Origin of the sequence: Bacillus sp. FSL M8-0256 (assembly GCF_038005765.1) — a bacterium.
Lineage (GTDB): Bacteria > Bacillota > Bacilli > Bacillales > Bacillaceae > Bacillus > Bacillus safensis.
Map to the genome: position 1 here is coordinate 2,243,394 of NZ_JBBOTU010000001.1, position 113,984 is coordinate 2,357,377.

Annotated in this window: 127 protein-coding genes, 2 riboswitches and 1 other annotated feature (2 of these 130 cut by a window edge); of the genes, 22 read left to right on the forward strand and 105 right to left on the reverse strand. The window is 41.5% G+C overall.

Going from position 1 to position 113,984, the window contains the following annotated elements; translation table 11 throughout:
• From NSQ76_RS11385 to NSQ76_RS11410, 6 genes are all read right to left on the reverse strand, one after another.
• A protein-coding gene (locus tag NSQ76_RS11385) for a metallophosphoesterase (RefSeq protein ID WP_025093049.1) crosses the window boundary here: on the reverse strand, positions 1-39 show its 5' portion. The gene continues 750 nt to the left of window position 1, outside the view; 39 of the gene's 789 nt are visible here — the first part of the coding sequence; the start codon lies at positions 37-39; its stop codon lies beyond the left edge, outside the window.
• 86 nt (positions 40-125) lie between these two features.
• Positions 126-581: a DUF2663 family protein gene (locus NSQ76_RS11390; RefSeq protein ID WP_034623446.1), complete on the reverse strand. Its 456-nt coding sequence runs from the start codon at positions 579-581 to the stop codon at positions 126-128.
• Between the two features lie 64 nt (positions 582-645).
• Positions 646-1,431, reverse strand: coding sequence for a LysM peptidoglycan-binding domain-containing protein (locus NSQ76_RS11395; RefSeq protein ID WP_025093047.1), 786 nt, complete (start codon positions 1,429-1,431; stop codon positions 646-648).
• Positions 1,376-2,017 carry a CPBP family intramembrane glutamic endopeptidase gene (locus NSQ76_RS11400; protein ID WP_024422830.1) on the reverse strand — a complete coding sequence of 214 codons (642 nt, stop codon included), beginning with the start codon at positions 2,015-2,017 and terminating at the stop codon, positions 1,376-1,378. Before NSQ76_RS11400 ends, NSQ76_RS11395 begins: the two co-directional genes overlap by 56 nt.
• Positions 2,014-3,522, reverse strand: a complete 1,509-nt coding sequence (locus NSQ76_RS11405) for a RecQ family ATP-dependent DNA helicase (protein WP_341053892.1) — start codon at positions 3,520-3,522, stop codon at positions 2,014-2,016. Before NSQ76_RS11405 ends, NSQ76_RS11400 begins: the two co-directional genes overlap by 4 nt.
• Complete coding sequence (locus NSQ76_RS11410) at positions 3,515-4,567, reverse strand: helix-turn-helix domain-containing protein (protein WP_341055776.1); 1,053 nt, start codon at positions 4,565-4,567, stop codon at positions 3,515-3,517. The genes NSQ76_RS11405 and NSQ76_RS11410 overlap by 8 nt, the downstream gene beginning before the upstream one ends.
• 267 nt (positions 4,568-4,834) lie before the next feature.
• Between NSQ76_RS11410 and NSQ76_RS11415 the strand changes: the two genes are divergently transcribed.
• Positions 4,835-5,083, forward strand: a complete 249-nt coding sequence (locus NSQ76_RS11415; RefSeq protein ID WP_008361239.1) for a ferredoxin — start codon at positions 4,835-4,837, stop codon at positions 5,081-5,083.
• Between the two features lie 231 nt (positions 5,084-5,314).
• Here NSQ76_RS11415 and NSQ76_RS11420 read toward each other — a convergent pair whose 3' ends face one another.
• Positions 5,315-5,896, reverse strand: coding sequence for an ECF transporter S component (locus NSQ76_RS11420; RefSeq protein WP_024428075.1), 582 nt, complete (start codon positions 5,894-5,896; stop codon positions 5,315-5,317).
• A gap of 144 nt (positions 5,897-6,040) precedes the next feature.
• A riboswitch (FMN riboswitch) is annotated at positions 6,041-6,171 on the reverse strand.
• A 287-nt stretch (positions 6,172-6,458) separates the two neighbouring features.
• Between NSQ76_RS11420 and serA the strand changes: the two genes are divergently transcribed.
• Complete coding sequence (gene serA / locus NSQ76_RS11425) at positions 6,459-8,033, forward strand: phosphoglycerate dehydrogenase (RefSeq protein ID WP_024422834.1); 1,575 nt, start codon at positions 6,459-6,461, stop codon at positions 8,031-8,033.
• Between the two features lie 34 nt (positions 8,034-8,067).
• On the opposite strand, the gene NSQ76_RS11430 is transcribed toward serA, so the two are convergent.
• From NSQ76_RS11430 to NSQ76_RS11500, 15 genes are all read right to left on the reverse strand, one after another.
• The gene (locus NSQ76_RS11430) at positions 8,068-8,715 is read right to left on the reverse strand and encodes a M23 family metallopeptidase (RefSeq protein WP_341053895.1); all 648 of its coding nucleotides are present in this window, start codon (positions 8,713-8,715) and stop codon (positions 8,068-8,070) included.
• A 104-nt stretch (positions 8,716-8,819) separates the two neighbouring features.
• Positions 8,820-9,926, reverse strand: coding sequence for a hypothetical protein (locus NSQ76_RS11435; protein ID WP_029706041.1), 1,107 nt, complete (start codon positions 9,924-9,926; stop codon positions 8,820-8,822).
• Positions 9,838-10,446 (reverse strand): RNA polymerase sigma factor SigX, encoded by a 609-nt coding sequence (sigX, locus tag NSQ76_RS11440; protein WP_024422837.1) that lies wholly within the window; start codon positions 10,444-10,446, stop codon positions 9,838-9,840. Before sigX ends, NSQ76_RS11435 begins: the two co-directional genes overlap by 89 nt.
• A gap of 203 nt (positions 10,447-10,649) precedes the next feature.
• Entirely contained in the window at positions 10,650-12,431 is a 1,782-nt protein-coding gene (locus NSQ76_RS11445; RefSeq protein ID WP_034623436.1) for an ATP-binding protein, read from the reverse strand.
• Complete coding sequence (locus tag NSQ76_RS11450; RefSeq protein WP_003215596.1) at positions 12,428-13,150, reverse strand: response regulator transcription factor; 723 nt, start codon at positions 13,148-13,150, stop codon at positions 12,428-12,430. The genes NSQ76_RS11445 and NSQ76_RS11450 overlap by 4 nt, the downstream gene beginning before the upstream one ends.
• Before the next feature lie 85 nt (positions 13,151-13,235).
• Complete coding sequence (gene ccsB, locus NSQ76_RS11455) at positions 13,236-14,414, reverse strand: c-type cytochrome biogenesis protein CcsB (protein ID WP_024428071.1); 1,179 nt, start codon at positions 14,412-14,414, stop codon at positions 13,236-13,238.
• Positions 14,398-16,077: a cytochrome c biogenesis protein ResB gene (gene resB / locus NSQ76_RS11460; RefSeq protein WP_025093041.1), complete on the reverse strand. Its 1,680-nt coding sequence runs from the start codon at positions 16,075-16,077 to the stop codon at positions 14,398-14,400. Before resB ends, ccsB begins: the two co-directional genes overlap by 17 nt.
• A 1-nt stretch (position 16,078) precedes the next feature.
• The gene (gene resA, locus NSQ76_RS11465; RefSeq protein ID WP_024422841.1) at positions 16,079-16,609 is read right to left on the reverse strand and encodes a thiol-disulfide oxidoreductase ResA; all 531 of its coding nucleotides are present in this window, start codon (positions 16,607-16,609) and stop codon (positions 16,079-16,081) included.
• 90 nt (positions 16,610-16,699) lie between these two features.
• Positions 16,700-17,434 carry a 23S rRNA pseudouridine(2605) synthase RluB gene (rluB, locus tag NSQ76_RS11470; protein ID WP_024422842.1) on the reverse strand — a complete coding sequence of 245 codons (735 nt, stop codon included), beginning with the start codon at positions 17,432-17,434 and terminating at the stop codon, positions 16,700-16,702.
• A gap of 135 nt (positions 17,435-17,569) precedes the next feature.
• Positions 17,570-18,106: a spore maturation protein gene (locus NSQ76_RS11475; protein ID WP_024422843.1), complete on the reverse strand. Its 537-nt coding sequence runs from the start codon at positions 18,104-18,106 to the stop codon at positions 17,570-17,572.
• A gap of 4 nt (positions 18,107-18,110) precedes the next feature.
• Positions 18,111-18,698, reverse strand: a complete 588-nt coding sequence (locus tag NSQ76_RS11480) for a nucleoside recognition domain-containing protein (protein ID WP_024428070.1) — start codon at positions 18,696-18,698, stop codon at positions 18,111-18,113.
• Complete coding sequence (locus NSQ76_RS11485; protein ID WP_024428069.1) at positions 18,686-19,837, reverse strand: D-alanyl-D-alanine carboxypeptidase family protein; 1,152 nt, start codon at positions 19,835-19,837, stop codon at positions 18,686-18,688. The genes NSQ76_RS11480 and NSQ76_RS11485 overlap by 13 nt, the downstream gene beginning before the upstream one ends.
• Positions 19,838-19,950: 113 nt before the next feature.
• A complete protein-coding gene (locus NSQ76_RS11490; RefSeq protein WP_024422846.1) occupies positions 19,951-20,430 on the reverse strand; it encodes a YpuI family protein in 480 nt (159 codons plus the stop codon).
• Between the two features lie 113 nt (positions 20,431-20,543).
• Positions 20,544-21,137, reverse strand: a complete 594-nt coding sequence (gene scpB / locus NSQ76_RS11495; RefSeq protein ID WP_024422847.1) for an SMC-Scp complex subunit ScpB — start codon at positions 21,135-21,137, stop codon at positions 20,544-20,546.
• Positions 21,127-21,885, reverse strand: coding sequence for a segregation/condensation protein A (locus tag NSQ76_RS11500; protein ID WP_024422848.1), 759 nt, complete (start codon positions 21,883-21,885; stop codon positions 21,127-21,129). Before NSQ76_RS11500 ends, scpB begins: the two co-directional genes overlap by 11 nt.
• A gap of 209 nt (positions 21,886-22,094) precedes the next feature.
• On the opposite strand from NSQ76_RS11500, the gene NSQ76_RS11505 reads away from it, so the two are divergent.
• A complete protein-coding gene (locus tag NSQ76_RS11505; RefSeq protein WP_012010430.1) occupies positions 22,095-22,187 on the forward strand; it encodes a YjcZ family sporulation protein in 93 nt (30 codons plus the stop codon).
• Between the two features lie 90 nt (positions 22,188-22,277).
• On the forward strand, positions 22,278-22,802 hold the full coding sequence (locus tag NSQ76_RS11510; RefSeq protein ID WP_024422849.1) for a DUF309 domain-containing protein: 525 nt from the start codon (positions 22,278-22,280) through the stop codon (positions 22,800-22,802).
• A gap of 24 nt (positions 22,803-22,826) precedes the next feature.
• Here NSQ76_RS11510 and NSQ76_RS11515 read toward each other — a convergent pair whose 3' ends face one another.
• The 7 genes from NSQ76_RS11515 to NSQ76_RS11545 form a co-directional block, all read right to left on the reverse strand.
• On the reverse strand, positions 22,827-23,180 hold the full coding sequence (locus NSQ76_RS11515; RefSeq protein WP_024422850.1) for a GNAT family N-acetyltransferase: 354 nt from the start codon (positions 23,178-23,180) through the stop codon (positions 22,827-22,829).
• Positions 23,181-23,293: 113 nt separating this feature from the next.
• The gene (ribH, locus tag NSQ76_RS11520) at positions 23,294-23,758 is read right to left on the reverse strand and encodes a 6,7-dimethyl-8-ribityllumazine synthase (RefSeq protein ID WP_029706184.1); all 465 of its coding nucleotides are present in this window, start codon (positions 23,756-23,758) and stop codon (positions 23,294-23,296) included.
• A 26-nt stretch (positions 23,759-23,784) separates the two neighbouring features.
• Positions 23,785-24,411, reverse strand: coding sequence for a 3,4-dihydroxy-2-butanone-4-phosphate synthase (gene ribB, locus NSQ76_RS11525; RefSeq protein WP_080652974.1), 627 nt, complete (start codon positions 24,409-24,411; stop codon positions 23,785-23,787).
• Positions 24,412-24,422: 11 nt separating this feature from the next.
• Positions 24,423-25,073 (reverse strand): riboflavin synthase, encoded by a 651-nt coding sequence (ribE, locus tag NSQ76_RS11530; protein ID WP_024422851.1) that lies wholly within the window; start codon positions 25,071-25,073, stop codon positions 24,423-24,425.
• A gap of 253 nt (positions 25,074-25,326) precedes the next feature.
• Positions 25,327-25,468, reverse strand: a riboswitch (FMN riboswitch).
• 109 nt (positions 25,469-25,577) lie between these two features.
• Entirely contained in the window at positions 25,578-25,922 is a 345-nt protein-coding gene (locus NSQ76_RS11535) for a hypothetical protein (protein ID WP_008344451.1), read from the reverse strand.
• 229 nt (positions 25,923-26,151) lie between these two features.
• Positions 26,152-26,388 carry a DUF2164 domain-containing protein gene (locus NSQ76_RS11540; protein ID WP_024422853.1) on the reverse strand — a complete coding sequence of 79 codons (237 nt, stop codon included), beginning with the start codon at positions 26,386-26,388 and terminating at the stop codon, positions 26,152-26,154.
• Between the two features lie 211 nt (positions 26,389-26,599).
• Positions 26,600-27,181: a TetR/AcrR family transcriptional regulator gene (locus NSQ76_RS11545; protein WP_341053905.1), complete on the reverse strand. Its 582-nt coding sequence runs from the start codon at positions 27,179-27,181 to the stop codon at positions 26,600-26,602.
• A gap of 311 nt (positions 27,182-27,492) precedes the next feature.
• On the opposite strand from NSQ76_RS11545, the gene NSQ76_RS11550 reads away from it, so the two are divergent.
• Positions 27,493-28,707, forward strand: coding sequence for an MFS transporter (locus tag NSQ76_RS11550; RefSeq protein ID WP_445661674.1), 1,215 nt, complete (start codon positions 27,493-27,495; stop codon positions 28,705-28,707).
• A gap of 228 nt (positions 28,708-28,935) precedes the next feature.
• Here NSQ76_RS11550 and NSQ76_RS11555 read toward each other — a convergent pair whose 3' ends face one another.
• A complete protein-coding gene (locus NSQ76_RS11555) occupies positions 28,936-29,373 on the reverse strand; it encodes a peptidylprolyl isomerase (protein WP_008359679.1) in 438 nt (145 codons plus the stop codon).
• A 322-nt stretch (positions 29,374-29,695) separates the two neighbouring features.
• Between NSQ76_RS11555 and NSQ76_RS11560 the strand changes: the two genes are divergently transcribed.
• On the forward strand, positions 29,696-30,580 hold the full coding sequence (locus NSQ76_RS11560) for a DUF1002 domain-containing protein (RefSeq protein ID WP_024422856.1): 885 nt from the start codon (positions 29,696-29,698) through the stop codon (positions 30,578-30,580).
• 39 nt (positions 30,581-30,619) lie between these two features.
• Here NSQ76_RS11560 and lysA read toward each other — a convergent pair whose 3' ends face one another.
• The 23 genes from lysA to NSQ76_RS11675 form a co-directional block, all read right to left on the reverse strand.
• Entirely contained in the window at positions 30,620-31,945 is a 1,326-nt protein-coding gene (lysA, locus tag NSQ76_RS11565; RefSeq protein WP_024428064.1) for a diaminopimelate decarboxylase, read from the reverse strand.
• 115 nt (positions 31,946-32,060) lie between these two features.
• The gene (locus NSQ76_RS11570) at positions 32,061-33,533 is read right to left on the reverse strand and encodes a spore germination protein (protein ID WP_445661667.1); all 1,473 of its coding nucleotides are present in this window, start codon (positions 33,531-33,533) and stop codon (positions 32,061-32,063) included.
• Positions 33,487-34,095 carry a stage V sporulation protein AE gene (locus NSQ76_RS11575; protein WP_024422859.1) on the reverse strand — a complete coding sequence of 203 codons (609 nt, stop codon included), beginning with the start codon at positions 34,093-34,095 and terminating at the stop codon, positions 33,487-33,489. Before NSQ76_RS11575 ends, NSQ76_RS11570 begins: the two co-directional genes overlap by 47 nt.
• A gap of 6 nt (positions 34,096-34,101) precedes the next feature.
• Positions 34,102-34,452, reverse strand: coding sequence for a stage V sporulation protein AE (gene spoVAE, locus NSQ76_RS11580; RefSeq protein ID WP_007501045.1), 351 nt, complete (start codon positions 34,450-34,452; stop codon positions 34,102-34,104).
• A complete protein-coding gene (gene spoVAD, locus NSQ76_RS11585; protein ID WP_024428061.1) occupies positions 34,452-35,468 on the reverse strand; it encodes a stage V sporulation protein AD in 1,017 nt (338 codons plus the stop codon). Before spoVAD ends, spoVAE begins: the two co-directional genes overlap by 1 nt.
• A gap of 12 nt (positions 35,469-35,480) precedes the next feature.
• Positions 35,481-35,933: a stage V sporulation protein AC gene (gene spoVAC, locus NSQ76_RS11590; RefSeq protein ID WP_341053913.1), complete on the reverse strand. Its 453-nt coding sequence runs from the start codon at positions 35,931-35,933 to the stop codon at positions 35,481-35,483.
• A 20-nt stretch (positions 35,934-35,953) separates the two neighbouring features.
• On the reverse strand, positions 35,954-36,370 hold the full coding sequence (locus NSQ76_RS11595; RefSeq protein WP_024422862.1) for a stage V sporulation protein AB: 417 nt from the start codon (positions 36,368-36,370) through the stop codon (positions 35,954-35,956).
• Positions 36,360-36,980 (reverse strand): stage V sporulation protein AA, encoded by a 621-nt coding sequence (locus NSQ76_RS11600; RefSeq protein WP_024422863.1) that lies wholly within the window; start codon positions 36,978-36,980, stop codon positions 36,360-36,362. Before NSQ76_RS11600 ends, NSQ76_RS11595 begins: the two co-directional genes overlap by 11 nt.
• 114 nt (positions 36,981-37,094) lie before the next feature.
• A complete protein-coding gene (sigF, locus tag NSQ76_RS11605; protein ID WP_024422864.1) occupies positions 37,095-37,862 on the reverse strand; it encodes an RNA polymerase sporulation sigma factor SigF in 768 nt (255 codons plus the stop codon).
• A 13-nt stretch (positions 37,863-37,875) separates the two neighbouring features.
• Entirely contained in the window at positions 37,876-38,316 is a 441-nt protein-coding gene (gene spoIIAB / locus NSQ76_RS11610) for an anti-sigma F factor (RefSeq protein ID WP_024422865.1), read from the reverse strand.
• Positions 38,313-38,666 (reverse strand): anti-sigma F factor antagonist, encoded by a 354-nt coding sequence (gene spoIIAA / locus NSQ76_RS11615; RefSeq protein ID WP_024422866.1) that lies wholly within the window; start codon positions 38,664-38,666, stop codon positions 38,313-38,315. Before spoIIAA ends, spoIIAB begins: the two co-directional genes overlap by 4 nt.
• A gap of 160 nt (positions 38,667-38,826) precedes the next feature.
• Positions 38,827-39,981, reverse strand: coding sequence for a D-alanyl-D-alanine carboxypeptidase family protein (locus NSQ76_RS11620; protein WP_370880883.1), 1,155 nt, complete (start codon positions 39,979-39,981; stop codon positions 38,827-38,829).
• A gap of 158 nt (positions 39,982-40,139) precedes the next feature.
• Positions 40,140-40,952, reverse strand: a complete 813-nt coding sequence (locus NSQ76_RS11625; protein WP_056767204.1) for a purine-nucleoside phosphorylase — start codon at positions 40,950-40,952, stop codon at positions 40,140-40,142.
• 11 nt (positions 40,953-40,963) lie between these two features.
• Positions 40,964-42,148, reverse strand: coding sequence for a phosphopentomutase (deoB, locus tag NSQ76_RS11630; RefSeq protein ID WP_341053919.1), 1,185 nt, complete (start codon positions 42,146-42,148; stop codon positions 40,964-40,966).
• Positions 42,149-42,301: 153 nt separating this feature from the next.
• On the reverse strand, positions 42,302-43,192 hold the full coding sequence (gene xerD, locus NSQ76_RS11635; protein ID WP_024422870.1) for a site-specific tyrosine recombinase XerD: 891 nt from the start codon (positions 43,190-43,192) through the stop codon (positions 42,302-42,304).
• A gap of 6 nt (positions 43,193-43,198) precedes the next feature.
• Positions 43,199-43,426: a YqzK family protein gene (locus NSQ76_RS11640; RefSeq protein ID WP_025093028.1), complete on the reverse strand. Its 228-nt coding sequence runs from the start codon at positions 43,424-43,426 to the stop codon at positions 43,199-43,201.
• A 117-nt stretch (positions 43,427-43,543) separates the two neighbouring features.
• The gene (gene fur, locus NSQ76_RS11645) at positions 43,544-43,996 is read right to left on the reverse strand and encodes a ferric iron uptake transcriptional regulator (RefSeq protein WP_003215577.1); all 453 of its coding nucleotides are present in this window, start codon (positions 43,994-43,996) and stop codon (positions 43,544-43,546) included.
• A 110-nt stretch (positions 43,997-44,106) separates the two neighbouring features.
• Positions 44,107-44,751 carry a stage II sporulation protein M gene (spoIIM, locus tag NSQ76_RS11650; RefSeq protein ID WP_024422873.1) on the reverse strand — a complete coding sequence of 215 codons (645 nt, stop codon included), beginning with the start codon at positions 44,749-44,751 and terminating at the stop codon, positions 44,107-44,109.
• 116 nt (positions 44,752-44,867) lie between these two features.
• Positions 44,868-45,998, reverse strand: coding sequence for a S8 family peptidase (locus tag NSQ76_RS11655; RefSeq protein WP_024428057.1), 1,131 nt, complete (start codon positions 45,996-45,998; stop codon positions 44,868-44,870).
• A gap of 111 nt (positions 45,999-46,109) precedes the next feature.
• Complete coding sequence (locus NSQ76_RS11660; RefSeq protein ID WP_024422875.1) at positions 46,110-46,331, reverse strand: hypothetical protein; 222 nt, start codon at positions 46,329-46,331, stop codon at positions 46,110-46,112.
• Positions 46,332-46,399: 68 nt separating this feature from the next.
• A complete protein-coding gene (locus tag NSQ76_RS11665; protein ID WP_025093027.1) occupies positions 46,400-46,852 on the reverse strand; it encodes a GNAT family N-acetyltransferase in 453 nt (150 codons plus the stop codon).
• Positions 46,839-48,020: a TIGR00375 family protein gene (locus NSQ76_RS11670; protein WP_024428054.1), complete on the reverse strand. Its 1,182-nt coding sequence runs from the start codon at positions 48,018-48,020 to the stop codon at positions 46,839-46,841. Before NSQ76_RS11670 ends, NSQ76_RS11665 begins: the two co-directional genes overlap by 14 nt.
• Positions 48,017-48,574 (reverse strand): NUDIX hydrolase, encoded by a 558-nt coding sequence (locus NSQ76_RS11675; protein WP_024422878.1) that lies wholly within the window; start codon positions 48,572-48,574, stop codon positions 48,017-48,019. The genes NSQ76_RS11670 and NSQ76_RS11675 overlap by 4 nt, the downstream gene beginning before the upstream one ends.
• 168 nt (positions 48,575-48,742) lie before the next feature.
• Between NSQ76_RS11675 and NSQ76_RS11680 the strand changes: the two genes are divergently transcribed.
• Positions 48,743-49,666, forward strand: coding sequence for an aldo/keto reductase (locus tag NSQ76_RS11680; protein ID WP_341055777.1), 924 nt, complete (start codon positions 48,743-48,745; stop codon positions 49,664-49,666).
• A 133-nt stretch (positions 49,667-49,799) separates the two neighbouring features.
• On the opposite strand, the gene NSQ76_RS11685 is transcribed toward NSQ76_RS11680, so the two are convergent.
• Both NSQ76_RS11685 and NSQ76_RS11690 read right to left on the reverse strand, forming a co-directional pair.
• Entirely contained in the window at positions 49,800-50,204 is a 405-nt protein-coding gene (locus NSQ76_RS11685; RefSeq protein WP_231506861.1) for an antimicrobial peptide LCI, read from the reverse strand.
• A 193-nt stretch (positions 50,205-50,397) separates the two neighbouring features.
• Positions 50,398-50,622 (reverse strand): YqkE family protein, encoded by a 225-nt coding sequence (locus tag NSQ76_RS11690; RefSeq protein WP_025093024.1) that lies wholly within the window; start codon positions 50,620-50,622, stop codon positions 50,398-50,400.
• Between the two features lie 123 nt (positions 50,623-50,745).
• On the opposite strand from NSQ76_RS11690, the gene NSQ76_RS11695 reads away from it, so the two are divergent.
• On the forward strand, positions 50,746-51,672 hold the full coding sequence (locus NSQ76_RS11695) for an alpha/beta hydrolase (RefSeq protein ID WP_208946461.1): 927 nt from the start codon (positions 50,746-50,748) through the stop codon (positions 51,670-51,672).
• 26 nt (positions 51,673-51,698) lie between these two features.
• Here the strand turns inward: NSQ76_RS11695 and NSQ76_RS11700 are convergent, their stop codons facing one another.
• From NSQ76_RS11700 to NSQ76_RS11720, 5 genes are all read right to left on the reverse strand, one after another.
• Positions 51,699-52,961: a response regulator aspartate phosphatase gene (locus NSQ76_RS11700; RefSeq protein ID WP_024428051.1), complete on the reverse strand. Its 1,263-nt coding sequence runs from the start codon at positions 52,959-52,961 to the stop codon at positions 51,699-51,701.
• 302 nt (positions 52,962-53,263) lie between these two features.
• Positions 53,264-53,503, reverse strand: coding sequence for a YqkC family protein (locus NSQ76_RS11705; protein ID WP_024422884.1), 240 nt, complete (start codon positions 53,501-53,503; stop codon positions 53,264-53,266).
• A 12-nt stretch (positions 53,504-53,515) separates the two neighbouring features.
• A complete protein-coding gene (locus tag NSQ76_RS11710) occupies positions 53,516-53,842 on the reverse strand; it encodes an iron-sulfur cluster biosynthesis family protein (RefSeq protein WP_025093021.1) in 327 nt (108 codons plus the stop codon).
• Between the two features lie 79 nt (positions 53,843-53,921).
• Positions 53,922-54,896, reverse strand: a complete 975-nt coding sequence (locus NSQ76_RS11715) for a GNAT family N-acetyltransferase (protein ID WP_341053934.1) — start codon at positions 54,894-54,896, stop codon at positions 53,922-53,924.
• The gene (locus tag NSQ76_RS11720) at positions 54,893-55,372 is read right to left on the reverse strand and encodes a GNAT family N-acetyltransferase (protein ID WP_024428048.1); all 480 of its coding nucleotides are present in this window, start codon (positions 55,370-55,372) and stop codon (positions 54,893-54,895) included. Before NSQ76_RS11720 ends, NSQ76_RS11715 begins: the two co-directional genes overlap by 4 nt.
• 278 nt (positions 55,373-55,650) lie before the next feature.
• Here NSQ76_RS11720 and NSQ76_RS11725 point away from each other — a divergent pair, with 278 nt between their 5' ends.
• The 4 genes from NSQ76_RS11725 (at position 55,651) to NSQ76_RS11740 (ending at position 59,280) form a co-directional block, all read left to right on the forward strand.
• The gene (locus NSQ76_RS11725) at positions 55,651-56,100 is read left to right on the forward strand and encodes a YfmQ family protein (RefSeq protein ID WP_024422888.1); all 450 of its coding nucleotides are present in this window, start codon (positions 55,651-55,653) and stop codon (positions 56,098-56,100) included.
• A 152-nt stretch (positions 56,101-56,252) separates the two neighbouring features.
• Complete coding sequence (locus tag NSQ76_RS11730) at positions 56,253-57,485, forward strand: DNA polymerase IV (RefSeq protein WP_341053937.1); 1,233 nt, start codon at positions 56,253-56,255, stop codon at positions 57,483-57,485.
• 15 nt (positions 57,486-57,500) lie between these two features.
• Complete coding sequence (locus NSQ76_RS11735) at positions 57,501-57,845, forward strand: YolD-like family protein (RefSeq protein WP_024428046.1); 345 nt, start codon at positions 57,501-57,503, stop codon at positions 57,843-57,845.
• Between the two features lie 199 nt (positions 57,846-58,044).
• On the forward strand, positions 58,045-59,280 hold the full coding sequence (locus NSQ76_RS11740) for an MDR family MFS transporter (RefSeq protein ID WP_024428045.1): 1,236 nt from the start codon (positions 58,045-58,047) through the stop codon (positions 59,278-59,280).
• A gap of 33 nt (positions 59,281-59,313) precedes the next feature.
• On the opposite strand, the gene coaA is transcribed toward NSQ76_RS11740, so the two are convergent.
• Positions 59,314-60,273 carry a type I pantothenate kinase gene (coaA, locus tag NSQ76_RS11745; protein ID WP_024428044.1) on the reverse strand — a complete coding sequence of 320 codons (960 nt, stop codon included), beginning with the start codon at positions 60,271-60,273 and terminating at the stop codon, positions 59,314-59,316.
• Positions 60,274-60,462: 189 nt separating this feature from the next.
• Here coaA and NSQ76_RS11750 point away from each other — a divergent pair, with 189 nt between their 5' ends.
• Positions 60,463-61,791, forward strand: coding sequence for a CoA-disulfide reductase (locus NSQ76_RS11750; RefSeq protein WP_341053942.1), 1,329 nt, complete (start codon positions 60,463-60,465; stop codon positions 61,789-61,791).
• 63 nt (positions 61,792-61,854) lie between these two features.
• Here the strand turns inward: NSQ76_RS11750 and NSQ76_RS11755 are convergent, their stop codons facing one another.
• Positions 61,855-62,631, reverse strand: a complete 777-nt coding sequence (locus NSQ76_RS11755; RefSeq protein WP_341053945.1) for an SDR family NAD(P)-dependent oxidoreductase — start codon at positions 62,629-62,631, stop codon at positions 61,855-61,857.
• Between the two features lie 12 nt (positions 62,632-62,643).
• Complete coding sequence (locus NSQ76_RS11760) at positions 62,644-63,594, reverse strand: MBL fold metallo-hydrolase (protein WP_149126496.1); 951 nt, start codon at positions 63,592-63,594, stop codon at positions 62,644-62,646.
• A gap of 169 nt (positions 63,595-63,763) precedes the next feature.
• Positions 63,764-63,975 (forward strand) — a binding site (T-box leader).
• Between the two features lie 41 nt (positions 63,976-64,016).
• Between NSQ76_RS11760 and proC the strand changes: the two genes are divergently transcribed.
• On the forward strand, positions 64,017-64,844 hold the full coding sequence (proC, locus tag NSQ76_RS11765; protein ID WP_024428040.1) for a pyrroline-5-carboxylate reductase: 828 nt from the start codon (positions 64,017-64,019) through the stop codon (positions 64,842-64,844).
• A 49-nt stretch (positions 64,845-64,893) separates the two neighbouring features.
• Here the strand turns inward: proC and NSQ76_RS11770 are convergent, their stop codons facing one another.
• The 5 genes from NSQ76_RS11770 to NSQ76_RS11790 all read right to left on the reverse strand — a co-directional run bounded on the left by NSQ76_RS11770 (position 64,894) and on the right by NSQ76_RS11790 (position 70,145).
• Complete coding sequence (locus tag NSQ76_RS11770) at positions 64,894-65,037, reverse strand: hypothetical protein (RefSeq protein ID WP_157834345.1); 144 nt, start codon at positions 65,035-65,037, stop codon at positions 64,894-64,896.
• A 12-nt stretch (positions 65,038-65,049) separates the two neighbouring features.
• A complete protein-coding gene (locus NSQ76_RS11775) occupies positions 65,050-65,538 on the reverse strand; it encodes a DinB family protein (protein WP_024428039.1) in 489 nt (162 codons plus the stop codon).
• A gap of 19 nt (positions 65,539-65,557) precedes the next feature.
• Positions 65,558-66,814 carry an MFS transporter gene (locus tag NSQ76_RS11780; RefSeq protein WP_024428038.1) on the reverse strand — a complete coding sequence of 419 codons (1,257 nt, stop codon included), beginning with the start codon at positions 66,812-66,814 and terminating at the stop codon, positions 65,558-65,560.
• Complete coding sequence (locus NSQ76_RS11785; protein ID WP_024428037.1) at positions 66,814-68,163, reverse strand: coproporphyrinogen-III oxidase family protein; 1,350 nt, start codon at positions 68,161-68,163, stop codon at positions 66,814-66,816. Before NSQ76_RS11785 ends, NSQ76_RS11780 begins: the two co-directional genes overlap by 1 nt.
• 368 nt (positions 68,164-68,531) lie before the next feature.
• Positions 68,532-70,145 (reverse strand): M20/M25/M40 family metallo-hydrolase, encoded by a 1,614-nt coding sequence (locus NSQ76_RS11790; RefSeq protein ID WP_149126495.1) that lies wholly within the window; start codon positions 70,143-70,145, stop codon positions 68,532-68,534.
• Between the two features lie 140 nt (positions 70,146-70,285).
• Here NSQ76_RS11790 and namA point away from each other — a divergent pair, with 140 nt between their 5' ends.
• Complete coding sequence (gene namA, locus NSQ76_RS11795; protein ID WP_080708051.1) at positions 70,286-71,302, forward strand: NADPH dehydrogenase NamA; 1,017 nt, start codon at positions 70,286-70,288, stop codon at positions 71,300-71,302.
• 120 nt (positions 71,303-71,422) lie between these two features.
• Positions 71,423-72,187, forward strand: coding sequence for an alpha/beta fold hydrolase (locus NSQ76_RS11800; RefSeq protein ID WP_149126494.1), 765 nt, complete (start codon positions 71,423-71,425; stop codon positions 72,185-72,187).
• Between the two features lie 46 nt (positions 72,188-72,233).
• On the opposite strand, the gene NSQ76_RS11805 is transcribed toward NSQ76_RS11800, so the two are convergent.
• Positions 72,234-73,541: an aminotransferase class I/II-fold pyridoxal phosphate-dependent enzyme gene (locus NSQ76_RS11805; RefSeq protein WP_176967010.1), complete on the reverse strand. Its 1,308-nt coding sequence runs from the start codon at positions 73,539-73,541 to the stop codon at positions 72,234-72,236.
• 139 nt (positions 73,542-73,680) lie between these two features.
• A complete protein-coding gene (gene rnz / locus NSQ76_RS11810; protein WP_024422900.1) occupies positions 73,681-74,610 on the reverse strand; it encodes a ribonuclease Z in 930 nt (309 codons plus the stop codon).
• Between the two features lie 221 nt (positions 74,611-74,831).
• On the opposite strand from rnz, the gene zwf reads away from it, so the two are divergent.
• Entirely contained in the window at positions 74,832-76,307 is a 1,476-nt protein-coding gene (zwf, locus tag NSQ76_RS11815; RefSeq protein WP_024428033.1) for a glucose-6-phosphate dehydrogenase, read from the forward strand.
• A 47-nt stretch (positions 76,308-76,354) separates the two neighbouring features.
• Here the strand turns inward: zwf and NSQ76_RS11820 are convergent, their stop codons facing one another.
• From NSQ76_RS11820 to NSQ76_RS11865, 10 genes are all read right to left on the reverse strand, one after another.
• Positions 76,355-77,077, reverse strand: coding sequence for a GntR family transcriptional regulator (locus tag NSQ76_RS11820; RefSeq protein ID WP_024422902.1), 723 nt, complete (start codon positions 77,075-77,077; stop codon positions 76,355-76,357).
• A gap of 189 nt (positions 77,078-77,266) precedes the next feature.
• Positions 77,267-78,673: a glycoside hydrolase family 1 protein gene (locus tag NSQ76_RS11825; protein WP_029706057.1), complete on the reverse strand. Its 1,407-nt coding sequence runs from the start codon at positions 78,671-78,673 to the stop codon at positions 77,267-77,269.
• Entirely contained in the window at positions 78,657-80,003 is a 1,347-nt protein-coding gene (gene celB, locus NSQ76_RS11830) for a PTS cellobiose transporter subunit IIC (protein WP_087977120.1), read from the reverse strand. Before celB ends, NSQ76_RS11825 begins: the two co-directional genes overlap by 17 nt.
• Before the next feature lie 25 nt (positions 80,004-80,028).
• Positions 80,029-80,361 (reverse strand): PTS lactose/cellobiose transporter subunit IIA, encoded by a 333-nt coding sequence (locus NSQ76_RS11835; RefSeq protein WP_024422904.1) that lies wholly within the window; start codon positions 80,359-80,361, stop codon positions 80,029-80,031.
• 3 nt (positions 80,362-80,364) lie between these two features.
• Positions 80,365-80,676 carry a PTS sugar transporter subunit IIB gene (locus NSQ76_RS11840; protein ID WP_024422905.1) on the reverse strand — a complete coding sequence of 104 codons (312 nt, stop codon included), beginning with the start codon at positions 80,674-80,676 and terminating at the stop codon, positions 80,365-80,367.
• Between the two features lie 286 nt (positions 80,677-80,962).
• A complete protein-coding gene (locus tag NSQ76_RS11845) occupies positions 80,963-81,748 on the reverse strand; it encodes an SDR family oxidoreductase (RefSeq protein ID WP_034622353.1) in 786 nt (261 codons plus the stop codon).
• Positions 81,749-81,760: 12 nt separating this feature from the next.
• Positions 81,761-82,609, reverse strand: a complete 849-nt coding sequence (locus NSQ76_RS11850) for a GRP family sugar transporter (RefSeq protein WP_025093008.1) — start codon at positions 82,607-82,609, stop codon at positions 81,761-81,763.
• A gap of 116 nt (positions 82,610-82,725) precedes the next feature.
• Positions 82,726-84,135, reverse strand: coding sequence for an NADP-dependent phosphogluconate dehydrogenase (gene gndA / locus NSQ76_RS11855; RefSeq protein WP_034622350.1), 1,410 nt, complete (start codon positions 84,133-84,135; stop codon positions 82,726-82,728).
• A gap of 98 nt (positions 84,136-84,233) precedes the next feature.
• Positions 84,234-85,478 (reverse strand): DNA polymerase IV, encoded by a 1,245-nt coding sequence (locus NSQ76_RS11860; protein ID WP_024428027.1) that lies wholly within the window; start codon positions 85,476-85,478, stop codon positions 84,234-84,236.
• Positions 85,479-85,738: 260 nt separating this feature from the next.
• Positions 85,739-86,731: a carbon-nitrogen hydrolase family protein gene (locus NSQ76_RS11865; RefSeq protein WP_254241452.1), complete on the reverse strand. Its 993-nt coding sequence runs from the start codon at positions 86,729-86,731 to the stop codon at positions 85,739-85,741.
• Between the two features lie 179 nt (positions 86,732-86,910).
• On the opposite strand from NSQ76_RS11865, the gene NSQ76_RS11870 reads away from it, so the two are divergent.
• Both NSQ76_RS11870 and NSQ76_RS11875 read left to right on the forward strand, forming a co-directional pair.
• Positions 86,911-87,192: a hypothetical protein gene (locus NSQ76_RS11870; protein WP_024422910.1), complete on the forward strand. Its 282-nt coding sequence runs from the start codon at positions 86,911-86,913 to the stop codon at positions 87,190-87,192.
• A gap of 28 nt (positions 87,193-87,220) precedes the next feature.
• The gene (locus tag NSQ76_RS11875; RefSeq protein WP_024422911.1) at positions 87,221-88,039 is read left to right on the forward strand and encodes a membrane protein insertase YidC; all 819 of its coding nucleotides are present in this window, start codon (positions 87,221-87,223) and stop codon (positions 88,037-88,039) included.
• Positions 88,040-88,075: 36 nt separating this feature from the next.
• Here the strand turns inward: NSQ76_RS11875 and NSQ76_RS11880 are convergent, their stop codons facing one another.
• Genes NSQ76_RS11880 through mce form a run of 4 tightly spaced genes read right to left on the reverse strand, consistent with a single transcriptional unit; the run spans position 88,076 to position 91,571 of the window.
• Positions 88,076-88,540 carry a chemotaxis protein CheW gene (locus NSQ76_RS11880; protein ID WP_024422912.1) on the reverse strand — a complete coding sequence of 155 codons (465 nt, stop codon included), beginning with the start codon at positions 88,538-88,540 and terminating at the stop codon, positions 88,076-88,078.
• 14 nt (positions 88,541-88,554) lie between these two features.
• Positions 88,555-89,676: a tripeptidase T gene (locus tag NSQ76_RS11885; protein WP_041117918.1), complete on the reverse strand. Its 1,122-nt coding sequence runs from the start codon at positions 89,674-89,676 to the stop codon at positions 88,555-88,557.
• Positions 89,677-89,692: 16 nt separating this feature from the next.
• Positions 89,693-91,156 (reverse strand): acyl-CoA carboxylase subunit beta, encoded by a 1,464-nt coding sequence (locus NSQ76_RS11890; protein ID WP_149126492.1) that lies wholly within the window; start codon positions 91,154-91,156, stop codon positions 89,693-89,695.
• Entirely contained in the window at positions 91,149-91,571 is a 423-nt protein-coding gene (mce, locus tag NSQ76_RS11895) for a methylmalonyl-CoA epimerase (protein ID WP_149126491.1), read from the reverse strand. The genes NSQ76_RS11890 and mce overlap by 8 nt, the downstream gene beginning before the upstream one ends.
• 101 nt (positions 91,572-91,672) lie before the next feature.
• On the opposite strand from mce, the gene prli42 reads away from it, so the two are divergent.
• Positions 91,673-91,765 carry a stressosome-associated protein Prli42 gene (gene prli42 / locus NSQ76_RS11900; RefSeq protein WP_149126490.1) on the forward strand — a complete coding sequence of 31 codons (93 nt, stop codon included), beginning with the start codon at positions 91,673-91,675 and terminating at the stop codon, positions 91,763-91,765.
• A gap of 38 nt (positions 91,766-91,803) precedes the next feature.
• Here the strand turns inward: prli42 and NSQ76_RS11905 are convergent, their stop codons facing one another.
• From NSQ76_RS11905 to NSQ76_RS11930, 6 genes are all read right to left on the reverse strand, one after another.
• Positions 91,804-92,313, reverse strand: coding sequence for a L,D-transpeptidase (locus tag NSQ76_RS11905; protein ID WP_044332743.1), 510 nt, complete (start codon positions 92,311-92,313; stop codon positions 91,804-91,806).
• A 52-nt stretch (positions 92,314-92,365) separates the two neighbouring features.
• A complete protein-coding gene (locus NSQ76_RS11910) occupies positions 92,366-93,319 on the reverse strand; it encodes an aromatic acid exporter family protein (RefSeq protein WP_024422917.1) in 954 nt (317 codons plus the stop codon).
• 120 nt (positions 93,320-93,439) lie between these two features.
• The gene (locus tag NSQ76_RS11915; protein WP_024422918.1) at positions 93,440-94,162 is read right to left on the reverse strand and encodes an amino acid ABC transporter ATP-binding protein; all 723 of its coding nucleotides are present in this window, start codon (positions 94,160-94,162) and stop codon (positions 93,440-93,442) included.
• The gene (locus tag NSQ76_RS11920; protein WP_024422919.1) at positions 94,155-94,811 is read right to left on the reverse strand and encodes an amino acid ABC transporter permease; all 657 of its coding nucleotides are present in this window, start codon (positions 94,809-94,811) and stop codon (positions 94,155-94,157) included. The genes NSQ76_RS11915 and NSQ76_RS11920 overlap by 8 nt, the downstream gene beginning before the upstream one ends.
• A gap of 114 nt (positions 94,812-94,925) precedes the next feature.
• Complete coding sequence (locus tag NSQ76_RS11925) at positions 94,926-95,690, reverse strand: transporter substrate-binding domain-containing protein (RefSeq protein ID WP_024422920.1); 765 nt, start codon at positions 95,688-95,690, stop codon at positions 94,926-94,928.
• Between the two features lie 194 nt (positions 95,691-95,884).
• Positions 95,885-96,322, reverse strand: coding sequence for a BrxA/BrxB family bacilliredoxin (locus NSQ76_RS11930; RefSeq protein WP_024428021.1), 438 nt, complete (start codon positions 96,320-96,322; stop codon positions 95,885-95,887).
• 169 nt (positions 96,323-96,491) lie between these two features.
• Here NSQ76_RS11930 and NSQ76_RS11935 point away from each other — a divergent pair, with 169 nt between their 5' ends.
• Positions 96,492-97,385 (forward strand): YegS/Rv2252/BmrU family lipid kinase, encoded by an 894-nt coding sequence (locus tag NSQ76_RS11935; protein WP_149126489.1) that lies wholly within the window; start codon positions 96,492-96,494, stop codon positions 97,383-97,385.
• Between the two features lie 14 nt (positions 97,386-97,399).
• On the opposite strand, the gene NSQ76_RS11940 is transcribed toward NSQ76_RS11935, so the two are convergent.
• From NSQ76_RS11940 to NSQ76_RS11980, 9 genes are all read right to left on the reverse strand, one after another.
• On the reverse strand, positions 97,400-97,693 hold the full coding sequence (locus NSQ76_RS11940; protein WP_024428019.1) for a YesK family protein: 294 nt from the start codon (positions 97,691-97,693) through the stop codon (positions 97,400-97,402).
• Between the two features lie 66 nt (positions 97,694-97,759).
• Positions 97,760-99,016 (reverse strand): dihydrolipoamide acetyltransferase family protein, encoded by a 1,257-nt coding sequence (locus NSQ76_RS11945; protein ID WP_341053991.1) that lies wholly within the window; start codon positions 99,014-99,016, stop codon positions 97,760-97,762.
• Positions 99,017-99,035: 19 nt separating this feature from the next.
• Complete coding sequence (locus NSQ76_RS11950) at positions 99,036-100,019, reverse strand: alpha-ketoacid dehydrogenase subunit beta (RefSeq protein ID WP_024422925.1); 984 nt, start codon at positions 100,017-100,019, stop codon at positions 99,036-99,038.
• A gap of 12 nt (positions 100,020-100,031) precedes the next feature.
• Entirely contained in the window at positions 100,032-101,024 is a 993-nt protein-coding gene (locus NSQ76_RS11955) for a thiamine pyrophosphate-dependent dehydrogenase E1 component subunit alpha (protein ID WP_024422926.1), read from the reverse strand.
• Between the two features lie 17 nt (positions 101,025-101,041).
• Positions 101,042-102,466, reverse strand: a complete 1,425-nt coding sequence (gene lpdA, locus NSQ76_RS11960; RefSeq protein WP_335343442.1) for a dihydrolipoyl dehydrogenase — start codon at positions 102,464-102,466, stop codon at positions 101,042-101,044.
• Positions 102,456-103,577 carry a butyrate kinase gene (buk, locus tag NSQ76_RS11965; protein WP_409482375.1) on the reverse strand — a complete coding sequence of 374 codons (1,122 nt, stop codon included), beginning with the start codon at positions 103,575-103,577 and terminating at the stop codon, positions 102,456-102,458. Before buk ends, lpdA begins: the two co-directional genes overlap by 11 nt.
• Before the next feature lie 33 nt (positions 103,578-103,610).
• Positions 103,611-104,705 (reverse strand): branched-chain amino acid dehydrogenase, encoded by a 1,095-nt coding sequence (gene bcd, locus NSQ76_RS11970; RefSeq protein WP_003215658.1) that lies wholly within the window; start codon positions 104,703-104,705, stop codon positions 103,611-103,613.
• A 26-nt stretch (positions 104,706-104,731) separates the two neighbouring features.
• A complete protein-coding gene (yqiS, locus tag NSQ76_RS11975) occupies positions 104,732-105,625 on the reverse strand; it encodes a phosphate butyryltransferase (protein ID WP_341053998.1) in 894 nt (297 codons plus the stop codon).
• 124 nt (positions 105,626-105,749) lie between these two features.
• On the reverse strand, positions 105,750-107,822 hold the full coding sequence (locus NSQ76_RS11980; RefSeq protein WP_197172675.1) for a sigma-54 interaction domain-containing protein: 2,073 nt from the start codon (positions 107,820-107,822) through the stop codon (positions 105,750-105,752).
• 149 nt (positions 107,823-107,971) lie between these two features.
• Here NSQ76_RS11980 and NSQ76_RS11985 point away from each other — a divergent pair, with 149 nt between their 5' ends.
• A complete protein-coding gene (locus NSQ76_RS11985; RefSeq protein WP_024422931.1) occupies positions 107,972-108,208 on the forward strand; it encodes a DUF2627 domain-containing protein in 237 nt (78 codons plus the stop codon).
• A 36-nt stretch (positions 108,209-108,244) separates the two neighbouring features.
• On the opposite strand, the gene NSQ76_RS11990 is transcribed toward NSQ76_RS11985, so the two are convergent.
• The 6 genes from NSQ76_RS11990 to recN form a co-directional block, all read right to left on the reverse strand.
• On the reverse strand, positions 108,245-108,982 hold the full coding sequence (locus tag NSQ76_RS11990; RefSeq protein WP_024422932.1) for a glycerophosphodiester phosphodiesterase: 738 nt from the start codon (positions 108,980-108,982) through the stop codon (positions 108,245-108,247).
• A gap of 228 nt (positions 108,983-109,210) precedes the next feature.
• Positions 109,211-110,311, reverse strand: coding sequence for a Rap family tetratricopeptide repeat protein (locus tag NSQ76_RS11995; RefSeq protein WP_024422933.1), 1,101 nt, complete (start codon positions 110,309-110,311; stop codon positions 109,211-109,213).
• On the reverse strand, positions 110,299-110,496 hold the full coding sequence (locus NSQ76_RS12000) for a hypothetical protein (protein WP_024422934.1): 198 nt from the start codon (positions 110,494-110,496) through the stop codon (positions 110,299-110,301). The genes NSQ76_RS11995 and NSQ76_RS12000 overlap by 13 nt, the downstream gene beginning before the upstream one ends.
• A 271-nt stretch (positions 110,497-110,767) precedes the next feature.
• A complete protein-coding gene (gene spo0A, locus NSQ76_RS12005; protein ID WP_024422935.1) occupies positions 110,768-111,571 on the reverse strand; it encodes a sporulation transcription factor Spo0A in 804 nt (267 codons plus the stop codon).
• A 284-nt stretch (positions 111,572-111,855) separates the two neighbouring features.
• Positions 111,856-113,133, reverse strand: coding sequence for a SpoIVB peptidase (gene spoIVB / locus NSQ76_RS12010; protein WP_025092993.1), 1,278 nt, complete (start codon positions 113,131-113,133; stop codon positions 111,856-111,858).
• 200 nt (positions 113,134-113,333) lie between these two features.
• On the reverse strand, positions 113,334-113,984 hold the final stretch of the coding sequence (gene recN / locus NSQ76_RS12015; RefSeq protein ID WP_252049572.1) for a DNA repair protein RecN. Its footprint extends 1,083 nt past the window's final position; only the last 651 of its 1,734 coding nucleotides appear in the window; its start codon lies beyond the right edge, outside the window; it ends in the stop codon at positions 113,334-113,336.

The window sequence follows — 113,984 nt, forward strand, 5'->3', positions numbered from 1 at the left end:
AGCCGCAATGGCGGCAGTAAATCCGATGGCATATTTCATCACAAATGGCTCCCTTACGTATCTTTCTTTCATAAGACGCTTGAAAGAAAAAAGACGTTTCAACTGTTAAACGTCTTTTTTCTCATTTATTTACTTTCATAATAGAGATTAATGTCATACTGCTTCTGCATATAGTGAAAAACCGTCTCGCGCTCTTTCCACTGATTTGACTGCGGCCATAAATCTGTGCTTTTTTGTATAATTTCACATCGAAGCCGATGATATTCATCCTCAGCCTTTTCTTCTTTTTTCTTATAGTAATAAGATGCGTAAACAGCAAAGACCTCGGCCATGATCCAAAACAGAAATACTTCATGACCAAGCAGTGTGGCAATCATGGCTTCCGGCTGAAGCGAGCCGCCTCCCGCATTTGCCGTGATCACAAAATAAAACAAAAGAATGGCCAGCGATAGAAGGGCTGTCCATTGCCATCTTTTGCACTGCTTGGCAAAACCCTCATATTTATGCTTTCTTTTGATCAATGTTTCCATCATCTTCTGTGTCGGCTGATCCATATATCGGCTGATTGCGTGTAATGTCATCACATACACCCTGTCCCTTTTTTCTACATATGTATGTGCGTGCTTCTTCATTCATGTCAGGTGATTAGTTTTCTAGTGGAATATTCAGCACTTGACCACTGTATACGCTGTTACCTTTTAAATGATTATAGGCTCTAATTTTCTCTTCACCCGAACGGTTTTTGTAATACTTCATTGAAATTCGATACAGGTTTTCCTCTGGACCAACAGTGTGCTGCACGACACGGACTGGCTTTTCTTCCTGCTTCTTTTTCTCTTCGGCTTCTTTTCTTTTTTTCTCTTCCTGCTGCTTTTGCAAGGCTAGCTGCTGCTGTTCACGCTTTTTGGCAGCTTCAGCTCTCGCGCGTTCTTTTTCTTTCGCTGCTTGTTCACGCTCTTCTTTCTCTTTAGCAGCTTTTTCTTTTTTCTTCTGTTCAGCTTTTTCTTTCGATCGTTGTTTTTCTTCCTCTTTCTTTTGCTTCTCATCATCAGACGCATCCGCTTTATCAGCACTTGAGTCATTTTTTGTTTCGGCAAGTGCTGACGGGACTGGGTCTGTGTCAGCACTTGATGTAGAATCAATATTATATACATCTTGATTATTATTATGGTTGATTTCCTTTGATGTGTAGTAAATCAAAAGGAAGAACACCGTGACGACAATAATAGGAAAGATAATAGCCAGTGTTGTAAACAATGGATTGCGCACCTTTTTCGTGCGCTGCTTTTTATATTCATGGAAATCTTCTCGTGTAGGAAAGTGAGAGTCATCTGAAGGCTCAACTTCTTCTTCAAAAATCTTCTCAACATCATCGTCATGGATGTTTGTCAGCTGCTCCTTCTTTCTCTTCATTCTCGACATTTCTTCCATGTTCATCCCTCCCCCTATATTTCAAACGAATTTGACAAGCAAAGACTAAGTCAATGACAAAATGGGTCATGACAGGAACAAATAAATTCCCCGTCCACTCGTATAAAAGTCCTAAAAAAATACTAATAGAAACCACAAGGATAAACAAGAGTATTTTTGATAAGTAGCGAAAGTGAAGGAGCGCAAACACAATACTGGCAATTTCCAGTCCAAATTGCTGCTGGACGATCCCTCGGAATAGAATTTCCTCTGAAAAGGCGATGAGCAGTGTTAACCAAACAATATGCGGGATGCTACGGTTTTTGAACATTTTTTCATTTAATCCGCCATCATCATACATATGAGCAGGAAACACCTTCATGACAATCGCATCCACAATAATCACAACCGCAGCGCCGCCAATTCCATAAGTCAGTATCCGCGCATCTTGGATCTCCCATAGAGATGTGAAATCTGTCCAATGATCGAACATAAATATACCTAGTAAAAAAGAAATGACCAGCATCAACAGCTGCGTGAAATACAGCTGTTCTACCACTTGTCGATCGGTTAATTTTTCGATGATCCGGCGATGTTGTTCAATCAATGCTGCGCCTCTTTTGTCAGATGAAACATACGATCCAGCACGGTCTTCCAGTGTGTCATTTCATTCAGCTCCAATGGTTGATCTTTTTTTTCATAATCAGACAGGTCAAGTCCGCAAGAAGAGCAGCAGCTGCCAGAGGATGCGCTCTCTGTTTGATCAAGCTGTTCGTAAAAGTATGATAACAGAGATTGTCTAAAGCAGCCATGATCTGTGATCCGCTCCTTAAATTGCCACACTTTTCTCAGTTTTTCTGTTTGTCTGTCCTGCAATTTCTCTTTCAGTTTCATCAGCAGCACACGCGGCTCGTCAGACTGATACATCCTGTAATAATGAATCAGCATTCTTGCACGTGTCTCCTGAAGCCCTGATTCCATCAATTGTTCACGTAATTTCTTTTCATCATTTGTCTGCATTTGTGTCAGCCTGGCTAAGAAGAAATCAATTTCTGGCTCATCAAAGCCCTCTGCTTGTATTAAATGCTGTTGAATATCCGCATCCTCTTCTGTATATAAAAGAATGCTGACACTCTTTTTCCCGTCCCGTCCTGCTCTTCCAATTTCCTGCATAAATGCTTCAATTGACTGCGGCGGGCTCATATGAATAACAAATCGTATATCTGCTTTATCAATTCCCATTCCAAAAGCACTTGTACAACAAATAAGATCAAGCTGTCCGCTGATAAATTGCTGCTGAATAAGCATACGGTCTCCTGCATCCATCCCGCCATGGTAATACTCTACACGCTGATGGGTTTTTTGTTTCATAATGAGCGCCATATCTTCTGTCATTTGCCGGGTTGGACAATAAATCAGACCGGGGCCTTGCAGATATTCAACAAGCTCAATAGCCCGTTTTTCTTTTGCTTCTTTCGTTTCGTGCGCTTCTTTGACTAAAGCGATGTTTGGCCGGTTGACAGAATGGATATGAAAGTCTGGATGCTGCAATCTTAACGTTTGTACGGTATCTTTTAGCGTTTGTTTTGTTGCAGTTGCCGTCAGTGCTAAGGCGACAGGATGACCTAACGCTTCTCTCCATTCTCCCAGCTTGGAATATTCCGGACGGAAATCATGCCCCCATTCGGATATACAATGGGCTTCATCGACAACGAACAGACCAATATGCATCGATTTGAGCTGTTCTAGCAGCACCTCTGACATTAATGCCTCAGGGGCGACGAATAAAAATTTATATGATGGCAAATGCCGAATAATATGTCGTCTCTCCTGAAAAGACAATGTGCTGTTCAGTGCCGCCACTCGTTTTTCTCCGCGCATTTTCATTCGTTCGACTTGATCCTCCATAAGCGATAACAGCGGCGAAATAATGAGAACTAATCCATCTGTCATATAGCCGGGAATTTGATAGCAGATGGATTTCCCGCCGCCAGTAGGCAGCATGGCCACCGTATCCTTTTGATTCAGTACACTTTGAATAATGTCCTTTTGACCCGTTTTAAATGAGTCGTAACCAAAATATCGCATGAGCGTCTGATGAAGCTTATCCATTTGCTTTCACCATCCTTGTCAGAGCCAATCGTATTTGAAAATAAGTAAATGGATGTTCGAGTTTTTCTTTAATCAGCTTCATCTTATTTGTTTGAAGCTCTCTAGCTACTGCATGAATGGCCTGCTGCTGTTCTTCGCTCACATACGGCTCTATTGAGAAGCTCGGTTCATGTATGGAAAGCTCGACAATATGGTCTTCGATCGTTGCCTTTTTTAAAGAGCGAATGTGAGCAATTTGATCAATATCAAAGCCTTTTTGCACAAGCTCGAGCGTTTTGTGCGTAGAGGTTGTCAGCACGCGTTTGAATTCAAGGTCACCTACGAGCTTTTGCATGAGCTGCGCCTCACCTTTTTGGGCAGCATGAATAAAATAATGGAGGACATTCCAAAAAAGCAGGTACACATACCACACATCTTCTTTTAGCCACTCTGCCATTTGCTGATACGTACGCCCAATTCTTTCATTTGAGGTCAATGAATAAACAAATATCAGCGCCTCTTGATCACTTATACGGCTAAGGAGCTTTTCGAGTTCATGATGCAGCTCTTCCGATAGCTTATTCTTCTCGTGATGCTGTTTTAAGAAGGATTTCGTCCAGCTCTGTACAGATACATCTCTTTGTATTGGGACATATTGATGCGATCCAGCCAGATGGTGAGACAGCACTTGTACAAGTAACGAGAGCCTCATCCATAACACCTTTGCTTTATCATGATATTTGGCACCATGAAAATAAGCGGGCATCGGTTTTTCTGAGAAATACTGGTTTAGCATTTTCTGTCCTGCATCTGTAACAATGAATGTCTCCCCTGTTTTTTTGATGTAGTGCTTTTCGTCAAGCTTTATAGTAGAGCGATTCAGCTGATCCCTCGTAAACCCCGGGTAACAGCCGAAATACTTTGAAAGCTGAAACAAACTGGCATCCTGTATGGTTTGTGATGATTTTTTTCCTTTAAAAAGATGGTAGACAGCACTTATGGAGCGTTCGCCGTTCAATTTATATACGCTGTCCATTAACATGACATCCAAGTAATGAAGAGTCATTCGCCAAAGCACCTGTCTTCCTGACAAAATTCGAATATTTTCTCCCTTTATTTTAACAGATTTCATAGAAGAAGAAATGTTTAAACTCAATTTGTGGGGGAAAGTTATGAACAAACCCTTATGTGATAAGCATTCTCAATCACTTTACAGTTGAAATGTGAAATTAAAATCATTACAATAAGGTTTGAGGAAATTGTTTTTTATCGGTGAAACTAAAAAGGTTAGACCATTTGTTCCATCGAACAATCTGGGAGGTATTTTTTTAACATGGCAAAATATACAATTGTAGACAAAGACACATGTATTGCTTGCGGCGCATGCGGTGCAGCTGCTCCAGACATTTATGATTATGATGATGAAGGCATTGCATTTGTTACGCTTGATGACAACCAAGGGACTGTAGAAGTTCCAGAGGTACTTGAAGAAGATATGCTTGATGCATTTGAAGGATGTCCAACAGATTCAATCAAAGTTGCGGACGAATCTTTCGATGGTGACCCGCTTAAGCATGAATAGTATAAAAGCCCCTTATACAGGGGCTTTCAGCATGTAAACAAACCCTCGCATTCGGTGTCAGGTCTGCGCTCCAGTGCTCACGAATATTCAATTCGCTCCGCTCCGGTACTCGTCCTTCCTAGACTGCAAAGGTTTTCTATCACGCTGAAATGAAGACAAGAGCTAAAATAAAGATCATTTTAGCTCTTTGTCAACAATCTAAAAGCCCCTTATACAGGGGCTTTTTTTATATTAACTATTTTGAAGTCGGCGTTTATTTTCAAACCATGGACGCATTTTCACAAAAATGAGGCTAAACACGATGGTAATGATGATGCCTTTAATAAGATTAAAAGGCAATATCCCTGCTGTTATCGTCGCCTTGAGCATATTATCCGAAAGTTGAGGTGCATTTAAAAACCATGTGTAAGCCGGCAGAAACAGGAAGTAATTTAAAATACTCATCATCACAGTCATAAGCACTGTGCCCAAGAACATAGACCATACAATTCCCTTTGCCGATTTGATTTTTTTGAAAATGAAGGCCACTGGTAAAATGAACAATACGCCTGCTGTAAAGTTCGCTACTTGATCAACAGGAACACCAGACATACTGCCATGAATGAGATAATGCAGTACATTTTTTAACGCCTCAACAGCAATACCTGCACCCGGCCCATAAATTAAAATCGCAATAATCGCTGGAATATCGCTGAAATCAATTTTCAAATATCCTGGAAGCCCAGGGAACGGGAAGTTTAATAACATTAAAACAAATGAAATACTGCTAAGCATACTGATTACGACTAAACGCTTTACTTTACTTTGATTCAATATTCTCTCTCCTTTTCGATCAAATCTTTCGAAAAGAGGATTGTTCCATTTTAGCCACAAAAAAACCGCCCTTGAAAACAGGAGCGGGGAAATTGGGCTAGACAAATAAACGTGTGAACATCAATGTTTTCAACGTTTATGAACCTCCATCTTCTCCCATCCAGACTATACTGTCGGCTTCGGAATCACACCGAATCCTGCCAAAAAGGCTCGCGGGCTTAGAGACTATGCTCATCACCGCCGGTAGGGAATTGCACCCTGCCCCGAAGATTGATCATTATTCAATTCGACATCATTATATATGATATATGAGCATTTGTACAGATAAAAATCCTGAGCAAATTCATCAGTTTTAAGAAATCGTAAAAAACACAAAAATTCTAATGACAAATGCGCAAAAATTGGTTATCTTTTGTTTAAAGGTGTTCATTCTTTATAAAGACACAAAGAAATGTTCGTGTTTTCTTTTTCACTTTACTGCTTTAATTTGATTGACACAGTGAAAAGGAATATGGTAAATTATCAGATATTTATGACGTTTATTTTAGGAGGAAATCTTACGATGTTTCGAGTATTAGTCTCAGATAAGATGAGCAATGATGGTCTTCTACCACTTTTAGAATCAGATTTTGTTGAAATTGTCCAAAAAAATGTAGCAGAAGCAGAAGATGAATTACACACGTTTGATGCCTTACTTGTCAGAAGTGCCACAAAAGTAACGAAAGAGCTTTATGAAAAAATGACTTCATTAAAAATTGTCGGCCGTGCCGGTGTGGGAGTAGACAATATTGACATTGATGAAGCGACCAAGCATGGCGTCATTGTAATCAATGCACCAAACGGTAATACGATCTCGACAGCTGAGCATACGTTCGCTATGATTTCATCACTTATGCGTCATATTCCGCAAGCCAATATTTCTGTCAAATCAAAAGAATGGAACAGAGGTGCATATGTTGGTGCTGAGCTTTACGGAAAATCTCTTGGGATTGTCGGTTTAGGCAGAATCGGAAGTGAAATCGCCCAGCGTGCAAGAGCATTTGGCATGACAGTCAACGTGTTTGACCCATTTCTCACAAAAGAACGTGCAGAAAAAATTGGCGTCAATGCGAAATCACTTGATGAAGTACTCGAAGTATCAGATATTATTACTGTACATACGCCATTAACAAAAGAAACAAGAGGACTTCTCAATAAAGAAACGATTGCAAAAACGAAAAAAGGTGTTCGCCTTGTAAACTGTGCGCGCGGCGGCATTATTGACGAAGCTGACCTTCTTGAGGCACTTGAAAGCGGCCATGTCGCAGGAGCTGCACTTGATGTATTCGAGGTAGAACCTCCAACTGATAATCCGCTTGTGGATCATCCACACGTCATTGCAACTCCGCATCTTGGTGCCTCTACAAAAGAAGCACAATTAAATGTAGCGGCGCAAGTATCTGAAGAAGTCCTTCAATTTGCAAAAGGCCTTCCTGTCATGTCATCTATTAATCTACCAGCGATGACAAAAGACGAGTTCAAAAAGATTCAGCCTTATCATCAATTTGCAGGGAAACTTGGACGTCTTGTCTCTCAATCCATGAGAGAACCTGTAAAAGAAGTAGGCATTTCTTATGAAGGCTCTATTTCAAAACTCGAAACATCATTTATCACAAAGAGTCTCCTGTCAGGCTTTTTAAAAGAGCGTGTTGATTCGACTGTGAATGAAGTAAATGCTGGAATGGTCGCAAAAGAACGAGGCATTAGCTTTAGTGAAAAAATTTCTTCCAGCGAATCTGGTTACGAGAACAGTATTTCTATTGAAGTCAAAGGTGATCTTTCAACCTTTACTCTTAAAGCGACTTACATTCCGCATTTAGGGGAACGCGTCGTTTCTATTAATGGCTTTAATATTGATTTTTACCCAGATGGACACCTTGTCTACATCCAGCATACAGATGCACCTGGTGTGATTGGAAAGGTTGGACAGATTTTAGGCGACCATGATGTCAACATCGCAACAATGCAGGTGGGACGTAAAGAAAAAGGCGGCGAAGCCATTATGATGCTTTCTTTCGACAAGCATCTAGAGGACGAAATTGTGAAAAAATTAACTGAAGTGCAGGATATTCTTTCTGTCCGCCTGATTGACCTATAAAAAACAGTGATAAACCTCATGCTTTGCATGAGGTTTATTTTGTTGAAACCATTAAACGGTCTCCTGTTCGAATGAGGTGAGTGTTCAGCTCATTGATCTTTTTCAATTGTTCCACAGTCATTTCATGCGCCTTTGCTATCGACCAAAGGGTATCCCCTTGTTTAATGACATATGTATTTTTTTCATGTCCATTTACATGAAGAGCCGGCTCTCGGAAACGTTCCAGAGCAATCATTTTGAGCGGATCTATCGCATCCTCTTTGCTCACTGACCAATTGCCACGATGTACTTCAAAATGCAAATGTGTGCCTCTGGAGGCCCCTGTGTTGCCAATTATACCAATCGGCTGTCCCGCTTGTACATGGTCACCCTTTTTCACAAAACGCTCGTGTAAATGAGCATAGACAGTTTCGTATCCATTCGGATGCTGAATAAATACAACTTCTCCATATGTAGCCGATACATACGAACGCGTGACCACACCTTCACTTGCAGCAAAAATGGATTCTCCTTCTGGCGCAGCTATATCTAATCCCTTATGCGAACCGCCCCTTGTCCCAAACAAGTCAGTGACTTCTCCTTTCACTGGTTCCACCCATTCGGTTGTCTTCTGTGCATGGGCAAATGGCGCTAAGATCAAGAGCAAAAAACAGCTGGCACCTATGAAGCAATACCTTTTCATCAGTGACTCCCCTTCTTTGAGGTTCTTTTCATGACAGCTTAGTATACAGCAAGAAGATCATTTTCTATACATCAAAAAAGAACGCAATGAAATGCTTGCGTCCTTTAACGTTCTTTGATGACAACTGGATTCGGCAGAGCCGGTACCTCTATTGGTTCATTTAATTCATATGGTCCTACTTGATCTGTTCCTGCATATTGAATGGTGACATCTGTAAAACCAAAATCTTTCGCTGTGAGCAGCAGACCTTCAATGAGTAGAGTATGATCAATTGAGTCCGATAATTGCGCTGATGCTCCAAACGTGATGGTTACATGCTTACCTTTTGATGTCACTTCTTTAATGGGTTCTTCTTTAATTAATGGTTCAAGTCCAGAATCACTCGTGCGTTTCATGGCCTCTACCGCATCTTCATAAGTAGAATAATGTGTTTTTGAGGGCACCAAAAAAGTCCCGCTCTTATTTTCTAACACGTAATAAGCTTTCTTCGTTTGTTTATCAATTGATATCGTGCCAAAGCTGCTAGTCCCTAATTGAAGATGAGAACCTTTGACTGACCTGACCTCCACTTGTTTATACCTGCTCCATTTGAGCGTTTCTTTTACCATATCTTTAAATCGATTGGCTTCCTTTATCGTATCAAGGGACAAATCATTTTTTAACTGAAAAACAAGTGTATTCCCATTTTCACGAAGGTCCACCATCTCAAGATAAGATTGAAGAGGCTTTGTCATTTCAGGCAGCTGCACCTGTTCATATGTGTTCATCATTTCCTGCAAATGGCCATGTTCATTCTCTTTTTCAATACTAATGGGAACCACTTGAGATGTCGATTCATCTATGTATGCAACCGTCATATACTTTTGCTTGTCTTCATGAGAAACAACGTGTGTGGTACCATTTGCCTGTTTGACGGGCTCTAATGTGGCATTTGCCTGACCTTTGTCAGCACTTGATTCCATTTTCATCTGTTGGTGCTGTTCTTGAGCAGCCGGCTGAAATAAATGAGGAGAAATTAAAAACGCCATAAATAAAACCACAACGGTTGCCACCGCCGGACCGATCCATTTGACACTTTTCTTTTTCTTCCCGCTTGCCATCAGCACCTGCTGGTATATCTGCTTAGATGAACGGTTGTCCTCCACCTTTGGAAGCTGACTTAGTAACACCTTGATTCGTTCTTCGCTCCAATCGGACCTGTTCGTTTTCATTCACTAGCTCCTCCTTCAAAAGCTCCATATGTTTTCGGAGCACTTTCAGGCCTCGGTGCTGCGTTGTTTTGACTTTGCTTTCCGAGAACTTTAGCGCCTTTGCCGTCTCCATGATTGAGTAGCCCTGGATAAACCTTAAAATGATGACAGCTCTTTGATCAATCGTGCAGTGATCAAGCGCTGCATAAATTTCTTTAGTATTTTCATCCTGTACAGCCAGTTCGTCTGGGAGCAAGTCTGGGTCTTTTACATCCTGCTTATCCCAATCAAACGTGCCGAGTACCCGTTGTCTAATGGTTTGCTGCTTGCGAAACCAGTCAATCGCCACATGCCTTGCAATTGAAAACAGCCATGTTTTCTCGCTGCTTCTTCCTTCAAAAGTTTTATATGAGTGAAGTACCCGAATGTAAACCTCCTGTACGAGATCCTCTGCCTGATTTTTATCTTTAACCATATAAAATAAAAACTGGTACAAATCTTGATGGTACGAATCATATATTTTTTGAAAGGTTTCATGCATAGGAAACCCCTCCGTTCACTTATTTTTGTCGAGTGACTCTTATAAAACGTTACATTACAACTTTATGACAAATATATTACAAGTTCGACAGTTTGGAAAGGGCTTTTTGTTTAACTTCTCCTTAAAAATTTGAAAATAGAAAAAACACTTCATTTTCTTTACGAAAAGAAGTGTTTCTCATGTAACAAGATTCTTCGTCAAGATTAGACGAGTTCCTGCTTTTTTCTCGGAATATAGAATGTGAAGTGTGTACCTGCACCCGCTTTGCTATGAGCATGTATAGAGCCTTGATGTGCCTCGACGATGTTCTTCACAATCGCAAGGCCAAGTCCAGTACCAGAACGTCCTCTTGTCCTTGCTTTATCGGCTTTATAGAAGCGTTCGAAAATAAAGGGCAGATCCTCTTCGGGAATTCCGCTCCCCGAATCTTTTACATCCATTTTCAGTCCGTTCTCCACCGATTGAACCGAGAAGTGAACCTCGCCGCCCTCTGGTGTATGACGAATGGCATTATCAATGAGATTCGTAAACACTTGCTCAATCTTATCTGGATCGAATACAAAGTTCGGTTCATCGACTTGAATATCATACGTAAGGTCGATTTGTTTTTCTTTCGCAATCCCGAGAAACTTGCGGTAAATCTTCTCTGTCAGCTCTTCCGTATCTGTTGATTCAAGATTAAGTGTAATATGACCTGCTTCCATTCTCGCTAGATCTAGAAGGTCATTCACAAGACGTCCCATTCGAAGTGATTCATCATAGATAATTTGCGCAATCTCTTTCTTTTCCTCTTCTGATCCTGCAATATCATCTACAATTGCCTCACTGTACCCTTGCAGCATGGCAATTGGTGTACGAAGTTCATGACTGACATTGGCAATGAAATCTTTTCTCAGCTTATCAAGTCTTCGTTCCTCCGTCATATCACGAAGGACTGCAACTGCTCCCCTGACATCCTGCTGATTATACAGCGGAGACATGAGAAGAACCCAGGTACGCCCTTGCAGCGTAACTTCGATCATTTGCTCTTTTTCTGTACTGACAGCTGTATGAAATAGCTCGCGCGCTTCTGGCGGCAGTTCATCTCCATCTTTGATCTTCATATTTTGCTCATAATACCATGCCTGTAAAAATCGTTCTGCTGGAGGATTTGTCATCAAGATCGTTCCATCAATATTGATGGTGATGACGCCATCAGCCATACTGCTTAAAATATTAGATAAATGTTCTTTTTCTTGATTTAAGGCTGTGATATGGAATTTAAGCTGCTTCCCCATTTGATTAAAGGCGATCGCCAGTTCTCCAATTTCATCTTGCGTTAAAATAGGAATCTTTGTATCAAATTTCCCTTTCGCCAAATCTTGTGCACCCTCTCTCATCTTTCTGAGAGGATAGGTGACACGTGTTGACAAGAAGAAAGCGAATATAGTGGTCAGTACAATCGCAATTCCGGCGGCTAAAAAGATGTAGCGTGTCGTATGTTTCGTTGTTTGTTCTACAGCGAGGAGTGACTGAGAAAGAAAGACCATGCCTTTTTTTCCGTTCGCCTCATATGGAACACCGACTACAATCCGTTCATCTTTTTGATTGCCTGCATCAGGTTCTGCACGTTTACTGATTTTTTTACGATCTTTCAGTGCTTGATTTAAATCGCTGTCTGCTTCAATTTGTTTCTTTGTAATCGCAGGAAGCTTCCCGTCTTTTTCAGACGAATACCACTCTAGCCCGTCCTCTTGGATGATCGCAATACTTGTCAATTTGTCAGCGAGCTCTGATGTAATCGACCTTGCAAGCGATTGATCCTCATGGCTTTCTAAAATGACCGCTACTTTGTTTGCCATTTGTGTTAAATCAGATTTTGCTTCTTCTACATGATAATTTTCAATGAACTCTAAAAGAAGCACAGTTAAAATAGATAAAACGATCAGGACGAGGAAAAGAATGGTTAACCATAGCTTTCCTACAACACTTTTCCACAGTTTCATTCAGCGCCGACCTCAAATTTGTACCCGACACCCCATACAGTTACGATTTTTTTCGCTGCTTCTGGTGACACTTTATTCAGTTTTTCACGAAGTCGTTTGACATGCGTATCAACTGTTCGTAAGTCTCCAAAGAATTCATATTGCCATACTTCTTTTAGCAGCTTTTCTCTGTCATAGACCTTATCTGGTGTTTTTGCAAGGAAATATAAAAGCTCATATTCCTTCGGCGTGAGGCTGACTTCTTTGCCATCAGCCGTCACTCTATGTGCATCATGGTCAATAGAAAGATGAGAAAACACAAGAACATCCTTTGTTGTTGTCCCAGTATTCAAATAAGACGTTTGAGACGATCTTCTGAGCAATGCCTTTACACGTAAAACCACTTCACGCGGGCTGAAAGGTTTGACGATGTAGTCATCCGTTCCTGCCTCAAATCCTTGAACGCGGTTGGCTTCTTCTCCTTTTGCCGTCAGCATAATGATTGGAGTCGCTTTTTTGTCTCGAATTTGATTACACACTTCGATTCCATCTGTACCAGGCATCATTAAATCGAGCAAAATGAGGTCGTAATCGGTTTGAAGCCCTTTTTGAATCGCCTCATCTCCATTTTCCGCTTCATCGATTTCATAATTCTCACGTTCTAAATACATTTTTAAAAGGCGGCGAATTCTTGCCTCATCATCTACGACTAATATTTTCGTTTGAGTTGTGTGTTCCATTAGACAGTCCTCCTGCTTTCTCCGTTGTTACATTCATTTTAACAAAAAGCCGAATTGAATCATAAAAGTTGGCTTTTCCTTGTGATTATGCGTAAGAATGAAGCCCCGCAATGACAAGGTTGACAAAGATGAGATTAAACATAATAATGGCGAAGCCGATCACAGCAAGCCATGCGGACTTTTCACCATGCCAGCCTCGCGACAAGCGAAGATGAAGATAGGCAGCATAAAAGAGAAACGTAATCAATGCCCATACTTCCTTCGGGTCCCAGCCCCAAAACCTAGTCCATGCGATTTGCGCCCAGATCATGGCAAAGATCAGCCCGCCTAACGCAAATACAGGGAAACCAATCGAAACCGCCCTATACCCAATTTCATCAACTAAATCTAGGTTCACCTGTTTCACTAGCGGTTGAAGCAGTGCGCTCAGCCGTTTGCGAATGATCAATCGAATGAGTCCGTATATGATCAGCCCTACGCCAAATGACCATAACACCGTATTGACCTTTCTACCTGAAAAAACAGGCGGCAGCTCAACAAACGGTTCCAAACGATCTTCCGTCACAAGCTCCCCTTTATGAGGTCCGACAAGAGCTGGCAGCTCATAGACCATCTCACTTTTTTCTTTATTTTTATCGATCCAATTAAATGTCGCTTCATATCCTGTCATTCTAAAGATAGACGTAACAGCGATAAATGCAAGTGTGACCACAATCATAAACATGACAAGCTCTAAACCAAACGTCTTCTTCCCTGGCTTTGTTTGATCCACATGCTTTAATAGAAAGATGACACCTGCCACAAAGCTGATGGCTAAAATGGCTTGGCCAAGTGCTGCTGTTGTCACGTGAATATAAAGCCAATTACTTTGAAGTGAAGGAATCAGCGGTGAAATATCTGATGGGAACATACTTGCATAGGCAATAATCAATAAAGCGATTGGAAGTGTGAATAAACCAAGTACAGATACTTGATACACAAAATATAAAATGATGAATGCAAGCACCAGCATCATGCCAAAAGCCGTTGTGAACTCAAACAAATTACTGACTGGTGCATGGCCAGATGCGATCCATCTTGAAATAAAATAGCCCAACTGGCTCAAAAAACCGATGATGGTAAGCGTAATGCCAATGAGTGCCGCCTTATTCCTGCGCGGTCCTTCCTCTTTCTTTTTTCCCTTAATGGCACCACCAAAAAAAGGAACTGCCGCTAAATAAAATAGAAAAGCTGCAAATAACAGATTTTCACTGACTGCCGCCATCTAATCCTTCCCCCTTGCTTTTGCTGATACTTGTTGTATCAGGCAGTTCTTTTTGATCAACTGGCTGTTTGATGCCACTGCCGTTCAGTAACACACCAAGATCGGACTTTAAGCCGAACCAGTTTTTGTTTGTATGTCCTGCCACCAATACTTTTCCATCCTTTGCCGACAGCCAGATTCTTCTATGCTGCCAATACATCCCCTGCACGACACCAATCATGAAGATGATTCCGCCTACTATGAGCACGCCAAGTGTTAAATCCTTTCTAACTGTTAACCCTGTAACGTTTTTCGTTTCAACCCGATCAAACTTCATTTTATATAGATTGTTATCAGAACCCTCTACTGTCTCTTGAATGGCGACAAAGCTTTTTTCACCTTTAGGTTTTTCAGGAGAAATCATTTCAAACACGAAAGCAGGATTATTCGGATTCCTTGTTTTCGTACTCGGCGTTCCATCATCGTCAAAATAAAAATCAGGCAGATAGCTCATCACCTTGACTTTGTAACCGCTACCAAGATCATATTCTGACTTAGGCTCCAGCAGATTAATCTTCACTGTACCGAAAGATTTTTCTGTATCTTTACGAATCAGCTGAAAGACCATTTGATCGAGTTCATTTTGCTTAAAATCTACTTGATATAATGAGAAATTGTCAAACTTGAGCGGTTCATTCACTTTGATATCGTGTTCTGTTACCTGCTTCAGCTTGGGCTTTTCACCAAATACAACTTCTCCTTCACGTTTGTATAAAATAGCATCCGTTTTATAGCTTTTCACCACTTGACCGTCGCCAGCTTTTTCAATGGCATTCTCAAACACTTCTTTTTCATTTCCAGTTTCATAGCGATCAATTGAAAACGCATTATTTTTCAAGAAGTATTGACCATCCGTACCTGGAATTGGTGCAGTTTCCCCTTCTCTGACCCAAAGCGTTTCATCCACGTACATGCCCGGGACAAACCGGAGCATCGCTCCAATGAGAAAGATGATTAGTCCAATGTGATTGACGTAAGGTCCCCAGCGTGAAAAACGTCCTTTTTCGGCTAAAATATGCCCATTTTCTTCTCGCACGCGGTAACGCTTTTGTTTCATTGCTCTTATGATGCCTTCATATGTATGCTGATCTAATGTTTTGTCTGTCTCGCTAAACAGACGCTGTCTTCTCATAAAGCCTTCTTTTTTGATAACCCCTTGGTTTTTGAGTGCTCGATAAAGAGGAATAACGCGGTCGAGACTGCAAATGACAAGGGAGATTCCGATTGATGCGACAAGAGCTAAAAACCACCAAGAATTATAAAGATCATGAAATCCAAGTGTGTAATACAGCTTGCCAAACGATCCATATTGCTCTTCATAATACGTGGAAGCAGATGCACCTGGCGGAATAAATCGCTCCTGCGGAAAAATCGTTCCAAGCGAAGAAGCGAGCAGTGTAATGACAATCAGCCACACACCCACTTTAACGGAAGAAAAAAAGTTCCATACTTTATCAACAATCGTTTTGTTGTATGTTTGCGAGCGTCTTGCACTGCCGTCATATCTCATATCAAGCAGCTTTGAAGAGTTTTTCTCTTTAGCCGCAATGGGATTCCCGCATGATTCACATAGAACAGTACCGATTGGATTAATATGTCCACACTCGCACTTTACCTCTTTCATTCTATGACCCCTTTGGTTTAATCAAATTCATATATTCATAGACATTACGTTCTGTCATCGTTCCCTTTATGACTTTGATTACCTTGCCTTCAGGACTGATTAAAAATGTGGTTGGCAGCGGCGTAATATCATATGCCTCTGTCACTTGGCGATCTTTGTCCATGGCAACAGGAAAATTCACGCCATAGGACTCCATAAAATTTTTCACGGCAATCTTGGATTCCGCTACATTGACTGCAACAATTTCCACACCGCGATCCTTGAACACTTCATATTGATTCGCCATATAAGGAAATTCTTGTTTACACGGACCACACCATGTACCCCAAAAATTAAGAAAGACACCTTTGCCTTTTAAGTCCTTTAACTCAATCCGATCCCCATCGACAGATTGAAGGACAAAGTTTGGCGCAATAGATCCTTCTTTGACTCGATCCTGTTTGGCAAATACTGAGTTATACATTGTATAACATAGTGCAGCAAGCATCACGAGGAGAATGCCCGTCCGTATGAAAAACCGTCTTTTTTTCATCTGAAGTACCCCTTCCCCATAGACATTCAGGTAAATTATAGCATTCTCCTTCTTTTGATGCTTCTTCATTTTTTGAAGTTTATGTGAAAATTAAAAAGCGCTTTTCCCATGATCAGCAATTGCTCTCAGACGCTTTACTTCATGCGGAGACAATTCTCTGCGGTCTCCTGGTCTCATACCTTCAATATGAAGGAACGAATATTGCTCCCTTTTTAGCTTTAACACATCATGTCCAATCGCTTCAAACATGCGGCGCACCTGTCTGTTTCTGCCTTCGTGAATGGTTAATTGAACAATACAAGTTTGTTTTCGTTTATCAATAGAAAGCATTTTCGCACGAGCAGGTGCTGTTTTTTTATGATCTAACATGATCCCTTTTTCTAGCTTTCTAAGCAGTTCCTTTGATGGAATGCCTTTTAGCTTCGCTGCATACGTTTTATCAATTTCGTATTTCGGGTGCATGAGCTTATGAGCAAATTCCCCATCATTTGTAATCAAAATCAAACCGCTCGTATCATAATCTAACCGGCCGATTGGATAAAGGCGCTGCGGGACATCATCAAAGAAATCTGTGACGACCTTGCGTCCTTTATCATCCTCGGCAGCAGAAATGACGCCGCGCGGTTTATAAAGCATAAAGTAAACCGGTTCTTCTCTTTCAAGCTTTAATCCATTGACTTCAATTTTATCTGAAGAGCCCACCTTCACTCCGAGCTCTGTCACTGTTTGACCATTAACGGTAACTCGTCCTTCTTTAATTAATTCTTCAGCCTTTCGTCTTGAAGCGACGCCGGCATGTGCAATTACTTTCTGTAAACGTTCCATTTGTCTTTCACCTCATGTACTATCTTACTTGCTTGACTTAAAACAAACAAGCATTCGTGGAAAAATAAGCGTTTCGTCTGTCTAATTTCAGCTAAAAAGCGATTTTCCATCCCTGAAATACAAAAAAGCGCCTGATTAGGCGCCGCTAAATAACAAACTGACGATAATCACAGAGGCAATGACACCAATGAGATCTGCTAGCAAACCTACTTTCAGCGCATCTCCCATTTTTTTAATCCCAACTGCTCCAAAATAGACCGTTAAAATGTAAAGGGTGGTGTCTGTTGACCCTTGCATGACAGCTGCAAGCTGGCCAATAAAAGAATCTGGGCCATACGTCGCTATTAAGTCAGATGTCATTCCAAGTGCAGCCGTTCCTGATATCGGGCGAATAAACGCAAGCGGCACGACTTCTGGCGGGAAACCAATCGCTGTAAAGACTGGTTTTAATAGTCCCATAACAAAATCAAGCGCACCTGATGCACGGAATATCGTAATGGCTACAAGCATACCGACTAAATAGGGAATGATTGAAAAGGCAATTTGAATGCCCTCTTTTCCTCCCTCCACAAATGTTTCATAGGTTGGTACCTTTTTAATGGTTCCAGCAATCAAAATTCCTGCGATGATCAGTGGAATCAAAGCAAGTGACAGCCAGTTAATAAATGCCACAAGATCACCCCCGCCTGCTTCTGCGATAGTGGAAATAACGATCGATGATAATTGCACCAATTCCTGAAATGAGTGTTGCTAAAATGGTTGGCCCTACAATGTCTGTTGGCTGATCTGCCCCATAGGTCATTCTTATTGCAATGACGGTTGTTGGCACAAGTGTGATAGAGGATGTGTTGACCGCTAGAAATGTAATCATAGAACGGCTTGCCTCATTTTTTCCGCCGTTTAATGCTTTCATCTGCTCCATCGCCTTAATTCCAAGCGGTGTAGCAGCATTCCCGAGACCAAAGAAATTCGCCATGAGATTGGATAAAATATATCCCATTGCAGGATGATTAGGCGGAATATCCGGGAATAGCTTTGAAATAAAAGGCCGGCACAATTTACTAAAGAATTTTAACAGCCCTGCCTCTTCGGCAATCTTCATGAGCCCGAGCCAAAAAACGAGGACACTAATCAAACCAATTGAAATAGTAACCGCTTCTTTTGAGCCTTTAAATACAGCCTCGTTCACTTCCTGCATCGTTCCATTAAACATCGCATAGACAAGACCGATGACAGTGAGAAATACCCAAATTAGATTGACCATGAAGATCCGCCTATAGATGTCTGAAAGACAGACTTAAACATTTCTTGAAAGCTTTTTTGAGGCATGCGGTTTCGTTTATTTTCATAAAAAATCGGTAATTGCTCGATCACCTGTCCATCTAACAAAATCGTCATTTTTCCTACAACATCTGGGATGGCTTCGGCGTTTTTTTTCCACTTCTTTTCAGGGGTGAGCATTTCCGTTTCAATTTTGACAAGTTTTTTCTCATCTTCATTTAAAAAATAGTCCACATCACGCTTGATAAACGCTTTTTTTTCGTAAAAGGTCCCTTTTAACGAAGCAAGCCTTCCTTTTTCAGCAAGCACATACGTTTTATAGTGATCAAATGCATATTCAAACATAGAAATATGATCCTTCCAGTCGTCAGGTGCATTAATGGTCACAGCGATCAGCTGAGCATCACCCTTTGCAGCGGTGGAGACAAGTGTTCGTTTTGCAAGTTTTGTATATCCTGTTTTCCCTCCAGTGGAATATTCGTATAAACCGGTGAGCAGCTTGTTTTTATTTTTCCAATAGCCTTCCATTGTCTTCGCTTTATAGAAAGTTGTACCGGCAATTTTTTGATATTGTTTATGTTTCATCGCGTATTTTGTTAGGATCGCCATGTCATAGGCTGATGAATAATGATTTTTATGATCATCGAGTCCGTGCGGATTTTGAAAATTCGTATTCTCCATTCCTAGTTCAGCCGCCTTTTGGTTCATCATAAAGATAAATCCTTCTAAGCTGCCGCCAACATGCTCTGCAATGGCAACAGCTGCATCATTTCCAGAACGCAGCATGAGCCCATATGTCAAATCTTCTAAGCTCACCTTCTGCCCTTCCTTTAAATAAATGGATGAACCCTCCGCCTGAATCGCACGTTTTGATACTTTGACGGTATCTTTCATTTTTCCTGATTCAATGGCTAATACAGCCGTCATGATTTTTGTAATACTGGCGATTCTTCTTTTTTCGTGCTCGTCCTTTCCAAATAGGACTCTGCCTGACTGTCCATCTATTAAAATGGCGCTTCTTGCACTCACTGATAATGAAATGTCTGCTTTGGCATGTGAGGAAAAAGGCAGTAAGAGTGTAAATAGAAGAAGGACTGCTGTTCCAATTTTTAAATAGGGCATGTTCATTCACGTCCTTGTCCGTTTTGTACAAGTGTATGCTCAGCTGAAAAAGTTATGATGCCTCGTCCATAAAAAAAAGCGCCTCTACATATAGAGGCGCTTCTTCAAATTGCTTATACCATTTTCACTTGCTGATGAGAAGTCGTATATTCCAGCTCTTCTCTCATCGCTAAAAAGTCTTTTTCTAATGAAGAAAATAATTGTTTCATATCAGCGGATACTTCATGGTGAAAAACAATGCTGCTTTTTCCTGTATAGGCCGAACGGCTGTCTTCATACCATGTATCCTTTTTAGGCGTGAAAAATTCTTCAATACATTGATGATAAATACGGTGGAGCATCTGCTGTGCGGCTTGCTGCGGGAATGTCTGCTGCTGGCCCATTTTCCTGCAAACTGCTGCTGCATCCTCGCTGTACACTGCAAGCTTCCGTAATGTACTCAATATGTCACAATAATAGGCTTCCGCTTCGGGGTTTAATCGTTTCAAGCTTGATAAGGTGGTTTCGTTCAGAAAACCATTCATTTCAATTGCAACCTTTGATAAAAAGACGCCTGCTTGATCAACTTGAGCCTTTACATTCATATGTGCCATTTGTTTCGTGTTTACCTTCCCCTCATGGCTTTGTCACCATTTTATCTGTCATCAAAAGATTTTAGACCTAAAATCTTTTTTATATTTTATCATACATTTTTCATTCTTTTGAACTATTTTATGTCTTCAAATGTTTGATTGAAGTTTTCAAAAAATAGATCGGCCTCTTCTTGTACTCCATCTGCTTCTACATTCTCTGGAAGCGGCGGTAATTCATCTAAAGCTTTTAAGCCAAATTGCTCTAAAAAGGTAGGGGTTGTCCCATAAAGAATCGCTCGTCCCGGACCATCGGCACGTCCTACTTCACAGAGCAGTGCTTTGGCTACTAAACTATGAAGTACCCGCTCTGATTTGACTCCTCTGATCTCCTCTACCTCACTGCGTGTAATCGGCTGTTTATAAGAAACAATGGCAAGCACCTCCAGCGCTGCCTGCGACAAACCCTTGGATGGTGTCTCAACTAATTTTTTTAAATACATGCTGTATTCTTTTTTCGTCAGCAGCATATATGAATCTGCATATTCAATGAGCTCAATCCCTCGTTCTTGTTTTTGATATTCTTCCTTTACGGAAGACATAATGTCGAGTAATACCGACTCATCTACTTCAAGAACAGACATGAGCTGTTTTCTTGTTAAGCCTTCGTCACCTGCTGCATACAGCAGCGCTTCTAAGATGGCTTTCCAATTCACGATATCAAGCGTCATGAATCGTTTCACTCCCTATGATATAAATGTCTTCAAAGTTCCCTTCCTGCTCTAGCATGATTTGATGACTTTTCATCAATTCGAGAACAGCAAGAAACGTCACGACAAGGTGTTCCTTTTGATCATGTTGAAATAGAGTCATGAAATTGGTCCGCTTTTTTGTTTTTCTTAAATGGTTCATAATCTCATTCATTTTGTCTTCAATCGGGATTTCTTGTCTTGTAATCTTTGATGGTGCTGGTTTCGTTATTTTCTTTCGATTTAATACCTTTTGGAACGCACCTAACATATCATACACCGTTACGTGTAAATTTGTGTCCTTCGCTTCTGATTCTTTTGCAAATTCGCTTAAATCACTCGGTGGTTTTGTAAAGGCATTTTGCCTTTCTTCTTCGCGTTCCTTTAGTTCTTGTGCTGCATTTTTATACTTGCGGTATTCAATCAATTTGCCAATCAGCTCTTCTCGAGGGTCTTCTTCCTCTTCGAGCAGGTCTTCATCAAACAGCTCTTCCTCTTGTTTCGGAAGAAGCATTCTGCTTTTAATACTCAGGAGGGTTGCAGCCATGACCAAATATTCACTCGCAACATCGAGCTCAAGCTCCCTCATCGTGTGGACATATAATAAATACTGCTCCGTAATTTTAGCGACGGGAATATCATAAATATCAATTTCCAACCGGTTAATTAAATGTAAAAGCAAGTCCAAAGGACCCTCGAACGAATCTATTTTCACCTGATATTCCAGCATCTTTTTCTCACCATTTCTACTGTCTTCTAAGTACCGTTTCACCGGCTAACCTTTAGTATAAGACAGGATAAAGCTCTCGTCCAATATAATTTCGGCCATGATGCCTTAGGCAAATCGAGAAAAACTGTGGATCCGCCCATACCAATAAGGGCATTTATACATAGAATACCATTGTAATCAGAACTGATGAAAAAGGAGGCCGTATCATTATGGGAGATGGCTATAACTTCGGCGGAGGATTCGCGCTAATTGTCGTGCTTTTCATCTTGCTGATCATCGTTGGCGCGGCTTGGGTTTATTAAAGAAACAGAGCGTCCTTTTCACTAAAGGGACGCTCTTTCTTCTTTTCTTTTCGATATGTTAGACTGAGAGTGGAAAAGGAGATGACCGCTGTGTATCCTGAAGCGTACGTGGCTTTTTTACACGAATTTCATACGACAAGAGATTATTTTGAGTGTCATGAAATTTTAGAGGAATATTGGAAAGAAGATCCCCCTGAGCAGCGCAAAGAATATTGGGTCGGGCTCATCCAGCTCGCTGTTGCCTTGTATCATCAAAGGCGGGGAAATGGAAAAGGAGCAAAACGGCTCATTTCTAACAGTCTTCATTTGTTAGAAGCAAACCGTTCAGTATTATCGAATCTCGGTCTGGATGATGAGGCATTTCTGATGCTTCTGAGAACGCTGAAAAAGAAAATGGATGAAGATATGCCCTATGAAAGTGTGATGCTGCCAATCAAAGATGAAGCACTTCTTTCTTTATGCCAAGAAATGGCCCAAAAAGAAGGACTGCTCTTTGGACAGGAAAGCAACTTATCCCATACATTTTTAATCGAAAAACATAGACTCCGTGACCGGACAGAAGTTTTGCTGGAACGAAAAAAGCAGATTGAACGTAAAAAAAGCAGAGGACTGTAGCCTCTGCTTTTACATGTGTGATATTTAATTTGATTCGCTGTGACACTTATGAAAGAAGCCTTGCGTTAATTCATTTGGAATGAGTGTTTTGGTTTTAAATATTTCTTCCACGGCTAAAACCATTTCCTTGCCGATTCCTTGATCACGATGGGATGGATTCACACTAATATGCTCAATTTGTACTTGGTCGTCTGTTTTCAACACACCAATAGCACCTACAATATCCTCGCCATCTTTCCATAGGAACAGCTGCCGATCTTCATCCATTTCATATGACTTCATCGTCTGCTGAAGCTGTTTGACGTCTTTCTCACCCGGCATAAAGGACAGAAGTCCCATGGCAATTTTTTCAAAAGACCTCTTGTAACGAATTAACATATATACCCCTCAATATTCAAATTATCCTAATTTCCAGCAAATGTCTTATGATTCATTTGCTCATCACACATTATAAACATTTTTATACCGTTTTTAAACTCTTTTTCACTAAATTAAGAGAACGTTCGATTGAGATTCGCCATTTCAATAGCAGCTGCAGCCGATTCGCTGCCTTTATTTCCTGCTTTTGTACCAGCTCTTTCAATGGCTTGTTCAATAGATTCTGTTGTGAGTACACCAAAGATAATCGGTACCCCTGTTGACATAGCACTCTGAGCAATTCCTTTAGCAGCTTCATTACAAACGTAATCATAGTGAGTCGTTGCCCCTCTGATCACGGTTCCAAGTGTGATGACTGCATCATATTTTTTGGTTTCTGCTAATTTTTTTGCCATGTACGGGATTTCAAAAGCGCCTGGTACCCACACAACATCGATATCATCACCATTTGCTCCGTGTCTGAGTAATGTATCTTCTGCTCCATCTAACAGTTTACTTGTAATAAAATCATTGAATCTCGCTACAACGATTGCAAATTTTAGTCCTTCTGCTACTACATGGCCTTGTATTGTATTCATATGTTGATCATCCTTTTTTGTGATTTTTATTTTGTTTCAATAGCGGCTGTTCGATTGTTGTTTAAATATGTCTGTAATGCTTCGATTGTCAGCATCTTTAAATCATGCTGTTTTTGGATCTCCTTTAGTTCAGGGACGCGCGCCATTGATCCATCTGCATTCATAATTTCACATATGACACCCGCTGGCTCTGAGCCTGCCAGTTTAGCAAGATCAACCGCCGCCTCTGTATGACCTGGTCTTTCTAGTACGCCGCCCTCTTTTGCAATAAGCGGAAAAACATGTCCTGGTCGGGCAAACTCTTCTGGTTTTGCGTCTTTATTTAACATGGCCAGCATGGTCGTCGAGCGCTCAAAAGCACTAATACCAGTCGTCGTTGTCACATGGTCGATGCTTACTGTAAATGCTGTATGGTGTGCATCCGTATTATGTTCAACCATTGGATGCAGATTCAGGTGTTTGGCGATCGACGCATGGACTGGCGTACAAATGAGGCCTCTTCCATGTAATGCCATGAAGTTAATCACCTCAGGTGTGGCATGCTCAGCGAGTGCCACAAAGTCTCCTTCATTTTCTCTGTCTTCATCATCCACTACGATAATGATTTCTCCTTGTTTAAGGGCATTTACTGCCTCATCAACGGAATGATACATACAATCGCCTCCTAGAATCCGTGCTCTTTTAGAAATGATGGGGTCAATCGAGATGGCTGTTTTTCGCTCTGCTCTTTTGTTAAAAAGCGATAAATGTATTTACCGATCATGTCACACTCTATATTCACGATATCCCCCATAGATTTAGTCGGGAAAATAGTTCCTTCAAGCGTGTGAGGAATAATAGAGACTGTGACATGTGAATCTCGCAAATCGAAAATGGTCAAGCTGACACCATCTATTGCGATCGAACCCTTTTGGGTGAGCATATCTGTGAGGGTCTTGTTCATCTTTAAATCATAGTAAATGGCATTACTCTTCTTTTCTATCCGGGTAATGACAGCCGTTCCATCAACATGGCCTGAGACAAAATGGCCGCCAAATCGTCCATTTGAGGACATGGCTCGCTCTAAATTCACTGGACTGCCTTTTGTCAGCTGATCCAGCGATGTCGCTTTGACCGTCTCTGGCATCACATCTGCCGCGAACTGTTCTTTTGTGAAGCTAGTGACTGTGAGACATACTCCATTAATGGCAATACTGTCTCCGAGGTGAACATCTTCCAGCACACGGCTGCATGTAATGACAATTTCCATGGCATCTGCTGACTTTTTACTTAATGACTGAACGGTGCCAACTTCTTCAATTATCCCCGTAAACATGTGATCCTCCCTTTCGTTTCATTTGTATTTCTCACTTTTAAAAAAAGCGATGTTAGGGACATGTGATCGATTGAGCACCTTCGTCGCTTTTTATGGTCCATACAAGGTAGATGAGGGATCACCTAATAAACACTGCATGCAGTCTATTAACGACAAAATCATACAGAAAGCCCCGGAAAAAATTCCGGGGCTGTGGTTTTTTTGCATCAGAAATAAGACTATGATCAACAAATATTTTTCGTTCATAGCTTTCTTTATCCTTCTCCCATCCAGACTTTCACTGTCGGCTTCAGCTTTTCACTGAATCAACCGTTAATAAATTAACGGGTCACGGGCTGTAAAGCATTTGCTTTATTACCGTCGGTCGGGATTTTCACCCTGCCCCGAAGGATACAATCGATATTTAGCTGTCCTTAGGGGCTATTATAGCGATCCTTGTTGTCAAATGCAACAATCAAGATTTCTTCACAAAAAAAAAAGCCTCCTTATAGGAAAGGAGACATGTTAATTTACGACTTTTACTACTTTTATCAGTCCATCTATTCTTTTTTCATTACTAAAGTAGGCTTTAATACGATCGCCTTTTTTCAGATCAGCCACATCATCTTCAAATTTCTTACCATTAAAAATGATTTTTGTGCCATTCTTCGCTTGACCGTAATATTCATCTCCATCAATTTTCGTAATGGTATATTCATAGATGGTGTAATCTTTATCATTATTTGTTAAGCTTTCGCCAATGGCTGTTGGCACATCTTCAATTTTCATGCCATTCATGTATAAATAACCTGCGCCTAAACAAAGCAGTAAAACAAATAAGATCGCAATTTTTAATTTAATTTTCCCCATATTTAGAACCTCCATCATCTGCACTTCGCCTATTTGTATGTTTTATTCCTTCTTTTATTGAAATAAAACCAAAAAAGCTGATTTTCATTAATGGTTACTTATATAACGATTCAGATGGCCCTTTGGTTCCACCTTTTAATCATTACATATGATACGAATATGCGTTCTTTATTAAGGGGGTCTTTTTCCTGTTTATTAGTTCGCAACACACCATACTGCAAGCTTTTCATTATATTCTTTTTTCGAGTGCAAATAAGTCTTCCTCTAACAATTGTGACCGCTGAACAGCGATGCTGCGGCTGTCGCGAACCCCTTGATTATAGTAGTAGCTTCCAAGGTTTTTTGTGATAAATTCTAGTATATTAATGGCTGCTAATTCACCAATCTCTTCTTCTCGTTCTTCGGCAAAATAACGCTGAATGGCCATCGTCATTTGATTTTTCTCTTCTTTTGTGAGTGGTTTCAAAGTATCCCCTTCTTTCTTTCCGATTTCTTCATTTGCATCTGATATGCTGGCACCTCGCAAATACGAATGTTTGTTCTCATATTATATCATAAAAATACATTCTGCGCATGACTGCCCTATAAGAAAAAGCGTATTTTGATGTAATGGATCAAATACGCTTTCACTATGCTGATGATTTTTTCATGGAAGCTGTCATAGCGTGTTGTCCATTTTATTTTAAAATGGATAGGATCGTCGCTACAGAATGATCTACAAATGAACGCTCTGGACGTGACTTCATGAGGACGGTAAGCCCGATGAAAGAAACGACCAGTGTCTGTGCTAAGGCTTTAGCACTCAAGCTGCTTTCAAGCTCACCCGAGCGAATACCTTGCACAATCTTTTCTTCAAATATGACCGAAAGATACATCTGATGCTCTCTTGTCAGAATTTCAAATTTCTCTTCGTGTGGAGCAAGTTCCACTATCGTATTAATGCAAAAACAGCCTTTACTCGGGCCATCTCTATATTCCTCTTCCACTACATCTGTAAATAAAGTATGAAATGCTTTCTTTACAGATTGATTGTTTTGAAGTTTTGTTCGAATACGGGCTGCATGCTGCTTTGTATATTTACGTAATGCAGCCTCAAATAACTCCTCTTTATCTCCAAAGGCTGAGTATAGGCTTGGCCGCTGTATTCCCATTTTTGCAGTCAAATCGCTTAACGTTGTAGCTCTATACCCCTTTTCCCAAAAAAGCACCATTGCATCATCCAACGCTTTTTCCTCATCAAACTCACGCTGTCGAACCATCCTCAATTCCTCTTTTCAACAATAAAATCATTTCACCAAAACAATTATTCATTTATTTGTAAGGATATCATTTTTTATTACCAATCAGTACATTATAATTTTATTTTATTCATGTAAAATTGTCAAACTGTCTTTCTTTAATCAAGATCAACTTAGAATAACTGGATTAAACTCTTGACTTTAAAATATTTTATTGGTTATCATTAACAGGAATCATTTTATACCGATCGATATATTATACTATTTAGTATAAAAAGGAGAGGATGCAATGAATGGTTAAAGATGAAATGACTCCAAGAGATCATCCTGATATGAATTTTCGGCTAAAACCTGAATCAAAGATGAGTCACTATATGGCACTACTTTTTGCAGCAGCGTGCGGGATGGCTGTTGCAAACATATACTTCGCACAACCGTTACTAGATTCACTGGCAGACGAGTTCGGTATCACGTATTCATCCATTGGTATTATCATTACGATTACTCAGCTTTGTTATGCGGCGGGGCTGCTACTGATAGTACCGCTTGGTGATCTGTTGAATCGACGACGGCTCATTATCGGTCAGATGCTTTTATCTGTGCTTGCCCTCATTCTAGTCGGCATCGCTCCTATCGTCACCGTCTTATTTCTAGGATTAGCAGTGGTCGGACTGCTCGCTGTAGTCACTCAGGTACTCGTTGCGTTTGCAGCAAGTTGGGCTGCTCCAGAAGAACGCGGCCGTATAGTCGGCTTGGTGCAAAGTGGAATCGTAACCGGCATTCTTCTCGCTCGAACCTTTGCTGGTGTATTAACCGATTTTGCTGGCTGGAGGTCTGTTTATCTTGTTTCTGCCGTCATCATGCTTATCCTAACTGGCGTATTGTTCCGAGTACTCCCGCGTGATGACAGCAAAAGAGAGTCATTATCCTATGTTCATCTGCTTCGTTCAATGTTTATATTGTTCATACAAGAACGAATCCTGCGCATCCGTGGGATTTTGGCTCTTCTGATTTTTATCGTCTTTGGTACGTTATGGACTTCACTCGTACTGCCTCTCAGTACTCCGCCATACTCTCTTTCACATACTGCAATTGGCGCATTTGGTCTTGCTGGAGCAGCCGGAGCGTTAGGGGCTGCTCGGGCTGGCAGCCTTGCTGATCGAGGTTTTGGACAGATCACAACTGGTATAGCCCTTGTCCTATTATTCATTTCATGGTTTTTCATCAGTTTGACTGAACATTCACTTATTGCATTAGTCATTGGCATTATCATTCTTGACCTATCTGTGCAGGCAGTTCATGTGACCAATCAGAGTATGATTTTTACAGTACGGGCTGAGGCAAGAAGCCGGCTTACTGCGGCTTACATGATTTTTTACTCCATCGGCAGTGCGACCGGTTCAATTGTTTCAACCAGTATATACGCGACCTATGGCTGGGGCGGAGTATGTCTCTTTGGTGCCTCTATCAGCGCTTTAGCCATTTTGTATTGGTTCATCACCTACCGCCTAACGAAACAAATCACAGTCGTCTCACAAACAAAATAAAAAACACCGCGATTAAGCGGTGTCTTTTATTGTTGACAAAGGGCTAAAATGAACTTGATTTTAGCCCTTTGTCTTCTTTTCAGCGTGTTTGAAAACCATTGAAGTCTAGGAAAGGCGAGCACTGGAACGGAGCGAATTTAACATTCGTGAGTACCGGAGCGCAGACCTGACACCGAATGCAAGGGTTTGTCTACACGCTGAAACACCGCGATTAAGCGGTGTTTTAGATTAAGCATCTACAACTTCAACTTTTTCCATGCCTTGCCCTTGCTCCATATCAAGTACAGCCTCGATACCAGATGTTACCTTGCCAAAAACAGTGTGAACACCGTTTAAGTGCGGCTGCGGGTCATGTACGATAAAGAATTGGCTGCCGCCTGTGTCTTTACCAGCATGTGCCATTGATAATGAACCTCTTTCGTGCTGATGTGGATTTCCTTCTGTTTCACATTTAATTGTGTAACCAGGACCACCCGTTCCATTACCGTTTGGGTCGCCGCCTTGGCTGACGAAACCTGGGATCACGCGGTGGAATTTTAATCCATCGTAGAAGCCTTCATTCGCTAATTTTTCAAAGTTTGCTACTGTACCTGGAGCAGCCTCTGGGTAAAGTTCAAACTCAATTTTCTTTCCATTCGTTAATTGTATGTATCCTTTTTTCGCCATTTTTCACATTCTCCTTTCAGGTTAAACAACGCTCATTATAGCACATTTTCGGTGATGTTAAACATCCCCTGCTCTTCGATTGTCATTTACCTCTTAACTGATGATTGATAAAATAGGGTTGCTTGATTCTTTTTTCCTAATAAAATGATATTTGACTAAATGACGTGTCTTCATTTATCGGAACAGGAACACATCTTAAAAAGAAAATTGAAACGTCAAGCCAATTTGTTACGTCTATATGATGGAGTGCACTACTTTACGTGTACTCAAAAGCTAAAGTTTCTCTTGAAAGGGGAACGCTTTCGACTTGAAGGAGGTCAACATGTTTAAAAAAATGATGCTTGGTATGATGGCAGCGCTCCTTTTCCTAATTGGTGCGCCAAAAGTCAGCTTAGCGGATGCAGCTGTCGGCGATGTCATCGTCACACTCGGGCAAGACTTAACACCGGCTGATCGCCAGAAGGTGCTTGACGAGTTGAATCCACCTGAAAATGCGACAAAAATTGAAGTAACCAATAAAGAAGAGCACGAATATTTAGGAAAATACATCCCTCGTTCTTCTATCGGGACGAGAGCATTATCATCTTCATCGATCACCATTGAAAAATCAGGTACAGGTCTCACTGTGGATACACACAACATCAAGACCATTACAGATGAGATGTATTTAAATGCTTTAATGACAGCAGGTGTCAAAGATGCCAAGGTTGTCGTGACTGCTCCATTTGAAGTATCTGGTACAGCCGCACTGACGGGCTTACTAAAAGCGTATGAGGTGTCAAGCGACAAAGCCATTCCAGAAGATGTGAAGCAGGTGGCAAACGAAGAGCTTGTGACAACTTCTAAATTGGGTGACTCTATCGGGAAAGATAACGCTTCTGCCCTTATTGCAAAAATCAAAGATGACATTGCAAAAAACGGTGTCCCTAAAACCACAAAAGAAGTAGAAGAAAAAGTGGATCAGGCTGCTTCTGATTTGAACTTAAATCTGACGCAGGATCAAAAAGATCAGCTTGTCTCGTTATTTGATAAAATGAAAAACATCAATATCGATTGGAATCAAGTAGGATCTCAAATTGATAAAGCAAAAGACAAGATTACTAAATTCATAGAATCGGATGAAGGGAAAAACCTTCTTCAAAAGATTTGGGATTTCTTTGTCTCCATTTGGAATGCGATCGTTTCTGTATTCACTGGAGGAAAATAATTCATGAAAAAAAGCTGCCTGAACACCAGGCGGCTTTTTTTAAGTAGATGATTTCACTTTTGATTGATACGGTAAATCAAGTTTCACAATGTCCTCATATGTTTCACGCTCAACCACAAGCTGCGCTTCCCCGTCTTCTACAAACACAACAGCTGGGCGCGGGATACGGTTATAGTTGTTTGACATACTATAGCCGTAAGCTCCAGTACAAAAGACAGCTAATAAATCCCCTTGTGATAATTCTGGCAGATCGATATCCCAAATGAGCATATCTCCGCTTTCACAGCATTTACCGGCAATTGAAACCGTTTGATCATGCGTTTGGCTCATTTTGTTGGCACTTGCGGCTTCATATTTCGCTTGATATAAAGCTGGACGAATGTTATCACTCATTCCGCCATCTATCGCTACATAATCACGGATGCCAGGTACATGTTTTGATGATCCGATCGTATAAAGAGTCGTCCCTGCATCTCCAACAAGAGAACGGCCTGGTTCTATCCAAATCTCTGGCATATCGAACTGGTAGCGGGCCACGTTCTCTTTCACAGCTTGGATAATTTTTTCGACATATTCTGTCGCAGGAAGTGGTTCATCCTCTTCTGTATAACGAATCCCAAAGCCGCCGCCTAAGTTTAATACTGTAGAAATAAAACCAAATGATTCTCTCCATTCATCCAGCTTCAAAAAGATTTTATCTGCTGCAAGGACAAAACCAGCCGTATCAAAAATTTGTGAACCGATATGACAATGAACACCTAAAAGCTCGATCACTTCTGAACCAAGCACTTGTTTCACCGCTTCATCTGCTTGTCCATTGTGAAGATCAAAGCCAAATTTTGAATCCTCTTGACCTGTCGTAATGTAATCATGCGTATGCGCTTCGACACCAGGCGTGATGCGGAGCAATACTTTCACTTTTTTTGACAGCTCTTGACCAAGCTGTTCAATGAGCTTCATTTCATAGAAATTATCCACAACAATACAGCCGATCCCATGCTCTAAAGCCATTTTTAATTCTTCTCTGCTTTTATTATTGCCATGGAAATGAATTTTTTCTACTGGGAATCCAGCGCAAATGGCTGTGTGAAGCTCACCGCCTGATACGACATCAAGAGATAATCCTTCTTCTTTGGCAAGCTGAAACATGGCGATGGAGGAAAATGCTTTACTCGCATATGCTACCTGTGCCGTTAATTCTTCTTCTATAAACGCTTTTTGAAAGCTTTTTGCGCGCTCCCGTATTAAAGCCACATCATATACATAAAGTGGTGTCCCATACGTTTCAGCTAAAGAAACAGCATCAACACCACCAATTTCTAAATGACCGAGTTCATTTTGTCTGCAAGTGCCGTGTAAATACAATGTCATTCCCTCTTTCTCCACTTCGGCTGAAAAAAGGCAGCTGCGTGAGCTGCCTTTTGCCGTGTCTCAAAGTTAAAAATACAATATCACAATCTTCAGCCACTTTCAATGAGCGTTAAGAATTTGGCGGAATTTTTGATCTGTTTTGAGGGTGAACGATGCTCGGCCTTACTTTTGAGCCAGGAACAGACGTCCGAATCAGCACTTGCCACAAAGCCTTTCCATTAAAAGGAATAAACGGCCACATATAAGGTGTCTGCAATGAACGAATGGATGTTAAATAAATGATTAACAACGTAAAACCAATGATGAGTCCATTCAGCTTAAAGATCGCCACTAGTGCTAGGATGATGAGCCTTACAATTTTATTGGCGACACTCAGCTCATAGCTTGGCGTTGTAAAGGTACCGATCGCTGCCAGCGAGACGTATAAGATGACCTCTGGTGTAAATAAACCGACATCAATAGCGATTTGTCCAATTAAAACAGCCGCGATCAACCCCATGGCAGTCGACAATGCGGTTGGCGTATGAATGGCTGCCATCCTTAAAAACTCCACCCCGAAATCAGCAAGAAATACTTGGAGAATGACAGGGATATGAGAAGGTTTGTTAAACCCAATATAGCTTAAATTGTCAGGCAGGAGATTTGGTTCGAGAATAAAAAGAAACCAAATCGGCAAAAGAAAGGTAGAACATAAAATGCCTAAAAAGCGTACCCATCTTAGGAACGTACCAACGGCAGGCGCCTGGCGGTATTCTTCTGCATGCTGAACGTGGTGAAAAATAGTGGTTGGTGTAATGATGACACTAGGGGATGTATCCGTAATGATGATGACATGCCCTTCTAATATGTGGTTAGCGGCGACATCCGGACGCTCGGTGTAACGCACTAGCGGAAAGGGATTATATCCTTGCTTAATTATAAATTCTTCAATCGTTTTATCAGACATCGTCAGCCCATCGACTTTGATTCCTGATACTTCTTTTTCTATAATATCTACTAAGTCAGGGTCTGCAATATCTTCAATATAGCAAACACAAACATCCGCTTTTGAACGTTCACCTACTTTGAGCATTTTGTATCTCAGCTTTTCATCCCGCACTCTTCTTCGAATAAGCGCTGTATTCACAATAATGTTCTCAACAAAGCCGTCCCTTGCTCCCCTGACCACCTTTTCTGTATCCGGCTCCTCAGGCATTCTGCCAGGATAGCTTCTAACATCAATGATAAAGGCGTAGTTTTCACCTTCTACAACGACTGCTACAAGCCCAGACAGCACTTGATCCACTGCTTCATCCAGGGTTTCTACCTTGGAGACCTGCTGATTGACAAGGCGGTTCTCGACTACATGTGCAAGATCATCGGATTCAGGTTCGTTGTCATTGATTTCGATTAGCTCTTTTAATAAGTAGATAATATACTGTGTATCACACAATCCGTTTACATAGTAAAGCTGGGTTTCCTGATCGTGTATATAAATTTTCCGAACACCAAGGTCAAAGCTGAGACCCATTCCGACATTTTCCTTGAAGTAATCTTCATTTTTCTTCGGGTCTCGGTACACGTTTACCTTGTCTTTCTTCATGGAAACCACTCCTTTCTAATATTAATTCCACTGCTTTCATCGTGATTGGAGATCCCTTGCTCAGATCATCTTTCCGTCCCATCTTGCCAATATCTCCAATACCGACAACTAACGGAAGATTGAGGGAGTCAAGACAATACACTGTATCACCGCTCATTTTATGGGGCTCCATTTCGGGAAGACCGTGTTTGTCGACACCGTATTCTGTCAGTTCACCTTCCCTGTCAATGGAGACATGGACCTTTGTCCATTCGGCTTGGTGCGTTTTGGATGCCACTGCAATCGCTCCAATGACTTCGATTTCAGGGTGGCGCGCCACATGTTTCATCGCTGTCTCGCCTGTTCCTTCACCTGTCAGTCCAGAATCATCGAACATCACAAAGACTGGATCATACGGCGTTTTTAAAATCATCTGAACAAGTTCAGGTCCTGTCCGTTTGCTTGGATTTCCTTTTGAGCTGGAAATACATCGTCCGCCAACGTTTTTAGCGGCAAGCTCAATGGTTTTGGCAGCATATATATCTCCGTCTGTCACTAAAATGACTTTCCGTCTTTGCCCCATATTCGGTTATCCTTTCGGTTTAAAGATAAGTGCGATAATAAATGAAAATAAAATCGCAGCTGATATTCCAGCAGAGGTTAATTCAAAGATACCGATACCGATGCCGATGAATCCGTGCACATCTGCCTGATGCATGGCCCCATGAAGCAAGCTATGACCAAAGCTGACAATTGGTACAGTTGCGCCCGCGCCTGCAAATTCAATAAATTTATCATAAATACCGAATCCGTCTAAAATGGTACCTGCCACAACAAAAGTAGTCATGACATGTGCAGGCGTGAGTTTGAGTACATCTAGCAAAAGCTGGCCAATGACGCAAATAAGTCCGCCTGCCACAAAAGCGATAAGATAATCCATTAGCTCTCTCCTCCTGCACGCTCAAATACGACACCGTGCGCAATGGTTGGAATGGTCTCTTTTTGCTGAACCATCATTGGGCTGAGTAACGCCCCGGTTGCCACAACGAGTACTCTTTGCAGATTCCCTGCTTTCATTTCTTGAAAAATATGACTAAATGTCACAACAGCTGAACAAGCACAGCCGCTGCCTCCAGCGAATACGTTTTGGTCGGGTGTATAGATGATTAAACCGCAATCATCGTGCTTTCGCCCAAGCTGAATGCCTTCTTCTTTCAAGAGATCCTTTAAGATCGGTGAACCAATGCCTGATAAATCTCCAGTTAAAATCAAATCGTAATCATCTACTGTTCTGCCTAAGTCTTCTAAATGCTGCTTGATGGTATCTGCCGCTGCTGGTGCCATGGCCGATCCCATATCAAATGGATCTGTAATGCCAAGATCCATGACCCTGCCTACCGTTGCGCTCGTAATTTGAATTTGAGAGGGTTCTTGGCTGATAATAACGGCTCCGCCACCAGTTACTGTACTTGTTGCTGTATCTGGCTTTTGTCCCCCGTATTCTGTCGGATTACGAAATTGGCGTTCTGCAGTCGCATTGTGACTGCTTGTTGCTGCGATGGCTCTATTTGCAAAGCCGCCATCAATGAGTGCTGACGCAATGGCGACCGATTCCATTGAAGTCGAGCATGCCCCAAACAAGCAGAGAAACGGGATCTTCAGCTCTCTTGCCACATAGTTTGCTGTGACGTTCTGGTTGAGTAAATCTCCAGCCAGCAAAAGATCAATATCGCTTTTTTGCAAATTTGCTTTTGATAAAGCGGTTGATATCGCATCATCCATGAGCTTCCTTTCAGCCATTTCCCAGTTCTTTTGATCACAGTGCATTTCATCGTACGTTTTATCAATTAAATGACCAATCGGGCCTTCTTTTTCTTTCGGTCCTGCAGCAGTTCCTTCTGCATTGACATAAAGCTTGTGCTCAAATACCCAAGATTGTTTACCTGTTAGTTTCACCTTTCATTCCTCCTACGAAAACATCTTTTCCAAGATGTATCGAATGATCCCTACGACATATGCCGAAACGACACCAAATACAATGACGTTCCCAGCGAGTTTAAACATATTTGTGGCAACACCTAAAACAAGCCCTTCACTTTTATGCTCAAGGGCAGCACTTGTCATACTGTTAGCAAAGCCTGTCACCGGGACAGCTGATCCGGCTCCAGCAAACTGGCCGATTCTATCGTAAATACCGATACCCGTTAATAGAGAAGAAATTAAAATGAGGGTCGCCACTGTCGGGTTCCCTGCTGTCTTTTCGTTAAAATCAAAAAAGTGGATATAGAAATGTTGCAGCCCCTCACCTATCAGACAGATTAAACCGCCAACTAAAAACGCCTTAATGCAGTTGAGGACATAAGGAGGTTTGGGCTGATACGTTTTCACCTTAGATGGATAGTTCTCTTTTAAACTCGACACGTGTTGTTCCCTCCAATTGATTAAATATAAATAAGCCAATGAAATAGTGAACCAAATACCTTTCCTAAGACGATGGCCATGAGCAGCAAAACAATTTTCCCGTCCATTCCAATTCTTTTCGTTAATATAGGAAGTACATTTAATACTTCAGTGAGTGCAGCTGCAAGCATGCCGACGAAGATGCCTGATAAAAGACCGACCGGCATCGCCAGCCATTTGGTTAAATGAAGATGTATTTGACTTAAGGTGGCCCAGCCGCCAACAACCGCCCCGCTAATAACAGCCGCCTCGTACCCTTGTATGAAGCGCTGCGTTTTGGTTAATTGCATTAAGCGGGGAATGATGCCAAGCACTGTAAGAAAAGCCACAAATCCTGCTCCGACCGTTAAACCGCCGCCAAGTCCAACGAGTACGACAAAAAGCCACTTACCGATCATGGATATCCTTCAATGTTTCTTTATTTTCATTGAGTGCGACATAATGATCGAGATCGAGCTGATATTTAAACATTTCCACTTCGAGCGGACTTGGTTCTTCATTTAAACGCTTTTTAAATACATGATTGAAAAACAAAATCATGCCAAAACCGAGTCCAAAGCTATATGGAATTTGTAATAAATACGGATGCTCAACCGTTTTCCCTGTGATCATTTCATATAGGCGGATATGAACGAGACGCATACTGACATCCTCGTGGAAATTCATAATGGCAAGCGCCGCTCCAACAAATAATAGGAGCCATACAAACACAAATAAAACGGGAGAAAGCTGGCGTTTGCCTGTATCAATTTCAACAATGGCCTCAGAGCCGCCAACGGTTTGAATGTCGATATCTGGCCACGTTTTTTTGATCGTTTTGACGACATGCATGATATCAAGAACGGCGATGTGACGATCCTTTTTGCTGACATGATACACCGGCATTTTACTAAGCTTTTGCACAGCAAACTCATCACCAGTGATTTGGGCGATATCCTCTAAATAAATGAGCTGATCAATACCGGTCTTGATTCGATGGCGCAGCCGAATAAAGATTTGTCCGTCCATCCAAGTCACTTCCTATACGATGGGTTAAAAATAGTATGTGGTGAAAAATGGTTCTCATACTGATAGAACTTGATTTACCGGTAATTACCACACAAAAAAAGCCAGCCGAATTGGCTAGCTGTCTTTTTGATCCATTTGCATTTGGATTTGTTTTAAAATTTTCTTTTCAAGCCGTGAGACTTGTACTTGTGAAATGCCAAGTCTCTCTGCAACCTCAGATTGTGTCTGGTCTTTATAATACCTTAAATACACAATAAGTTTTTCCCGTTCTTCTAATTCCTTGATCGCTTCTTTCAGTGCGATTTTGTCAAACCATCTTTCCTCAGAATGATCGGCAATTTGATCAAGCAATGTAATCGGATCCCCATCATTTTCATACACCGTTTCATGAATGGATGATGGGGAGCGCACTGCTTCTTGGGCGAGAACAACATCCTCTGGTGTGATATCAAGGTATTCGGCAATTTCCTGAACGGTCGGCATTCTTCCATGAGACTTAGACAATTCATCCCTTGCCCGCCGAATTTTATTTCCGAGTTCCTTTAATGAACGGCTGACTTTGACCGTTCCATCATCCCGAATGAATCGCTGAATTTCTCCAATGATCATGGGGACGGCGTACGTTGAAAACTTTACATCATATGACAAATCAAATTTATCAACAGATTTCAGCAGTCCAATACAGCCAATCTGAAATAGATCATCTGGTTCATATCCCCTATTTAAAAAGCGCTGAACAACGGACCAAACAAGACGCATGTTTTTTTCTACGAGGAGGTCTCTTGCTTGCTGATCACCGTCTTGGCTTTTTTTGATGAGCTCTTTGACTTCATCATTTGACAGCTGGGCTTTTTTAGCTTGCTTTTTTACCTCCACATCCATATGAGCAGCTCCTTTAATTACAAAGCGCTTTGCTTTTTGATAGATGCTTTGTTAAACGGATGGTCGTGCCCATTTCTGGAGATGAGTCCACCATGACATCATCCATAAAATTCTCCATGATGGTAAAGCCCATGCCAGAGCGCTCTAAGTCTGGTTTTGTGGTGAAAAGCGGCTGTCTTGCTTCCTCAAGATCGGTAATACCCATACCTTCATCACGGATGGTGAGGTAAACGACATGATCATCTAATGTGACATGGATGTGCACCTTGCCATCTGGATTCCCATCATAGCCATGGATGATGGAGTTTGTCACTGCCTCAGATACGACGGTCTTGATTTCTGTTAATTCATCTAAAGTCGGATCAAGCTGAGCGATAAATGCCGCGACTGTCACCCTCGCAAACGATTCATTTTGGCTTAATGCCGAAAAAGTCAGGTTCATTTCATTTCTCATGATGCCACCCCCAATGTTTGCAAAGCCGTTTGCTCTGAAGGCTCCATCCGAATGATTTTAAACAAGCCAGACATATCAAATAACCGGTTCACTGCTGGCGAGATGGCACAGACGACCATTTCCCCGCCAAGCTGCTTAATTTCCTTATATCTTCCTAAAATCACTCCGAGTCCAGAGCTGTCCATAAACGATAAATCAGCCAGATTCAGCACAATGTGGCGAATGTCCTCTGTTTCCAAATAATTCGTCACCTTTTGTCTCAATGTTTCTGCGGAGTGATGATCGAGCTCTCCTGTTAACCGAATGCAAAGTACGCTCTCTTTTACTTGAAAATCAATACCAAGGCTCATTTTTTATTCCTCCTTGCTCTAATTTCGGATAAAGAGTGTTTCTCTTTTATATAAAGTAAATCCTTCACCATGACAAAACTAGTGACCATTCGTCACATTTAGATGTTCTTTTCTTTTCCTCATAGCAAAAAGACTGCCAATTACAGCAGCCTTTCGCCTTTTATTTCCATTTTACAAAATCAGCCATCGCCCGTTTGAAGAAAGTCCAAACGCTTGCCTTTTCCATTCCTTCTTTTGCTTCTACAGGACTTTCATGCAGCACTTTTCCATCTTTTTTCAAGACGATCGTACCAAGTTCCGTTCCTTTTGAAAATGGAGCCTTGACATCATGAGACAATTTGATTTCTTTTTTGATCTGATCCACATTTTCGCCTTTTTTCGTTAAAAGGGAGATCGGTTCAGAAGTAACGAGCTGAATGTTTTTCTTTTTCCCTTTGCTCACTTTGACCTCCGCCACATCTTGCCCTCTTTTGTAAAGCGGATGAGTCGTATATTGACTAAATGCGTAATCTAACATTTTGACTACCTGAGCGTTTCTGTCTTTCGGCGTGCTTGCGCCAAAGACAACCGCAATGACGCGCATGTTACCTTTTTTAGCAGATGCAGTTAAACAGTATTTCGCTTCACCTGTAAAACCGGTTTTCACCCCATCGACCCCTGGATAAAATTTAATTAGACGGTTTGTGTTGACAAGCCAGAATTTTTTATCTGTGTTTTGCCGGAGATAGTCTTCGTAGACACCTGTGAATTTGGTGATTTGTTCGTATTTCAACAGCTCTTTTGCCATTATTGCCATATCGTGAGCTGTGCTGTAATGGTCTTTTTCAGGAAGTCCTGTTGGGTTTTGAAAGACTGTTGAGGTGAGGCCAAGCTCTTTCGCCCTTTTGTTCATCTGCTCTACGAACTGTTCTTCAGATCCTGCAATATGCTCTGCCATGGCAACTGAAGCATCATTTCCTGAAGCAATCGCAATGCCTTTCAGCATTTCTTTCACGGTCATTTCTTCTCCTGGTTCAAGGAAGATTTGTGACCCTCCCATGGACGCTGCATAGTCGCTCGTTCTAACCTTGTCTGTCATTTTCAGTTTACCCTGATCAATAGCTTCCATGATGAGAAGCATCGTCATGATTTTGGTCATACTTGCGGGTGCAAGCTTTTCATCGCTGTTTTTGTTGTAAAGCACCTTTCCCGTGTCTCGTTCTATTAAGATCGCTGATTTGGCTTCGTGTGCCAATTCTGATGTTTGTTTTTCTCCTGGTTTTTCAATCTTTTCTTTTGCTATCGCTGATGGTGAAACCATTGAGATAAGGATCATTAAAATAAACAATGCACATATATGACGTTTCAAGTGGCAGACCTCCATTATCGTAATCCTTTCTATTTTTTCCTCATACAGGCTGTTTTATTCAGAGATCGTATGATTACAAATAAAAAAGCCTTCTGCTTGGGTAGCAGAAGGCTTCTGGACACATGCTATGAAAGTTGTTTGACAATGTCTTTTACTAAATCAAGAAAACTTGCTTTCACTTTTTCCGTTACTTCGATCACTTCATCATGAGACAGCGGCTGATCCAAAATACCAGATGCCGCATTGGAAATGCATGAAATGCCAAGCACTTTCATTCCTGCATGACGCGCAACAATAACTTCTGGAACAGTCGACATGCCAACAGCATCTGCTCCAAGTGTTCTTAAGAAACGAACTTCAGCAGGTGTTTCATATGAAGGGCCTGTCATCCCTGCATAAACCCCTTGCTGTACAGATATGCCTAAACGCTGGGCTGTTTCTTCTGCAAGTGCCAGCAATTCTTTATCGTACGGTGCAGACATATCAGGGAAACGAACGCCTTGACTGTCATTTGGGCCAATTAATGGATTGGTTCCCATCATATTGATATGATCTGTGATCAGCATGAGATCCCCTGGACGGAATGACGTATTCACACCGCCGGCTGCATTTGTGACAATGCATGTGTCAATGCCAATTTCTTTCATCACACGGACAGGAAACGTCACTTGCTTCATATCATATCCTTCATAGAAATGAAAACGTCCTTGCATCGCGCAAACAACAGTGCCTTTCAGCGTTCCGATCACGAGCTGCCCTGCATGTCCCTCTACTGTTGAAACAGGGAATCCAGGAATATCTTCATATTTTATTTTGATTGGATTTTCAATCTCATCTGCTAAAATGCCAAGCCCTGATCCTAAAATCAATCCAACTGTTGGTACATATGTCGATGCTTGTTTAATGTATGCCGCCGCTTCTGAAAACTGTGCTCCCACGAGATTTCCCCCTATTTAAGTTTAGATAAAAAGCTTGTTCCATATTTTGGCATCTCTATCTTGAAATTATCTGCAACGGTTGCCCCAAGATCAGCAAACGTTTTTGCTGTTGGCAGTTCATTTGCTTCCTGATGCTTTTTGCTGTAAGCAATGAGCGGAACATATTCTCTTGTATGATCTGTTCCGTGATGAACCGGGTCATTACCATGATCTGCTGTGATCACAAGAAGATCATCCTCTTTTAACAGGTCAAATACTTCAGGAAGACGTGCGTCAAATTCCTCTAATGCTTTTCCATAACCCTCTGGATCTCTTCTATGTCCGTAAAGAGCGTCAAAATCAACAAGGTTTAAAAAGCTGAGTCCTGTAAAGTCTGTTTTAAGTGTATCGACCAGCTTGTCCATTCCATCCATGTTTGATTTTGTTCTAAGAGATGATGTGATCCCCTCACCGTCATAAATATCAGAGATTTTTCCGATCGCAATGACATCGAGTCCATCATCTTTCAGTTCATTCATGACTGTACGGTCAAATGGTTTTAACGCATAGTCATGACGGTTTGGCGTTCTAACAAATGCGCCAGGCTCTCCGACAAACGGACGAGCGATAATCCGTCCAACCATATATTTTTCATCTAATGTGAGTTCACGGGCAATTTCACAAATACGGTAAAGCTCATCTAATGGCACAACTTCTTCGTGCGCAGCAATTTGCAGCACAGAATCCGCAGATGTATAAACAATTAAATCACCTGTTTTCATGTGCTCTTCGCCAAGTTCATCTAAAATTTCCGTACCAGATGCTGGTTTATTGCCAATAATACCTCTGCCTGTTTTTTCTTTTAGTTCATTTAATAGTTCATCTGGGAATCCGTCTGGAAAGACTTTGAACGGTGTGTCTATGTAAAGACCCATGATTTCCCAGTGTCCTGTCATTGTGTCTTTACCGTTTGATGCTTCTTGCATTTTTCCATAATACGCAAGCGGTTTTTCATCCGCTGGAATTCCTTTGATTTCTTTAATATGACTCAGCCCAAGCTTCGCCATATTCGGCATATGAAGCCCGTTCATTTTTTCAGCAATATGTCCAAGTGTATCTGCACCTACATCATTAAAATCAGCAGCATCTGGTGCTTCCCCAATTCCTACTGAATCCATGACGACGAGGAAAATACGTTTATACTGATAATCAGGCATTAAAAAGCGCCTCCTTCAATATTCTTGTCTTTTGACCTTACAAACAGTGAGAGGTCAGACATCTCAAGTATAAACCGTTTACAAGCCAGTTGACAACCATAAACGGTGTAAACATGAAAAAGCATGACACCCGTTCACTGTGTCATGCTTTACTTATGCCCTTGGATGGAATTTGTGATACACATCTTTCAGTCTTGTTTTCGTCACATGTGTATAAATTTGTGTTGTCGAGATATCGGCATGTCCGAGCATCTCCTGTACAGCTCTTAAGTCCGCACCGTTTTCAAGCAGGTGTGTAGCAAATGAATGCCTGAGCGTATGAGGCGTTAGTTCCTTTTGAATCCCTGCTTCGATGGCTCGTTTTTTTAAGTTCTTCCAGAAGCCCTGGCGCGACATTTTTTTCCCGTGATGATTGAGAAATAGGGCATCGGACGGCTGTTTTTTTAACAGCTTGCTTCTTCCCTTTTCGAGATATTCTTCAATCGCGCTTGCAGCAGCTTCACCGATTGGCACAATACGCTCTTTTCTTCCTTTTCCAAAACAGCGGACAAAGCCCATTGTGAGGTGTACATCGGCAAGGGTCAGATCCAGCATTTCACTGACGCGAATGCCTGTTGCATATAAGAGCTCAAGCATCGCTTTGTCTCGGTAGTCAAAGGGAGTGTGCTGATTTGGTGTATCAAGCAGCTTTTCGACCTCTCCTAATGATAGAACTTTCGGTAAAGTCCGCTCTGTTTTTTGCGTTTCAATGTTCCATGACGGGTCATCCGTTGTCACTTTTTCCCGAAGCAGAAATTGATGAAAGGAACGAATCGATGATAGATGCCGTACAGACGTTTTACTCGATTTCCCTTCCTCTTTTAGCTGCTTTAAATAATGAATGATATGCAGACGCGTGACATCGCGAATATCCGTCAGCTGTTCATGTGTCATTAAAAAAGACAAGTAGTTTTGTAAATCTCTTTTATAAGAAACAATGGTATTTTCAGAGAGTCCTCTCTCTACGGTCATAAAATGAATAAAGTCGGATAATTGATCGTTCAATGATTTCTACTCCCCGTTTTGATAAAAATAAATCAATCGATCTAGCCAATTGTCTTGATTCGGCTGATCCATTTCCATCACTTTAATTGCTGCACCCTCTGGTTTATCATAACGATGGTAGCTTTCATATTCTGAATTTATCCATATCATAGCATAATAGAACAGGACGGTAAAACCAGTGAACAAGATAAATACTTTGATCACTTCACCTGTTGTTTTGAGCCATTTTCGCATGATCTTCAAGTCCTTTCTCACCTTCTCATTACTTCAGCATATGCCAGGTGGGACAAGGAATATACAGCGAAAATGCAAAAAACCTCTTCATCTTAAATGAAAAGGTTCCAATTCGGATTATTTGCCGGATTCATCATCATGACACCGGTGGCAAATACCATGGAATGTCAATCTATGATCCTTAATTTTAAATTTCCAGTCACGTTCAATAATCTCTTCGACATCTTCTAATAAATCATCTTCTATCTCATCGACTGTTCCGCATTCCATGCAGACAAGATGATGATGGAAGTGAGCGGCTCCTTCTTTGCGAAGATCATATCGCGAAACGCCGTCTCCAAAGTTAATTTTATCAACAACTTTCAGTTCAGTGAGCAATTCTAACGTCCGATAAACAGTAGCAAGACCAATTTCAGGAGACTTCTCTTTTACGAGGAGGTATACATCTTCTGCACTTAAATGGTCTTCTTCATTCTCAAGCAGTACTCTTACTGTGGCTTCACGCTGTGGCGTGAGCTTGTAGCTGGAAGAATGAAGCTGTTTCTTAATTCGATCAATCCTATTTTCCATTGACTTTCCCTCCTACGCCACATTACTTGATCATTATATCAAATGATGTGCTGAGAGCCAACTATAATCATTTTAAATTGATAAATAAATTGATTATTAATTAATAACAATTATAAAAGAACACCTGCCAGCTTTTTCATCAGCATGAATGATATGTACGATTCAAAAAAAGACGAAAGTGCAGCAAGCGCTAAAATCATCAGCAGAACTGATGCATACCGGCCAAACCACTGGACGGGTGCTTGACTGATGGTTTTTTTCATGAAGAGCTGTCCAATGAGACGGATGGAAAACGCAATCGCACAAGTGCCAATTACTAAATAGGCTGGAATGAGCAAAATGTTTTGCGGAAGCACCGATACGAACGAGAGAAAAAATCCACTCAGCCCCATTTGATTCACGAGAAAACCAACAGTAAACCCAACAACAATTCCTTTTAAAAAGATCATAAGAAAGATAAGCGGCAGACCAACGATGGAGATTCCCAGAATCCACATAAGGCCTAAATATTTCATATGATGCAGGAAGCTTTGTAAAAACATTTCTTTTGATTCTGCTGCTTTCTCATTTGTCAGCTGACCAAAAAATTGATTTAAATAATAGAATAAATCCTCTTTCTGGCTGAATGTCATGCTATTGACAATGATGGCCCCGAAGATCACACCCATTAAAAAGAGTACAGAGACAAATAAATAAATCGAGAGATGATCTTTTACGTGCTGAAGAAGATGCTCCTTCCAAGACTTTTTGCGCATGTGTCTTCCTCCCAAATAGTAAGGTTACTAGATTCTATGAGAGAGATTACGAAACATGACAGTTTTATCGAAAGAAAAAAGAGAAAGCAGCCTGCTCACTGCTTTCTCTTTTTCATTTATCGTGCGGCTTTTTGTACATTCACAAGCCCGGCACCATAATAAAAAGGTTCTCCAAGCTTTGTCGCCGTTTTTGACAATCTCTCGCGTACTTCATCGTTTGTCAGATTCGGATGTTTTGATAGAATGACAGCCGCAGCGCCCGCTACATGCGGTGATGCCATTGACGTTCCGCTCATGTAGCCGTATTCGTTATGAGGAATGGTGCTCAGCGTTGAAACGCCTGGTGCTGAGACTTCGATTTCCTCGCCAACAGATGAATCAAAGGCTCTTTGCTTTTTTTGGTCAACAGAGGCAACCGCCATCACTGAGCTGTATTTAGCCGGATAGTCAATCGTATTGAGAGAGCCATAGCTTCCTTCATTCCCTGCAGAAGCCACAATGAGAATCCCTTTATCATACGCTCGATCTACCGCTTCTTTCAGCGCCTCAGATTCACTTGCTCCTCCCATACTAATATTGATGACATCCATGTCATTCTCAATGGCCCATTCAATCCCTTTTATGATCCAGCTATAGTAGCCGTCACCATTTTCATCTGCCACCTTGACAGCATAGATAGAAGCTTTTGGCGCAACACCAACGACACCTATCTTATTATCTAATGCGGCAATTGTGCCTGCCACATGCGTTCCATGTTCATGCGGATCAACAAGCGGATCAGACTCTGCCGGTACAAAGCTCACCCCGCCGGTGACATGTAAATCCTCATGTTTACCGTCGATGCCGCTGTCAAGAACGGCTACTTTGACATTCTGTCCAGCGTATCCTTGTTTATGTACCTTTTGTGCTTTGATGCTTTTGATGCCGTATGGAACAGTTTGACCGCTAGTTTTTGCTTTTTGGTCTTCCTCGATGAAGGTCACTTCTTTTGCTTCATTCAGTTTCTTTTTCGAAGTCTCATTCAATGACACTTTCATCATATCTATTTGCTCTATGGATTCTTTCACATGCCCGCCAGCTTCTTCTACAAGCTGTTTTTGGGTTTTGTCTTGAACGGAAGAAGAAAAGCCGATCATGTACTCTTTTTTTGCTTGCTCCTTTGCAGAAATATCTGACGCGCCAAACATGACCGATGCCACAAGCACACTTGCCATACAAAGCCCTGCTCCAAATGACTTGACGTTCACGATACTCACTCTCCCTTTCGTTTCTTTTTGTCATTTAACTACATTTTTAGACAAAAAGAAACGACCGTTTGTCCTATTTTTTAAAATTTTTCCATTTATTTGATCTAGTTGTCACAAAAAAGCAAAATAAAAATGCTTATGATCCTCTTGATAGTGATCATAAGCATTTCGTCCTTTATGTTTTTTCATCATATGCTGCAAGGCTTCTTGTTTTGTTTTTGTCTTCCTTTCGTGTGTGCTAAAATGCGGCATGTTTCCTCTCGACAGTTCTGGATTTCGGCTGTGCTGCCTTTGGATATGCTCTCGTTTTTTCTTTGCTCTGCTTTTTCCCATTTGGCAAAACCCCTTTCATTGACGTTATGATACACGATGTTTCATAAAAAAGATAGACGTATACACGTCTATCTTTCTGTTTTCACCATATCAAGATGCGGAATCCCATCTTCATCATAAACATCTGAGACGGCCTTGAAACCAAATGATTCGTAAAATGACTTCAGGTAGGCTTGCGCCTGTATCTTGACACTTGTTTCACCTAATTCGCTAAGCTTTTCTAAAGCCTTGATGAGCAGCAGCTTTCCATAGCCTTTTTTCCGGCCGGCCTGCGTCACAAGAACGCGGCCGATGGACGCCTCTTTGTACATGATCCCGTTTTGGAAAATGCGGCAATACGCCACAATGACGCCGTTCTCTTTTGCGATGAGATGAAGCGCCTCTTGGTCCCTGTGATCAATTTCAGGGTAAGGGCATGTTTGTTCTACAACAAACACGTTGACTCTTTCCATGAGAATCAAGTAAAGATCCTCTTTTGACAATTGTTCAAATGTGTGACATGTCCATTTAATGTGACTCATGATTGATATCCACCTTACCGTACACTCCGCCTCCACCAGCGATGAGTCCGACTTCGCCCTTCCTTGCTTTGATGATGTAGCCCGCTGTCTTTTCTGGCAGAACGGCTTTTAGTTCTTGTTCTGTTGCTTGATGTAAAATATTCATCTCTGTGTGAAACACGGCCTTTAGCTTCTCCAGTGTTTTAGGTCCAACTCCCGGAATAAACTGAAGCGGAAGCTGGTGAACATAAGGAGGTCTCGTTCTTTTTTCACTTTCTTGGTCAGCAAGCTCTTCTAAACGTTCACTTACTCCTTTTGTCATCCGTGTATGTCCGCATACATGGCACTCTTTTTGATCTGGTGCGTGAGGTCTAACCCCGCATTTTTCGCAGGTCGTATGATAATACTTCCCAAGCCGCGGAGCAAGTCCATAATTTCCTGTAACAGCTCTGCCATCTTTTTCTTCAAGGGCTAGCTTGAATTCGGCAAAAGAGGCATGATCCATTTTGATTTTTGTATATTCCCGCGCGATTTTCCCTAAAGAATGAGCATCTGAATTCGTTAAAAAGGGATACCGGTTCAGCTCACTCAACTGGGACGCCATTGACGTATCACAGCTAAGACCAAGCTCAACAGCATCAATAAGGTCAGGATCAAATACTTCCGTCAAAGAAGTGTTGACCCCTTTGCCGTATAGACTTTTATGCGGCGTAAAAATATGAGCAGGAATAAACAAACCTCCCAGCTCCTTAACCTTGCGCTGAAGTGTTTTCCCATCAACATAGAGGCGCTGTGAACTCAAATGTACATTTTTCATATGAAGCGAAAGCCATGCGGAAAACTCAGACATTTTGTGTAGTGTGGGCATAAATGCCAGCACATGAATCGGTCCCTTTGAATGGTCATCATTGATTTCTAATTCACTGCCTAAAAGCAGCACTGTCTCTCCAAATGATAGACCGCCGTCATTTAGTTCAGTGTACCTGCCTTCCTCTACACCTTCTATTAATTCTTCTAGGACTTCTGGAGATTGTGCATCAATCACACCAATCATCCCCATCCCTTTACTTTCTGCTGCTTCAATAAGAATTTGATCAATTGTCAGTGACCTTGCACCTGTAATTTTGACAGCTCTGCCTGTTCTTGTTCTGCCAATATGGATATGGATGTCTGCAAAAAATTCCTTCATTTTGTTGACTCAAGTACCTCTTGCAGTTGTAAGTACTGAATGGCATAGGCTGTTTTTGCATCATAAATATGCTGCTCTTCAATGAGGTGCAAGGCTTCTTCTAATGAAACTTCCATTACTTCGACAAATTCATCTTCATCCAGCTCTCTTTTTTCTTCAAGCGGAACTAGCTGATCTGCTAGATAGATGTGAACAATTTCATCTGCAAAACCAGGTGATGTATAAAAGGCCGTCAGCTTTTGAAGCTGCTGAGTTGTATATCCTGTTTCTTCTTCTAATTCTCTTAATGCTGTATGTGCCGGCTCTTCCCCTTTTTCTAGTTTTCCGGCCGGAATTTCAACGATGGCTCTCTCTAGTGCTTTACGGTATTGTTTGACTAAGATGATTTTATTTTCGTCTGTACGTGCAATGACGGCTACTGCACCAGGATGTTTAATGATTTCGCGTTTGCCTTGTTTTCCATTAGGCAATTCTACATCTTCAAGAACCAAATCAATGATTTTTCCGTTGTATAATTCTTTAGACGATAATGTTTTTTCTTCAAAGTCCTTCAATTTTGTCAGCTCCTCGTTCTACTTTCACTTTTTACTTCATTTATTTTAACATAGATGATTTAAGAGAAGCGAAAAGCGAAACGCTTGCTTCAATGCGCCATTTGAAATCACCTAGCTTGAATTCCTGATTTTTTTCACTTAATGTGAAAGGATAGGAGTGTGATGGAATTGAAAAAAAGACGAATTGGCACCTCAGATCTCTTAGTGAGCGAGGCGGCACTAGGATGCATGTCTCTTGGGACGGAAAAAGAAAAAGCGCTCTCTTTATTAGATGAGGCCATTGATCTCGGAATTAACTATTTGGATACAGCCGATTTATATGATTTTGGGACAAATGAGGAAATTGTCGGGGAAGCCATTAAAAACAGACGGCAGGATTTGATTTTGGCGACAAAAGGCGGCAACCGCTTTGAAAAAGGCAAACCAGGCTGGGACTGGAATCCTTCAAAAGCGTACATAAAGGAAGCAGTAAAACAAAGCCTCAAGCGGCTTCAAACAGATTATATTGATTTATATCAATTGCACGGAGGCACGATTGATGACCCCATTGATGAAACGATTGAGGCTTTTGAAGAGTTAGTAGAGGAAGGCGTAATTCGCTATTATGGCATTTCATCTATCCGTCCAAATGTCATTAAAGAATATGCCAAAAAGTCCAATATCGTAAGCGTGATGATGCAATATAGTTTACTCGACCGCCGCCCAGAAGAATGGTTCTCTCTACTTGAAGAACAAAGCATTAGTGTCGTCGCAAGAGGCCCTTTAGCGAAAGGATTATTAACTGAAAAGCCACTTTCTCAAGCAAGTGCAGCGATTCAAAAAAACGGCTATCTTCAATATTCATTTGAAGAGCTTCAGCAGATCATTCCTTCTTTAAAGAAAGTCGCTTATGACCTATCACTCACTGAACTGTCCATTCAGTATATACTGAAACATTCTGCGGTCAGTTCCGTTGTATTTGGTGCAAGCTCAGTGGATCAGTTAAAAGAAAATATAGCAGCAGCAAATGCACGTTCATTAAGTGACCAAGAAGTCAAAGCAGTAACTTACTATACAAAACCATCTGTGTATGAAACGCACCGGTTCAAATAACAAAAAAGATCATATGATGTGATCTCTCAGATTGTAGAAAAACTCATGTTTTTCTACAATCTTTTTATTTTAGCGTATGTATGATACTAGTGTTTCTCTATTAAATGAGGAGGGGCTAAAAGCCCCGTTATCCTTATCTTGCACTTTCATAATATGCATAATTTCCAGATTTGCCTTTAAGATAAAATGTAGTACCAAAGCGACTGAAACTATTTGCAAAAGAACCATTATCTGAATACATACATAGTCGATTACTTGCGCCTTTAAAAGGGGTTACAGAACAATCTACAATTGAAGTAGCCTTTGTACTCAAATCAGCATTCGTTAAATCATTTGTAGCAAGAGCTTGTCCAGAAACAGGTAAAAGCAATCCTAAAGATAAAGCGACTCCAGCCATTGTTTTTCTCAATTTCATGTGAATCATCTCCATTCCCAAATTTTGTAATGCACCTTCATTATAAGGAGAATAATCCTCTATCAAAAGGGTCTTAATGACCATATTTTCAATAAAAAGGAATTTAAATAATTCAATACTCACCTTTTTACTTCTATCTTAAACATAAGTTATGGGATTTCGTTCGTTTGACTGTAGATATCATACTGTCACAATTCTGAAATGAAGTGATGTGAAGGGGGAAGAAGTGCTTTTCTCTTTTAGCACTTCTATGTTTCTGCTGTGGATCTATCTTAAAATGATGGTATGAAAAAAGAGAGCATCATCGCCCTCTTTTTTAGCTTTTATACTTTCTCCAGTCTAAATGGCTTTCATCTAGCAGCTCTGAAAAGCTTTTGTTTTTTTCTTTTTCTTTCTGCTGCCGAAGGAGGTCTTGTCGTTTTTGTTCTTCTCTTTTTTCTGTTTCGACGGCAAGGTTCTGCTTCATTTGAAGAAGCTGCTGTTTGACATCATCGTTTATGCCGTCCTTTAATTTCACTTGATCTTGTTTGGTCTTTTTCATTGTGCCTCTCTCCTTTTGACTTAGTGTATCATCCGTTTTATTTTCTGAGCAAGAGGCACGCCAATCTCCCAAGATGTGGTATGATCGTCATAGAAAAAACTCCGGAAAGGAAGAATCGGCTAGATGAAGAAATGGATCGCTATATTTGCCTTCATATTATGTCCACTCGCTGCAATCGGCATTTTTTTCACCAATAAAATGATGTATATTCGAAAATTAACGGATGAAGAGCTCATCAAACGAGAATCAGATGGAGGCCATTATCATCATGAGGAATTTCAACAGCTTAAAAAAGAGAAAGTGTGTATTCCTTCAGCATTTGGTTATGATCTCCATGGCTATTTTGTGCCGTATCCACATACAACACGCACAATCGTCCTTTGCCACGGTGTTACAGTCAGCTTGATTAACTCCGTTAAGTATATGAAATTATTCCAAAAGCTCGGATGGAATGTGATGCTTTATGATCATAGAAGACATGGAATGAGCGGCGGGAAAACCACAAGTTATGGATATTATGAAAAAGAAGATCTAGCAAAGATCATAAAGTGGCTCAGACAAAAACTCGGAGAAAGTGCCATCATTGGGATACACGGGGAATCAATGGGTGCAGTCACGACCTTGTTATATGCTGCAAAGCCAGAAGCAAACGCCAATTTTTACATAGCAGACTGTCCTTTTGCTTCTTTTGAGGACCAGCTTCTTTATCGATTAAAAACAGATTTTCGCCTTTCAGGAGAGTGGATTCTTCCACTAAGTGATCAAGTGTTAAAATGGCGGGACGGATACCGCATCCGGCAAGTTTCCCCTCTTGATGTGATTGATCAGGTGAAAGAACCTGTACTTTTTATTCATAGCCGCCATGACGACTATATCCCCTGTGAGCAAAGTCAGCAGTTATATGCACGAAAAAAGGGTGACAAACAGTTATTTATTGCGCCACACGGTGCGCATGCAATGTCTTTTAGCGAAAATAAGGAAGCTTATGAGCAAGAAATTCAAGCATTTCTTCAAAGATTTGAATTGAATGAAAATAAAAGAGGAGAATGAACAGCAGTTCGTCCCCTCTTTTTGAGCTAACTTATACGATAGTCACCACTGTTGTATGGTGTCTGCCCGCAAGCTCCATATGGCTCTCTTCCGATTGCTGCTGACTCATGACCGATAATCCTGCAGTTGCTGCCAATAAAAGAACTATCAAACTCGTTTTCATATAAATGACCCCCATTTTGAATTTTTGATATGGCTTGAATTTTCCTTTCGTAAAACCGGGTAGATACTTCAAACAGTCCAAGCTCATTGTAATAATGAGCCGCATCAAGTGCCAATTCCTCAATATCTGGGTATAAGCGCTTGTCCTCGAGCAGGTCTAATGTATCGTCTATGATTGTTATGTCTGCATCAACGTATAATGCTTTTAAGAACTGAAATTTGCAGATGTAAATCTCATCTTCTAATTCACAGGCCTTCATAATACCTTGTTGATAGAGGGTTAACGACTCTTCTATTTGTTTTTGTTTAAACAGGATTTGTGTCAGCATAAATAGTGGGTCTAGAGAGCGATTAAGATGGGTTAAATTCTCCTTTTCAAACACTTCAATAGAGTCTTTCAGATAACGGCTTGCTTCCGCAAGATCGTTCATTTGATAATAACAGTTACCTAAGTTGAAAAGGGCCGAACCTATGACTCGAGGGTTTCCAATTGAGCGTGCTCGCTTTAGAGCATTTTTAAAGTAGGGCAATGCATGTTCATAGCATTTCAAATCATCATAGTTTGCACCAATGACAAATTCACAGTGGATGATTCTCAGCGTGTACGTTCTGTAGGCAGAATACGTATCTAACGCTTGCAAGGCATAGTGCATCGAAAAGTGGGTTTGTTTCATGTGGTAGTAAATTTCTGCTAATTTAAAGTAAAATTCTGCTCTTTCTATATCATCTGATATGAGATTGAGCTTTTTTTCTGCTGAGCGGTAATAAGCAATGGCACTTAAATAGTTTCTCTGTTCAAATTCAAACATTCCTGTGAAAAAATGAACATAGTATTCAAGCATATCCGTTAATTTCGTTTGTGAATGTTCAATCGTTTCTAGCAAATTCTTAATCTCTTCATCATTCGAGGCTTTCTTTGCCGGTTCAAAATATTCAAGCATCACCTTGTGGCGAAAATCCATCAGCTGGTAAAACAATAACAAGTTTTGATCCTGCTCCATCTCCAGGATTTCCTGCTCGATCTCCGCCTTCAGCTTCTCTGCTTTCATCACATGAAATCCGCAAATCTGCCTATACCATTCGTTTATTTTGATTCCAACCTGAGGCGATGACAGCTTGAGCTTCAATTCACTTTAGCACCTCCCTTCTCATATACGATACATGTTGTATTCTATCACATTTCCTCGAATGGAAGAAATATGAAATGTCATTTTTCGCAAAGTTTTCGGTATCCCGCAATTAACGCTACAAATGCCTATTTTTCGGCATTTACAGCCATTATTTTTTTATTTCCAGCTTGCTCATTTTGTCGAATTGTTTGTTGAAAAACGGCTTTTTCCGTTCCCAAAAGATCATTTTCCGGATTAGACAGCCGTGCGGTTTGATGAGATGATGACCGCACGAAAAAAACCCTTCCGAAAAAGGGCTTTTATAATACATCTGTTACTTGGTCCATATTCTCTTTGATCCAATTGACAGCCAATTCGAGCGTTGGAAATTCTTCTGTTTCAAATGTGACTTCATCTTGAAGAAGCCAAACGTCCTTTTTCACCGAATCCATTCCACCTATTGACCAGTGCAAAAGGCTATAGGGATGATTGTTATTTAAAAACGACACCCATGTTTTATTTTGTGCCGTATTTTGTATCACTTTTAGCTTTTGATCCACTACATTTCCACCTTACTTTACAAGTATACCCATTCTCGGGCTGAGTATTTGTTGAGGACTTTTCAACATGAGTGTGTTGGCTTTTTCGTTAAAATCAATCGTCATTTCCTCGTCAAAAAAGACCTTTTGTGCTGTGTGTATGTACAGCTTAAAGAGCTGATTATGCTTGAGTTCTTCCCATTCGCCTGTTCTTTCACCTGTGAGCCAAATCATTGGGACACCGCTTACCGCACAGCCGCACCCATCTGAATCATATCGAAGGAGCAGTTCTTTTGATTCATGCCCTGCTTGTTGTTTTGTAAGGAACGCTGCTGCTGGTTCTGTTATATGAATATACATGCCGAACATCCTTTTTTCGTTGATTGTTACATTGTAACATATCAGTCATCAATTAAACATGTTCACGCCCTGTTAGCTCTTATGTCTGATCATTTGTCTTTAACTGGTCTGACCAATTGTACGCTTCTTGTTCAATTTCTTTAATGAGCTCATCTTTTCCTTTGATATAACTTGCCATATCTTCAGGATAGGCTTTTGCCAATTGACGCTTTTTATCTGCATAGGCTTTGGCACGATCAGGTGCAGCTTTTAAATAATCTCGGAACACCAAATGCCTTTTTATATCATCATGTCCGGCTTCATAGGCGTGAACGTGATGTGTTCGGTTCAAGCCGCCTTTTCTAAAAAAACGTCTTCCCTTGAGTCCATTTTCTCCGAGCGGTTCATATCCAAGCTGGCGAAACAGGGGGTTACACTCATCTAACGTGCTGATATGCTTCACCTCTAGCAAGATATCAATAATTGGCTTAGCCGCCATTCCTATGACTGACGTACTGCCAATATGGTGGCCATATACCCAGTTGTCGCCAACTATCTTTTTCAGCTTGTCATGCTCATCTTGAAATTGTTTTGGCCAGCTCGATTGGTATTCAATCACTTCCACCTTTCGAAGCATCAAACGTTCCATCTTTGTTAACATCAGCTTGTTTTCCACCTGCAAACGGGCCTTCTGTTTAAACCCTAGTTTTTCATAAAGCTTGATTGCTGGTGTATTTGCCTCTGCTGTTGTGAGCTCGACTGTTTTTTGATACTGGATAATGGATTGCAGGAGCGCTGTCCCGATTCCTTGATTGACATGTTGTGGGTGCACAGCTAACCGGCTGAGGATGATCCGATCATCATGCAGTTCATATGAAGCGATTCCTAACAAATGCCCCTCTTTTTCAAAGCCTATGAAAATCTCATCTGTTTCTATTATGTCTTGAACTGTTTCTTTTAAGGGCGGTAAATCTTGATAGCCAATTTGTTCTGCCTCCCGCTGATATGCAGCCAATTGGATATGTAACAGCTCTTTCGCTTGTTCTTCATTTTTTTGATCCAGTCTGATGATCATGCTTTCGCCTCCAGCTTTTTCACAAATAGCACCCGGTCTTCATGAATGCCGTCGTAATCTGAAAAAACTGAAATACCATCCACTGTTTTATCTCCCTTTTCTATCTGAAAACCGAGCTTTGTATGGTAAGCAATCGAGACTTTATTGACAGGAGCTGTAATAGCCTTAATCGTTGTTCTTCCTTCCTTTTCAGCCGCTTCATAAAACGCTTGATAGAGAATTTTGCCAATCTTCAATTTCCGGTGGTCTGGATGTACCCCAACAAAGTGAATATACGCTTCATCTGAATGCGATTGCGATAAAAAACCGACTAGAAAGCCGATCAGTTCACCTTTTTCAACAACGACAAAACTTGTTTGCTGAAAATGTTCGAAAAATAGCTTTGGCAATTTCGCGCGTAAATCTCTGCCTCCCCACCAGCTTTGAATGACGGATGTGACCGCATAAAAATCTGACGGCTTCACTTGACGTATCATGATGGCCTCGCCCCTTTTCATTTTTAGCTGTACCGCTCTTTTTTCACAAAAATCAACTGTTTCAATAGTCTACCTGTCTGATCAATTGTTTGTAAAGGTGATGTATCAGCCTTTTTTCCTTTCAGCTTTGTTGGTTCTTCGTTCTTTTGCTGTCATCTCCTTTTAAATCTTCACACTTATTTCAAAAAGTTCACTTTTTATGCGAAAGATCCATTCTTTTGTTATGTTAAAATTGTTCATATAAGAAATGTAACAAATGTTTATTGGAGATGATGATATTGGTTTGGATTGTTACTTCACTTGTTGTGTTTAGTCTTTTAAAGCTGCTTGTCACTTCGCTGCCTTCGGGTGTTGTTGAACGCCTTTTTAGTCGTTATGCGGTGCATGCAAAAGTAACAAGTGATCAAACAACGATGACGTTTCAAGGACGTCCACTCGATGATCAGCAAACATCCGAAATTATTCAACATTTTAATGATGCGATCTTTATTGAACGCTATTATATTTATCCTGGTGACGAAGAGCGTTTTCTTCATCCGCAGGAAGGGCCGGCGCCGCTTACCATGCAAACAAAGCTTGGCAAGCATGATGTAACCCTTTATCTGTATCATTACGATGACCACGTGGATGTGGTGCGACAGTTTACCCATAAGCCTAAGAAAAAACTAACGGCCTATCGTTTGCGTTCTGAGCCGCTCCAAACATCCAACAACTTGGCACATGCTTAAAATGACTCATTTTACCCAGATGAGACGAAGTGGAGACACTTCGTCTTTTTTGTATGGATTTACACTCTTCTCTTTGAATGATTTACCAGTATCAATTTCACCTTCTGGCGGTTAAAATGTATACAGAACATACGTTCTAAGGGGTGAAAATCATGAATGAACGAGCCATTCTGCTTGTGGATATGCAGTCGTTTTATGCGTCAGTCGAAAAAGTGGAGGCTCCCCATTTGAAGGATGTGCCGCTCATCGTCTCAGGAGATCCCGAGCGTCGAAGCGGGGTCGTACTTGCAGCCTGCCCGCTCGCTAAAAAACGGGGCGTACAAAATGCATCAAGATTATGGGAAGCAAAGGAGAAATGCCCTGAAGCCGTCGTCGTACGTCCACGTATGCAGCGCTACCTTGATGTCTCTGTCATGATGACAGAACTGCTTGAACAATACACAGATCTTGTCGAACCCTATTCAATTGATGAACAGTTTCTTGATATTACGGGAAGTGTGACACTACTCGGTTCGCCCCGCGAGATCGCTCAAAATATACAAACGACCATTATGAACCAGACAGGCATTTACGCACGTGTTGGGATTGGCCCTAATAAAGTGCTCGCTAAAATGGCCTGTGACCATTTTGCTAAAAAAAACAAATCTGGCATCTATGAACTTCGTGCAGACCGGGTTGCGGCTGATTTATGGCCGCTTCCGATTGGAAAATTATTTGGCGTCGGCAAACGGATGGAGCACCATTTAAAACGAATGGGCATCAGTACCATCGGGACGCTTGCTGCTTATCCGTTAGACCGGCTAAAAAAACGCTGGGGAATCAACGGGGAGCTTCTGCAGCGAACTGCTTTAGGACACGACCCTTCCCCGGTCACTCTTCACACACATGATCAGCAAAAAGCGGTTGGGCATCATATGACCCTTCCCCATGATTATGCGTCCTTTGAGGACATCAAAGTCGCCCTTCTTGAATTGAGTGAAGAAGTGGCAAGACGTGCGCGCTTTAAGCATTATGTTGGGCAAACGGTGTCTGTTGGCGTAAGAGGCGCTGATTTTTCTCATCCGACTGGATTTCATAGACAAATCAAGCTCCATTCCCCCACACAGTACGGGAGAGATATTGCAGACGCAGCTATTCAGCTATGTCAGCAGCACTGGGACGGCCAGCCCATTCGCAGTGTAGGTATTACTCTCTCGCAGCTGCAGCCTGACAGCCAATATCAGCTGAGTTTATTTGATCACCATTTCAAAAAAGACAGACTCAGCAAAGTATTTGATGCGATCCATATGAAGTATGGACCTGCTGCACTCTTGCACGCCTCGTCACTAACAAGCGCAGGACAGGCGTATCACCGCGCCGAAAAAATTGGTGGACATTACAAATAACGGAGGCGAACAGCCATGAATCCCAATAAATTAACACCTGGATACAACATCATGTGGGAATCAAGCCGAATGATGCTCCCAGAGCACCGTGAACAGCTGCTTGCTCAAAAACGAAAGAAAAAAGAATACACACCTCCTCCGCTGAGCACTGATCAGCTAGAGGAAATGAATTTTTTGATCACACAGTCGATTACAGAGGACCAAGCGATTTGCGTAACATATGCTGCAGCAGGTATGAAACAGCAGTTTTGGGGCTGGGTGAAAACCATTCATTATGAAACGCAGCGCATAAAAATCGTCAATGATGAAGATGTTCTCCACCTGTCCTTGCAGCAAATTGTCGCGATTGATCTTGATTAAATTGTCTTTAAGTGATCGTACGAATCAGCATACTAAAAGACATAGAAGCACCGGGAGAAAAAAACATGCTCTCCAAATTTGCGAGCTATTCGGGCCTTCTCTGCCATATGACGGATGTCTCCTCCATCAAATTGTGTATTTAATTTGCACAATTTTTCATGTATGATTGGAACATCTTAACACTCAGGGGAGAAACATCATGAAAAATAACTTACGTACTTTACATCCACTTAGTTGGACGATCATCATCGGCACCATATTCGGCCGAATGGCGACGTCCATGAGCATTCCTTTTTTGGCCGTTTATTTGACACAAGTCAAAGGGGCTTCAGCTTCTTCAGCTGGGTTAATCATTGCCGTCAGCTCCCTTATTGGGATCGTGGCGAGTTTTTACGGCGGCTATGTTTCTGACCGAATCGGCAGGAAAAAGGTCATGCTTCTATCCATCTTCGGCTGGACACTTGTCTTTGTTGGCTTTGCGTTTGCAGATGCCATTTGGGTCTTCTTTCTCATGAACGCTTTAAATGGACTGTGCCGGGCACTGTTTGAACCGACGTCTAAGGCACTCTTATCTGATGTCACCCCATCAAGTATTCGGTTGTTTGTTTTTAATTTACGGTATACGGCCATTAATATCGGGGTGATCTTCGGCCCGCTGCTTGGCTTATATCTCGGGTCATCGAAAACAACGTTTCCATTTCTTGTCGCTGCCTTCATTTATTTGTTATATGGATTAACACTGGCCTGGCAATTTCAGAAGCATCCAGTTGCTGCTCCAGAAAGTACGAAACAAATCAGCGTCAAAAAAGCCCTTTCCATTATCCAAAAAGATACGGTCTTTAGCATCATCCTCATCGGCGTTACCTTATGTTCGTTCGGGTATTCGCATTTAAGCTCAACGCTGCCTCAATACTTATCAGCGTCACCTATGATTGAGGATGGTCCTAAACTGTTTGGATATCTTTTATCTTTAAATGCAGTGGTTGTCATTGTCGTACAATATCCGCTCATCATGATTGCGAAGCGCTACTCTACCATTTTGTCGCTGACCACCGGGAATATTCTTCTTGCCGGCAGTTTGTTTGCCATTGCTTTTTCACAAAGTCTCGGCATGCTTGCTTTCATCATTGTCGTGTTTACGATTGGGGAGGTTCTGCTGTTTGCGATGATGGATCTTTTTGTAGACAATATTGCAAAGCCTGAAGTGAAGGGATCGTACTTTGGGGCGATGGGATTTTCTCAGCTCGGCAGTGTCATCGGACCATTTGTCGGCGGACTGTGCATTGACTATTTTGGCGCAGCCCATCCCCTCTCCATTTTTACGGTCTTGTCAATGATCACCATCGCAGGCGTTCCATTCTTACTCATTGGATATTACCGTCTAAAAAAGCGATCGGCAGCAGCCATAGCTGTTAAAGTAAGTGGAGATCATTAAAAAAACCGCTCTCTCGTTTGAGCGGTTTTTTCTTTATACCCGGCGGATGGCGATCTCTTCCACCTTATGCTGATCCCCTTTTTTCAAAATGAGATCAGCCCGATATTTTGTCGGTAAAATATTTTGATATAAATTAGGGCGGTTCACGGTATTCCAAATGGTGCTTGCCATTTGATCTGCCTCTTCATCCGTCAAATCTTTATATTGATGAAAGAAGGATTCAGGGTCTTGGAAGGCTGTTTCCCTTAACAAACGAAATCGTTCTTTATACCATGATTGAATTTGCGTTTCAGCGGCGTCTACATAAATCGAAAAATCAAAGAAATCTGATACAAACACACGCGGTTCATCCTTCAGATCATCCAGCGCTGGTGATTGGAGCACATTGATTCCTTCAATAATGACAATATCCGCATCCTCTACTGTTTCATACACCCCTTCAAGCCGGTCATAGGTCAGATGCGAATATACCGGGGCATGCACAGTTTGTTTACCTGATTTTAATTCATTCAAAAAAGACAGCAGGGCTTTGACATCATAGCTTTCCGGGAAGCCTTTCTTTTCCATCAGCCCTCGATCCTTTAATTCTTTTTGAGGATATAAAAAGCCATCTGTTGTCACAAGACTCACCTTCAGCCCATCTCCAAGCCTCGATAAAAGCGTTTCAATGATACGAGCCGTTGTGCTTTTCCCGACAGCTACACTTCCAGCAATCCCAATTAAAAAGGGAATTTTGGCATGATGCGGGTAGTTTAAAAAGGCATTCACATGCTGGTTTTTTTGTTTTTCTGCAAAGACATGTAATGTCAGAAAACGAATAAGCGGTATGTAAATATCTCGAACTTCTTCAAGCGATAAATAGTCATTTAACCCTTGCAGCGCTCTTGCTTCCTCTTCTGAAACAGATACCGGCATATATTCTCCAAGAGCTGCCCAGGCCTCTCTCGTATGGCGCGTGTATAGCGTATTAAAATCTAGTCGCGTGTCACTCAAAGTCTTTCCCACCAATCTTCACTAAACTCGTAACCCAAAAAGACGATAATCCGATTGTAGCTTAAAATGAAGGCGCTGTCTTTATTTTTCAACGAAAGTTTGCTTGTTTTGCGAAAAAAAAGCATTAAAAAAAGGAATATGAGGGTAAATAAGAGTATTCAGTACGATAGATAGAAGGGAGCACACTAAATGAAATATGTGATGATTGGCGGAGATGCAGCTGGAATGAGCTGCGCTATGCAAATATATAGAGAGGATCCAAATGCATACATTGTTGCTTTTGAAAAAGGAGAGATTTTCTCATATGGACAGTGCGGACTCCCCTACTTGATCGGCGGTCTCATTGATGATCACAGAAAGCTGATCGCACGCAGTGCTGAAACCTTTCGTGAGAAATATGGAATTGACGCCAGATGCTTACACGAAGTGACCTCCATTGACCCAGAGCAAAAAACAGTGTCGGGTCATCATACGAAAACAAAAGAACCCTTTACAGAAAGCTACGACCGCCTCTTAATTGCGACAGGAGCAAGCCCTGTCACACTGGATTTAGACAGCCAGCCATTAGAAGGCGTACACGTATTAAAAACCATCCCGCATGCGCTGTCCATTTTAGACCATTTAAAAAAGGACATCACACATGTCACGATCATTGGCGGTGGATATATCGGCCTTGAAATGGCTGAAAATTTAAAAGCGCTCGGAAAAAACGTACATATCATTCAGCGGGGAGCAGCACTCGGCCCGGGCTTTGACTCCGATATGGCAAAATACCTTAAAGAAGAGGCTGACGCCAAGGGCATTCACGTATCTCTTGGAGAAACGGTACAGCAATTAGAAGGCAAGTCACATGTCACAGCTGTTATCACAGACAAACAAACCATTCAAACAGATATGGTCATCATGGCCATCGGTGTCACTCCGCAAACCTCCTTTTTACATAATACCGGAATCAAGCGTCTTCAAAATGGCGCTATTGCAGTAAATGAATACATGCAAACCAATATAAAAGACATTTATGCTGCCGGTGATTGCGCTGCAACCTATCACCGCATCAAAAAATCCCTGGATTATATTCCGCTCGGCACAACTGCGAATAAACAAGGGAGAATCGCAGGCTTTCATATGACAGGGACAAACCGGGCGTTTCAAGGCGTGACTGGAACAGCCGTCATGAAATTTATGGACGTGACAGCGGGACGAACAGGCTTATCAGAAAAAGAAGCAAAAGAGGCGGACATTCCTTTCTCCGTCATCACCATTGATAGTACAGATCACGCGAAGTATTACCCAGAAGCGCAGAAAATGAAAGTGAAACTGATTTACAGAAGCGATTACCATACTTTGCTTGGTGCCCAAATCATCGGCAGAAACGGTGTAGATAAACGGATCGATATCGTGGCGGCTGCCCTTTACCAAGAGCTGACCATAACAGATCTTGAAGATTTAGATATTAGCTATGCACCGCCGTTTAACAGTGTATGGGACCCGCTTCAGCAAGCGGCAAGACGGATATAGAAAGTGTCACAATGAAGCCATACCTCAAAAAAAGAAACCAGTTCAAAACCGGTTTCTTTTTTGTTATTTTTTCATCATCGCTTTTCGTGCTGCTTTTTCAAATAAAAATGGGAATAACTGATACAATTTGCTGCCAGCGTTCATCCACCCGGGCAGATTAATCTCTCTCTTTTTCGTCATCATGGCTGATACGACCTTCCCTGCCACCTTGTCCGCACTCAGCATCATAAAATCAACGTTCTTCACATATTCACCGCTGCGGTCAGCGATGGTAAAGAAGTCTGTGGCAATCGGTCCTGGATTGACCGTTGTCACGTGAATGCCCGAGTCTGCCAGCTCCATTCTGAGGCTGTTTGAAAATCCAAGAACGGCATGCTTTGATGCGGAATAAATCGCTGATTTGGGAGTCGCAATCTTTCCTGCCTGGGATGCGATATTGATAATATGTCCCTGCCCTCTTTGCTTCATCTCAGGGATGACCTTTTTCGTGCAGGCGATTAAGCCAAACACATTCACCTCAAACATCGACACCATTTCCTCTATGGAGGCATCTTCGACGAGATCGAATACGCCAAAGCCGGCATTGTTGACCAAAATATCGACCGGCCCCACTTCTTCATACGCGCGATCAATGTCCTCAAGCTGGCTGACATCAAGCTGAGCGATGTGACACACCCCGCCAGCACTCATAATTTTTTCTTTCATACTAGTAAGCTTTTCCACTCGTCTTGCTGAAATAATGACCTCTGCGCCTTCTTCTGCTGCCAAGTACGCCATTTTTTCACCAATGCCCCCAGATGCGCCAGTAATCCAAATCCTTTTTCCTGTCAATCGCCCCATGTGTCTCACTCCTTAGTTTGCTCTGTAATAGACGATTCCGTCTTTTTGCATTTCTTCAATTCGCCCAGCCTCTAAGAGCACATCCAACTGCCCGACTGTCTCAGACATCGTTAAAAACAAGGCCTCTTCATACATCACAGGAAATAGCTTGCGGCAAAGATGAAAGGCCGTCATTTCTTTTTGTTTAAGCAGCTGATACATCGTATTTGCTCGTTTCTCTTGTTTTTTAAATCTTTCTTCAATCAATTCATGGTGGGACGTGATAAGCTGACCGTGTCCTGGGTAAATCGTCTTGATTGGCAGACGCAATAACCGATTGAGTGATGCTTTATATTGAAGCAGTGATTTTTGACGTTCCTCGCCCTCATCCGGTGCTTCCATTAACGGATTTGAAGAAATGGTCGTCAAAAGCAGGTCGCCGCCAATAAAATTCCCCGTTCTTTCATCTAAAAAGGAAAGATGAGACTGTGCGTGTCCGGGTGTTTCCATCACAAAGAAGTGTTCATGCCCGCTTAAACGATCACCTTCTTTTATGATCTCATCTACATGTGAAGTACAAGAATATGTATAAGATTGCTTCACCATTTTTTCACACTCATTTTGCCGAAGCGGGACACCTAACTGCTGAAAAAAAGGAATCATAAAGTCCACTTGGCGCTGCTTAAACACTGGATCCTGACTAATATACGGCTCATTTAGCTGGTGTCCGATCACACGGACATGAGGTTTCATCAGATTTAACAGACCGACATGATCTGCATGATGATGGGTCAGCACCACCTGATCAATATCGTCTATCGATAAACGATGTTCTTTTAATTGCGTGACAAAAGCATGCTCTGCCTCTTCTGTCATCGGCCCGCAATCTACTAAGGTTACGGCCTCTCCTTTTAATACATATGCATACACATCCCCAACAGCAAACGGCGTCGGGATGGATAATTGAATGATGTCTTCTTTCACTTTTATACGTCATCTCCTGCTTTTTGACTCATGATTGTGGGTACTTAAGCCTTCTTACTTCATTGTATCTTGCAAAAGGCAGACTGTCATGCGGTTTAGACGGGCAATTTTTTTAACTGCCCCTATTGACATAAACTTGTCCATCGTTGCATAATGAACAACAAATATATGATGCGCGATGACAAGGATTAGTAAGCAAAATAATGATGCAAGAGAGTGAGGTCCGCCGGCTGAAAGACTTCACCATCCTCTTATTTGCTGAACCTGCCCTTTGAGCTGTTAGGCAAACCTAAACGTTTCCCGCGTTAAGGGACTAGAGCTGAGTATGCATGTTTGCATGCTAATTGAGGGTGGTACCGCGAAAAACCTTTCGTCCTTTTCAGGCGAGAGGTTTTTTTATTTTCTACAAGGAGGAGCAGCTTATGAGTAAAATTGGATTTATCGGTGCAGGCTCAATGGCAGAGTCTATGATCAAAGGTTTATTAAAAAGCGGCATGATGTCGAATGAAGATATCATTGTGACAAACAAAACGAATGAAAAACGATTAGAGGAATTACAGGCGCGTTATGGGGTCAAAACGGATTTCGCTCGGTCCTTTATTTATGAAGAAGCGGATATTCTCGTTTTTGCCTTAAAACCGAAGGATGCAGAAAGCGGAATTTCTGAAGTCCGTCCTCATTTACATGGACAGCTGATCATTTCTATTTTAGCGGGTATTTCTATTGAAACGATTCAACACTATGCTGGCGGAAAGAGTGCAGTCGTTCGTGCGATGCCAAATACATCAGCGGCGATTCAGCAGTCAGCAACTGGTATTGCCGTAAGTCATGAAGTGACAGAGGAGCAAAAGAAAAAGGCCGTCGAGCTGTTTGAAACGATCGGGCATGTCACAGTATTAGATGAATCGCAGCTAAATGCTGTGACAGCCATCGCAGGCAGCGGCCCTGCCTTCATTTATCATTTGATTGAAGGAATGGAGCGAGGTGCCTCAGAACTTGGAATGGACCAAGCAACTGCGAAATTACTCATTTGCCAAATGATTGCGGGCGCCGCTAATATGCTTCAAGACAGCGGAAAAGAGCCGGCCGAACTGCGCAAAGAAATCACAAGTGAAGGCGGAACAACAGAAGCCGGCCTGAACACACTGGCTGCCTATCAATTTGAAGAGGCCGTTGTCGATTGTGTCAAAACAGCGACTAAACGCGCAGCAGAATTAAACGAAATGTTTTCAGCAAGTACGTATAAATGAAATTGAAAAGCACCTGTTTTGATGACAGGTGCTTTTTCACATAACCCCTCTATTTTTTCCCGCTAACCACTGGGTGTGAATTGCGTGATTCACACTTCGGTTCTTTCTGTTCCTTACTAGAAATGGCTTGTTCTAATAAAGCATCACGTGCCTGATAAAAATTCACATCAACTAACAATTCTTGATGCTTCATATTAGCACCTCCTCATGTAGATGATTCACTCATTGACATGATGGTTTTGATTTGATCCAGATGATGTTGTTCATGTAAAGCGATGGTTTCAGCTAATATTTGAACGGTCATCACTCCTTCTTCCGGATGCAGGCCTGATTGTTCCCATATATCTTTTTCTAATAGCCGAAGCGTGTTGTTTCTTCTCTCTTTCATCCGTTTGATCAATGCTTTGATCTCCTCTGCGTTATACCATTCATACGCTCTTTCTTTCACATATATTTCAGGATCATACGATTGAAAGGGCGTGTGATCATCTGATATCGCCTGCTCTATCCGCTCTGACCAGACTTCTTCTGTGTCATACAAATGCCCAGCGAGCTGCTTGATTGACCACTTCCCCTCCCCCAAAGATTGATCCAGTGCGCTATCATCACAAGTCTTCACTAGCTTCTCTAGTTCACTCATACTTTCCTGAAGCGATGTGATGATGTCTGTTTTTGTTAATTTGCCAGTTTCCATTACGTAATCAACGTCCCCTTTACAGTGAATGCATTCCTACTTTTGATTTATCTTGATGCTTTCCTTTTAGCAGCAGTAAGCTGTTCATCAAACCTGCTACTATCACAAGCCCTGCCATCCCTATAGCGATGACATGTATAGGAATCAAATCTCCGATAAATGCCATAAGGATAAACCCACTAATATAAAATATGCGTGATAATGCAAGTCCTACTGAAAACACACGGGCTCTTAAATGACTGCTTGCATAGGTCATAATATTAGTAGAATACAAAACTTCGACTGGGCTATATAATAGATTGGCTAATAAAACAACAATCAAAAATCCAATGAAAGTCGTTTGTTGATACGACAATGCATGTAATATCGCAAGCAATATAACCGCTAATGTGGACCACCTTTTATAAAATTGAAAGGAGAATTTCGCTTTTTTGAAGTACGCTGCAAGTGTAAGTCCACCGATAATTTGCCCTAGTCCACTAATTGTATGACCAAGCCCCAAGCCAAAATTCCCTTCTCTGGCCACTTCTAAAATATACAGACTAAATAAAACATAAACGATGCTTAAAGCAAACTCTCTTGACATCAATATCCATATGGCGCTTTGAATTTTGGGTGATCCTTTGATTTCCTTAATCCCTTCTTTAAAACTTTGAACATATGACACATACTCTTTTTTTTCAGATGCTTCTTTCGCTTTAATAGGAATTAACAGCATAGCTGATAATAAAAATGTCAGCGCATCTACTAAATAAATTGTAGAGATTGACCAAATTTCTGTCACCAACCCGCCTAATCCTGTCGCGATGAGCATCGATGCGCTAAAAGATGTGGCTAGTATACTATTCCCTTTTGAAAGCTGCTCCTTACCAAGGATTTCAGGTATCATAGATGAACGAGCAGGCAGATATATACCAGAAAAAGCACCATTTAACGCTAATAATAAATAAAGAATAAACGGGGTAACATTCATTGTGACAACTAAAACAAACCCCAGTCCAATGATAAAACGTGCCACATCTGCAAATATCACAACTTTTTTGTAAGAAAACTTATCTATAATTGGGCTCAAAAGCATCGATGTTAAAATGAGCGGGAGCATGGAACAAATAAATAGAATGCTTAGATGGGTCGCTTTCCCAGTAAGTTCATAAATTAAACCAATCGTCGCTATCGTTCTAAACCAATCTCCAAAAGCAGATAAGTTTTGCCCAATAAAGAAACAGACAAAATTTTGATCTTTGAATAGAGATGTCGTTTCTTTCTTTGAAACCATTAGAGGAGCACCTCAGTCGACTCGTACCAGCCTAACTCTTTTTGCATAAACTCCACGGCTTGATCATAATTTTCTCTCTCTTTTTCTGGGATAAGATCAACTAAGATCGCCGGATACCATGGCTTCGCTTCTTCTTTGATTACAAAATATTGCTCCGCTTCTTCAACTACTCCTTTCATTATGAGAAGTTGTAGTTTACGATAGATTTCCTCACGCTTTGGCATTCGATTGAGATACGTTTTTTCTATTTTCATTGTTTTAGGGAAGAAGACGAGTCTTCTATCAAAAGCATGATATTCTCTAGATTTAACAATAGGTAATTCTTGATTCGTCAGGCTTTCGATATACTTTTGCGTATTTCCTTCATTTGACCATATCATGCCTTGCATGTAGGAAATCGCTCCTGTTCCCAAACCAATGTATTGATCTTCATATCCCCCGTAAATCACTTCGCCATATTGGAAACGCTTATTCTGATGCTCTGGGGCCATAAACGTATACACATAATTTTGATGCCAGCCATTCGTTTTTAAATGACGATATAATGTATCACTAAACTCAAATTTTTCTTTAGGATTTGGCGGCATTGGCACCTTGCCTTTGTTAATTTTTGATAACCATCCCTTTGAACAAGCAATATATTCTAGAGGATACGTATCAATACTTGTGCTTCCTAATGCCATCACTCCGTTTATGTCCTCAAGCATCTCTTCTTTCGTTTGTCCAGGCAGCTGATAAAGCAAATCAATATTATAAGATTGGAAATGACGTTTCATTAAGTCCACAGTCTGAGAGATTTGATCAAAACTAGCCGTTAAGTTGAACATTTTCCGATAGTGTTCATTTAATGTTTGGACACCAAAGCTTCCTCTGTTGGCTCCACCTTCAGCCATAGCAGCCACTCTTTCTGGCGTAGCTGTTTTTGCTTCACATTCAAATGTCCATTCATAATCAGCAGATAATGAGAAATTTTCTTTTATAGCGGTCGAAAGTCGATAGATTAGTTCTGGGGGCATTATGGAAGGAGTCCCTCCACCAACGAACACCACATCAAACGTCATTTTTTGGATATTAGGGGATTGGGATAAGATACGCATCTCATTGATTAAAGCATCTATATATTTTCCGATAATGGGCTCATATTTCGTAGATTTAATAAAAGGACAAAACGAACAGATCGTATCGCAGAAAGGGATATGTAAATATAAAGCGTTTTTCCCTTTTTGAAATGTTCGTTCTTTCTGAATGAATTCTGTCACACGAGATTGTGCTCCTTCTTGGCTCGCTTGGCCAAAAAACGGATAAAGAAAATTCCATAAAGACGGATGCTCATCATAATAACTTTTCATATTTGACAATTCTCTCACCCAACTCTCGTCTATTTTTATCCTACATACAAATTCACAGAGAAGCTAAATAAAGCACTTCTCTGCGAAAAACTCTTTTCAGTAAGTATTGATTCTATTCATTAGATTGCAATCCACTCGTTACGCTTCATTTTCATCACCTCCTTTTAATTAGAATAATTGTAACTTAATTACATAATTGATTATAATAGACTTTTCTGAATATTTCAATCATTTTCACTATTTTTTGTGAGGACTATTGTTTTATATACAATTTACGTATGAAACTTTTGGTATAACCATGAAAATATAGACTGAACATTCACAACCAAAAGCCCTATCATCAAGATAGGGCTCTTCATCACATCTACTTACTTTTTCTCTAATAAAGCATGAATCGTTGATTCTAGCAATTCTGGCAAAATGCCAAAAGAGAACGGGACGTGCAGCCGCTCTGTCCATTTGTGCGGATCCTTTCCTAGTGGACCTACGTTGATGACTGGAACGTAAAGGGCTTCCTTTTCTCCTTGCGGTAAAGAATAGCCTTTTTGGTAAAGCGGCATATTGGTTGTATAATGACCTACTTCCTGCTTCTCGAGCTGTAAGTAACTTAAATCAGACAATCCCGGGAAATATTTCACTTCCTCTACTTCAAGTCCATATACCTCTTTTGCCTCTTTTTGAATCTTCTTGAATGTCTTCTGAATATGCGGATCTTCTGTTGAGGACACCGAAGGGTAAAATGGCGGACTATAAAATAGAACAATCAGCGGGCCTTCTTCCTTACATAGCGTCGTCAGCTCCGAGACAATTTTCGTTGAAAAATCTCGATCTCCAAGTTCACCTCGGTTGGCGAATGCATAGTTGACAATGCGCTCGACTTCCTGTTCACCAGAGCGTTCTGCGGCTTTTTGATACAGCTCGTGATACGTAAGAACCGTCACCTGAGTGTCAATTGGAGTAAAGTGTTTAAAGTGCTGAAAGTCCGCTGTTTTTTGCTGAAGATTGGCCTCGATTTGGTCTGCTGCTTGTTTCGCAGTTTCATAGAGAAGTCCGTGCAGTTCTTCACTTGAACGTTTCATCATGAGCACATTAAATAAAGATACGGCTGTGTGAGGTGTTTGAACGGAATAGGCTTCTTTCAAGTCCTTTTGCATTAAATTCGTTGGAGGCGGCGTTACTTCACCATCTACTTCCTCACAATAATCACTATTGAGCTCTAACAGCCTGTTTAGTTCAGATACCATAAAATTCGCATTTAAGCCTGAAAAAGGCTCTCCTACATGTGTTTCAATCCCTTTACAGAAAAATCCGGCTAATACCTTTCCTATACTGCCTGTATACATATAATGATGTTCATCCCCTGGATACTTTTCAAACATCGGCTCACTGTTTAAACACGCGGTATAGTCAAGATCATGTTTTTCTTTAAGCTCTTTTAATTTCGGCACTGCCTCAAGCATTCCTTGTGAATTCACTTCTTCATCAGGAACTGTGACGAGCAGGACATTTCCATCAAATGTTTCTGTCATCGCTCTTTCCAGCATAGAAAGCTGCACGGTGAGACCTGCTTTCATATCCATGGCCCCTCTTCCAAACAGCCAGTCGCCTGAAGCAAGGTCCTCTCTTGCCTTCTTTGGAAGAAGCTCACTTTTTTGCGAAAAGGAAGCCATTAACTCTTCAGGCTTGCATGCCATGTTTTGAAATTCGCCGTAATCTTCTGTATCGACTACATCAAAGTGACTAAGAAGCAGCACGGTACGCCGCAGCGTACTGCGCTTCACAAGTGCCGTTAAATAATACCGGCCATCTTTCATCGGATGCAAAGCCAGATGATCAGGGTTCTGCTCAAAATAAGGCCGCTCCCTTAGCAAATAATATAAATATTCCGCTAATGCGACTTCTCCTGTTGTACCTGATATGCTTTCATACTGCATAAGAGCTGTCAGGAGCTCCCTTAGTTCACTCTCTGTTTGCCATTTCATCCGTTCTCCCCCTTTGATGTCTCTATCTCTCCATTATACAAAAACGTGTATAAAAGCTATATTCTTTGAGCACCTTTTATGACGAAAGTTTGAATGGCTGTTATAATCGGCTATACAATTCCATGAGGAGGCGAAGGTATTTGGAAACAAAACTCTTTTCACCTTGGACATTAAAAGGTGTTACACTGAAAAACCGCATCGTGATGTCCCCGATGTGTATGTATTCATCCTATGACCGTGATGGGAAATTACAGCCTTTCCACTTCACACATTATATTTCCCGTGCACAAGGTCAGGCTGGTCTCATCATGGTGGAAGCAAGTGCTGTATCTCCTGAGGGAAGAATTAGTGATCAAGACCTCGGTATTTGGAGCGATGAGCACATCGAAGGATTCGCTTCATTAAACGAACAAATCAAAGCATACGGAACGAAGACAGCTATCCAGCTAGCCCATGCAGGACGTAAGGCTGAACTTGATGGAGACATTCTTGCGCCATCAAGCATCCCATTTGATGAAACATCTAAAACCCCTGTCGAGATGTCTGTTGATCAAATCAAAGATACCGTTCAGGCGTTTCAGGATGCAGCTGTACGGGCAAAAAAAGCGGGTTTTGACATCATTGAAATTCATGGTGCACATGGCTATTTGATCAATGAATTTCTTTCACCGCTGGCGAACCACCGAACAGACGACTATGGCGGTTCACCAGAGAACCGTTATCGTTTCTTAAGAGAAGTCGTAGACGCAGTCAACGCCGTATGGGACGGACCTTTATTTGTCCGTGTGTCGGCTTCTGATTACACGACAAAAGGACTTGATATTGCAGATTATATTGGGATTGCCACTTGGCTCAAAGAGCAAGGTGTCGACTTAATTGATGTCAGCTCAGGTGCTGTCGTACAGGCGAAAATCAACACATTCCCCGGCTACCAAGTAACATTTGCAGAGAAAATAAAAGAAGGAGCCGGCATTCAAACAGCAGCTGTCGGTCTGATTACATCTGGTGTACAGGCAGAGGAGATTTTACAAAATCAGCGTGCGGATTTGATCTTTATTGGCAGAGAATTTTTACGGGATCCATACTTCCCGAAAACAGCTGCTCAAGAGCTCCGTACATCCATCGAAAGCCCGCGTCAATATGATCGCGCTTGGTAAAAGCTCTTAGGAAAAAAGGTGTCTATTTTTCGAAATAGGCATCTTTTTTGTTTTTAAGAGAAACATATCTGCCTTTTGTGCCGTCTTTTAGCTAAAGAACCACTTAGAGGAGATGGAAGAATGAATTCGGCAATGATTGAAAAAATGTATCATATAGATGGACACCACTTTTATACAAAACATCGTCAAGGCAAAAGGCAAGCCACGATTATCTTTGAAGCAGGCTACGGCATTTCTAGTGATACGTGGTCGAATATGGCACGTGATATTGACCCAGAGCTTGGGGTTTTCTTATACGACCGTTTAGGAAATGGAAAGAGCAGTGAGAGCGGTGAAGGAAGAACCTTGCATGACCTCGCTGATGATTTAGATGCACTGCTGAAAGAAGCCAATATTCAGCCGCCATTTCTTATTGTCGCTCACTCATTTGGCTCTCTTGTCAGCCGGTTATGGACAAGCCGCAGAGGAGATGATGTCATTGGTATGGTGCTGTTAGACCCGGCAAGTGAGGAGCAAGAGCAGGTGATCCTGCCGCTTTTATCAAAGGAAGAACGCACTTCATATATGGCGCAGTTTACAGCAGAATGTACGCATGAGGACTTTCAGCAAATGCTAAGCACAATCAAAGAGGAGCAAACCCATTATGGAATGATGCCGCTTCTTGTCATTTCATCAGGTAAGAGCCGATTGTTTCACCCAGCTCATGAAGCTTGGCTCAGACTTCATAAACGCATGCTGTCTTTGTCATCCCAAAGCGGATGGATTCAGGCGCAAAACAGCTCGCACTATATTCATCATGATGAACCGCATATTGTACAGCTTGCTATCTATGATGTATGGTGCGCAGCCAAACAACCTGTCTCCTATTATCAAACTGCTAATTAAAATAAAAAACTCCTTGACCCGTTATGAGTCAAGGAGTTTCTTTTATTTATGCCGTTGGAGCAGATTGACTTTTTTCTGAAAGCAGCTTTTCAATACTGACAAGCTGAACACATAATGTAAAGATGTCAATCGCTTGCTCTAGTTCTTCAAGAGTCGGGAATGTTGGTGCAATGCGAATGTTACGATCAAGCGGATCTTTTCCATATGGGTATGTTGCACCTGCACCTGTCATTGTGACACCTGCTTCTTTTGCTTTTTGCACAACAGCTTTTGCACAATGATCAAGTGTATTTAAACTAATGAAATATCCGCCATTTGGCTTGTGCCATTCAGCGATATCTTTTCCGCCAAGTTTTTCGTCAAGAATGGAAAGAACGAGGTCAAATTTTGGCTTAATGATCGCTGCATGCTTTTTCATATGTTCCTTCAAACCTTCTGGATTTTGGAAGAAACGAAGATGTCTTAGTTGATTAATTTTGTCTGGTCCGATCGTTTGAATCGATAATTGCTTTTGAGTGAAGCTTACATTGTCAGGGCTAGACGCCATCAGTGCAACACCTGAGCCTGGGAATGTAATTTTAGACGTAGACGCAAACATAAACACACGGTTCGGGTATCCTGCCTCTTCAATTGCTTGAAAAATATCTTTTAACGTATCAGGTGTATCCGTTAGATGGTGGACTGCATATGCATCATCCCAAAAAATGCGGAAGTCGTCTGCTTTTGTTTTCATTGAAGCTAGGCGGTCAACGACTTCATCTGAATACGTAATACCGTCTGGATTGCTATATTTAGGTACACACCAAATGCCTTTAATCGCTTCATCTTCTGCGACCAATTTTTCTACCTGATCCATATCAGGTCCATCAGCCTTCATATCGACCGTGATCATCTCTATGTTAAATAGCTCACAAATGGCAAAATGACGATCATACCCTGGGCTTGGTGCAAGGAATTTTACCTTTGGCAGCTCTCCCCAAGGTGTTTTGCTGTCACATACGCCGTGAGTCATCGCACGTGCAATGGTATCATGCATCATATTCAGGCTTGAATTACCGCCGATGATGATTTGTTCTGGCTTTAAATTGAGTACATCTGCAAAAAATTTCTTCGTTTCAGGAAGGCCTGTCAAGCCGCCATAGTTTCGCACATCTGTGCCATCTTCAGCTGTCATTGCATCCTTTGATGTCACAACATCGAGCATGCCCATAGACAAATCGAGCTGTTTTGGTGAAGGCTTCCCTCTAGACATGTCTAAGTGCAAGTTTTTACTTTTGTAAGTTTCATACTCATTTTGTAGTGCCACATATAGGTCATTCAATTCTGCTTCACTTAATGCTGTAAAACCGCTCATCTTTGATTGTGCCTCCCGTATTCTTCATAGTTTAATTCGTCATTTGTTTTTTCTTCACCATTTTACCACTACCTGAAAAAGAGCGTCATCATAAATATCAAAAAAATCACACAACTTTTTTTGACGATTCATCCAATTTTTACAGGGTGCGTTCAATGGGGAAAGAAGAGAAATCATGTGCAGCTTCTGTCAGCGGGAATATATCGCGGGCTTCTTTCAACAGTTGTTTCAGTGCCTCTTCTCCTTGGTAACGTGCACTTATATGGGTCAAAATGAGCCTTTTTGCGCCTGCTTCCTCTGCTGTTTTCGCTGCTTGTTCTGTTGTACTGTGATAATAATTGTAGGCTAAATCTGCATCTTCTTTACCGAATGTTGCTTCATGGACTAACACATCCGCATTTTTGGCAAGCCTTGTTATATTCTCGCACAAACGGGTATCTCCTGAAAATGCAACGATTCTCCCTTTTTTAGGGGGTTCCAAATAATCGGTTCCATCAATGGTTCTTCCATCTTCGAGTGTCACGGTTTCCCCATTTTTCAACTTCTGATACAAAGGTCCAGGTTTTACACCGATTTCTTTTAGGTCTTCGGCTTTTAATGAACCAGGCATATCTTTTTCCACAACCCGATAGCCGTAAGCTGGAATCCCGTGAGAGACTCTTCTTGCTTCTACTTGAAAGGTATCGTCTTCAAACACGACCCCTTCATCTATTTCTATGATATGCAGCGGATATGTCAAATGCGTTTGAGTAGCTGAAAGTGCTGCGTTCACAAAGGCCTTAATGCCCTTTGGTCCATAGATCGTCAATTCATCCTCCCCGCCTTGAAAGGATCTGCTGCCAAGGAGTCCCGGAAGGCCATATACATGATCACCGTGCATATGTGTGATAAATATTTTCTCGATCTTTCTCGGTTTAATCGTTGTATGTAAGATTTGGTGCTGCGTTGCTTCTCCGCAATCAAAAAGCCACACTGCATTTCTTTCTTCTAAAAGCTTTAGCGCTGTGCAAGTGACGTTTCTTGTTTTTGCAGGAATGCCTGCACCTGTTCCTAAAAAGAGCAGTTCCATTACTTTTCCTCCTAAAGCCGGTATACAATATCTTCATTCATATAGAATACATGAAGACAAGGTAAATGTGAATTCAGCGGAATTTTTGAAAAAAGTGAAACGAGAGCAGAAAAAGTCGAATCAAATGTTTGCTTTACGAACAATGAAGCTTTAAAATAAAGAAAATGTACATACATTCTCGGTTTTTACAACAATGCTACGAATAAAGTGAGGTACTTCTCGTGAATACAGAAACTAACAACCCTAAAGCAGTCATTGTCATTTTTGGCGCAACAGGAGACCTTGCCAAACGCAAGCTCTACCCTTCTATACATAGACTTTATCATAGCGGAAAGCTAGGTGATCAATTCGCTGTTGTCGGAGTTGGACGCCGTCCATGGTCTCATGAGGACCTCAGAGCTGTGGTAAAGGAATCTGTTTCTTCTGATGATGCAGAAGCGAAAACAGAAGAATTCATTTCACATTTCTATTATCACGATTTTGACGTATCAAGCCCTGCTTCCTATCAATCGCTTAACACGCTTCTAACAGGTCTTGAAGATACGTACAGTATTCCAAATAACCGCATGTTCTATTTAGCTATGGCACCGGAATTCTTCGGAACGATTGCGAAGTTCCTAAAGAGTGAGGGCGTATCAGAAACAACCGGCTGGTCACGACTTGTCATTGAAAAGCCATTTGGGCATGATCTGCCAAGTGCCAAAACATTAAATGAAGAAATTCGTGATGCATTCACAGAAGATCAAATTTATCGTATTGACCACTACCTTGGTAAACAAATGGTTCAAAACATTGAGGTCATCCGCTTTGCGAATGCTATCTTTGAACCGCTTTGGACAAACCGCTATATCTCAAACATTCAGATTACATCCAGTGAATCATTAGGGGTTGAAGACCGGGCTCGATATTACGAAAATTCTGGTGCACTAAGAGATATGGTCCAAAACCATATGCTTCAAATGGTTGCCCTTTTAGCAATGGAGCCGCCAATTAAACTCAATACAGAGGAAATCCGCAGCGAAAAACGGAAAGTATTGCGCGCTCTTCGTCCTTTTTCTAAAGATGAGGTCGATCAATTCTTTGTCCGCGGACAGTATGATACTGGTACGATTGATGGCAGCGAGGTTCCTTCTTATCTGAAAGAGCAAAATGTTGACCCGAACTCAAACACAGAAACATTTGTGGCAGGGAAACTGCTGATTGATAACTTTAGATGGGCCGGGGTGCCATTTTACATTCGGACAGGAAAACGGTTAGAAAAGAAATCTACTCAAATCGTAGTTCAATTTAAAGACATTCCAATGAACCTGTACTATGGAAACGGAAATGCCATGCATCCAAACTTACTCGTCATTCATATTCAGCCAGATGAAGGCATCACCCTTCACCTGAATGCTCGAAAGCTCGATGGCGGCACGTATGCGAAACCGATTAAGCTTGACTACCAAACAAACTATAACGACATCATGAATACCCCAGAAGCATATGAAAAGCTGATTCATGACTGCTTGCTAGGCGATGCAACAAACTTTGCTCACTGGGACGAGGTGGCACTTTCTTGGAACTTCGTTGATCCGATTTCTGAGAAATGGGCAGAAAGCAAAACATTAAAACCAAACTATCCTGCTGGTTCTATGGGACCGAAAGAAGCTGATGAGCTTCTAGAAAAAGATGGATACCATTGGTGGAATATATAAAATCATATAAAAAAAGAGCAGTCTCCCTTGGGGGTTCTGCTCTTTTTTTAACGTCCTGTTTTCGTGATTTCAACCGTTGAAAAGTCAAATTTATCATAGCGATGATGGCTAAATGAATATTCAAACGGCTGCCCTGCGTTTAAATAAGCAACCTGCTCGACTTCAAGCACAGGATCTGTTGGGTCACACCCTAAATACTGCTGATCCAGCTGATCTGATTTAGCCGCTCTAATTTTCTTGTGCGCTCCTGCTATTTTTAAATGAAGCTGATTTGAAATGTAGCCATAGATAGAACCCAGTAGAACTTCTTCATCTATGCCCTTAATGAGATTGACTGGCATAAACGTTTTTTCTAATACGTAAGGCTCTTCATCCACAAGACGGAGCCGGATGATATCATAAACAGGTGTGGTTGAGTCAATAGATAAATGGGCTGCCACCTCTTCGCTTGGAAAATGGACATCAAAATGAATGATTTGAGTCGTGACGTTTTTATCCGCCATGACCTTTGTGAACCCTTTATTTTCATGGCCTGATACATTGATTGCCCCTTGATTGAGCGCTGCCTTTACAATAAATGTACCGTGGCCTCTTTTTCTAAAGAGCAGACCTTCTGCAACGAGAAGATCAAGCGCACGTTTCATTGTCATTCTGCTGCATTGAAATTCGGCGGCAAGCGAGTTTTCATCTGGAATGGGTTGATCTTCTGGATAATAGGCTGTTCCTATTCGTTTTCTGATTTCTTCTGAAATGAGTTCGTACTTTTTCATCTCACACCACCAACTGACTTGTTTTTTCATAGCGCTTTATTCTAGAAGGAAATATGGCGTTTTTTAGCCTTCCTCTCATTTTACACTAAGGGATGTGAGCTTAAAAGGTGCCAGCCATTTTTGTTTCATCCACTTACCGTCACATAAGAAAAATACTTGCTCTTTTCAAGGAAAGAGCAAGTATTTTGATTAAAAACCGTTATTCTTTGAAACGGATTGAAACCAGTATCCGCTTTTCTTAATCGTTCGTTTCCCGTCTTTTTGAAGATCAACTGAGACAAATCCATAACGATTTTTATATGCATTCGACCAGGACCAGTTGTCCATAAAGGTCCATAGATGATAGCCTTTCACATTGCTTCCTTCTTGAATGGCTTGATGCACCCATTTGAGATGCTCAGAAATAAAGTCAATGCGGTAATCGTCATGAATCATTCCTTCTTCATCCTTAAACCGCTCTTCTCCTTCGACGCCCATTCCATTTTCAGAAATAAAGCATTCAATATTATCATAGTCTGTTTGAACTTTTTTCAATATGTCGTAAATGCCCTTTTCATAGATTTCCCAGCCTCGGTACACATTCATTTTTCTTCCCGGCATCTCAAAAGAATCAAAATAATGGTTCGGCATAAATGGTGCTTGAGGATGCGGCATATGCTCTTTCGCTTTCACTCTTCTTGGCTGATAATAGTTGATGCCAAGAAGATCAATCGTATTCTCTCGAATGAGCTCAAGGTCCCCTTCTTCCATACTTGGCATAAAGCCTTCTTTCTTTAAGACTTCTACTAGCTTTTCCGGGAAATGCCCCTTCACCGCAGGATCTAAGAAGGAACGGTTAAAGAAAGCATCGGCCATCTCTGCTGCTTCTACATCGCGCGGATGCTGGCTTCGCGGGTACGAAGGAGTCAGGTTTAGGATGATGCCAATCTTACCGCCTTGCTGCAGCTTTTTATAAGCCGCAATCGCCTTCGCATTTGATAAAAGTTCATGAAAACCGACCTGTACAGCCTTTTGGAAATCAACTTCGTTTGGATAATGAAAGCTATACATATATCCGCCTTCTACAGGAACAATCGGTTCGTTATGGGTAAACCATTTTTTCACCCGGTCGCCAAATAATTGGAAGCATAATGTTGCATAGCTCACATAATCATCGACCACCTGTCTGTTCACCCAGCCGCCTTTCTCCTGCAGCGCCATTGGCATATCGAAATGGTACAGGTTCACAAATGGCTCGATATCATGTGCAATCAGTTCATTGATCACATCATTATAAAAAGACACCGCTTCTTCATTCACAGCACCTGTTCCTTCTGGTAAAAGGCGTGACCATGAAATCGACAACCGAAATGAATTGTGGCCAATTTCTTTCATGAGACGGATATCCTCTTTATATTTTCGATAAAATTGAGATGTCACGTCCGGTCCTACGCCATCAAAAAAACGAGTTGGCTCTTGTTCAAACCAATGATCCCAAATGTTCGGTCCCTTTCCATCGCCGGGGACGCTCCCTTCTGTTTGCGTCGCAGAAGCAGAAGATCCCCACCAGAAACCTTCTGGAAATGTATATGATTGCTTGTTAGTTTCCATCGACATGTATTGAGTCTCCTTCACCTTTGATGTTTGCTGCCTTCGTTTTTTCTGTTGTCGTTATTTTTTCATTTTTCACATTCATACGGTCAATAAATTTCAGGAACGGGAACCAAATGACAAACACAATCATCAGGTTAAACAACTGAAGCAGTCCGCCCGCTAGTGAATTTGTTGCCATCATTCCGCTAATAAAGATCGGCACTGTCCATGGGATATTCACGCCTGTCGGCGGCGGTACAATCCCTGATGCCATCGCAAAATAAGTAATACATGTAATGACCATTGGCGCCAAAATCCACGGAATGAGAATAAGCGGATTCATGACAATCGGTAAACCAAAGATAATCGGTTCATTGACGTTAAATAATCCTGGTCCTAAGCCAAGCTTGGCTACTTGTTTTAATTGCTTACTTTTCAGGAAAATTAAAATCGTAAACACAACAGCAAGCGTCATACCGGTTCCACCCATTCCAACCGTATAGATTTCAATAAACTGCTTGCTGATGATATTAGGAACCTCACCTGTTTTTGTGTAGCTCTCTAGGTTTTGAATGGACAATGTATTCCAAATCGGATCCATGACAGAGTTGATAATAATTTGGCCATGAAGCCCAAAGAACCAAAGAATTTGTATAAAGAAAACAGCGATCAACGTCGGAATAATACCGCTTCCAAGACCGACAAGCGGCGCCTGAATAGCATGATAAATCAAATCATGCATATTTGTTTTGAAGCCTTGTGTAATGATGATATTTATGAGCAAAAAGGTTGTAAGTGTCAAAGTAGCCGGGATCAGTGCAGCAAAAGACTTGGAAACAGCTGGTGGAACCCCTTGCGGCATATTGATCACAAATTTCTTTTGGACAAAATAACGATAAATTTCAGCAGACAAAAAGCCTGTGATCATTCCTAGGAACATCCCCTTTGCACCTAAACGATCAACTGGGATAACGCCTGCAATCGTTGCACCGCCTTCTTGTTCTAGTAAAAACGGAGTTAGAAGCAAGAAAGAGGCTAAAGCAATCACGCCGCCAAAGACAGCTTCTACATCATAGCTTTTTGATAAATAGTAGCCAATCCCAAATACAACAAACACACTCATAATGCTGATGGTCGCACTTGGTGCGATATTCAGTGCAGACTGGACGCCTTCCAGTACGTTTTTACTCATGATTTTATCTAAAAATGGCAAATTCATCAGCACAACCATAATGGAACCAAAGATGGTGAGCGGGAACGCAAGCATAAAGGCATCACGTAATACGCCTAAATATCGGTTGTTGTTCAATCTCCCAGCAATCGGAACCAAAATGGCACTTATTTTATCAAACATTGGTTTCCCCCCTTGTTTACACCCTTTATTGTTTAAGCGATTGGAATATCGGCAGAAGCTCTCCCACAAGCTCCTTGATGGTAATGGTCGACATTAAATGATCTTCAGCGTGCATGAGCAATAAGGAAAAGGATGTTGTTTCTCCGCCTGCCTCTTTCTGCACGAGTTGAAAATGGATGTCATGTGCAAGCCGTAAATCTTCTTCCGCTTCTTTCATATGACTAAAAGCTTCTTCTTCTAGACCTTCTCGATATTGTTTCAGAGCCTGAAGCAATTTGCTGCGTGCATTCCCGCTGTGTAAGATCAATTGAAAGCTCACTTGTTCCTCCGTGAGCCCTTCGAGTGTTTTCTTTTCCATCCTTTAAGATTCCCCCATCAATGTAAGTGCCTGTTCATATGCTTTTTGTCCATCGGCAAGCCCGTATGCCTGCATATCAATGACCTCTACCTCAATCCCGTATTTTGTTGCTTCTTTTTGGAGGTCTCCTTTTAAAAAGCTCATTTGCGGTCCGATTAACACAACATCTGCATTCGCCATTTCTTTTTTTGCTTGATCTTGACCAACTGCCCAAATTTCTGCTTCGTCCCCAATTGAATCGGCATGTGCTTTCATTTTTGTCACTAGTAAACTCGTAGACATTCCCGAACTGCATGCTAATAAAATACGTTTCATTTCTCTCACCCCATTGTTGTAATAAAAGCGCTTCCAATTAATATTATATATTTTTATTTTTAAATGTCTAGACATTTAATTTCATTTGTATGTATTTAATATAAAAAAAGAGCGTATTTTACGCTCGTTCAAATTGTTGACAAAGGGCTAAAATGCTTGATTTTAGCCCTTTGTCTTCTTTTCAGCCTGATAGAAAACCTTTGAAGTCTAGGAAGGACGAGCACCGGAGCGCAGACCTGACACCGAATGCGAGGGTTTGTCTACACGCTGATTTGTCTTCATTGTCTTATCCTTTTCCTGCCTGAAAACCTGGATACTTTGTCATGCCGCCGTCAACATATAACGTCAAGCCGGTAACATAGCTTGCTTCTTTTGATGCCAGCCAGACAGCGCATGCTGCCACTTCTTCCGGCTTTCCAATATAGCCGATTGGAATCAGCTCAATCACGCCTTTTTTCAATGCTGGATCATCGAATTTCTCCGCATTAATTGGGGTATCAATGGCGCCTGGTGCAATGCTGTTTACACGGATTTTTTTAGGGGCATATTCAAGCGCCAATGTTTCTGTCAAAAGCTTTGCGCCTCCTTTACTGGCTGCATAATGCACGAAATGAGGCCAAGGAATTTGCTGATGAACCGACGACATATTAATGATCGAGCCTTCTATCCCATGATCTGTCATATACTTCAGTGCATCACGGCACCCTAGAAACATGCCTGTTAAATTGGTAGACATTACTTTGTTCCAATTATCCAGCGTCATTTCTGTAGAGGGTACTTCATTTTCAATGCCTGCGTTATTGATCATCACATCAAGACTGCCGAATGTATCAACGGCTTTATCAATCATCGCCTGCATATCCTCTTCCTTTGATACGTCTCCCTTGATTTTCACAGCCTGTCCGCCATGTTTTTGAATTTCTGCAATGGTATCATCCGGATTTTCTTTATCAGAGAAGTAATTAATCACCACATTGGCTTTTTCTTGTCCAAATCGGCGGGCCATCGCTTGGCCAATCCCTGTACCTGCACCTGTAATCAGAACTGTTTTTCCTTCTAAATCTGGATACATTCGTGTAACCTCCTATTTTGTAAAGCCTAGCAGCACACCGCCTGCAATGATCATCAAGCAGCCTGCAATGACAAAGCTTGTTCTAGATGCTTTCTCTTTTAATAAGTAAATACCGCCTAGTGTTGAGATGACAATCCCTGTTTGTGACATTGAAAAGCTTACGGCTACGCCGATTAATGGAATGGCCAAAAGCAGACCAAGATTTCCTGTTGACCAAACAAGACCGGCAATGATATTTCTAAACGTATATTTACTAAATGGGTCCTGCTTTAAACTAATCGCTAAGGATGAAAGCAGCATGCCGACGGATTGCGGGACAAGTGCAGACCAGCCATCAATATCAAACCATCTTAAAATGACGACATATCCGACGTAGCCAACGGTTGAGATGAGCAGAATAATGATCCCTTTTTTAAAATTGCCTCTGCCATTCCCGCCGCCATTCTTTTTTTGGCCGAGCGATGTCATCACAACACCTGCAATGATCAGTAAAATGGCGCAAGAACCAATGAGTATGACCGTCATCGTCTGCCATTCTTTGAAGACCATGACGCCAAATAGCGTTGTGCTCACAAGCTGCATGCCCGTTGATAAAGGAACCGCTTTAGACACACCGAGAAAAGCAACACTTGAAAGCTGATTCATTTGTCCAATACTCCAGAAGATGCCTGAAATGACGGAAACCGCAAAAATAAGCGGTGTCAGCTCTGGCATTTTGATGAAAAAGGCAGCAATCGAAAATAAAAACGCGCCGAGCGTAATGCCAAGGGTTTGCTGATACGCATTCCCGCCTAATTTGACACTGATGAGAACAATACTTCCCCAAAATATCGCTGGGAGAAGTGCATATAAGATGCCCACTTCTATCCCTACTTTCTTGTCTTTTTTACATAGCATCCCTCTTTTTCACATTTTTAGCCGAAAAGATGCAAACAAAAAAACCTTACCAAAGGTAAGGTTTTTCAGTCGTTCTCTATTTATTTCATCCATTCAGTATGGAATACGCCTTCTTTATCTGTACGCTCATACGTATGTGCACCGAAATAGTCACGCTGTGCTTGAATTAAATTCGCTGGAAGGACAGCTGTGCGATAGCTATCAAAGTAAGCAAGTGCACTTGAGAATGAAGGAACAGGCACTCCTTGTTCCACTGCAAGTGAAATGACTTTACGAAGTGATGATTGATAGTTTTGAGCAATATCCTTAAAGTATGGATCAAGCAATAGGTTTTTCAGTTCAGGATTACGGTCATACGCTTCTTTAATTTGTTGTAAGAAGGCTGCACGAATGATACATCCGCCGCGGAAGATCATCGCAATTTCACCGTATTTCAAATCCCAGTTATATTCATCAGACGCTGCTTTCATTTGCGCAAAGCCTTGTGCGTAAGAGCAGATTTTACTCATGAATAGGGCTTTTCTAACTGCTTCGATCAGCTCTTGTTTATTCTCAGCTGATTTCGCTGGCTCTGGACCTTCGATCAATTGACTTGCTTCCACTCGCTCATCTTTCATTGCTGAAATGTAGCGCGCAAAAACAGACTCAGTAATGATTGGAAGCGGGACACCTAGATCAAGTGAGCTTTTGCTTGTCCATTTTCCAGTTCCTTTTTGACCAGCTTTATCTAAGATCACATCCACAAGCGGCTGGTTTGTTTCTTCATCCACTTTTGTGAAAATGTCAGCTGTAATTTCGATTAAATAGCTGTCAAGCTCGCCTTTATTCCACTCTGAGAATACTTCATGAAGCTCCCCTGCTGACAATCCAGCAACATGCTTCAAGATAAAGTAGGATTCAGAGATCAATTGCATATCTCCGTACTCGATACCGTTATGAACCATTTTGACATAATGTCCTGCTCCATCTGGGCCGATATACGTTGTACAAGGCTCGCCATCTACTTTCGCAGAGATCGCTTCTAAAATTGGTTTTACTAGCTCATGCGCTTCTTTTTGACCGCCTGGCATGATGGAAGGACCTTTTAGCGCGCCTTCTTCACCGCCGGAAACACCTGTACCAATGAAGTGAATACCACTTTCTGCAAGCTCTTGGTTACGTCTTTGTGTATCCTTGTAATATGTATTTCCACCATCAATTAAAATGTCACCTTTCTCTAGGTGAGGAAGTAATGATTGAATGGTTGCATCTGTTGCTGCACCAGCTTTTACCATTAAAAGAATTTTACGCGGTGTTTCAAGCGACTGAACAAATTCTTCGATGCTGTATGTGCCAACAACGTTTTTTCCTTCTGCTTCTTGAAGAAACTCTTCTGTTTTGCTGCTAGATCTGTTATAAACGGATACGGAGAAACCGCGGCTTTCAATATTGAGGGCAAGGTTTTTCCCCATAACGGCTAGTCCAACCACACCGATTTGTTGTTTTGACATAATTCTGACGTCCCTTCTAACACACTATATTGATTACTGCTGAAATGATGTACCCTTTGAAATTACCACAACATCACCTCTTTTATCAAGTTTTCAGGCTAGTCATTTCCTCTTTCGTCCTGAAAAAAATCTTTATTAAAACTTGTCCCGCTTGTTTTGCTCTCTTTTTCCTTAATAGTGATCCCTCTTTGCACCAATGACTTTCCATATTTTTCTTTCAGTCCATCTAAAATGGTTTGGAGAGGCTCTTCTTTTGCATCTTCTGTATATGAAAATAAATCAAGCTGTTTAACAGCTGCTTTTCGTTCGACAAGGTCTGTCCCCGTCACACCTAAGAGCCTCACTGGCTGGTCATTCCAATGTTTAAGGAATAACTGCTTTGCCGCTTCAAATATGTCTTCCTTTCGATCCGTTGGATTTGTGAGCATGACACTTCGCGTGATATTTTTCCAGCTTGCATACCGAATCATGATGAGCAGCCGGTTCGCCATCACTTCTTTTCTCCTTAACCTTGCACTCACAGAGTGTGACAGCTTATCAATTAACGTGACAAGTTCATCTGAATCATCCGAATCATGAGGAAGAGTAGATGAATTGCCGACGGATTTAAATTCGTATATTCTTTCTGGGTCTACGATGCCGTCATGTTCACCATTCGCCTTTTGCTTTAATCTCGGTCCATTAATGCCAAGCAATTCTTTTAGCGTATACTCATTCGCTTTCGCTAAATCTTCAATGGTATGAATTCCGATTTTTTTTAATTTCTCTGCCGTTTTTTGGCCAACCCCGTGCATATCACCAGCAGGGAGCGGCCAGAGCATGTTCGGAACATCTCGTTTACGCAATATGGTGATGCCCATTGGCTTTTTCCAATTAGACGCCATTTTCGCTAAAAATTTATTCGGTGCAATGCCGATACTTGAAGGAAGCATCAGTTCCTCTACAAGCCTTGTTTGAATATCATGAGCCGTTTTTACCGCATGCTCGGCATATGGCGTATGTGTTAAATCAATATAGCCCTCATCAATCGATACAGGTTCGACTAAATCACTGTATTCTCTTAGTATTGTAAACATCTCTTGTGAGGAGCTGCGGTACCGGTCAAAGTTCGGTGTGCGGACAATGAGTCCCGGACATAGCCGCTTCGCCTCCCACAAAGGCATCGGGGGCTTCACACCTAGTGCTCTTGCCTCGTAGCTGCACGTCACAACAATCCCTTTACGCTCTTTTGCATTTCCGCTGATGGCTAAAGGTTTCCCTCGCAAAGAAGGATCATACGCCATTTCTACATTGGCATAAAAAGCATTCATGTCTATATGAAAAATAATATTTGACATTGGCATAACCCCATTTTCTTGTCTACCTGTATTTTGATCAGCTATTTTTGATTATACATTGATTTATTTCATCTTTCCTCAAAAAAACCTTCTCTAAAAAAGAGAAGGCCAGACTGTTAACAAAGGGCTAAAATGATCTTGATTTTAGCCTTAGTCTTCTTTTCAGCGTGATCAAAAACCTATGCAACCCTAGGAAGGACGAGCACCGGAGCGCAGGACTGACACCGAATGCGAGGGTTTGTCTGCGCGCTGGGTTTCACGTTCATTTACACTTTTTCTTCAAGTATACCATGTTGATATTGAATGTCCTCATATGTGAATACTTCATTTTTTTGATGATGTAAATGTTTTACCACCGGATTGGGCTGTTGATGAAAATTCATACTCAAACTTTGATTGGAGTAGTGTCCAGCCGGATCAATATAATACTTGTAATCAATGACTCTTTCTACATCAATTTCAGCGTAAGCAATTCCTTCCGTTTCAGCAGGAACCATATCACTGATCGGTTCTCCGTCCGGCCCGTAAATGCACGTATGCCCGCTTTTAAATGTTTCAAAGTAATCTCTTTGCTCCTGCGTTAAACAAATCATCTCTTTCATTTCTTCCGTATATATAGATGATGTCATCAGCACAAATGTCTGTGTCGCGATGGCATAATATCTGCTTGAAATTTCATCGTCAAAATAACCTGGCCAAGAGGCTACATGTACCTGCTCATTTTGAGCATTCATCGCCATAAGATCAAGCGGGACTTGATGCTCCCAGCACATCAATCCGCCCAGGTTTCCAATGTCAGTTTGAAAGACCGGCATCATACTTCCACTTCCATCCCCCCAAATGAGTCTTTCTGCTACAGAAGCTCTCATTTTCCGGTGTTTTCCTATTAAATCCCCATTTGAATTAAACCAAAGCTGAGCTAAATAGAGAGAGCCGCCATCTTTTTCACTGCATGATATACAAACGTACGTTTCATTTCTCTTTGCTGCCTCACTGATTTTTTGAATGGCTAAGCTAGGGATTTCAACGGCATTTTTATATAATTCATGATAGAACTTTCTCGTATATTCTGGATGACCAATAAAAGCAAACCAAGGATAACCAGGTAAAAATGCTTCTGGGAATGCCACAAGCTTTGCACCATTTGAAGCTGCCTCGTCGATCAGTTCACATGATTTCTCAACGGTTGCTTCCAAATTTAAGTAGACAGGTGCTGCTTGCACGGCAGCTGCTCGAAACTTTGGGTAAATACTTGTCATATTCAAAACCTCCATTTCTTTTATCCACCTCATTATAGGATAGGAAATATGAAGTTTGGATGACATTTACTATTTTATACAAAATAAGGAATTTTATTTAATAGAGAAAACACGTGGTTGTGTTAGACATTTAACCATGTGTATAGTACACTGTGAGTAATGAAATGGATGTGATAATCATGATTATTGATACATTCAATGAAGTCTTTTTCCTTGTTGAATTCTTTACGATTATTCTTCCAGCGCTGACGGCCATCGGCATTGCGTTTTTGCTAAAAGACTGCCGTATGAACGAACATCTTGGTGGACATCGTTTGGAAGAGTTGGACGCATCTTGCTTGAATCGAACAGACTTTCTGTTTATCATATATGATCGCATTACAACTTGGATTAGTAAAGTCATTCGAATGAAACGATCATCTAATGATGATGAAGACCATTCGCTTCCTCTCACTAATTAAATTTTTTTAATCATGAGGAGGAAACGAATTGAAACGTTTATTGACTGTTTTTACGACTTTTTGTTTGATGATGATTGCGTCACCTGCATTTGCAGCGAGTGCGCAAACGAATACGAGCTCTGATGGGTTTTTCCATCATTATTTTGTTCAGCCTTTTTCTGAGCTGATCATTTGGCTTGCGAACTTTTTCCATGATGATTATGGTTTATCCATTATGTTTGTCACCTTGATTGTCCGCCTGCTGATTTTCCCGCTTTTTGCGAACCAATTTAAGAAGCAACGAGTCATGCAGGAAAAAATGGCACTGGTGAAACCTCAGATTGACCAAATACAAAGCAAACTGAAGAAAACAAAAGATCCTGAAAAACAAAAAGAACTGCAAATGGAAATGATGAAAGTATATAAAGAGAACAATGTGAACCCGCTGGCAATGGGCTGTCTGCCGATGCTGATTCAAATTCCAATTGTTCTTGGCTTTTACTCAGCGATTCGCTCAACACCTGAGATCGCAACTCATACGTTCTTATGGTTTAACTTGGGACAAACCGATTTATTGGTGGCAGTCTTTGCAGGGGCTATGTATTTCTTGCAATTTTATGTCACTCAAAAATATGCGAAGCAATCAGGCACCCAGACAGAGGCTGCGCTGAAGCAAGCGAAAGTAATGGGCATGATTTTCCCAATCATGATGCTGTTTCTTTCAATCAATGCACCCGCTGCTCTTCCTTTATACTGGATGACAAGCGGACTATTACTCACGATTCAAACGATTATTTTAAATGTCATGTACCAAAAATCAAAAACGAAAGCTGCGGCTAACGAACAAGCCAAACCAGCTGCTGAATAAAAATAAACCCCTTATCTTTAGATAAGGGGTTTTTCATTATGCCAATTCTTCTTTCAACCGGTCTGGCAATTGATCGAGGTCCTCAATTTTCCCAAGGAACTTATTTGGGTCCACTTGTAAAATCATTTTGTTTTCTCTCTCCACAACGCCGAAGAAATATTCAGATGCCTTCGTGTTCATATGAAATGGCTTGATCTCGCTTTGCTCGATATCGATGATATCTTTTGCATCTGAGACAAGACAGCCAATCATTTGATCGTTTACTTCAAATAGCAGCACCTTGGACTGCTCGTTCACATCAAGAGGCTTTCCGTGAAGCATCACGCCTGTGTCACTGACAGGAATGACCTCTCCTCTTAATGACATCAGTCCTTTAATTTCTTTTGGAAGGTTCGATACTTCTTGTAAGTAAGGGACCTTTTCAATCGAACGAATATGCTCTACACTGATGCCAAACTCCTCTTGCCCCACCTGAAAAATAATAATCTTTTGCGTGCTCACAGAGTCTCCTGCCTTTACGATGGATTTGTCGTTTCTTCGATAATGGCGAGAACCATTTCAGCTGTTTTGACTAATTCTTCAATCGGCATTTTCTCATTTTTCGTATGAATATCTTCATATCCAACAGCTAGGTTGACAGTTGGGACGCCGTTGCCTGCAATGACGTTTGCATCACTGCCTCCGCCGCTCGTCTGCAGTTCTGAAGGACGGCCAATTTTTGCTGCCGCTTTTTTCGCCACTTCTACGACTTGATCGCCGTGTGAGAATTTGAAGCCTGGATACATGATGTCAATTTGTACATCGGCACTTCCGCCCATTTCTTTAGCTGTTTTTTCAAAGGCTTCTTTCATCTTCGCTACTTGAGCTTCCATTTTTGCTGGTTCTAAAGAGCGTGCTTCCGCCAAAATATCAACTTGATCGCACACAATATTCGTTTGTGTTCCGCCTTCAAAACGGCCGATATTCGCCGTTGTTTCTTCATCAATCCGGCCAAGCGGCATGCTGGCAATTGCTTTTGATGCAATGGTAATCGCAGACACGCCTTTTTCTGGCGCGACGCCTGCGTGAGCGGTTTTTCCGTAAATCGTTGCGCGTACTTTTGCCTGTGTTGGTGCAGCTACAATAATCGTACCAACCTTGCCATCTGAATCAAGGGCATAGCCGTATTTCGCTGTCATCAAATTCGGATCTAACGCTTTTGCTCCAACAAGTCCTGATTCCTCGCCTGCTGTGATCACAAATTCAATTGTTCCATGCGGTAAATTTTTCTCTTTCAGCACGCGGATCGCCTCAAACATAGCAGCAAGTCCTGTTTTATCGTCAGCACCAAGAATCGTTGTTCCATCTGTTTTCACATAGCCGTCCTCAATGACTGGTTTTACGCCATTCCCTGGTACAACTGTATCCATATGGGAAGTGAAATAAATTGTATCTGCCTCTTGATTCCCTTCTAAAGTACAGACAAGATTGCCTGCACCGTGGCCTGTTACCGCTTTTGAATCGTCTTCAACCACTTTTAGACCAAGCTGCGAGAATTTTTCTTTTAATACTTCAACAATTTTCTCTTCGTGTTTTGTTTCTGAATCAATCTGAACTAATTCTAAAAATTCGTCTAGTAAGCGTTTTTCATTGATCATGATGATGCTCCTCCTCTTATAGCGGCATGTTGCCATGCTTTTTTAACGGTCTATCTTCTTCCTTACTGCGAAGCACATCAAATGAGCGGATCAATCGCTCTCTCGTTTCAGCTGGCATGAAAATATCATCTATCAGACCTGCCTGAGCCGCTTTCCATACACTTGGTTTGTTTTCAGACTTGCGCGAAGCAGGATGAACGATTTCGTCTGCGAACGTTTTCCCCATGACATCAATTTCTGCTTCTGGCCATGCATAAACAAAGTCAGCTCCTAAGCCCTTGCTATTCATCGCGACATATGCACCGCCAAACGCCTTTCTTAAAATCACAGTGATTTTTGGAACGGTTGCTTCAGCGTACGCATATAAAAGCTTTGCCCCATGGCGGATAATTCCCGCATGCTCGGCTTTTTCTCCTGGTAAAAAACCAGGAACGTCCACAAGGGTTAAGATCGGAATATGAAACGCATCGCAAAATCGAATAAACCTGGCCGCTTTATCGGCAGCGTCAAGATCAAGGCTGCCTGCCAGCACCTTTGGCTGATTGGCAACAACACCAATGGAGGCTCCTTGTAATCTGGCAAAACCTGTGACAATATTTTTTGAGAAACAAGGCTGCGTTTCAAAGAATGAGTCTGGATCGGTTATCGCTGTCACCACTTGTTTGACATCATAAGTTCGAGATGGATCCTTTGGCAAGATGCTGCCTGGATCGGCGGTATCATGCTTTCGCGTCCCAGCGCGTGTGACAGCCTGCTGTTTCGTTTGTATGTACGTTAAAAGAGTTCGAACCGCTTCTAACACGTCCTTCTCATCTTTCCCAGTATAGTGCACATTCCCGCTCTTCTGATGCTGAACACTTGCACCGCCAAGACGGTCAGGACAGACCGTTTCTCCTGTTGCCTTTTCTATTACTTTCGGACCAGTTAAAAACATATGAGCTGTTTGCTCTGTCATAAAGACAAAATCAGTCAATGCAGGAGAATAAACTGCACCTCCAGCACATGAACCTAAAATAACTGATATTTGCGGGATTCGACCAGAGTACAGCACATTCCGTTTAAAAATCTGTCCGTATCCTTCTAATGATACCACACCCTCTTGAATTCTCGCACCACCTGAGTCTTTTAGACCGATGACCGGCATCTGATTTTTAGCTGCCAGATCCATTAAAGAAGCAATTTTTTTCGCATGCATTTCGCCTAATGAGCCCCCATATACGGTTGCATCTTGTGCATAAACACAGACAGGCTTACCGTGAATGAGTCCCGTTCCAATGACGACGCCGTCACCAACATGCTCTGACAGACCGCCTGTTGCAAATGACTGAATTTCCATCAAGCTGCCCTCGTCAAGAAGTTCATGCAGCCGCTCTCGAACCGTCAGCTTTCCTTTGCTTCTGTGAGCCGCTGCTCGTTTTTCGCCGCCGCCCATTAACGCTTTATTCCGCCATTCAGACAAGTCATTGAACGATTCATTCATCGCAATATTTCTCTCCTTTCAAGGACCCGCACAATTCAAATAACACACCTGACGTTTCTTTAGGTGAAATAAAGGCAATCTGCTTTCCGCTGGCGCCCATCTGTGCTTTTTTTTGGAGAAGCTGCACGCCAAGGTGATCGAGACGGCTAAGATCAGCCTGAATGTCATCTGACTTTAACGCTATATGATGAAGGCCCTCTCCTCTTTTTGTTAAAAAGGTATGTAGTTTACTGCGGGCTGAGATGGGCTCAATTAATTCGATGTACAGATCATCAAGTGAAGCGAAGGACGCTTTAATCTCCTGCTCAGGAATCTCTTGTATGTCTGAAAAATGCCAGTTAAATAGCTGATGAAGCGTTTGAGATGTTTCTTTAATAGAAAAGACGGCAATGGCAATATGATCGATTTGGTTCATCCGTTCACTTCCTTTGCTGATCACTTGTCGCATATGAAAAAACCAGATAAAATAAAGACAAGTGCGCTTGTCGCAAAAATCTTCGGTTATAGGGGTGCGATATGTCTCAAAAATTCATGAAATTTATGGTATTGCTTATGATTAGCCTGCTGTTAGTTTCTTCACTTTTAGCAGGAGCAGCAGCCTTTTTATAAGGTTTGAATAAAGGCAGACAAGCAGGTGATTCGCGATGTCAACGAATGGCCTGTTTGTCTTTGGCAAGCTTTTCAAAGGAAGCACTTGTTTTTGTAATCCATACCTTGGTGCCAATTGGAAGCTGATCAAACAAAAGCTCTACATCTTGATTATGAAGCCTTACACAGCCTGCTGTGATAAATTTCCCAATCGATGTTTCGTCACTCGTTCCGTGAATTCCGTAGGTTCTGCCATCTGTTCCTCGTGCATCAAATCCAATCCATCTTCGCCCAAGAGGGTTATTCTTTGCACCCCCTTCAATATTCTTTCTTCTGTAATAGGGATCTTTCGCTTTGATCATAATCGTAAATTCACCTTCTGGCGTTAAATCCGCTGTTTTTCCTGTTGAAGCAGGATATACTTTTTGGATTTTTCCTTGATCAATGAAGGCAAGTTCATTCGTTTGTTTATTAATGATGACAAACGGGTCACCTGGAAGCGGGTTTTGTCCAAGCGGCCAGATAGGTGAAAGGGACATGGTCAGTACGGTATAAAATAAAAGACGCATAGGCTCCTCCTTTTTCATTAGATTGACCAATGAAGGAGGAACTCATGCGTCTCTATTCTTTCATCCCTTTAAAATAGCTTTTCAGTACTAAATATTGTTCCATTTCACCGAGGAAATGAAAGAGTGCCGCTCTTGCCTCAAATTCTTCTCTTGTTTGCGGGAGCGGAAGTGCATCGAACTCTTCTTTCATATCAATGAGACGTCTTAAAAACTTATGCGCTGTGTTCCCTGGGTGAATATGTTCGCGTAAGTCTCTAATGTATTCTGCAATGATTTGTCCATGCTCCGTTGTGACGGAGATCGACGTAATTTTGGGCAGCACACGCTCAATGATTTCAAATTGCTTTTGTCTCATGTTGAAATAATGATAATACAGGTTTTCATGTCTTAATACATGGTTTTCAACATCACGATATGCAAGAGCTTTCGCTTCTTTGATCAATTGATGTGTCTCTGGTATTTCTTTTCCTGTCCAGTCTTGTTTCCCTGTCATTAAGTATTGCTCGATTTCCTCAAAGATTTTAGCAAAGTTGGCTTCAATCTGTTCGCTGTAGCGTTTAAGTTTTTTATCAACACTTGGCATATAGAGGTTCATAATCAGCGCTACCCCAACACCAATGGTAATCAGCAGCAGCTCGTTCCAGATGAGGTGGAGGGTAATCCCGCCAGACATGTATAAATGGAGAATGATGACTGAACTTGTGACAATCCCTTCTTTAATTCGAAGCAAAACCGTTGTCGGAATAAAGACAAGCAGCATCAAACCGATCACAAAAGGATGATACCCAATCAGATCGAAAAATAAATAAGAAAATAAAATAGCAAGACTGCATGCTGCAAAGCGAGCTCCCGATGCTAAGAGGGATCTTTTCTTTGTCACCTGAATACACAGGATCGTAATAATCCCGGCAGCTGAATAATTTTGCAAGCCAAGCAATTGTGCAATATAAATAGCGATCGCTGTTCCTAATGCTGTTTTCAGCGTTCGGTAGCCGATTTTAAACATGATGTGATTCACTCTTTTCTGTCTTGTTTCCATTCACTTTTGTGAAATGATGAACTTTTTTTACTTTCCCCATTATAATCAAAAAAAGAAGGAGATGTTAAGTCTCCTTCTCTTATTTCTTTATAATATTTTTTGTAAAAAGTCTTTTGCGCGCTGTGAAGACGGTGATTCAAAAAATTGCACAGGGTTTGCATCCTCTACAATTTTCCCATCATCCATAAAGATCACGCGGTCAGCCACTTCTTTTGCAAAGCCCATTTCATGTGTGACGATGACGAGTGTCATTCCAGATTGAGCCAGCTCTTTCATGACTTCTAATACTTCCTTGACCATTTCTGGATCTAGAGCAGACGTTGGTTCGTCAAACAGCATAATGTCTGGTGTCATCGCAAGCGCACGCGCAATCGCTACACGCTGCTTTTGACCGCCTGACAGACGGTTCGGGAAATCATCTTTTTTCTCTAAAAGCCCTACCTTTTTGAGCAGGTCTTCAGCTTGCTTGATGCTGTCTTCCTTCGATTGATTCTTCACATTCATTGGCGCATACGTGATATTTTCCAGCACCGTTTTATGCGGGAACAGATGGAAATGCTGAAACACCATTCCGATGTTCTCACGCACTTTTAGTGCATTCGTTTTTGGATTGGTGATTTCGGTGTCCTTAATCGTAATGACACCAGAAGTCGGCTTTTCAAGTAAATTCATGCAGCGGAGGAACGTCGATTTTCCTGAACCAGATGGTCCAATAACCGCAACAACTTCCCCTTCTTTAATGGTGGTGTCGATCCCCTTTAAAACTTCGTTTTTACCAAAAGATTTTGTGAGTTTCTCTATTTTAATCATTTGATTTTAACTTCCTTTCCACCGATTTGCCGACAAAGGTGAGAACAAGCACGATGACATAATAGATAAGACCCGCAAAAATAAGCGGTTCAAGATAATTATACGTGACGGCCCCTGCTTGATAGGCTCGTCTCATGACATCACCCAGTCCGATGACTGTTACAATCGCTGATTCTTTTGTCAGTGTAATCGTCTCATTCACAAGTGCAGGTGAAATATTTTTAAACGCCTGCGGAAGCAATAAGTCCTTCATCATTTTAGCATAAGGGATGCCTAAAGCAACGGCTGCTTCTTTTTGACCTTTATCAATGGCATTAATACCCGCACGAATAATTTCAGATACGTATGCCGCCGAGTTGAGTGAAAATGCCGCTACAGCAGCCCAGTATTGGTCGATTTGAAACCCAAGAAGCTGAGGCAGACCAAAATAAATAATGAGCAATTGAAGCACAAGCGGTGTGCCTCGGAAAATTGACGTATAAAAATCTGCAAGCCAAATGAGCGGTTTAAACACACTAATTTTACAAAGCGTTAATAAAATTCCTAAAATAAATCCAAGTAAAAGGGATACCACTACTATAGAAAGCGTGACCTTAAGTCCTTCTAGAATAAAGGGCATCTGAGGTATTACATCTTTAAAATCAAACATGACATTCTCCTTTTTTCTGCCTTCATACAAAACAGGAAAAAAGTTCAACATGAGTTGAACTTTTCAGCGCTTTTCTACTTGATTTTCTGGAATGACGCTGATCCTTTTCCTGACTTACTTTTCATCAGCAAACCATTTTTTAATTAATTTATCAAGTTCGCCATTATCTTTCATTTCTTTTAATGATTTATTGAATTTCGCTGTTAAGTCGCTATTTTTCTTGAATGCAATGGCTGAACCTTCGTTTGAGCTGTTCAATCCAAATGCTTGGAAGTCTTTTTCCTTTTTTAAGTAACCAGCAGCTACTTTATCTTCAATAATTGCTGCATCAAAACGGCCTGCTTTAATCTCTTGAATGATATCAGAAATTTTATTACGGTCTTCAACTGTTAGGTTATATTTCTTTTGCAGTCCATTTGCTTCATCCTGTTGAATAGAACCTAATTGAACGCCGACTGTTTTGTCTTTTAAATCTTTCTCTGCCTTAATACCGCTAGATTTCTTTGATACAACCAAGTTTTTAGCATTGTAATAAACATCAGAGAAATCAACTTGCTTTTTACGTTTTTCTGTAGGTGTCATTCCTGCAAGGACAATATCAGCTTTGTTTGTTTTGAGGGCTGATACAAGGCTAGCAAAGTCCATATCTTGAATTTCTAGCTTGTAGCCGTTCTTTTTCGCTAATGCTGTTGCAAGATCTACATCAAAACCGACAATTTTATCTCCGTCTTTTGATTCAAATGGCGGATAATCTGCTGATGTCGCCATAACGAGTGTCTTGTCATCTCCTGATGCGTTTGAATTATTAGAAGAAGTTCCGCATGCTGCGAGTGCAGCTGCAAGACCAGCTGTCATAAGTAATAATAACCACTTTTTCATATGATGATGCCTCCCAGTATTTAAAATCATGTATTGATTGAATATTTATTCACTATAATGTATTTTAAACACTTTCTTTTTAAGATGCAATAGTATTTTGCTAAAATTATTTTGATTCTTTTGTCTTATAAAACAAAAAGCAGACCGATCTAAAGACCGGACTGCTTTATATTTATTCAACCAAAAGTCATATGTTAGATTTCTTCGCAATGCTCATCGAAAGCGGCTTGTAGTTTTGACACGACTTCCATTGGCTCATGCCCTTCAATTTCATGACGCTCGACCATTTTAATGATTTTTCCATCTTTTAATAATGCAAAGGATGGTGAAGATGGCGGGAAGCCTTCAAAGTATTCACGGGCTCTTGCTGTTGCCTCTTTGTCCTGCCCAGCAAACACTGTCAGCAATTGATCTGGACGCTTATCGTAATGAACAGAATAGCCGGCAGCTGGTCTTGCAATACCGCCTGCACAGCCGCATACTGAATTCACCATGACAAGTGCCGTTCCTTTTTTAGTCAGTGCTTCGTCTACTTCTTCAGCTGACGTGAGCTCAGTGTAGCCTGCCTGCTTAATTTCTTCTCTCGCTTGTTTCACAATATCATTCATAAATAAATTAAAATCAATATTCATGTCCGTCCACTCCTTTTGCGTACCAAAACCATTTTAACTCCATCATATCAAGGAAAACGCCAGCGGGCAAATGTGTTGTCTTTTCCTCCGCCTCTTTTTCCAAACATCGTTTATGAGCTGTCAAATTGGGGAAAAGTGATGATAAAGAGATGAAAGGGAGAACTGCGTGATGGCACAATTCAAAAAAGCGATGCTCATTTATAATGGAAATGCTGGACAAAAAAACATGGAAAAAACACTCGGTCAAACAGTGCCTCTTCTTTCTATACATATTGATGAACTCATTTTGAAACCAACAAAGCAGCCAAATGATGCTTATAATTTCTGCTGTCAAATTGATGAGACGGTGGAATTGCTCATTATATTAGGCGGAGATGGTACCGTGCATGAATGCATGAACGGCATTGGCGGTTTAGAAAAAAGGCCCACTGTAGCGATATTACCAGGCGGGACATGCAATGATTTTTCTAGAACACTAGGTATTCCTCAACAAATGCAGAAAGCCGCTCAAATGATTGTAGACGGCAAAGAGAAAAAGGTCGATTTAATCAAAGCAGAAGATCGATACGTGTTAAACTTTTGGGGAATTGGGCTGATCGCAGACACGTCCAACAATATTAACGACAAGGAAAAAGCCGTACTCGGCAAAATCAGCTACTTCACAAGTGCGCTGCGCACCTTGCAGCAAACAGATCCTTTTCACGTACGTATTGAGACAGAAGAGGAAAGCTGGGATGAGGAAGCTGTCATCGTTCTTGTCATGAATGGACATTTTATCGGTACAAATAGAATTGATTTGCCTCATGCAGCCATTGATGATGGAAAAGCAGAAATCTTAATTTGCAGAAATACGAGTTTCTCTGCTTTAAAAGAAATCTTCTCAATGAACCGGGAAGAGCTGGAGGATTTCACCGGCGATCTGTCTCTCATTCAAGCGTCCAGTATTCATATCCACACAAAAGAGGAAATGGATGCTGATACAGATGGTGAGGTTTATATGACAGCCCCTTCTTCTTTAGAAGTGTTAAAACAGCATTTGACCTTTATTGTTCCAGCAGAATAAAAAAATGCCCGACATCATTTTGATTCGGGCGTTTTTTTGATATATCGTCTGTATAAATATTCAAGTGCATATCCGAGAAGCGTCCCGGCGAGAAGTGATATTCCTAAAAAGCTATTGGCTGCTCCTTTAAATCCGCCGACAATCAGCAGACAGTACACGATTTGAATGATTGAAACGATCGATATGATAAGCAGTAATCGTTCAGGATGATTGCGTGATTTAGAAATGTACCGCAGAAAAGCGAATGCAATCGCTGTGATAAACATGAGACCAATCGTGAGAAAAGCAAAAAAATCTAGTCCAGACATATCATCGCTCCTTTCTCCTAGATGTGGAAATCCCCCTCTCATGCCGGGAGGGGGAAAATTGTTGTTTTAATAAACAGATGTCTGCTCGTCAATGCCTTCAAGGATTTGTTTAATTCGCTGAAGGAATCTGCCGCATACAAGACCATCTAGTACTCTGTGATCTAATGAAAGACAAAGATTGACCATGTCTCTTGCCGCAATCATACCGTTTACTATCATTGGACGCTTCACGATCGATTCTACTTGTAAAATCGCCGCTTGCGGATAATTAATGATTCCCATAGATTGTACCGAACCAAATGATCCCGTGTTGTTGACAGTGAAGGTACCGCCTTCCATATCACTTTGCTTAAGCGTTCCTTGTCTCACCTTAGACGCCAGCTCATGAATTTCTTTGGCAATGCCCTTAATGGTCTTTTCATCCGCATCCTTAATGACTGGAACAAAAAGCGCGTCATCTGTAGCGACAGCAATCGAAACATTGATTGCTTTCTTTTGCACAATTTTATCTCCGGCCCACATGCTGTTCATTTCAGGGAATTCCTTTAAGGCCTGAGCCACTGCTTTGACAAAGAACGCAAAGAACGTCAAGTTAAAGCCTTCTTTTGCTTTAAACTGATCCTTCAGCTGATTTCTTCTTGTCACAAGATTTGTCACATCGACTTCCATCATCGTCCATGCATGCGGAATTTCATGTTTGCTTCTCAGCATATTGGCTGCAATTGCCTGACGGATCAGCGTGACTGGCAGCTCAACATCACCAGGCATAGAAGGGACGGCAGGTGCCGCTTTTGTTTGAGATGGCTGCACAGGCTCCGGTTGAACGGCACGTTCATTGACAGGTGCTGTCTTCTCTTTGACGCCGCCGTTTTCAATGAGTTGCAGCAAATCTTTTCTAGTGATTCGGCCGCCTGCTCCCGTGCCTTGAACAGCCGCTAAATCAATGCCGTGCTCACCTGCCAAACGAAGAACGGCTGGAGAATAGCGTTTCTTTTGACTTTGATTCTCATTTGTTTGATCTGCTTCAGGCGCTTCGCTTTGCTCAGGTGCTGCTTCTTCTTTCACACTCTGCTGCTCGCTTCCTTCTATCTCAATTTCACAGAACACTTCTCCTACTTGCAGCGTTTCGCCTTCCTCAGCCGATAGCTTTGTAATCGTTCCTGTAAAAGATGACGGAACTTCTGCGTTCACTTTATCTGTCATGACTTCCGCAATCGGATCGTATTTATTCACATGATCGCCAGGTGAAACGAGCCATTTGCTAATGGTTCCTTCTGTTACACTTTCACCTAGCTGAGGCATTTTCATTTGTTCAATTGCCACTTTGAAACCCTCCTCTTTCTTAAAACGCCGCCAGCTCTCTCATTTCAGCTTCTACCTTATCCGGGTTGACCATGAAGAATTTCTCCATTGTCGGCGCATAAGGCATTGCCGGAATATCTGGTCCTGCCAGGCGTTTGATTGGTGCGTCTAAATCAAATAAGCAATGCTCCGAGATGATTGCCGCAACCTCACTCATGATGCTGCCTTCTTTTGTATCTTCCGTTAACAGAAGCACTTTCCCTGTTTTAGAAGCCGCTTCTATAATCGCTTCCTGATCAAGCGGGTACACTGTTCTCAAATCGAGAATATGAGCGGAAATGCCGTCTTTTGCAAGGCGGTCTGCTGCTTGCAGCGCAAAATGGACACAAAGGCCATATGTAATGACCGTGATATCATCGCCTTCACGCTTCACATCTGCTTTTCCAATCGGAAGAGTGTAATCCTCTTCAGGCACTTCTCCTTTAATAAGGCGGTATGCACGTTTATGTTCAAAGAACAATACAGGATCTGGATCACGCACTGCAGCCTTTAAAAGACCTTTGACATCATAAGGTGTAGAAGGCATCACAATCTTCAAACCAGGCTGGTTAGCAAAAATAGCTTCGACCGATTGTGAATGATAAAGTGCCCCGTGTACTCCGCCCCCATAAGGTGCGCGGATGACCATTGGACAGCTCCAATCATTATTTGAACGGTATCTAATTTTTGCAGCCTCTGAAATGATTTGGTTGATTGCAGGCATAATGAAATCCGCAAATTGCATTTCTGCAATTGGGCGCATTCCATACATCGCTGCCCCAATACCTACACCCGCAATGGCTGATTCTGCAAGAGGTGTATCCATGACGCGCGCTTCTCCAAATTGCTCGTAAAGACCCGCTGTCGCTTTAAATACGCCGCCTTTTTTCCCGACATCCTCTCCGAGCACAAACACTTTCGGATCTCGTTCCATTTCTTCTTTCATCGCCAGTGTAATAGCGTCTATATATGACATAACAGGCATTTTTCTTCCCCCTTACTCCGCATACACGTAACGAAGTGCGCTTTCTGCATCAGCATAAGCCGCGTTTTCCGCTTCATCAGTAGCTTCGTTTACGATTTGCATGATTTCTTTTGTCATCTCTTCTTTCATTTCAGAAGTCATGACGTTCCCTTCGATTAAATACGTTTCATATTGGATGAGCGGATCTTTCTTTCTTGCTTCGAGCACTTCTTCTTTTTCTCGATAGCTTGAATCATCGTCATCACTTGAATGCGCAGTTAAACGGTAAGAGATTGTTTCAATCAATGTCGGGCCTTCGCCTCTAGCCGCACGGTCTCTCGCCTCTTTGACAGCAGCATATACTTCAAGCGGATCATTTCCATCTACAGTGACACCAGGCATCCCATATCCAACCGCACGATCTGAAATGCGTTCACAGGCTACTTGTTTGTCATATGGCACGGAAATCGCATACTTATTGTTTTCACACATGAAAATAACAGGCAGTTTATGCACAGCAGCAAAGTTTGCGCCTTCATGGAAATCACCTTGGTTTGATGAGCCTTCACCGAACGTGACAAAGCTGACAAAGTTTTTCTGCTCTAATCGTCCAGCAAGGGCAATTCCCACCGCGTGAGGAACCTGCGTTGTTACAGGTGAAGATCCGGTCACAATTCGATTTGCTCTTTGCCCAAAATGCCCTGGCATTTGTCTTCCGCCTGAGTTTGGATCGTCTTGTTTTGCGAAACCAGACATCATTAAATCTTTTGCTGTCATCCCAAAAGCAAGAACAACCCCCATATCACGATAGTAAGGTAAGACGTAATCTTCTTCTCTATTAAGAGCAAATGCAGCGCCTACTTGCTGCGCTTCCTGTCCTTGACAAGAAATGACGAATGGAATCTTCCCCGAACGGTTTAAAAGCCACATCCGTTCATCGATTTTTCTCGCTAGAAGCATTGTTCTATATATATCAATTGCTTGTTCATCTGATAATCCTAATTCCTGATGACGCATGTTACTCATCATGTTTCCCTCCTTGATTAAAAATGGATCGCCTTCCCGTCAACAGCAAGGGCTGCCTCACCAATCGCCTCTGATAAGGTCGGATGCGGGTGTATCGTCTGCCCCACTTCCCACGGGGTTGCATCAAGTACTTTGGCTAATCCAGCTTCAGATATCATATCTGTTACATGAGGACCAATCATATGAATTCCTAAAATATCATCTGTCTTTTGATCGGCAATGATTTTGACGAATCCATCAGACTCCCCGTACACAAGCGCTTTTCCAATCGCCATAAATGGAAATTTCCCTATTTTGACTTCAAAGCCCTGCTCTTTTGCGGCCTGTTCAGTGAGTCCAACACTTGCAGTTTCTGGGTGAGAGTAAACACATTTAGATACGAGCGTTTCATCGAGCGGCTTTGGATCTTTTCCAGCCATATGTTCTACAGCAATCATACCTTCGTGTGAAGCGACGTGTGCCAGCTGAAGCCCGCCAATGACATCTCCTATTGCGTAAATATGTGATTCTTTCGTTTGATAATGTTCATTCACGACAATGCCTTGTTTTTCGGTTTGGATGTCCGTGTTTTCAAGACCTATGCCTTCGATATTAGGTACTCTGCCGACTGAAAGAAGGAGTTTTTCCGCTTCAAACGTCTGAATGTCTCCATCCTTTTCCGCTTGAATTGTCACGAGATTTTCCTGCTTTTCTACGCTATCTGGCAGTACCTTCGCATTAGTCACAAAAGTGATGCCTTTTTTAGATAATAGCTTTTCCATTTCTTTAGAAATGTCATGATCCTCTGTTGGCAAAATGCGGTCTGCAAACTCAAGCACAGTGACGTTCACACCAAAATCATTGAGCATGGAAGCCCACTCGATTCCGATCACTCCGCCCCCCACAATTAGCATTGACTGCGGAAGCTCTGGCAGTTCAAGTGCATCATCTGAAGTGAGGATGTTTGTTCCATCTGCTTCAAGCCCTGGCAGCACACGCGGTCTTGATCCTGTCGCGATGATGACCTGCTTTGGAATGAGCATTTCATTTTCCTCTCCATTTGCCATTTCTACGGAGATCGTTCCTGGCATTGGCGAAAAGATAGATGGGCCAAGAATACGGCCGATCCCTTCATATACATCAATTTTTCCTTGTTTCATTAAATGTTTGACGCCGCCTGCTAGTTTTTCGACGATCTCTGTTTTTCTTTTCTGCACATTGGCAAATTGCAAGGCAACGCCGCCTGCCTCAACACCAAAATCAGCTGCGCGTTTGACGGTTTGATAAACTTCTGCACTTCTGAGCAGCGCTTTAGACGGGATGCAGCCTTTATGAAGACATGTTCCGCCGAGCTTTTCTTTTTCTACAACTGCTGTTTTCAATCCAAGCTGTGAGGCACGGATGGCCGCTACATAGCCGCCTGTGCCTCCACCAAGAATGACGAGGTCATATTCAGTTGCCATGACTTGTCACTCCTTTCTTTTTCTGTTGATCATTTGGGTATTCTTTCGGTGATTCTTCTTCTTTTAAAATACGAAGCGCACCTTCTGCTAACGATTGCAGCTCATTTTCACCTGGAAACACAACAACATCTGAAATCCAGTCAATATAGCCGCGAATACTTGACGTAATTTGTTTGCTATACGCAAGTCCGCCTGTTAATACAATGACGTCAACTGCTCCTTTTAAGACAGCGCTAGCCGCACCAATTTCCTTGGCAATCTGATAGCACATCGCTTCATAAATGAGCGCCGCCCGCTCATCACCCGCTTCAATCATGCGTTCCACTTTCACAGCGTCTGTCGTGCCAAGATAGCCCGCAAGCCCGCCTTCACCAATAATGCGTTTGAGCATTTCTTCTTGGGTATACTCCCCCGAAAAACAAAGATTCACAAGATCACCTGTCGGCAGGGTTCCCGCACGCTCTGGGCTGAAAGGACCTTCGCCATGCAGACCGTTATTGACATCGATGACTTTTCCTTTTTCATGAACACCAATGGTAATACCGCCGCCCATATGAGTAATAATCATGTTCAAATCTTCATAACTTTTTCCAAAAGAAGCCGCTGTTTTTCTTGCGACCGCTTTTTGATTTAATGCATGAAAAATGCTTTTTCTTTCGATCGTTGGCAGCCCTGAAATACGAGCAATTGGTTTAAGTTCATCCACTACAACTGGATCGACAATAAAAGCTGGGATATTCAGGCCAAGTGCAATTTCTCTCGCGATGATTCCACCGAGATTGGATGCGTGCTGGCCGGCATATCCTTCTTTTAGGTCTTTCACCATTTGCTCATTGACTTCATATGTGCCTCCTTCAATCGGACGAAGGAGACCGCCGCGTGCGCAAACTGCATCAAACTTTGAGATATTCATCCCCTGTTCATGCAGTGTTTTCAAAATGGTTTCTTTGCGGAAAGAAAATTGATCAATGATATGAGGAAACTGCTTTAATTCCTCATCTGTATGTCTAAGTGTCGTTTCAAAAATAGACCGTTCATTATGAAACACACCGATTTTTGTTGAAGTAGAGCCAGGATTAATCGTGAGAATACGCCATTCTTTTGTCAGCAAAAACAAAACCTCCGTTTCAACTCATTCTTCAAATTAGCGACGGCTTAAAATATGTTGACCATTTTGCAAGAATTGACTTCTTGATTTGCGCATTCTTTCAATTCGCTCTTCAGCCAATCGGTCTGCCGCTTTATAAGTTGGAATGGCATCACGGTTTGAAATTTCAATCACACGTTCAATATTTTGATAAATGCCTTCGACTTTTTTCATCGCACGATCTGCATTATAGCCATAAAGCTCATCAGCCACGTTAATCACACCGCCTGCATTGATCACATAGTCAGGAGCATATACAATACCCATCTCATGGATAAGGTCTCCGTGATGCGTTTCTCTTAGCTGGTTATTTGCAGCACCTGCAATCACCTTTGCTTTTAACTTAGGAATGGTCACATCGTTAATGGTTGCACCAAGTGCGCACGGTGCATAAATATCACATGCTTGATCGTAAATATCGTCAGGGTCGACTGCTTTTGCGCCAAAGTCTTCAACAGCACGTTTGACAGAGTCTTTGTTGATATCTGTGACAATGAGCTGCGCGCCTTCTTCATGCAGATGTTTACACAAGTTGTAAGCGACATTTCCTACGCCTTGGACGGCAATTGTTTTTCCTTCTAATGAATCGGTCCCAAATGCAGCTTTGGCAGCGGCTTTCATCCCTTTGTATACACCGTAAGCAGTGACGGGAGACGGATTTCCAGAAGAACCAAATGCAGGAGAGATCCCTGTGACAAAATCGGTTTCTTCATGAATGAGATCCATGTCTTCTACCGTTGTACCGACATCTTCTGCTGTAATATAGCGGCCATTCAGCCCTTGAATGTAACGACCAAATGCACGGAACATTTCTTCATTTTTGTCTTTTCTCGGATCACCGATGATGACCGTTTTTCCGCCGCCAAGATTAAGTCCTGCTGCCGCGTTTTTATAAGTCATTCCTCTCGCTAGACGCAGTGCATCCTCAATGGCTGCTTCTTCGTTTTCATACGTCCACATTCTCGTTCCGCCTAGTGCAGGCCCAAGTGTTGTATCATGAATCGCAATAATCGCTTTTAAGCCAGACTGCTCATCCTGACAAAATACAAGCTGTTCATAATCGTATCGTTCCATATATTTAAAAAGTTCCATTGTGTTATTCCTCCTATTACTTCCGCTTAATTTGATGTACAGATGGCAAGCGCAATTGAATAAAGCTTACTTTCGGCTGAATCAGACCGGCTTGTTAAAGCAATCGGCGCCTTCGCTCCTGCCACCACAGCTCCCACCTTCGCATGTGCAAAGTAGATGAGAGATTTATAAAGAATGTTTCCTGCCTCAATTGTTGGCACAAGCAAAATATCTGCATGGCCGGCTACATCACTCGTAATATTTTTATGAGAAGCTGCCGTTTGAGAAATGGCATTATCTAAAGCAAGAGGCCCATCAATCAGGCAGCCAGAAATTTGCCCCCGCCGATTCATTTGCGCAAGACTTGCCGCAGTCAAAGTTGAATCCATGGCCGGATTCACGACCTCCACCGCAGAGAGCACTGCAACCTTTGGCATGTCGTTTCCGACAGCTTGTGCTACTTGAACAGAGTTGATCGTAATCTCTTTCAGCATATTTAAATCGGGCGCGATGTTCATCGCAGAATCCGTGACATAAATAAAGCGTTCAAAGCCCGGTACTTCAAATGCCGCAACATGTGATAGGACACTGGTCGTCCTGAGCCCATATTCTTTATTCAATACCGCTTTTAAAAGAACGGCTGTCGGGACATGCCCCTTCATCAAAATATCTGCATGCTTCTCGCTCACTGCCTGAACGGCAATCTTGGCAGATTCTTCGGGAGAATCTGAATGAATAATATCTATCCAGTCCTCATTGATTTCATGCTGCTTCACTAGCTCCTTCAGGTTGCGTTTGTTCCCAACCAGGAGAAAGCGAGCGACCTTTCGCTTAATTGCCATCTTGATGGCATGAAGCACTTCTTCGTCTTCTGCATGAGCCACAGCCGCCGTTTTGTTCTGCAGCTGGGCGGCTTTCATAATCAGATCGTCAAGCTTCATATATGCCCACCTTTCCTTGTGCTCGGTTCATGTTTTATATGCAAGTTCCGTGCCAGTTTGAAATGCAGTGAATATGAGGCAATTCGCATGACATTCGTGCAATCTTTTGCAGATTACATGCATTTTATTGCATGCTATCTTTTGCAAGTTGATATTTGTCCATTTTATAGTAAAGGTTCCGAATGCTGATCCCTAACGTTTTCGCTGTTTTCGTGCGATTGAATTGATGCTTTTCAAGGGTTTGTTTAATCAGCTGCGCTTCAAATGCCTCAACAGCATCCGAAAGCGTCTCTCCCTCAAATTGACTGACAGTCAGTTCCTGCTGCTCTTTTTCTTCCTGATCTTCTGACTCCATGAAAGAAATATGCCCTTCATCAATCCATTCTTCTTGCGGGTTCAAAAAGATCATGGCTCGTCCAAGTACATTTTCAAGCTCTCTTACGTTTCCTGGCCACTTATATGATCGCAGTCTATTAAGTGCCTGTTCCGTTAACCCGCTCACGTTCCGTCCATAGTCTAAATTGATCTTTTGGATGAGACGTTTGCTTAACGAGTCAATATCCTCAAGGCGCTGCCTTAGCGGCGGGATGGAGATCGGGTATCTGTTCATTCGATAATATAAATCTTCTCTGAACTTTCCTTCCGCCATCGCTTTTTCAATATTGACATTTGTCGCCGTGATCACACGAACATCGACCGGTATAGCCTTTGTTCCGCCTACCCTTACTATTTCTTTCTCCTGCATCACACGAAGCAGCTTCGCCTGTGTACTTGGCGTCATTTCGCCAATTTCATCTAAAAAAATGCTGCCTTGATTCGCTTCTTCAAACAGCCCTTTTTTCCCGCCTCGCCTTGCACCAGAAAATGCTCCTTCTTCATAGCCAAAAAGCTCTGACTCTAAAAGGGTCTCAGATAAGGCTGCACAGTTGACCCGTACAAAGCGATTATATTTCCGGTCACTTTCATTATGAATAGCGTGCGCAAACAGCTCTTTTCCAGTACCTGATTCTCCCCGGAGTAAAATGGTGGCTGGCGTTTTCGCGCCTAGCTTCGCCTGCTCAAGCGCCACAAGCATTTGCTCACTCTCTCCAATGATGTCTTCAAATGTGTACTTTGCTTCAAGTGTACGGATGAGCTGCCTTGCTTTATTTAATTCATTTGTGAGTGATTGAATTTCTGATACGTCATGAATGACCCCGACACTGCCTTTTAAAATGCCATCAACAATGACTGGCGCTACGTTGACAATCACATCTTTTTTATTCGGTCCGACTTTCATTCTGACGCCTCGAACGGGTCTCCTTGTTTCAAGTACCTTCAAATGCATGCTTTCTCCTTCAGAAATATCTGCACCTGCTGGTTTCCCCACAACTTCCTTATCTGTTAATCCAGTCATTTTCGTATAAGCCCGGTTGATTAAGATCCCTTTTCCCTGCTCATCAACAACTGATATGGCTTCATCCGACGATTGAATGATCGCCTCCAGCATCGTTCGCACTTCTTTAAGATTGGTTACTTCCTCCGCAAGCTCAACGGCATCTGTAATATCTTTAAAGATGGATAAAGCACCTAGCATTCTCCCCGCGTCATCAATAATTGGCAAACGCGTTGTAACAATTTGTATTTGCTGATTCAAAAATTGTTTTTGATTAAATTCTGGCTCTCTCGATCTTAAAATGTCGGGAAGCTTTGTATTTGGGATCACTTCTCGTATATGACGGCCAATCGCATCTTTTTGCGAACATCCAACCATTTTGGCCGCTGATCGATTAAACAGGACGACTTCTTCATTCATGTTTATAAAAATCATCCCGTCGTTCGTTGCATTAAAAATGCGGTCATGCTTATAGGTTTGTTCCTTTAATATTTGGATCAGCTGCTGTTTTTCTGCCATTAATTCTGATATAACGTAAGCCATTGAACTCGGAACAATGACTGCGTGCTCTGGCTTTTTTTCAATCAGTTCTTTCAGCACTGCTGAACTGCCTGTTGTTTCAATGATGATATCAATGTCATCTTTTATGTATTCTTTCCAATCCGTTGTCGTATCAATTCCATTCTTTTTCGCTTCTACCATCCCCGGTGCCTCAAGATCAAGGTCGGCGATCGCAATGATTTGAATCATATTTGTTTTCAGCAATGTTTCAAGCAATGCTGATCCACCCTGTCCTGCACCGACAATCAAGACTCTCTGCATCCCGTTACCCCTTTATATGAAAAAATTTGCACACCATATTTTTCCGTTGCAAAAAATTGCACAACTCTTATATTACCACGTTTTCCTTTCTTGACAAAATATTTTTTGAATTAGACAATGGAAGTAAATGACGTTTAAGGGGACATTTGATGGGGAGAATACTTGCACTAGTGATTATTTTAATACCTGGCGCGCTTGCAGCACTTGGGATTAAGCTGCTGCGTGACACTGTTTTCGGCATCATCATTGCACCATTTCCATATTTATGGCTGCAAGGAATTGCAGGGTTGTTATTTTTAGGGGGAGGTCTTTATGTAGTGGCTGGCTTTATTTTATATAGAGACCGTAAACGAAATAAAGTGACTGCCCGCTTTAAACAGAGATAAAACGTGAAAAAAGACCCGCTGATTTAGAGCAGGTCTTTATTTCATTTCTTCTCTTATTTTCACGGCTCGGTCAGGAAAATCAGTAAAAATGCCATCGACACCTAAGGAAAACATGTTTTTCATTTGCTTTTCACTATTTACTGTAAACGGCCTGATCACTTGCTGAGATGCATGGAGAGCTGCCACAACCTCTTTGGTCACGCCGGCACCCTTGATATTTGGATGGTAGCCCCTTGCTGGTACTGTTTTTATATACATCTCCGGCTGATGAATCACATCCATTGTGAGAACCGCAAGTTCAACATGCGGCATCAGTTTGTGAAAAAGAGCTAAACTGCCGTGATGAAACGATGAAACAAGTACACGGTCTTCTATTTGAAAATGCTCAATTTGTTTTTTTACTTTCTCTTCGATACCCGGATATCGATAAATGGAGTTTTTTAGTTCAATATTGATGATCAATGATGATTGCTGCGTCACTAGCTCTAATACTTCCTCCAAAAGAGGAATGGATACAGCACCGGTTTCTTCGTAGAAAGAATGACTCGCATCTCCCGCTTTTAATTCTTCATATGTATGGTCTTTCACTAAACCTTTCATGTTCGTTGTTCTGTTCAGTTTCTCATCGTGAATGACAGCAAGTCTGCCGTCTTTCGTCAGCTGAACATCCAGCTCAATTCCGTCAGCTCCCGAATGGAGTGCATGCTCGAAGGCTATCATGGTGTTTTCAGGATAAATGCCTTTAAAGCCTCTGTGTGCAAAAATTTTCGTCATAGGTCACCTCTAAATATGATGCTTCCTTACATTATGACGTGTCTTTTTTCGTTTTTCCAGTTTTGAGCGCATAAAAAAAACCTCTTCTGATTCATACGAAGAGGTTGACAGATAAATTCGATCACGTAATCGCTCTGATGGCTTGCTCTGTCGTCTCTGCGTCAAGAGCAAAAAGGGAAGAAACAACTGCGACTGCTGTAACAACGGTTACACCTAACAACAACTTTTTCATAAGATAACCTCCACTTTCTTTTGAAGTATTTGTGCATCGAATTTCTTTTCAAGAAAACGAATGGCATTTTGATAATCATTTCGTTCCTTGAAGTATTTCGATATTTGTTCAGACAAATCCTCAAGCTCCACATATAATCTATTTTTTTCTATGTAGTCTAATTTTTCTGAGAATACGTCTGCTGCCCCACTATTCTCGCACATCAAATCCAAAATTTCAAATTTTACTATATATTCATTATTTTGGATATCACAACTATACAAAATACCCTCTTTAATATATTCCCTCGCCTCTTGATCTCCTAAATGAACCAAGGCATTGGCCAGAACATATAAAGATTGGATGTAATAATGGCTATTGTCACGGTGAATTTGAATGCCCATTCCTTTTTTGGCATAATGTGCGCTTTTTTCATAATCATGCTTTGCATAATAAAGAACCGCTAAATTGTGATAGCATTTCCCAATCAGCACTTCATTGTTAATGCGCTTACTTTTCTCAAGTGCTTCTTTATACTTTTTCTCTGCTTCATCGAATTGGAACAAATCAATGCAATTACTTGCATGTAAAATTAAGCTGTCAATCGCCTGCGCTGTGTACTCTTCATGCGCTTTGAATGTATCGATGGCTTTTTTAATATGATTAATGGATATGAAATTTTGTTTCAGTTCGTAATAGATTGAAGCAACCTTATGGTGAAAAGTTCCTACTTCCAGGTCTTCATTCACACGTTTTAGCCGCTGTTCTGCAATTTTGTAAAAGCTAATGGCTTCATCATACTTTTTCACATATGCAGCATATTGGCCTTTGTAAAAGTAAAAATAAAAATTAATAATGTCATCTGCCTTCTCATCGAGCGTTCCGACACTTTTCATAATTTGATTGGCTTTTTCGATATTTCCAAGTAACATTTCATGTCTGCCGTCAACAAGCTGATAATAAAGGAGAACTTCACGGTCTTCATCTGTATTTTTTAGCAAATTCTGAATTTTCTCTTTATAGACAGCAGATTTTTCTAAGTCATTCTGAGAAATGACCCTCGTCCACTTGCTAATTTCGTTCGCAACCTCAGCAGAGTGGATTTTCAGCTTTCCCATAACCTCACCCTCTTCTTTTCATTATTATAGCATAGTAAAAGAATGTGAAAATTATTAAATTCGACAATGGGAATATTCAGTTCAAATGGCACAATCTCTAAGAAGCCAGTGACTTTAAAACGCCAACCAATCAGGTCAATAGAAATAGAACTTTCGATCTCGTTTGCTTTAATTACCAAATCCATGAGACCTTTTCCTCTCATCCTTTTTCTTACGAATGAGCGTTTTCTTCTTCTATTTTGAAGACTTCATGATCGATTGGCGCAGCTGATTACCACTACTTTATGTCTTTTTTATTTTTTTCATGCTTTATTTTTCATTTTATTCTGAAAATAAAGCAGCCCGTTTGTCCAATTTAAACATTAAGATGATTTTATCAACCTAACCAATTTTTGACAACATGTTTCAAAATAAAAAAACGTCTCAATGAAGAAACGTTTTTTTATGAAAAAGATACTAGCTTGCTCTATGCTCTAAACGCAGACGATCAGCTACCATGGCAATAAATTCTGAATTGGTTGGTTTCGCTTTTGACATGCTGACAGTATAACCAAAGAGTGAGGAAATGGAATCAATGTTTCCTCTGCTCCATGCGACTTCAATGGCATGACGAATCGCTCGTTCTACCCTGCTAGCAGTCGTGTTAAATTTCTTTGCAATGTCTGGGTACAACACTTTAGTGATGCTTCCGAGAAGCTCAATGTCATTGTACACCATAGAAATTGCTTCTCTTAAGTATAAATAGCCTTTAATATGAGCGGGCACGCCAATCTCATGAATAATGGTCGTAATGCTCGCATCTAAGTTTTTACGTTTCGGTTCAGGTTTGTTACGAAGAACACTGTTTTGGATTGATGAAGAGCGATGGGTAACTTGTGTGCCGTTTCCACTGACTTGACGAATATGACCTACTAGGTTTTCCATATCAAATGGCTTTAAAATGAAATAGGATGCGCCTAAATCAACTGCTTTTTTCGTGACATCTTCTTGTCCAAATGCCGTTAGCATAATCACACTTGGCTGTTTTGTCATTTCATTGTTTTCACGGAGGCGTTCTAGTACAGCAAGACCGTCTAAATGAGGCATAATAATGTCTAAGAGGAGAACGTCGGGCTCTTTATCTTTAAATAATGTCAGGCATTCCTGACCATTATACGCCACGCCAAGTACTTCCATATCTTCCTGTCCCTCAATATACTCTGTCAAAAGGCCAACAAGCTCTCGATTGTCATCAGCTACACACACTTTAATTTTCTCCACGTTCTTTCCTCCCCAATGTCGATTCCTTTAGTCTTTTGCATTTCTCTTCTGAGTGTTCAATTCGACAAAACCATGCTATCCCCTTTAAAAAACTTTAATTTTCCGAATAATAGAGCATTATCTAGCTTTTTCTACGTTTTTCTTAACGAATCGACGATTATTGCAATTTGACAACATGCTTTTTTCCATTTTGTCGAAAAATCTCTTTTTCCTTATTTTATAACATGATGGAAGAGAAAGAAAGGGTAGAAAAAAACTGCCGGAAGATTCGCGGCAGTTTATGATCAGCTTGCTTTTTTGTTTTTTTGATAAAGGTCGATTCCTGCTTCTGACAGCATCCATTCAATGTGTACGCCGTACCCGCTAGTCGGATCATTGACGAATACGTGTGTGACAGCTCCAATGACTTTGCCATTTTGGATGATGGGGCTTCCGCTCATTCCTTGGACGATTCCGCCCGTTTTGCTTAAGAGCCGCTCATCTGTTACCTTCAATACCATTCCTTTAGTTGCTGGGAATTTCTGCGGTGTTGTGCTGACGATTTTAATATCAAACTTCTCCACTTTATCATGATCCACAACGGTTAAAATTTCTGCTGGGCCTTCTTTTACTTCATTTGATAAAGCGACTGGAAGTGGTTTATCTGCTACATGATTTTCAAGCTTTTCGGTTAACGTACCAAAGATACCAAAAGGGCTGTTGCGGGAGATATCTCCTATTGTTTTTCTTTCGGAAGAGAATCTCGCCAATTTTTCTCCAGGATTGCCTCCTGTGCCTTTTTCAATCGATGTCACGGTTGATCTAACAATTTCACCATTGTCGACAACAATTGGTTTTTTTGTATCCATGTCAGAAATCACATGCCCAAGGGCACCATATTTTTTAGATGAAGGTTCAAAAAAGGTCATCGTGCCGATTCCTGCTGCAGAATCACGAATGTAAAGACCAATTCGATAGATGCCTTCACTTGCATCTTTTGCGGGTGTTAATGTTGTTTGAAAGGTTTTATGATCTCTCTTTATGAGCAAACGAAGCGTTTCACCCGTTTTCCCTGCTTTCTGAATAAATGGGGTGAGGTCATTCATTTTCTCCATTTTTTGACCATTGATTTCAATGATCATATCCCCTGATTGAATGCCTGCGGCTTCACCTGGTGATTTTTTGCCGTCTGCTGTTGTGATTTGATGAAAACCTACAACGAGAACTCCTACAGAGTGGAGCTTGACGCCAATGGATTGACCTCCAGGAATGACTTTTAATTCAGGGAGAACGTCAACTTTTGTTTTCTTAATAGGAAATCCTTTAAAATCATAAACAATTTCGGCTTTTCCCGCCTTTTGTCCTGTAATATCCAGCTGATTCTTTTTCTCTGAAAGGCTAAAGGCTGGTGAAGAAGCATTGGCTGACGCTTCAATCGATGTGTCAATTGAGTGCTTCTGTTTTTCAAATACAGCAACATTTGTTGGAATGCTGATGTATTCCTTCACTATGCTCATAAACCCTGTACTTATTAAAGAAACAAGGAGAATCACACCAATGGCTTTTCTCATCTTTTCGGGCATTCATTTTTCACTCTCCTCGCTCCTTACCCACACCAGAACACTCATGTTTTGGCTACATCTTTACTTTTGCCTTCTTCGAGAGGATTTATAACCGGCAGCTTTAGAAAATGATTGGATAAATTGATAAAAGAAAAAGACGATTTTATGGGTATATACGCCGGCTTTTACACAACATATAAAAAAGGCAGCTGATGATTCAGCTACCCTGTTGTTTTGACATCATTTGCTTGGTGCAATAGTTCTTTTGCATGCTGTTTTGTCAGCTCAGTCACTTCCACACCGGCAATCATCCGGCCAATTTCACTCACTTTTTCTTCATGACTTAATGGTTTGACACTCGTCAGTGTTCTGCCCGCTTTCGAGCGTTTCGAAATGAAGAGATGTGTGTCAGCCATTGCGGCTACTTGAGGCAGGTGTGTAATACAGAGCACTTGTGATCCAGACGCAACTTTGTAAATTTTCTCAGCAATGGCTTGTGCCACTCTGCCGCTGACGCCTGTATCAACTTCATCGAAAATAATGGATGTGACGTCTTGTTTAGCTGAGAAAATACTCTTCACAGCGAGCATGACACGTGAAATTTCTCCACCTGAGGCTACTTTCGATAAAGATTTCATCGGTTCGCCTGTATTTGTAGAAATGACAAATTGGGCTTGGTCGATTCCATTTTTCCCGAGCTGCACAGGTTTTCCGTCTAATAGCGGACAATCGGTGCTGCCAAATGGCGCATATCGAACAGAAAAAGCTGTGTCAAATGATGACTTCTCCATATACAAATCCTTGAGCTCTGTTTGGATTTGCTTCGCTAGCTTTTTGGCCCATTTTTTACGCAGCTCCGAAACGTTAAGTGC

Bases quoted from the DNA above. Each gene is read 5' to 3' on its own strand.
- ccsB (WP_024428071.1), bottom strand. From the start codon at position 14,414: ATGGCGGCAGTCAGTGAAAATCTGTTATTTGCAGCTTTTCTATTTTAT.
- NSQ76_RS11990 (WP_024422932.1), bottom strand. From the start codon at position 108,982: ATGACGAAAATTTTTGCACACAGAGGCTTTAAAGGCATTTATCCTGAA.
- NSQ76_RS11490 (WP_024422846.1), bottom strand. From the start codon at position 20,430: ATGGCACATATGAATGTAAAGGCTCAAGTTGATCAAGCAGGCGTCTTT.
- NSQ76_RS11660 (WP_024422875.1), bottom strand. From the start codon at position 46,331: ATGGGAAAAAGCAGAGCAAAGAAAAAACGAGAGCATATCCAAAGGCAG.
- NSQ76_RS11555 (WP_008359679.1), bottom strand. From the start codon at position 29,373: ATGGCGAAAAAAGGATACATACAATTAACGAATGGAAAGAAAATTGAG.
- NSQ76_RS11485 (WP_024428069.1), bottom strand. From the start codon at position 19,837: ATGCCCTATTTAAAAATTGGAACAGCAGTCCTTCTTCTATTTACACTC.
- NSQ76_RS11690 (WP_025093024.1), bottom strand. From the start codon at position 50,622: ATGAAAAAGACCAAACAAGATCAAGTGAAATTAAAGGACGGCATAAAC.
- spoVAE (WP_007501045.1), bottom strand. From the start codon at position 34,452: ATGGATTATCTTATCGCTTTTGTGGCAGGCGGACTTATTTGCGTCATT.
- rluB (WP_024422842.1), bottom strand. From the start codon at position 17,434: ATGGAACGTTTACAGAAAGTAATTGCACATGCCGGCGTCGCTTCAAGA.
- NSQ76_RS11480 (WP_024428070.1), bottom strand. From the start codon at position 18,698: ATGGTCAATCTAATTTGGGTATTTCTCACTGTCATCGGTCTTGTCTAT.
- NSQ76_RS11750 (WP_341053942.1), top strand. From the start codon at position 60,463: ATGAAATATGTGATGATTGGCGGAGATGCAGCTGGAATGAGCTGCGCT.
- NSQ76_RS11885 (WP_041117918.1), bottom strand. From the start codon at position 89,676: ATGATCAATGAAAAACGCTTACTAGACGAATTTTTAGAATTAGTTCAG.
- NSQ76_RS11720 (WP_024428048.1), bottom strand. From the start codon at position 55,372: ATGATACGTCAAGTGAAGCCGTCAGATTTTTATGCGGTCACATCCGTC.
- rnz (WP_024422900.1), bottom strand. From the start codon at position 74,610: ATGGAACTGCTCTTTTTAGGAACAGGTGCAGGCATTCCTGCAAAAACA.
- NSQ76_RS11505 (WP_012010430.1), top strand. From the start codon at position 22,095: ATGGGAGATGGCTATAACTTCGGCGGAGGATTCGCGCTAATTGTCGTG.
- NSQ76_RS11915 (WP_024422918.1), bottom strand. From the start codon at position 94,162: ATGATTAAAATAGAGAAACTCACAAAATCTTTTGGTAAAAACGAAGTT.
- NSQ76_RS11865 (WP_254241452.1), bottom strand. From the start codon at position 86,731: ATGACAAGTATTTACCCAAAGTTTCGAGCAGCTGCCGTGCAAGCAGCA.
- NSQ76_RS11910 (WP_024422917.1), bottom strand. From the start codon at position 93,319: ATGTTTAAAATCGGCTACCGAACGCTGAAAACAGCATTAGGAACAGCG.
- NSQ76_RS12000 (WP_024422934.1), bottom strand. From the start codon at position 110,496: ATGGATTTGGTAATTAAAGCAAACGAGATCGAAAGTTCTATTTCTATT.
- NSQ76_RS11800 (WP_149126494.1), top strand. From the start codon at position 71,423: ATGAATTCGGCAATGATTGAAAAAATGTATCATATAGATGGACACCAC.
- NSQ76_RS11955 (WP_024422926.1), bottom strand. From the start codon at position 101,024: ATGAGTAACATGCGTCATCAGGAATTAGGATTATCAGATGAACAAGCA.
- NSQ76_RS11640 (WP_025093028.1), bottom strand. From the start codon at position 43,426: ATGCGAAAATGGCTCAAAACAACAGGTGAAGTGATCAAAGTATTTATC.
- NSQ76_RS11595 (WP_024422862.1), bottom strand. From the start codon at position 36,370: ATGATCGGTAAGTGGCTTTTTGTCGTACTCGTTGGACTTGGCGGCGGT.
- ribH (WP_029706184.1), bottom strand. From the start codon at position 23,758: ATGAATACAATACAAGGCCATGTAGTAGCAGAAGGACTAAAATTTGCA.
- NSQ76_RS11670 (WP_024428054.1), bottom strand. From the start codon at position 48,020: ATGAAGGAATTTTTTGCAGACATCCATATCCATATTGGCAGAACAAGA.
- NSQ76_RS11890 (WP_149126492.1), bottom strand. From the start codon at position 91,156: ATGAATGAATCGTTCAATGACTTGTCTGAATGGCGGAATAAAGCGTTA.
- spoIVB (WP_025092993.1), bottom strand. From the start codon at position 113,133: ATGCCCGAAAAGATGAGAAAAGCCATTGGTGTGATTCTCCTTGTTTCT.
- NSQ76_RS11515 (WP_024422850.1), bottom strand. From the start codon at position 23,180: ATGTTAATTCGTTACAAGAGGTCTTTTGAAAAAATTGCCATGGGACTT.
- NSQ76_RS11905 (WP_044332743.1), bottom strand. From the start codon at position 92,313: ATGCGTCTTTTATTTTATACCGTACTGACCATGTCCCTTTCACCTATC.
- NSQ76_RS11785 (WP_024428037.1), bottom strand. From the start codon at position 68,163: ATGAAAAGTTATTATGATGAGCATCCGTCTTTATGGAATTTTCTTTAT.
- fur (WP_003215577.1), bottom strand. From the start codon at position 43,996: ATGGAAAATAGGATTGATCGAATTAAGAAACAGCTTCATTCTTCCAGC.
- NSQ76_RS11435 (WP_029706041.1), bottom strand. From the start codon at position 9,926: ATGAAAACGAACAGGTCCGATTGGAGCGAAGAACGAATCAAGGTGTTA.
- NSQ76_RS11790 (WP_149126495.1), bottom strand. From the start codon at position 70,145: ATGAAATGGCAAACAGAGAGTGAACTAAGGGAGCTCCTGACAGCTCTT.
- NSQ76_RS11845 (WP_034622353.1), bottom strand. From the start codon at position 81,748: ATGTATCCAGATTTAGAAGGAAAAACAGTTCTGATTACAGGTGCAGGT.
- NSQ76_RS11395 (WP_025093047.1), bottom strand. From the start codon at position 1,431: ATGGAAGAAATGTCGAGAATGAAGAGAAAGAAGGAGCAGCTGACAAAC.
- sigF (WP_024422864.1), bottom strand. From the start codon at position 37,862: ATGGATGTGGAGGTAAAAAAGCAAGCTAAAAAAGCCCAGCTGTCAAAT.
- serA (WP_024422834.1), top strand. From the start codon at position 6,459: ATGTTTCGAGTATTAGTCTCAGATAAGATGAGCAATGATGGTCTTCTA.
- NSQ76_RS11920 (WP_024422919.1), bottom strand. From the start codon at position 94,811: ATGTTTGATTTTAAAGATGTAATACCTCAGATGCCCTTTATTCTAGAA.
- lpdA (WP_335343442.1), bottom strand. From the start codon at position 102,466: ATGGCAACTGAATATGACCTCGTCATTCTTGGTGGAGGCACAGGCGGC.
- mce (WP_149126491.1), bottom strand. From the start codon at position 91,571: ATGAACCAAATCGATCATATTGCCATTGCCGTCTTTTCTATTAAAGAA.
- NSQ76_RS11935 (WP_149126489.1), top strand. From the start codon at position 96,492: ATGGCACAATTCAAAAAAGCGATGCTCATTTATAATGGAAATGCTGGA.
- NSQ76_RS11550 (WP_445661674.1), top strand. From the start codon at position 27,493: ATGAATTTTCGGCTAAAACCTGAATCAAAGATGAGTCACTATATGGCA.
- celB (WP_087977120.1), bottom strand. From the start codon at position 80,003: ATGTTTGATAAAATAAGTGCCATTTTGGTTCCGATTGCTGGGAGATTG.
- NSQ76_RS11925 (WP_024422920.1), bottom strand. From the start codon at position 95,690: ATGAAAAAGTGGTTATTATTACTTATGACAGCTGGTCTTGCAGCTGCA.
- bcd (WP_003215658.1), bottom strand. From the start codon at position 104,705: ATGGAACTTTTTAAATATATGGAACGATACGATTATGAACAGCTTGTA.
- NSQ76_RS11535 (WP_008344451.1), bottom strand. From the start codon at position 25,922: ATGGGGAAAATTAAATTAAAAATTGCGATCTTATTTGTTTTACTGCTT.
- NSQ76_RS11995 (WP_024422933.1), bottom strand. From the start codon at position 110,311: ATGGGAAAGCTGAAAATCCACTCTGCTGAGGTTGCGAACGAAATTAGC.
- NSQ76_RS11405 (WP_341053892.1), bottom strand. From the start codon at position 3,522: ATGGATAAGCTTCATCAGACGCTCATGCGATATTTTGGTTACGACTCA.
- NSQ76_RS11825 (WP_029706057.1), bottom strand. From the start codon at position 78,673: ATGTCGATGGAAACTAACAAGCAATCATATACATTTCCAGAAGGTTTC.
- spoIIAA (WP_024422866.1), bottom strand. From the start codon at position 38,666: ATGAGCCTTGGTATTGATTTTCAAGTAAAAGAGAGCGTACTTTGCATT.
- NSQ76_RS11560 (WP_024422856.1), top strand. From the start codon at position 29,696: ATGTTTAAAAAAATGATGCTTGGTATGATGGCAGCGCTCCTTTTCCTA.
- resB (WP_025093041.1), bottom strand. From the start codon at position 16,077: ATGAAAGAGGTAAAGTGCGAGTGTGGACATATTAATCCAATCGGTACT.
- NSQ76_RS11450 (WP_003215596.1), bottom strand. From the start codon at position 13,150: ATGGAACACACAACTCAAACGAAAATATTAGTCGTAGATGATGAGGCA.
- NSQ76_RS11735 (WP_024428046.1), top strand. From the start codon at position 57,501: ATGAATCCCAATAAATTAACACCTGGATACAACATCATGTGGGAATCA.
- NSQ76_RS11575 (WP_024422859.1), bottom strand. From the start codon at position 34,095: ATGGGGCAAAGACGGAAAGTCATTTTAGTGACAGACGGAGATATATAT.
- NSQ76_RS11775 (WP_024428039.1), bottom strand. From the start codon at position 65,538: ATGGAAACTGGCAAATTAACAAAAACAGACATCATCACATCGCTTCAG.
- NSQ76_RS11860 (WP_024428027.1), bottom strand. From the start codon at position 85,478: ATGCCAATGTCAAATATTATTTTTCATATAGACATGAATGCTTTTTAT.
- NSQ76_RS11930 (WP_024428021.1), bottom strand. From the start codon at position 96,322: ATGAATATTGATTTTAATTTATTTATGAATGATATTGTGAAACAAGCG.
- prli42 (WP_149126490.1), top strand. From the start codon at position 91,673: ATGTCTCAAAAATTCATGAAATTTATGGTATTGCTTATGATTAGCCTG.
- NSQ76_RS11715 (WP_341053934.1), bottom strand. From the start codon at position 54,896: ATGATCATCAGACTGGATCAAAAAAATGAAGAACAAGCGAAAGAGCTG.
- yqiS (WP_341053998.1), bottom strand. From the start codon at position 105,625: ATGAAGCTTGACGATCTGATTATGAAAGCCGCCCAGCTGCAGAACAAA.
- NSQ76_RS11695 (WP_208946461.1), top strand. From the start codon at position 50,746: ATGAAGAAATGGATCGCTATATTTGCCTTCATATTATGTCCACTCGCT.
- NSQ76_RS11390 (WP_034623446.1), bottom strand. From the start codon at position 581: ATGACATTACACGCAATCAGCCGATATATGGATCAGCCGACACAGAAG.
- NSQ76_RS11870 (WP_024422910.1), top strand. From the start codon at position 86,911: ATGATTATTGATACATTCAATGAAGTCTTTTTCCTTGTTGAATTCTTT.
- NSQ76_RS11985 (WP_024422931.1), top strand. From the start codon at position 107,972: ATGGGGAGAATACTTGCACTAGTGATTATTTTAATACCTGGCGCGCTT.
- NSQ76_RS11835 (WP_024422904.1), bottom strand. From the start codon at position 80,361: ATGGAAAAGAAAACACTCGAAGGGCTCACGGAGGAACAAGTGAGCTTT.
- ribB (WP_080652974.1), bottom strand. From the start codon at position 24,411: ATGTATCATTCCGTTGATGAGGCAGTAAATGCCCTTAAACAAGGAGAA.
- NSQ76_RS11665 (WP_025093027.1), bottom strand. From the start codon at position 46,852: ATGAGTCACATTAAATGGACATGTCACACATTTGAACAATTGTCAAAA.
- NSQ76_RS11445 (WP_034623436.1), bottom strand. From the start codon at position 12,431: ATGAAACTGTGGAAAAGTGTTGTAGGAAAGCTATGGTTAACCATTCTT.
- NSQ76_RS11600 (WP_024422863.1), bottom strand. From the start codon at position 36,980: ATGGACGGACAAATCTTTATTCGGCTGCGCCATCGAATCAAGACCGGT.
- NSQ76_RS11415 (WP_008361239.1), top strand. From the start codon at position 4,835: ATGGCAAAATATACAATTGTAGACAAAGACACATGTATTGCTTGCGGC.
- NSQ76_RS11940 (WP_024428019.1), bottom strand. From the start codon at position 97,693: ATGTCTGGACTAGATTTTTTTGCTTTTCTCACGATTGGTCTCATGTTT.
- NSQ76_RS11755 (WP_341053945.1), bottom strand. From the start codon at position 62,631: ATGGGGCGATTGACAGGAAAAAGGATTTGGATTACTGGCGCATCTGGG.
- NSQ76_RS11620 (WP_370880883.1), bottom strand. From the start codon at position 39,981: ATGATCCTTATCTCAATGGTTTCACCATCAGCGATAGCAAAAGAAAAG.
- deoB (WP_341053919.1), bottom strand. From the start codon at position 42,148: ATGCCTGATTATCAGTATAAACGTATTTTCCTCGTCGTCATGGATTCA.
- NSQ76_RS11820 (WP_024422902.1), bottom strand. From the start codon at position 77,077: ATGAAAAAGTACGAACTCATTTCAGAAGAAATCAGAAAACGAATAGGA.
- NSQ76_RS11710 (WP_025093021.1), bottom strand. From the start codon at position 53,842: ATGTATATTCATATAACAGAACCAGCAGCAGCGTTCCTTACAAAACAA.
- spoIIAB (WP_024422865.1), bottom strand. From the start codon at position 38,316: ATGAGAAATGAAATGAACCTGACTTTTTCGGCATTAAGCCAAAATGAA.
- ribE (WP_024422851.1), bottom strand. From the start codon at position 25,073: ATGTTTACGGGGATAATTGAAGAAGTTGGCACCGTTCAGTCATTAAGT.
- NSQ76_RS11730 (WP_341053937.1), top strand. From the start codon at position 56,253: ATGAATGAACGAGCCATTCTGCTTGTGGATATGCAGTCGTTTTATGCG.
- NSQ76_RS11770 (WP_157834345.1), bottom strand. From the start codon at position 65,037: ATGAAGCATCAAGAATTGTTAGTTGATGTGAATTTTTATCAGGCACGT.
- NSQ76_RS11430 (WP_341053895.1), bottom strand. From the start codon at position 8,715: ATGAAAAGGTATTGCTTCATAGGTGCCAGCTGTTTTTTGCTCTTGATC.
- scpB (WP_024422847.1), bottom strand. From the start codon at position 21,137: ATGACGCTTGATATCGTGAATTGGAAAGCCATCTTAGAAGCGCTGCTG.
- NSQ76_RS11545 (WP_341053905.1), bottom strand. From the start codon at position 27,181: ATGGTTCGACAGCGTGAGTTTGATGAGGAAAAAGCGTTGGATGATGCA.
- NSQ76_RS11570 (WP_445661667.1), bottom strand. From the start codon at position 33,533: ATGAAGAAAGACAAGGTAAACGTGTACCGAGACCCGAAGAAAAATGAA.
- proC (WP_024428040.1), top strand. From the start codon at position 64,017: ATGAGTAAAATTGGATTTATCGGTGCAGGCTCAATGGCAGAGTCTATG.
- NSQ76_RS11410 (WP_341055776.1), bottom strand. From the start codon at position 4,567: ATGACTCTTCATTACTTGGATGTCATGTTAATGGACAGCGTATATAAA.
- NSQ76_RS11780 (WP_024428038.1), bottom strand. From the start codon at position 66,814: ATGGTTTCAAAGAAAGAAACGACATCTCTATTCAAAGATCAAAATTTT.
- spoIIM (WP_024422873.1), bottom strand. From the start codon at position 44,751: ATGCGCAAAAAGTCTTGGAAGGAGCATCTTCTTCAGCACGTAAAAGAT.
- NSQ76_RS11805 (WP_176967010.1), bottom strand. From the start codon at position 73,541: ATGAGCGGTTTTACAGCATTAAGTGAAGCAGAATTGAATGACCTATAT.
- NSQ76_RS11740 (WP_024428045.1), top strand. From the start codon at position 58,045: ATGAAAAATAACTTACGTACTTTACATCCACTTAGTTGGACGATCATC.
- NSQ76_RS11980 (WP_197172675.1), bottom strand. From the start codon at position 107,822: ATGCAGAGAGTCTTGATTGTCGGTGCAGGACAGGGTGGATCAGCATTG.
- resA (WP_024422841.1), bottom strand. From the start codon at position 16,609: ATGAAAAAAAGACGGTTTTTCATACGGACGGGCATTCTCCTCGTGATG.
- NSQ76_RS11840 (WP_024422905.1), bottom strand. From the start codon at position 80,676: ATGAAACGTATTTTATTAGCATGCAGTTCGGGAATGTCTACGAGTTTA.
- NSQ76_RS11500 (WP_024422848.1), bottom strand. From the start codon at position 21,885: ATGCTGGAATATCAGGTGAAAATAGATTCGTTCGAGGGTCCTTTGGAC.
- gndA (WP_034622350.1), bottom strand. From the start codon at position 84,135: ATGTCAAAACAACAAATCGGTGTGGTTGGACTAGCCGTTATGGGGAAA.
- sigX (WP_024422837.1), bottom strand. From the start codon at position 10,446: ATGCATGAAACCTTTCAAAAAATATATGATTCGTACCATCAAGATTTG.
- NSQ76_RS11950 (WP_024422925.1), bottom strand. From the start codon at position 100,019: ATGCCTGTTATGTCATATATAGACGCTATTACACTGGCGATGAAAGAA.